We start from the raw sequence: 90,493 nt of genomic DNA on the forward strand, positions 1-90,493 counted from the left end.
TCGGAAACATAAGGCGCGCTGGCCAATACTTCCTTTTTGCCTTTTACAAATTCGCGCAAACTCTGCCAACCCGGCGCACTGCCGACATCGTAATAGCCGATTTCTGCATGAGGTGCGACGTTCAACAATTGACCGCGTATCTCTTTCTGAAATCCGTTCATCACGGATAAAACCACAATCAGAGCCGTTACGCCCAAGGCGATACCTACGATTGAAATCATGGTAATAAATGACATAAAGCCATTGCGTTTTTTCGCACGCAGATAGCGCAGGCCTATCCAAGTTTCTAAAGAAGCCATTCAAAAATGCCTCATTCGTTTGTCAAAAAAGGCTTATTGTACCGTAAAACCGACAGGTCGTCCGATTGCCCGACTGATGTAGCATTCAGGGATAAAGCGTATGTAAAACCATGTATCTTCCCGTAAATTCCGCCGAAAAACTTGCACAATCGGCCAATCGCCCTTATTCTGAAGCTGTGACACACTTTGTCACCATCAAAAAGGAAATACACTAATGAACAGCAAAAAATTCTTGGCCCTCGTATCTGTAGCTGTAGGTTTGTCATTCAGCTTCAATGCATATGCCGCCAAAGAAATCAAAATCAGTTCAAACAATACCGCTTACTCCGACGCCGATGTTCAAAAACTGGCAGCCACTGCTGTCGGCATGGGCGTAAAAGAACCTGTCAGCCTCAACAGCGGAAACGGTGTTGTTACCGTGTCCGGCAGCAGCGCAACCAAATGCGCATTTAAAGTCGGCAACGGCGATACGCCTCAAATTCAAGGCGTCAGCTGCAAATAATCTGATTTAATCAATGAAAAGGCCGTCTGAAAGACTTTCAGACGGCCTTTTTGTATTGGCATTTAAGATTGGATATTTCTTCTATCGTAAACAGCCTGAGCCAAAGTACCGGCATCCACATATTCCATCTCGCCGCCCAAAGGGATTCCCCTCGCCAATCGGCTGACTTTATAAGGAAGATTTTTAAACAATTCCGCCAATACATACGCTGTCGCATCGCCTTCGGCTGTGAAGTTGGTTGCAATGATAATTTCCTCAATATCACTCGCCTGCAAACGGGCAACCAGCTTATCTAATGCCACTGCCGAAATATCCATACCCTGCGCAGGACTGACTTGCCCCATCAAAACAAAATACAGGCCATCATGGCAATTGGCCGCCTCCATACTGGAAACATCTGCCGGCATATGAACAATCATCAAACGGCTTTTCTCGCGTTTTTCGTCCGCGCAAATTTCACACAAATCGCCTTCGCAAAATGTATTACACATCCGACAATGCTGCACCTGTCTCAAGGCAAACTGCAAAGCATCCACCAACTCCTGAGCTTCTTCGCGTTTGTACTGTAAAAGCTGATAAGCCATGCGTTGTGCGGATTTCGGGCCGACATTAGGCAGGATTTTTAATGCATTAATCAAGCGGACAAAGGCATCAGGATTTTTACTCATGATTTCAGACGGCCTTTTAAAAGATAGCTAAAAATAAGAAAACAGCCGGAATTCATCCGGCTGCCCTACTCAAATATTTCTGCTTATTCGGCAGCATTATTAACTTGCTGTGCGCCTTGCTTACGATCGATTTTCTTACCCAAATACTGGAGTAAATTATCGAACACATTCGCAGAAAGCTGCTGAACCAAAGCCTGTTTGGCAGCCGGAATCTGTGAATCGGCATTTTCAGGAGCAGAAACGCTCTGAACTTCCATAATCACCGGTGCAGGCATACCTTCCAATAATGCGTACGCAGGTTTACCGCCGACAGGACGCGCTTTCAACAAAGCCGCATAAGCTTCTGGAGACATGGTTCTGCGTGCATCTTGCGCGCTCAATTGCGAAACAGGCGACCATTGAACGTCGGCAGCTTTACCGGCTTTCAACGCAGCCAAAGTTTCTTGGGCTTTCTTCTCTGCCAGTTTGGCGGCTTCAGAACGCAGATATGCTGCACGGACAGTATCTTTGACTTCTGCAAATGGTGCAATTTTCTCTTCGCGCACTTCTTTCGCACGAATGACCCAAACGGTTTCATTGTTGATGGCAATGACTTCAGAATTGTGTTTTTTCTTCAGTACATCGTCGCTAAACGCTGCATTAATCAACGTTTCAGGCAAACCGGCTTCTTTCGCGCCCGCTTTGGTCACCCATTCATCCAAGTTTTCCACTTTCAAGCCTGAATTGGCGGCTGCTTTTGCCAAAGAAGATGGATCATTGAAGGTATCTTCACCCAATTTTTCTTTAGCGGCATTGAAGGCAGAAGCTGCTTTTTTCAGTTTCAAGGCTGCTTCGATACGTGCTTTGGCTTGTTCCAAAGTCGGCTCAGCTTCAACATTCAAAACTTTGATAACGTGATAACCCAAAGACGACTTAACGGTATCACTGACTTCGCCTTTGCCCAATGCAAATGCCGCTTTATCGAATTCAGGTCCAAAGCCGCTGCCGCCGCTTTTGCTCAGGTAGCCCAAATTGCCGCCTTTGTTGCTGCTGGACAAATCTTTGGAGTACTTGGCCGCCAGCTCGGCAAAAGCATCTGGGTGCGCTTTGAGCTCTGCAGCCATTTTATCTACTTCGGCTTTAATTTCCGCATTGCTTGCTTCATCTCCGTTAGGCATAACAGGAATGAAAATATGCGCAATTTCGGCTCTTGGCGACAAATCTACGCTTTTACTGTCGTAAGCTTTTTGTACTTCTTCCGCACTGACGGTTTGCTTGTCAGCCAAATCTTTGATGTTCAAAGCCACATATTCCAGCTTAACGGCTTGAGGAATCAAATAATCTTTCTTATGCGCTTCATAATACTTTTGCAAAGCCGCATCATCTACTTTTACTTGTGCCGCAAATGCTTCAGGGCTGAATGTAAATGAACGGATGGTACGGGTGGCTTGAGTCAGGTTAATCAACTGACGCGCTTGCGCATCGCTGACCAACGCACCGTTTTGCACCAAATTCAACAGATTTTGCAATTGGAACTGTTCGCGGATATCTTCAACAAACTGATCCTCGGTCATTTTGCGCTGATCCAAATACTTCTTGAGCAAATCCTGACTGAATTTGCCGGAAGCATCATGGAAATTCGGATCATCCACGATAACTTGCTTGATTTGTTCATGAGACACAGCAATGCCCATCAGCTTGGCGCCCTGCTTTAGGTAAGCTCTTTGCAATAAAGATTGGAATATAGCATCACGCGAAGGCGCAGTATTGCCGGCAGCTTGCTCATTTTGTATCGCAATCTGTAAAGCATGCTCGCTGACCTTCTCATCCCCGACTTTGACAATGTAATCAGAACCCGGCGAAGACAAATTATTGGCACCGAATCCGATAAAGGTCAGACCGATGATACCTAAAACAATCTGGGCGGGTGTTTTATATTTTTCAACAATATGGAACATATTTATCCGAAAGAAAAGTTTGGCGCGGCAGCCGGAAAATGCTGCCGCAAAAATCTTAAAATCCTGAAAACAGGCTCAAAGCGCGTATTGTAACGTATTTTTTCGAGGCTTGCTTTTTCAGACGGCCTAAAAACCTAAAAATGCCTTATCCGAAAATTTCCTGATACGCTTCTACTGAAAATCCGACATGAACCTGTCCTTCTTTGACCAATACAGGCCGCTTGATGATGCTGGGATTTTCCATCATCAAAGCAATCGCCCCTTCTTTTGTTGCGGCAGATTCTTGCGCATCTTTATCCAACTTGCGCCAAGTAGTGCCTCTTTTATTGAGCAAAATTTCCAAAGCTACCTGCTTCAACCAGCCATTAATTAATTCGGCAGTTGGGGCGTTTTTCTTAAAATCTACAAACTCAAACTCGATGCCATTTTCCACCAACCAACTGCGCGCTTTTTTAACCGTATCGCAATTGGGAATACCGTATAGTTTTATCATCTTATTTATCCTTGGTGTTATTCATAAAATCACAAATTCAGGCCGTCTGAAACTTTTCAGACGGCCTGAATTGAATGCAGCTTATTTCTTAGCAGCTTTCTTCACTTTAATCTTCACGCTTTTGCCTTGAGCATTATTTTTACCTCCGGCTTTGACGGAAGCTGTTTTCGCCTGCGCTTTTTTCTTGCTTGCAGCTTTAGGTTTGCTTGGCTTAGTGGGCTTGGAGGCAGGTTTACTTTTCACCTTGCTCTTCTTTGCCTTCATGGGAGCAGCCAACGCTTCATCAATTTCTTTAACCGAAAGTTTACGCTTACGCTTTTCGACAGACTTGTCAGCAGCTATCGGCTTGCTCACAGGTTTCGCTTTTCTACTGCCACGTTTCTTACCGACTGAACCGCCGCTGACTAAGGTCAAATCAATCTTGCTGGTATCTAAATCGGCACGCGCGACTTTCACAGTGACCGTATCGCCCATGTTGAAACGGACACCGCTGCGTTCGCCCTCAATCGCCATAATTTCAGGACGGAAGTTGAAATAATCTTCTCCCAAATCACTGATATGTACCAAACCGTCGATATGAATATCGTCCAACGTTACAAAAATACCGAAACTGGTCATGCCTGAAATCTTACCACTGAAGACTTCGCCGACTTTGTCGCGCATATAATAAGTTTTCAGCCAGTTTTCCACATCGCGGCTGGCATCATCGGCTCGGCGTTCGCAGAAAGAGGTATGCACGCCCAAAGCCTCCCAGGTTTTATTGGGCTGGTAAGTTTGTCCGTTCAACACAGCCTTAATGGCACGATGTACCGTCAAATCGGGATAACGGCGGATAGGCGAAGTAAAGTGTGCATATGCACTATAAGCCAGACCAAAGTGGCCGTCGCAATGCGGCTCATAAACCGCCTGCTGCATAGAACGCAACATCATCACTTGCAACAACTCCGCGTCAGGACGGTTTTTAAATTGCTCGGCAAGCGCAGCATAGTCTTTCGGCGTCGGATTATCGCCGCCACCCAAACTCAGCCCCAGCAAACCAAGTTGCTCGCGTAAAGTGGCCAGTTTTTCGGGAGTCGGGCCCAAGTGATTGCGGAACAAAGCCGTATGTTTGTTCTTCAGCAAAAATTCTGCCGCGCAAACATTCGCCGCCAACATACATTCTTCAATCAATTTGTGCGCATCATTGCGGACAACGGGAACGATCTTGTCGATTTTACCGTTGTCGTCGAAAATCATCTGAGTCTCAACGCTCTCAAACTCAACCGCGCCACGCTCGAAACGTTTTTTCTGCAAGATTTTAAATAAATTATACAGGGTATCGATTTGTTGCTTAAACGGATGATCCTGGCCGTCTGAAATCCAATCCCAAACTTGATTGTAAGTCAGTCGCGCATGCGAACGCATTACTGCCGGATAGAAACGGTATTCCTTGATATTACCGGCATAGGTAATCACCATATCGCACACCATACACAGGCGTTCAACATCAGGATTGAGCGAGCAGATACCGTTGGACAACTTCTCCGGCAACATCGGAATCACACGGCGTGGGAAATACACGCTGGTACTGCGTTCTTGAGCATCCACATCGATTCCGTCATCAGGACGGACATAATGGCTGACATCGGCAATCGCCACCACCAAACGGTAATTGCGGCCGACTTTTTCAGCAAAAACCGCATCGTCAAAGTCCCGTGCAGTTTCGCCATCAATGGTTACCAGAGGCAAATCGCGTAAGTCCACGCGCCCTTTCAAGTCGGTTTTACGCACATGATCGGGAATTTTCTTCGCGGCTTTGACACATGCTTCACTGAATTGATGAGGCAAATGGTGCTTGCGTACAGCGATTTCGATTTCCATACCGCTGTCGGCATAATCGCCCAACACTTCAATCAGCTTAGCTACTGCAGGACGATGCGCTTCAGGATACGTCTCAATTTCAGCCACAATCACTTGGCCGGATTGCGGTTTAAATTGCGCCACGCTTTCAGGTTCCAGCACGATACTTTGGCTCAAACGCTTGTCTTCCGCTTCCAAAATGGCCACGCCGCGATCCATATAAAAACGGCCGACCACTTTAGACTGCGCACGCTCCACCACATCCAAAACCGTACCTTCACGACGGCCTCTGCGGTCAATACCGGCAGGACGAACGGTAACAATATCCCCATGCATCACACCGCGCATCTGACGCTCATACAAAACAAAATCGCCCTCGCCCGTTGGCGTTAGCGGCACGGCAAAACCAAAGCCGTCTTTATGCGCTTCGACACGGCATTTAACCAATGCCAATTTCTCTGCCGCACACACCGCGCCACGTCGGTTGATCAACACCTGACCATCACGCGCCATCGCTTTCAGACGGCGTTCGAAGAATTCATATTCATCTTCTGTAATCGACAATTCATGTGCCAAAGCTTCGATTTTGGTCGGCACACCTTTTTGTTCCAATAATTCAATGACCCATTCACGGCTGGGCAACGGATGAGCGTAACGTTGTTTCTCCCGCTCCAAATACGGGTCTTTTTCTCGTAAATTTAAAGATTTAGTATTTTTGTTCATTTTGATAGTTGACATTCTTTTTTTAAAATATATAATAGCTGCTTCTTCGCAGTTCAGGTAGTCAACTCTACCTTAAATTGAAGAATAAAGCAAAGCCCAGGTGGCGGAATTGGTAGACGCGCTAGCTTCAGGTGCTAGTGTCCTCACGGGCGTGGAAGTTCGAGTCTTCTCCTGGGCACCAAATATTTTGGTGCTTCTTTGCTTAAGAAAATTTAAATTGCCCAGGTGGCGGAATTGGTAGACGCGCTAGCTTCAGGTGCTAGTATCCTCACGGGTGTGGAAGTTCGAGTCTTCTCCTGGGCACCACTGATAAATCAATCAGTCAAGTTTTCACATTATTCTGAATAACAAGTCAGGATAATAGTCCACAGAGAGGTGGATGAGTGGTTTAAGTCGCACGCCTGGAAAGCGTGTATACGTGAATAGCGTATCGAGGGTTCGAATCCCTTCCTCTCTGCCATAGATACTTTTAAAAGTTTTATGAACTTTTCAAAAATGGAAAAAGCCCTTTAAATATTAAGTATTTAAAGGGCTTTTTCTTATTCAAATTGAAAAAACGCTTTTAAACAGGTTTAAATCTTTTTTGTTTTTTTGTGGTATTTTATTTGGTATTAGACAAAAACGGATTGGAAAATGCCCAAAATCGTGATCCCGTTCTTATCTTATACTAAACCATAATGATTAAAGGCCGTCTGAAAGTTTTCAGACTGCCTCTTTCTTAAAACCTACCAAATCCCAAACCATTGTTTATCAGACTGCTTTTTATTGCCGTTCTGCTGCTCGTAGTTTTGACGACGAAATTGCCAAGGTGCTTGCGGATTGTCTTTTTTCCACAAGCCTTTACGTTTTTCCTTGGCTTGTTTTTGTGCGGCTGAATAGTCAGTGTAAGCGGTTTTACTTTGTTGTTTTTTGGCATAACTTTCATAATGCCATGCGGCGCCATCCCGTATCTGCATCAAATTCAAGTCAATCGTGCCGACTGATACTTGTGCAACTTCGCGCTGGTAGCGGTCGGCTTCAAACACGCGGACTTTGGCTTTTTTATTCAATGCTGCATCAATAAGATTGTCTCGTGATTGCGTACCATAAGCCTGGTTGATTTCCGGCGCATCGATATAGGCCATGCGGATTTTGTGTTTCCTGCCGTCGCTATCGATAATGTGTATGGTATCGCCATCATGGATTTTGATGATTTTTCCGTTGTATGTGTAGGATTGTCGCGATGACTTTTGTTTTTGTTCCGGTTTGGGTTTAGCTTCGGCTTTGGTGTCAGATGTGGCTTTGACGACATTTTCTCCCAGCCATTCATTGACCTTTTCCAAACCGATATTGTCGCCTTGCGCCAATGTTGCAGCAACGCTTACCCCTGTACGAATCAACTCGGTATCGCGTGAGCTGTAACCAAGCGCGCCCAAAACAGATAAAACAACGGGCAACCATTTTATAATTTTACTGATTTGCATATTTTGCCAAATTGAAGGCCGTCTGAAAGACCTGATGCACTTTCAGACGGCCTTTAAGATTGATTAATCTCCATTAATCCTGACAAGGCAGAATGACTTTTGCACCTTCTGCTGTACCCAAAATCAACACATCGGCGGCATCACGGGCAAAAATACCGTTTTCGAGTACGCCGGTGATTTTATTGATTTCGTCTTCCATTTTCAGGGCTTGGTCAATATTGAGGCCATGAACATCGACGATTTGATTGCCATAGAAAGTAGTATAACCGACACGCAACTCAGGCTGTCCGCCCATCGCAAGCAGTTTGCGCGACACCAACGAACGGGCATTTTCAACCACTTCTACCGGCAATGGAAATTTGCCCAAACGGGAAACATATTTGCTTTCATCGGCGATACAAACAAATTTATCGGATGCGCTGGCCACGATTTTTTCATTCAAATGCGCACCGCCGCCGCCTTTAATCATTTGCAGCGCGTGGTTGACTTCGTCAGCGCCATCAACATAAACCGCCAAACCCATCACTTCATTCAGTGAAACTTCTGGAATCTCGTATTTCGCCAAAAGCTCGCTGGATTTTTTAGAAGTAGACACGGCACCCTTGATTTTCTTACCGCTTTTACCCAAAGCTTCGATAAAGAAGTTGATGGTAGAGCCGGTACCGATACCGATGTATTCGTTTTCAGGAACAAATTCCACCGCTTTTTCGGCGGCAATACGTTTGAGTTCGTCTTGAGTTGCCATGTTGTCAGTCTTTCAGTTTGAATAATAAAGTAATTTTAAGCTCTTAGGCCTTAATCAGCAATACTGCCGCTTGCGCTTCAATGGCTTCCATACGTCCCAGATAGCCAAGTTTTTCGTTGGTTTTACCCTTGATGTTCACGCAGTTTTCAGGCAACCCCAAATCTGCAGCAATATTGGCGCGCATTGCCGGAATATGCGGCGTAAGTTTTGGCTTTTGCGCAATCACGGTCGTATCGACATTAACCACCTTCCAACCCAATGCCTGCACGCTTTGATAAGCCTTGCGCAACAGCACACGGCTGTCTGCATCTTTGAATTCGGCTGCGGTATCAGGAAAATGACTGCCGATATCGCCCAAACCGGCTGCCCCCAACAGGGCATCGGTAATCGCATGCAAAAGCGCATCGGCATCTGAATGACCCAGCAATCCTTTTTCAAACGGAATGTTGATACCGCCGAGTATCAAATCTCGGCCTTCGACCAACTGATGGACATCGTAGCCCTGTCCGACACGGATATTCATGTTTGTTTCCTTAAATAATGGGTTTTGATTGTTCAGACGGCCTTGAGCAACAATCTGACAATGTATTCGTCTTGCGGCAGCGTCAATTTCAAATTGCGCGTATCGCCTTGCACCAAGCGCGGTCGGATACCCAGTTTTTCAACCGCTGATGCTTCATCCGTAATCTCACTTAAATCATCAACCGATAAAGCACGGTGTAACAAAGCCGTCTGAAAAAGCTGCGGCGTTTGCGCCTGCCATAATCCTACACGCGCAACGGTTTCATCAATATGATGACTGCCGTCTGAGCGCTTGAGCGTATCGGCCACCGGTATGGCCAAAATACCGCCTTCATCATTCTCACCCGCCTCATCAAGCAAACGCGTTAGCGCTTCAGCAGGCAGGCAACAGCGCGCGGCATCATGAACCAAAATATTGTCTTTCGCCTCGGCCAAACCTTGCTCCAATAAAGTGGACACACCATTGCGTACCGTTTCGGCACGACTTGCGCCGCCTACTCGAAAGACGCGTACTTTCTCAGACAGGGCCGTCTGAAAAACCGAATCTTCCAGCGAAAGAATAACGGCAATTAAATCTATACGGGAGTGTTGCTCAAAGATTTCTATGGTATGTTGCAATACGGTTTTACCATTGATTTCAACATATTGTTTAGGTTTTCCTGCGCCAAATCGCGCTCCCACACCGGCAGCAGGAATTAAAGCGATATTGCGACGTATCATGCTGACGCTCCGGCATTGGCTTCATCAGAAGTTTCGGCCTTGCGCCATACACACGCCTCGCCCAAATCGTCCAAATATTTTTCATGTGCGGCCAGCTCGTCTGCGTTGGCTTTGATGACTTTCAACTGCGACGTACGTTTGGTTTCGGCAATAACGGTTTGTTTGACTTCGCCCTCTTCTTCCGCCTCGCCGCCCATCAGGTCGAACTGCTGACGCGTCATGGCAAGATAGACTTCACCCAAAAGCTCGCAGTCGATTAACGCGCCATGCAAGACACGTTTGCTGCGGTCAACGGAAAAGCGGTTACACAACGCATCCAAGCTTGCCTTTTGCCCCGGAAACATTTCACGCGCCATGGCCAGCGTGTCTGTAACTTTGCAACCGAGTTCCTCAATAGAAGGCAAACCCATGCGGCGGAATTCCATATTCAGGAAGCCGACATCAAACTTGGCATTATGGATAATCAGCTCTGCGCCACGGATAAAGTCGGCAATCTGTTTACCCACTTGAGCAAACGGCGGCGCATTCTTCGCTTCCAATACTTCAATCGTCAAACCATGCACCTTCGCTGCTTCCTCCGGCATATCGCGTTCGGGGTGGACATATAAATGAAGGGTGGAGTCGGTCATTTGGCGGTTTATCATTTCCAAGCCGGCAAATTCGACCAGACGGTCGCCGTTTTCAGGATAAAGACCCGTGGTCTCCGTATCGAGGATAATCTGACGTTGGCTCATGGTTGGTAGTTTCTGCAATTATCAAAACGTCCTGAATCATACTGAAGGCCGTCTGAAATGTATAGTCAGCAAAACTTTAGCTGCTTTTGAAATACCTTTTTATAGCTGGATTTTTTCAGACGGCCTTTATTCTTTTCTCATTTAATGGCCATCTATTACAACATTTTTGAGTATAAAACCCAATTTCTAAAAAATTTTTTAAATTTAATTTCCTTAATAATTAATACCTTACTTATAAATTAAATAATAGGAACAATTATCATTTGCAAATTTAAAAAATCGCCGTATAATACAACCCATCGAAACAAAACAACCGCACAACAGAATGAAAGGAGAAGAAAATGCCCGAAAGTATTTTTAAGCAAGTCTCCCTTGACATTCTGAGACTGCACCAACAAGCCATCCGCTCTTTAATCGCTACCAAGTGTTGCGACGAATGTGAAGTACATGACGCAGTATTCATTACTTTAGATGGCCGATATTATGTTTGGCTCCCTTGCATGGGTAAATCGCCCCAATCAGAAACCGGCATCCTGCTGATTGAAGATGAAGATGGCAATACACGCTTGAGCTGGGTTGCCGGTACACGCGAAGTCAAACAAAAAGACAGTCTGTACAACCGCGTTGTTTCCGCCCTGCAAAGAAAAATGCAGCGCACGAAAAACAAGTTTATCCAGTCGGCAAACGCCCGATTGCTTGAGCTGACGCCGCAGCAAGGCCGTCTGACGACAAACAGCAAAGATTTCTTGCTTTCACCACATGACTTGATGAAAGCACTTTATCCGGCAACACATCAAATAGGAGAATTTGCCCTGTAACAGTTTTTGGTAGTGGTTTGTGTTCCTTTTGCGCCCCTTAACATTTTAAAGGGGCGATTTTTTTGCCCCTACTTTTCAGACGGCCTAAACACCGATTTTCCAGTACAATAAAGGCCGTCTGAATATTTCCTACTTTTCAACCATGCAACTGCTCAAATACATCCAATCGCAAGGCCTCGGCAGCCGCAAGCAATGCCAATGGCTGATAGACAACGACTGCATTGCCATCAACGGCGAAATTCATAATCGTGCCAAAGACGATATCGACCCGTCTCAAGTGCACACCCTGTCTGTTGACGGCGAAGAAATTGCCGCCGTCCCCATGCCCCATTTCTACATTCTGCTTCATAAGCCTGCGGATTACGAGACTTCGCACAAACCTCAGCAATATCCAAGCATCTTCAGCCTGTTTCCCGACCACATGCGCAATATCGATATGCAGGCAGTCGGCCGCTTGGATGCAGACACAACCGGCATTATTCTGATTACCAACGACGGGCAATTTAACCACCGCGTTACCTCGCCCAAACACAAAGTTCCGAAGCTCTACCGCGTCACTTTGAAACATCCTGCCGACGATACCCTTTGCACCACACTCAAAAACGGCGTCCTCCTGCATGACGATAATGAAACCGTTGCCGCAGCCGAAGCAGTATTGGCCGACCCAACCACATTGATGATGACTATTACCGAGGGTAAATACCATCAGGTCAAACGCATGGTTGCGGCCGCAGGCAACCGTGTCGAGCAGCTCCACCGTGAGGAATTCGGCGACTGGAATGTCGATGATTTAGCCGCCGGAGAATGGAAATTTATCCAAATCTAAAAAAATTCCAAATTTTTTCGATAAATTTTTAAACAATATGGATTTTTTATTTATTTAAAATCAAAAATCTAAACCTTATTATTTTTATTTAACAGAATTTAACACTGTGAAGACTGAACTATTGTATAATTCGCCTGTCTGAGTAACGCTTGCTTCGAAAGAAGTGAGTAAGTGAGTAAGACGTTTTCCCCGTAATGTGTTTGGCCATCTATACTTTCCCCTTAGTATAGATGGTTTTTTTTATCTAAAATTTGGCAACCAAGCGGGCGTACTTTCAGACGGCCCATCTCATCTAAAGAAGCCATCATTGCTAAACCCCGTCTCCACTCATTAACTTGCCATTACTCCTTTTCTCTTTCTCGTCTCTTCCGCATCAATCTGTGCCGTTCCCATTTCAGACAAATCGTTTTATAGAAAGAAAAACCATCAGCGACTATCCAAGCTAAGGTTACAGGATGTTATTAGACAGCCTTAGATAAATACCATCTTTGTTGCCGACATACTTGAAAGCACACCTTGGTGCTATCCAATATCCTCACAACAACCTTTTCCCATATCCTACTTTTCAGACGGCCTTTATCGTTACGGCTCTTTCAATCATTCATATCGCTTCAGCCAAATTCTCTGTTTGCAGGTTTTAATACCAATCAAACCAGATAAATCCACTAAAAATTCTTCACTACATGGTTTTTTTAACTAATTTTCTTTTTAGACTTTAGTCAAGATTCGTTAAATCTTTGCGGTAAAATGTTGTCTTTGTTTTTATACATCTGAGTATTTATGTCTTCCAATCAACCCCGTCAAACCTGGTCCAACCGTTTGACTTACATCCTTACCGTTGCCGGCGCGACTGTCGGCTTTGGCGCAACATGGCGTTTCCCGTATTTGGTCGGTGAAAACGGCGGCGGCGCGTATGTGTTTCTGTTCTGTATTGCCATGCTGGTCATCGGTATTCCGATGATTTTGGTGGAAAACGTCATCGGCCGCCGTAAAGGCGTGAACGCGCTGGATGCGTTTGGCGGCACAATGAATGGCAAACCCGTTGCCAAAGTTTGGAAATTGGTCGGTTGGATGGGCCTGCTCGGCGCATTCGGCATCATGGCCTATTACATGGTGCTCGGCGGCTGGGTGATCAGCTACATCATCAATATCATCGGCGGTAATTTGGACATTTCCAGTCCGGTTTCCGGCGAAGTCACCAAAAGCTTCTTTACGGAACACATCGAAAACAGCCCTTGGGAAATTGCTTTCTACACCTTCCTATTTGTGGTTGTGAACCAATGGATCTTGGTCAAAGGCGTGATCGGCGGGATTGAAAAAGCGGCAAAATACCTGATGCCTTTGCTGTTTTTATTCCTGATTGCCATGGTTGTGCGCAACGTTACCCTGCCGGGCGCAATGGAAGGCATTACCTTCTATCTGAAACCTGACTTCAGCAAAATTACCGCCGAACTGTTCGTCTTCGTTTTGGGACAAGTATTCTTCGCCTTGAGCTTGGGTTTCGGCGTGATGATTACGTTATCCAGCTATCTGGATAAAAATGAAAATCTGGTTCAGACGGCCGTAATTACCGCGATTACCAATACTTTGATTGCCGTGTTGGCGGGCTTCATGATTTTCCCTTCCCTCTTCAGCTTTGGCGTTGCCCCTAACTCCGGCCCGACGCTGGTGTTCCAAAGCCTGCCGATCGTGTTCTCCAATATGTGGGCGGGCCCTGTGTTTGCAGTGATTTTCTTCTCCCTGCTTCTGATTGCCGCGCTGACCACTTCTCTGACCATTTATGAAGTGTTGATTACAACCATTCAGGAGAAAACCAAAATCCGCCGCGCAGCCGCGATTACCATCGTACTGGCAGGTATTTTTATCTTCGGCAATATCCCGTCCATCTTGAGCTACGGCCCATGGAAAGATATTTCCGTGTTTGGTAAAAACATTTTTGATGCCTTTGACTATATCAGCGGCAACATCCTGTTTATGCTGACCGCGCTTGGCTCTGCCTTGTTCGTCGGCTTCGTGATGAAAGATGAAGCGAAGGACGAATTGCTCTACAAAGGCAACCATACCACCGTCAATATCTGGTTTGCCTATGTAAAATACCTCGTGCCCTTGGTCATTCTGCTGATTTTCATCAGCAACCTGTTCTGATAAGCAAACATACAAAAAGGCCGTCTGAAAAGTTCAGACGGCCTTTGTTTTGACTATGCTTTATTCAGCCCAGTTTTTCTTCTTACTGGTTTTACCGATACCAGGGTTGAAGCTGTTGGTCGGGTCAAGTTTCTTATAGAACTGTTTCAGCTCGGGCTTGGCTTCATACAGATGACCGACATTATGCTCAGCAGGATATTGCGCGCCACGTTGATCAAGCAGATGGAGCATTTCATGTTCCAAAGCCATACAGTCGTTGCCTTTTTTAATGATGTAGTCCTGATGGAACACATGACACATAAAATGTCCGTAATACAATTTATGGATGATTTTATTGTCGATTTCGGGCGGCAGTGTTTCAAACCAATCACGATCATCACGGCGCAAGGCGATATCGAGTGCAACCAAATCCTCTACTTCATCATCATGTACAGAACGGTAACGGATCGCGGCAGAAGCCACAGCAAAGCGATGCAGCATGGCCGCCTGCGTTTCTTCGGCATTACATTCGAAGAATGCGCCGCCATGGGTTGCAAAATATTCCTTCAAGAAAGCACGCGCTTCTTCTACGCCCTCGCCACCCATTTTTAAAATCAGGTGATGTTCATATTTATCCCGATAGTTGCGCATAGACTTCGGCAAGTGATCGGGCAAAATTTTACTGATCAGTTGCATGAATTTATCAGAGAAGTGTTTTGGTAAGAAACTTATCTTTTTGCTGAATCTATCCACACGGGCTTTCAGATCAAACAGTTTCGGAAGTTGGTGGGTACCGAACGTCTTAATGATATAAAAAGTATCTTTACCATAAACGGCAGCAATATCAAAAGCATGACGATGGATATACTCACCGGAAATAGGCAGGTTTTTAAACTCACTCAAAGCAACACGACGAATATCGGTCAGCTCATTAATATCATTGGTGCCCATATAGAACACGGCAGTTTGTTTTTCTTGCGGGAAAGTATCCAGACGCACAGCAAACACCATCAGCTTGCCCGCGCAGCCCGAAGCCTCGTAATGGCGTGCAGGGTCGGCATTAAAGCGTGCAGCCGTCGGCTCATCCACTTTGCGCACATGGTCGCAATAAGCATGGTCATGGCCCTTGCCGGCATCTTGCGTAATGTCTTTTCGCTGATAATGGAAACCTTGCAAGTTGGTCAAAATCTCTTCAGGGGTTTCGCCCAAATCAATGCCCAAATGGTTGACCAGCTCCAGTTTGCCCTCTTCGTTGATTTGTGCAAACAGAGCCATTTCCGTATAAGCCGGGCCACGCTGTACCAAAGCGCCGCCGGAGTTATTACATACGCCACCCAATACAGAAGCACCGATACAGGACGAGCCGATCACGGAGTGTGGCTCACGGCCCAAAGGTTTCAGCAGCAGCTCCAATTGATTCAGGGTAGAACCGGGTAGGCAGACAACCTGTTCGTTATTGTTAATCGGCTGAATGATGTTCAGACGCATGGTATTCACAATCACGATATCGCGGTCGTAATCATTACCGTCAGGAGTCGAGCCGCCAGTCAGACCGGTATTGGCGGCCTGCGTAATCACGATAACATCAGCCTCAACACACGCCTGCAAAATTTGCCACATTTCCAAAACCGTACCCGGACGGACAACTGCCAACGCCTTGCCTTCGCCAAAACGATAGCCTTGACGGTATTGTTCGGTTTTTGCCGGGTCTGTGATGATGTATTTTTCACCGACGGTTTGCGTCAGCCGGCTGATTAATTGCGTAGCATTCATTGCATACTCCTTGAGAGATAAATATATTTATTAAATTGCAATCATTGTAGTAATCCCTTTTATCAAAGTAAAGGCGAAACCTGTTTTTTATACTCATCTTTTAAATAAACAAAAGGCCGTCTGAAATTTTCAGACGGCCTTTTGTTTCAAGCTTGAATAATCAGATTATTCGGCTGCTTTCTCTTCGCGAGCAGAGGCTTCCAGCAAAGCTTTGATAGACAGGCGTACGCGGCCACGGTCGTCTACTTCCAATGCTTTCACGTTCACAACCTGACCTACTTGCAGGTAGTCGCTGACATTGCGTACGCGCTCGTGGGCGATTTGGCTGATGTGTACCAAACCGTCTTTGCCCGGCATCACGCTGACAATCGCGCCAACGTTGTTGTCGAGGATTTTAACCACAGTACCTTCGTACACTTTGCCCACTTCCACTTCAGCAGTGATTTCTTCGATGCGTTTTTTCGCTGCATCGCCTGCTTCTTGAGTAGTCGCAGCGATAGTGATGGTACCGTCTTCAGCGATGTTGATTTCAGTACCGGTTTCAGCGGTAATCGAACGAATGGTTTCGCCACCTTTACCAATAACATCACGGATTTTGTCTTGGTTGATTTTCATAGTGAATAAGCGTGGGGCGTGTGCAGACAGCTCTTGCGGGCCTGCAACGGCAGCTTTCATCTGATCCAAGATGTGCAAACGTGCTTCTTTGGCTTGAGCCAAAGCGATTTGCATGATTTCTTTGGTAATGCCTTGGATTTTGATGTCCATTTGCAACGCGGTCACACCTTCGGTTGTACCGGCTACTTTAAAGTCCATATCGCCCAAGTGGTCTTCATCACCCAAGATGTCGGTCAGGACTGCAAATTTGTTGTTGTCCAAAATCAGACCCATGGCGATACCGGCAACGTGTGCTTTCAAAGGCACACCGGCAGACAACAGGCTCAAGCAGCCGCCGCAGACGGAAGCCATAGAAGAAGAGCCGTTAGATTCGGTAATTTCAGAAACCACGCGCATGGTGTAGCTGAAATCTTCAGGTTCTGGCAATACGGCCAACAACGCACGTTTAGCCAAGCGGCCGTGACCGATTTCACGACGTTTTGGCGCACCTACGCGGCCCACTTCGCCGGTAGAGTATGGAGGGAAGTTGTAGTGCAGCATGAAGCGGTCGGTGTATTCTCCGGAGAGCGCATCAATGATTTGCTCGTCGCGTGAAGTACCCAAAGTTGCAATCGCCAAAGCTTGGGTTTCGCCACGGGTAAACAGTGCAGAACCGTGAGTGCGCGGCAATACGCCGGTTTGAATGTTCAGCGGACGAACGGTACGGGTGTCGCGACCATCAATACGCGGCTGGCCGTCCAAAATTTGGCTGCGGACAACATCGGCTTCCAAGTGTTTGAAAATGCCTTTGATTTCGTTGGCTGCCAAAGTGTCGGTTTCTTCGGTAATCAACGCTTCTTTTACAGCATTCCAAGCTTCGTCCAATTTGGCAGAACGCGCTTGTTTTTGACGGATTTTGAACGCTTCTTTAATGGTTTCACCGGCAATTTCGCGTACTTTTGCAACCAATTCTTCATTGGTTTCAGGAGCTTTCCAATCCCAGACTTCCGGGTTGACTTCGTCGGCAAACTCATTGATGGCGTTGATGGCCACTTGCATTTGATCGTGACCGTAAACAACCGCACCCAGCATCACTTCTTCAGACAAGATGTCGGCTTCGGATTCCACCATCAACACGGCTTTAGAAGTACCGGCAACAACCAAGTCTAATTGTGATTTAGCCAATTCGGCTTTAGTCGGGTTCAAAACGTACACGCCGTTTACATAACCCACGCGTGCCGCACCAATCGGACCGGCAAACGGTACGCCGCTCAACACCAGCGCGGCAGACGCGCCCAACATTGCAGGAATGTCAGAATCGATTTCAGGGTCAACAGACACGACCATCGCTACGATTTGGATGTCGTGGTAGAAACCTTCAGGGAATAAAGGACGAATCGGACGGTCGATCAGACGGCTGGTCAGGATTTCTTTTTCGCTTTGTTTGCCTTCACGTTTGAAGAAACCGCCGGGGATTTTACCTGCTGCGTAAGTACGCTCGAGGTAATCGACAGTCAGAGGGAAGAAGTCTTGGCCTTCTTTCACTTCTTTGTTGGTAGTAACGGCAACCAAAACAACGGTGTCGCCCATGGATACTTTAACGGCAGCAGCGGCTTGGCGAGCAATTTCGCCGGTTTCCAAAGTAACGGTTTGATTACCGTATTGGAAGGTCTTAACGTGTTTATTGAACATTATTGTTCCTTTCAAAATACCGCACTGCTAAAACACTAATAATGCACACTAAAATCCGAATGTGCATAGTTAGGGTTTCAGACCGTGCGGCAGGTTATAAACAAGCTTTCAGACGGCCTTTAAGGCACTGAAAACAACTCTCGATTATAAAGGCAACCATCCTTAAAATCCAGTATTGATACAATAAAAAGGCCGTCTGAAACATATCACTTTCAGACGGCCTTCAAACTTAAAAATTAATCCTGAGTCAGTAAAGTCAATGCTTCCTGATATTTTTCGACTGTTTTTTGAATCACATCGGCAGGCACTTTAGGCGCCGGCGCTTTTTTGTTCCAGCCACTTTGCTCCAACCAGTCGCGGACAAATTGTTTGTCAAAAGACGGAGGATTGGTGCCTACTTTATATTGGTCGGCAGGCCAAAAACGGCTGGAGTCAGGTGTCAACACTTCGTCCATCAAAGTCAGCGTACCTTCTTCATCCAAACCAAATTCAAACTTGGTATCGCAAATAATAATACCGCGAGATTTCGCATATTCGGCCGCTTCTGTATAAAGCTGAATCGCTTTGGCGCGTACTTCCGCCGCCAATTCTTTTCCGATAATGCGTTCGCATTCTTCAAAGCTAATGTTTTCATCATGATCGCCAACCTCAGCTTTGGTCGATGGCGTAAAAATCACTTCAGGCAGTTGTTGCGCTTCCTGCATATCTTCAGGCAGTTGAATACCGCAGACAGAGCCTGTCTTTTGATAATCTTTCCAACCGCTGCCTGCCAGATAACCGCGCACAATAGCCTCCACTTTCACCGGAGTGAGTTTTTTAGCCACGACGGCGCGTTTTTCTAAAACTTTGGCTTCGTTTTCAGGCAAAACATCGTAAACGGTATGGCCGGTAAAGTGGTTAGGCATAATATGAGCCAGTTTTTTAAACCAAAAATTGGAAATCTGCGTCAGAATCTCCCCTTTACCCGGAATCGGGTCATCCAAAATCACATCAAATGCAGACAGTCGGTCGGAAGCAACCATCAACATACGTTTATCGTCAATTTCGTACAAATCGCGTACTTTGCCGGAGTAGATTTTTTTCAAGCTGATTTCAGACATTTCGGGTATCTCTTAGATAGACAGAAGAATGCGATATTTTAGCCCAATTTGGAATTTTTCGTCAGATTGTTTACAAAATAAAGGCCGTCTGAAACCTTATATTTTGGTTTCAGACGGCCTTAACCGTTGATTTCAGAGAAGAACCCTGAAAATCACCATCCAGAAACTTGAGTCTGTTCTTGGATGTGGTTCACAGCAGACAGAGAGTAGTAGTCGCCGTGGCCGGTTACTTGGTAAGTGCTACCGTCAGCAAATTTGAAGTTTTCAACTTTGTGATTGTTACCGGTGAACCAGTCGTCGATGGTGATGCTGTCAGAACCGACAGAAACAGTCAGGTTAGCACCTGATTTGCTCAGCAATACGTCGGAAGCTGCAATGCCTTTACCGAACAACAGGGTGTCATTACCGCTTTCCTCACGGATAGTGTCGTGACCGTAACCTTTGTCGAAGAAGTAAGTGTCGTTACCGGTACCGCCGATCAGGATGTCGTTGCCGACACCGCCGTCGAGGTAGTCGTTACCGTCTTTACCAACCAGGCAGTCATCGCCGGCCAAACCGTACAGATGGTTGTTGCCGCCGTTACCTTCGATGTTGTTGTTCAAAGAGTTACCGGTACCGTTCAGGTTTTGCATACCTTGCAAAAACAGGTTTTCAACGTTATCGGTCAAGGTGTAGTCGATAACTGTGCGAACAGTATCGATACCGCCGTTCAGATTACCGTACTCGATAACTTGGTCGTCGGCATCGTCAACGAAATAAACGTCGTTACCGTCGCCACCGCGCATGATGTCAGCACCGGAACCACCGTTCAGGTAGTCGTTACCGTCACCACCTTGCAGGTAGTCTTTACCTTCTTCACCGTACAGAGAGTCACCGTCGGCATCACCGTAAATGGTGTCATTACCTGCACCGGCGTAGATTACGTCTGCGCCGTTGCCACCGTAGATGATGTCTTCGCCAGCAGTACCATAAATGGTATCTTTAGCATCAGTACCGCGGATAACGTTGGGTCGGATGATATTACCTGGGTTTTTGTCTTCGTGACCGTATGAGTTGTCTTGGTTATGGTCGTCAGCACAGCCTTTGCAGTCTGGCTTAGGCTCAGGTTTTGGTTGTGGCTTAGGCTCAGGTTTTGGTTGTGGCTTAGGCTGAGGTTTTGGTTGTGGTTGCGGTTGCGGTTGCGGTTGTGGGTGTGGCTCAGGTTTTGGTTGAGGTGGTCTACGATGAGGTTTTTGTGGTTGCGGTTGCGGTTGTGGGTGTGGCTCAGGGTTTAGTGGACGTGGTATACGCCGAAGTTTTGGTTGTGGTTTGGTGTGCCAAGGGTGGTAAGGTGAACCAGGTACCACATTAACTATTGGCGGCACGCCAATTCTAGCGGTGCTGCCGGTAGAACCAGAAGATTTTGATGAACCGCAGAAGTGAGCTGGGTCGGAACGCCCTGGAATAGAAGAGCAGTAAGGCTTACTAGCCTGGGGTCCACGAGACCCGCTGTAAGATCTTGCCATAATAATTACTCCCAAAATGGTTAATAAAGATATCGAGCTAGAGGAACGAGCAAATCCGCCCTTGCTCAATTATTATTTTAGTTATATTTTTCAAGATATTTACTGAAAAATATCAAACGGTAGAATTTTCCGACAAAAGGACGGAGTTTTGCCTGTTTTTAAATTCCATTATCCTAGCAACAATAAAAACATCAACATTGATTCACACTCTCTCAAACAGCATAGATCCTTTATCTATCTTGTTGAAAGCTGAACTTTAACTATAGTTATAGTAAGCAAACATAATACCAATAAGTGGTTATTATTGTGGATAGATGATATCGATAATTTGCCCAAATACAGCCGCATCCGCATTTTGTTCTACGTCAATAATGTGAATTTGTCGTATTTACACTATAATGACACGAATACCTATTTAACAGCTATCAGAGGAGATACTCAACCATGCGTACTTTATTGACCGGAGCCAAAGGCCAGCTTGCCCGCTGTCTGCGCGACCGCCTGCCCGAAGATTGGGAACTGATTGCTACCGATTCTACTTCGCTGGACATTACCGATACCGAAGCCGTGCATCACATGATCAAAAACTTCCAACCAGATGCCATCGTTAATGCCGCGGCTTACACTGCCGTCGATAAAGCAGAAGAAAACGCAGAGGCTGCTTTTGCCGTCAACGCAACCGCTGTTCACAACCTGGCCGCAGCCGCCCGCGCCGCACACGCGCGCTTTATTCATATTTCCACTGATTATGTATTCGACGGCGAAGGCAAACGCCCTTACCGCGAAACCGACTACACCAATCCGCGCAGCACTTACGGTCAATCCAAAGTTGCAGGCGAGCTTTTGGCTTTAGCCGCGCATCCGGAAAGTACAATCGTCCGTACTTCATGGCTGTTTAGCGAATACGGCAGCAATTTCGTCAAAACCATGTTGCGCCTTGCTAAAGAACGTGACTCCCTCTCCATCGTTCATGACCAAACCGGTTGCCCGACTTATGCAGGCGACTTGGCTCATGCCATCATCAGTTTATTGCAACAGCCTACTTCCCCACGCGGTATCTTCCATTACTGTGGCAATAAATCGGCAACATGGTACGAATTTACCAAAGCCATCTTTCAGACGGCCCACCAATTAGACGACAGCTTCCGCATTCCGGAACTGCACGCAATCACCACCGATCAATACCCCCTGCCCGCTCCGCGTCCGGCATACAGCATTATGGATTGCTCACGCCTAGAGACCGAGTTCGGTATCAAACCGTCCGACTGGCAAAAAGCCCTGCGCGAAATTCTCCGCAAAATCGACTGATAAGCTGATCCATCTATATCAAGGCCGTCTGAAAACATATTTTCAGACGGCCTCTTTGTTTCTTTTATATCAAATGCTTTATCTATCCAGTCTGTCATTTGAAAAGTGCTACAATAGCCGTTTATTTTATTTTTCAGACGGCCTGACACCATGTGCAACCATCATCCCAAACATTCACACGACAACGACACCATCCGCATCCGCGGCGCGCGCACGCATAATTTGAAAAACGTCGATTTGGACATTCCGCGCCACAAGCTGGTGGTGGTTACAGGGCTGTCGGGCAGCGGCAAGTCGTCGCTGGCGTTTGACACGCTGTATGCCGAAGGGCAGCGGCGTTATGTCGAGAGCCTGTCCGCCTATGCGCGGCAGTTTTTGCAGATGATGGACAAACCCGACGTTGATTTGATTGAAGGCCTGTCGCCTGCGATTTCCATCGAGCAGAAATCCACCAGCCACAATCCGCGTTCCACCGTCGGCACGGTTACGGAAATCCATGATTACCTGCGCCTTTTGTACGCCCGCGTCGGCACGCCGTATTGCCCCGAACACAATCTGCCGCTGTCGAGCCAAACCGTATCGCAGATGGTCGATGCCGTCTTGAAGCTGCCGGAAGACACGCGCGTGATGATTCTGGCGCCGGCGGTGCGCGAGCGTAAGGGCGAGTTTGTCGATTTCTTTGCCGACTTGCAGGCGCAGGGTTTTGCGCGGGTGCGCGTGGACGGCGAAGTTTATCAGTTGGACGAAGTGCCGAAGCTGGAAAAAAACATCAAGCACAATATCGACGTGGTCATCGACCGCGTGAAAGTGAAGGCGGACATCAAGCAGCGGCTGGCGGAAAGTTTTGAAACCGCGCTGCGCCACGGCAACGAGCGCGCGCTGGCGATGGAGATGGACAGCGGCGAAGAGCATTGGTTTTCCGCGCGGTTTGCCTGCCCTGTGTGTTCGTACAGCCTGCCCGAACTGGAGCCGCGCCTCTTTTCGTTCAACAACCCGATGGGTTCCTGTCCGACTTGCGACGGCTTGGGCAACACCAATTTCTTCGACCCCGAAAAAGTGGTCGCTCATCCCGAATTGTCGCTGGCTTCGGGCGCAATTGACGGCTGGGACAAGCGCAACCAATTCTATTTCCAAATGATTCAGTCGTTGGCGCGGCATTACGGTTTCGACGTGCAGGCTGCTTGGGAAACGCTACCTGAAAAAGTGAAAAAAGTCGTGTTGCACGGCTCAGGCAAAGAAGTCATTGATTTCACTTACCTATCCGAACGCGGTACCACCTTCAACCGCAGCCACGCCTTTGAAGGCATCATTCCCAATCTCGAACGCCGCTACCGCGAAACCGACAGCGAAACCGTGCGCGAAAAACTGCGCGAATACCAAAACCACCGCGCCTGCCCGAGCTGCGGCGGCGCACGTTTGCGCAAAGAAGCCCGCTACGTTTACGTCAGCGGCGAACCGCTGCACGAAGTCTCCGCCTGGCCGCTGACCAAAACCCACCAATTCTTTGAAACGCTGGATTTGGACGGCAACAAAAAACAAATCGCCGAAAAAATCCTCAAAGAAATCACCGAGCGGCTCGGCTTCCTGATTAACGTCGGGCTGGATTACCTGAATCTCTCCCGCTCCGCCGAAACCCTTTCCGGCGGCGAAGCCCAGCGCATCCGCCTCGCCAGCCAAATCGGCAGCGGCCTGACCGGCGTAATGTATGTATTGGACGAACCCTCCATCGGCCTGCACCAGCGCGACAACGACCGCCTGCTCGCCACCCTCAAACGCCTGCGCGATTTAGGCAACAGCGTGATTGTGGTCGAACACGACGAAGACGCCATCCGCGAAGCCGATTTCGTCGTCGATATGGGCCCCGGCGCGGGCGAACACGGCGGCAACGTACTGATTGCCGACACCCCCGAAAACGTCGCCAAATGCGAAAACTCCGTTACCGGACAATACCTCAGCGGCAAAAAATCCATTGCCGTGCCGTCTGAACGCACGCCCGTCAATCCCGACCGAATGCTCGTCCTCAAAGGCGCGCGCGGCAACAACCTCAAAAACCTCACTTTCAGGCTGCCTTTGGGCTTGATTACCTGCATCACCGGCGTATCCGGCAGCGGCAAATCCACCTTGATTAACGACACCCTCGCCAAAATCACCGCCCGCGAACTCAACCGCGCCCAAGAAGAACCCGCCCCATACGACGACATCCGCGGACTCGAACACCTCGACAAAGTCATCAACGTCGACCAATCCCCCATCGGCCGCACCCCGCGCTCCAACCCCGCCACCTACACCGGCCTGTTCACTCCCATCCGCGAACTCTTCGCCGGCGTACCCCTCTCGCGCGAACGCGGCTACAACGTCGGCAGATTCTCCTTCAACGTCAAAGGCGGCCGCTGCGAAGCCTGCCAAGGCGATGGGGTGATTAAAGTCGAAATGCACTTCCTGCCCGACGTATACGTCCCCTGCGAAGTCTGCCACGGCAAACGCTACAACCGCGAAACGCTCGAAATCCAATACAAAGGCAAAAACATCAGCCAAGTCCTCGACATGACCGTCGAAGAAGCCCGCGAATTTTTCGACGCCGTCCCCACCGTATCGCGCAAACTGCAAACCCTGATGGACGTAGGCCTGGGCTACATCCGCCTCGGCCAATCCGCCACCACCCTCTCCGGCGGCGAAGCCCAACGCGTCAAACTCGCCTTGGAACTCTCCAAACGCGACACCGGCAGAACGCTCTACATCCTCGACGAACCCACCACCGGCCTGCACTTCGCCGACATCGCCTTGTTACTGGAAGTCATAGGTCGTCTGAAAGGCAAAGGCAACTCGATTGTGATTATCGAGCATAATCTGGACGTGATTAAAACCGCCGATTGGATTGTGGACTTAGGACCGGAAGGCGGCGATGGCGGGGGCAGGATTATTGCTCAAGGTAGTCCGGAGCAGGTGGCGAAGGTTAAGGGGAGTTATACTGGGAAGTATTTAGCTAATGTATTAAATTTTTTATAGGAATAGGAGCATTTTATGTATAACAATGTAGGAAATAAATTTTATCAACACTCATACCGCCACTTCCAAAATGTTACTGATGCAATAATAAATGATAGATTTGATAATGATTATAGAGTAGAGAATGTAATTGTTAGTTTTGCAATTGGTATTGAGAGATTATTAAAAGGACTATTATTTGATATTAATCCTATTTTCATTTGTCCAATCAATGATGAAAAAATAACTTTTGCAAAAATAACTAATCTATGGATATATGAGAATAAAGCAATAAACAAAAAAATAGAAAACGTTAATCAAGATACAATAGCATTAAAAGAAGCTATATATCGAGCAAGTATCTTTTCCAATACAGTTAATAAATACAAGGAAATGTTATCTGAACTAAAAAACGCAAGAGACATTATTATGCACCATAATTATGACATGATGGATAAGCCTAAAATAATTAATTTGATTAAAAGGGATTTTTATCCATTTTTAAAAAACTTTATTGATGAACATGGCCTAAAAAATGGACTAAATAATTTTTTCAAAAACAAACAACCTAATTTAATTTCCATAAGCCAAACACTACAAGATGATATAAAGAATAAAATTTCATTAGAAATTGAAAGAGCCCGAAATATCTGGAAAGCTCGTAAAAATAATAATTCATTCAACACAAAAAAAATTAATCAACAAACAGAGGCAACCGGAAGACTAAATGATAATATCTTTATAGTTAAATGCCCATGCTGCAATAACCAATCCTTACTATACACAATTCCTACAAAATTTATGAGGCTAAACACTGATAACACATACTCGGAAGAAATTGTAGATAGAACTAAGCAAAGATTAGAATGTGAATTCTGTGATTTGAAATTAGATAACGAGATGTTGCAGCAATTGAACCATCCGATTGAAATCTAAAAGCCAGCAGCAAGCCGTAGCCTGCATACCCACCCAACCGCGTGCGTGGCTGCGCCACACACCCTACCTGTGAATTGCACGGAACTTCAAAGCCAACGTGTAGGGTGTGTGCGGTACGCACGCACGCGGTTGCTTGATTGACGGCTTGCCGTTTTAACTTTTAACTTCGTTGAAGCAAGCCGTAGCCTGCATATCCAACCGACCGCGTGCGTGGCTGCGCCACACACGCTACCTGTGAATCACTCGGAACTTAAAAACCAACGCGTAGGGTGTGTGCGGTACGCACGCACGCGGTTGCTTGATTGACGGTTTTGTTGTTTCAACATTTCAGACGGCCTCCAATGTCGTCTGAAAGCGTCAGCTTCAACAAAGCCAAAACCTTAAACAACAGATCATTCTCCTTCTCCAACCCCCAAACCACAAACAAAAATCCTATGGCGCGTTATCGCAGAAACTTCATTGCCGGCGGCACATTCTTTTTCACCGTCAAACTCGCCGATCCAAAATCGCGCCTGCTTGTCGAACATATCGACTTATTGCGTGCGACTTATATGGATGTGCAAAAACAATATCCCTTTGAAACCGTCGCCGTATGCGTGCTGCCGAATCATATACACGCCATTTGGACGCTGCCGCCCGATGATGCGGATTATTCCCTGCGCTGGCGGCTGATTAAAACCAAATTCTCCGCACATCTCCCTCATGCCGAAAACCTGTCTGCCAGCAAACAGCGGCGGCACGAACGCGGTATTTGGCAACGGCGTTTTTACGAACACACCGTGCGCGACGAAACGGATTTGCAACATTGCGCGGACTACATCCATTTCAATCCCGTCAAACATGGATTGTGTGGCAATGTCCGCGATTGGGCATTTTCGTCGTTCCACCGTTATGTTCGAGATGGATGGTTGCCGTTGGATTGGGGCGGGACGAAAGAAACGGCGGTAATGAGTTTTGGGGAGTAAATGCTATAAAAAACTACCGACCGCGTGCGTGGCTGCGCCACACACCCTACCCATGAATCATGAGGAACTTCAAAACCATCGCGTAGGGTGTGTGCGGTACGCACGCACTCGATTGCTTGATTGACGGCTTGCTGTTGTAAATTTCAACTTAGTTAAAACTAACGCTTTCAGATGGCATGAGAAATGGCCGTCTGAAAACTGAAAAAGCTTTATCTAAAATAACTACCCTAACTCACACAACAAAAAACGGATTCCAAATTATTGGAATCCGTTTTTCAATAAAGCTATTTATATTATTTAGCTTCTTCTTTAGCATCTTCAGCAGCTTCTTTGGCATCTTCCGCTGCGTCTTTTGCATCTTCTTTAGCCTCTTCAGCAGCATCTTTGGCTTCTTCGGCTTTGTCTTCAGGAGTTTCGGCAGCAGGAACGCCTTTCAAAGCGTCCAAAGAAGTTTTACAAGTTGCATCGCGTTGGTCTGCAGGCAGGTTTTTCAGGGCTTCTTTGGTTTGTTCGAAAGATTTTTGCATCATGTCTTTGGTTGCGGCATCTACGTCTTTAGTTGCTTCGGCAAATGCTTTTTCGTACTCGTCACAAACGGCAGAAGAAGATGAGCCTGAACCGCCGCCGCATGCTGACAGGGACAGGGCTGCCAATAAAGCTGCTAATAAAGCTGATGTTTTCATATGTCTCTCGCTTTTTTTCGAGTTTGAGTTAAAGGAGATTATATGTTAATTCATTATATTAAAGTGTCAAGTATTGTTGTTTAATTTAATTAAAATCATATCATTGAAAGAATCAGTCTATCCAAACATCCTAAAGGCCGTCTGAAATTTCAGACGGCCTTCGCTTTTGTAAGTAATCCTTTTTTAACGATTACGCCGCTTTACGGTGATAATGTCTGAGCGCGTGTTCTTTGCGCCGTCCGCTACTGAATGCAGATACGCGTTTCAGATAGCCGATGACGCGGGTGCCGTAGTCGATGTCGTGCGAACCGCAGGCGGAACAAGCGTGCAAGGTGCGTTTGTCGATATGGCCGCATTCGTTGCAGATGGTGATGCGTACGTTCACGCAGAAGTAGTTGCAGCCTGTTTGTGCGGCGATGTCCAAGAGCGAGCGGTAGCCGGATTCAGGCAGGGCTTCGTCGAGGTTCAGGTGCAGTGCGGAGCCGCCGTCGAGCCAGTCCACCAGTTCTTTACCATGCAGCAGGAATTTGTCGAGCGCGTTAATTTCTTCGTCTTCAACGACGTAGAAATAGGAGTTGTAGCATTCGCGGCTGACTTGGTAGCCGTCGGCTTTGTCCCATTTGGCGTTTTTCACGCCGAGGTTTTCGGCGGGGACAAACTCTGTATTGAACTTCACGCCGTAATGTTTGCTGGCGGCTTGGTTGGCTTCGAATATGGTTTTCAGACGGCCTTGGACGAAGTTGATATAGTCGTCGTTGTAACCGACTTTAATGCCTTGCGATTCAGCGGCTTCCGCCATGCCGTTGATGCCGATGGTGAGGAACTGTTTGTCCAGCGTGATGAAGCCTGCATCGTAAACGGGCAGCATTCCGGCGGCTTGGTATTCTTCCATCAGTTTGCGGTAGGCGTATTGGTATTTGTGGATTTTGGCCACTTCGGCGGCAAGGTCGCGCCCGTCTTGCTCCAACCGGTTCATGTTGATGGTGATGACGTTGATGGAACCGGTCGCCACGCCGCCCGCGCCGAGGGTGTAACTGAAGGTACGGTCTTCAATGGCGTTGCGCAGGCGGCAGCAGGAAGCCAACGAATCGGGGTTGTCGGAAAGATAGACGAAGAAGGAATTCCCTTCCGCCAACTCTTTCGCCATTGCGTCGGCAAACACGGTGTCTTTGCATTTGCCGCCATCAGTCAGCATCGCAGCGGTCACGACGGGGAAGGTCAAAACGGCTTTGGTGCGTTCCTGATTGAACCATTTGAGGAAGAAGTTTTGCAGCTTGGCCACGCTCGCCCACACCGGTGTGCTGAAATCGGGGAAGACGAAATCGCCGAACATCGCGTCGAAATAGTATTGATCGTAAACGGAAATATTCCAAAACACGCTCTGATAACCGCGCGCGGCGGCAGGCTGGTTGATGCTGTACACCACCTGCTGCATATGGTTGGCGATTTCTTTGCCGTGGGTTTCCAAATAATCGTCGCCGTAGTCTTTGCGGGCAAAGTAGTCGAAATAGGTTAGAAACTCCACCGTCGCCACCGCGCCAGCGAACTGCGCGCTGATGGCAAACACCAAGTTGATAAACGAACCGCAAAACGAAGCCAGATGCTGCGGCGCTTTGGATTCGCCACCGAGTTTGCTTAAGCCGTCAAGCAGGAAGGGATAAAGCGTAACCGACACACAATAAGGCTTGAGACTGGTTTCGTCGTGCACATAAATCTCGTGCGCCTCAATCTGGCGGATGTATTCGTCGGCAACGGATTGGTCGAAAATTTCGGCGATTTTGCGCGACACTTGGGCGCGGTTAATCTGCACGAAAAAGTCTTTCATGATTTCCGCTTCCATCGTAGCGATGTTTTTCTGGGTAACGTTGGCGTTGGCGTCCATTTTCGAACCGTCCGCCGCGTTTTGCGCACTGATGTAATCGTGCATGAATTGCAGTTTGCCGTTTAACTGCTCGGGATGCAGCCGAATCATGTTAATTCTCCTGTAAGGTTTGGATGATTTATCAAGCAATGACGGTCAGGCCGTCTGAAACATCGCTGTCAGCGAATACAATAAATTCAATTTAAATCAGTGCAATACAGCACCAGGCTAAATTGAAGCCACTGGAAAAACTTTAGGTGCAGGTTTGTCTTTGATAAACAATCGGTTCAACACTTCGCCCGTGCGCAAATCGACAAACTTCTGATTGGTGGTCGGGCTGTCCAAGCCGCCCAGCTCCATCTGCCAGCGGCCGGTTTTCAGATACGTCAGATAAGGCAGGATGCCGTCTGAAACCGACTCCAGCTCCTCACGCTCCAGACCGGTGTACAAGCAGGCTTTCAAACCTTCTTGGGCAACAATAGCCAGCATTTTCTGCAAGGCTTTCGGTTGCCACTCCCCGCCCATAAACAACACACAGCTGATTAATCCGCGATAGCGTTTCAGACGGCCTTTTAAATAATCCTCGGTCAATTCTGTGCCGATGCCCTCTTTCCATGTATCGGCACTGTGGCAACCTTTGCAACGCAGCGGACAGCCTGAAAACAGAAATGCCAGCGACACTTCGCCCGGCACTTCCTGCCAAACAATTTGCTCAACTGTAAATTTCAAGCTGCTCATTGCAATACCATAAACACAAGATATGGTGCGAATTAAAACACAATACTACTAGATATGGTATTTTTATTTAACAATGAATTTTATCCATATAATAGATTTTTGTTATTTAACCAATTGTAAATTACTATATTAAGTTCAACTTTATACCAATAAAAAGGCCGTCTAAACACGATTCAGACGGCCTGAAATTAAAATAAGAGAAACAAACTCCGTTATAGCAAAGTCTATCTAAATAAAACAAAAAAGGCCGTCTGAAATCATCTTTCAGACGGCCTCAATTTCAGGTTTTAGCCCCGATTCGAGCCTTTAACCATATCCATCAAAAACAATCGGCAATCCAAGTTGCCATTGAACAGCGGAATTTTACGCTTCGGAGAAAGGCGCATAAATTTCGGCATATCGCGATCGCCGGTCAACATTCCGGCAAGCCAGCCTGCATAATGCTGTTTCAACCATGTGCCCAGTTGAGGATAAAGCGCCTGTAAAGCCTGAATTTCGGCAAGGCGCACGCCATAAGGCGGATTGGAAATCATAATGCCGTGTTCGCCGTTTGGTCGCGCAGCCTGCGCATCTTGCACGTCAAAGCGGATGAAATTATCCACTTCGGCGGCTTGGGCATTGGCCAATGCGGCACGGATCATATAACGGTCGTTGTCGCTGCCGGAAATTGGCGCGGCGGCCGGTTTGATTTGTTTTTCAGCCTCACGGCGCAGGGCTTGCCATTTTTCTTTGTCGAAGTTTTGCAGTTTTTCAAAACCGAAACGGCGCATCAAGCCCGGCGCACGGTGTGTCGCAATCCATGCAGCCTCAATGGCAATCGTGCCACTGCCGCAAAACGGGTCTTGGAAAGGCTGCGTACCGTCATAGCCTGCCAAAAGCAGCAAACCTGCCGCCAAATTTTCCCTCAATGGCGCTTCGCCTGTATCCTGACGATAGCCGCGTTTGAAGAGTGCTTCGCCGGAAGTATCGATAAAGATTTCCACATTGCGCTCATCGATAAAGGCATGAATGCGGATATCGGGGTTGATTTTGCCCACGCTCGGACGCGCATCATAAATATCCCGGAAGGCATCACAGACGGCATCTTTGATCTTTAAACCGACAAAATCCAGGCTTTTCACATTGGCGCGCTTGCCTTCAACTTTGACTTTAAAGGTCTGCTCCAGCTTAAACCAACCTGTCCAATGCAGATTTCGTGCCAGTTTGTAGATATCGTGTTCGTTGCGATAACCGCCTTTGGTCAAGCGCAGCAAAACACGGCTGGCAACGCGCGAATGCAGGTTGATGCGATACACCTGCTCCATCGTGCCTTTACATGCCACACCGCCGTCAACAGCGCGGATATCCTGACATGCCATGTTTTCAAGTTCCTGCGTCAAAGGTGCTTCCAAACCGCGAGGACAAGTGATAAAAAGTGAATAAACCGTCATATAAAACCTTTCCGGGTAGAGCTATCCGAACCACTCGGATAACAAATAAAAACAATATTATAGCCGAAAAACCAAAGGCCGTCTGAAACTTCAGATGGCCTTTGAACAAAGCTTGCTTAGTGATCCAAACTGTCGGTTTCAACCTTAACCGCTTTATCGGTTTTGTCTTCCGGCAACACCAAGTTCAACAATACCGCCATAATACCGCCGGCAGAAATTGAATTTTGGAACAATACCGGCAGGTTTTTGAACACTTCCGGTTCAAACGCCACGCCCAAACCCAAACCGACAGAAGTAGCCGCGATGACCGCTTCACGACGGCGAATACCGTGGCTGACCAAAATCCGCACGCCGGCAATCGCAATCAGTCCAAACATCAACACCATCGCACCACCCAAAACCGGACTCGGAATCGTGGTAAACGCGCGGCCGATAACAGGGAACAAGCCCAACAATACCAAAATCGCCGCAATATATTTGCCCACATGGCGCGAAGCCACGCCGGTCATTTGAATCACGCCGTTGTTTTGCGCAAAAGTAGTCAAAGGCAAAGAGCCCAACGCAGTCGCAATCACAGACACCAAACCATCTGCCAATACGCCGCCGCGCAGACGTTTGGTGTATTCCTCACCCTCAATCGGCTGCTCGGAGACCATCGCAGTCGCCGTCAAATCGCCAACTGCCTCAAATACGCTCAACAAGAAAATCGCACCGGCAACGATAAACGCGTGCCAATCAAATGCAAAACCATATTTAAACGGAACAGGCAGGGTAATCAGCGGCAGGTTTTGCAGGGCGGAAAAATCTACTTTGCCCAAAAACAGCGCAACAATATAACCGACAATCAACCCCACTGCGATACCGCTCATACGCAGCAATGGATTTTTCAAGCAGTTGAAAACCAATACAATCAGCAACACCAGCGATGCCAAACCCAAGTTTTCCATCGAGCCGAACGTACCGTCTGCTTTCGCACCGAAGCCGCCGCCGAAATCGGTAATGCCGACATGTACCAAGCTCAAACCAATCAACATGACGACCACACCGCTTACAGTCGGCGTAATCACTTTTTTCAAATAAGGCAAAAGCCAAGCAGAGAAGCACACCAAAAACGCGCCGACAAAGGACACGCCCAAAAGCGTTGAAATCATCGCATCTTCAGTCAAACCGCCCTCTTTCATACCAGTACCGAGTGCAATCATCACAGTAACAAAAGAGAAGTTGACCGACTGAATCGACAACATACCCGAACCGACCGGTCCGAAACGGTTGACCTGCAAATAAGTGCCGACACCGGAAGCCACCATCGCCATCGACACCAAATAAGCCGTCATTTCAACCGGCAGCTCCAACGCCCCGCCGACAATCAGTGCCGGAGTAATCATTGGGACAAAAATCGCCAGAAGGTGCGTAACCGCACTCAACAACGCATTCCCAAACGGCGGCTTATCTTCCAAACCATAAACCAAATCAAGCGATTCCGCCTGTTTTTCTGTCATTCCGGCCATGTTGAACCTTCTCTCAAGAATCGTTAAAAAATATTAAGAAGCGTATTTTAACTAATTTGAAATGTGTCAGCAAATTCAAAACCATCAGGCCGTCTGAAAGTTCCGCCCAACCGTTTTCAGACGGCCTCAGACTGCCTTAACACATTTTAATTCTTGACATCATTTTTCCATCTCAAAACAAACAAACCAATGATTTAAAAATGTATTATTCATTAAGATAATGACAAGTCACCATTAAACGGCAAAGCCGCTTAGCGGATATGTTTCACACAAACAACAAAGTAAGCTACAATCCACTGCATAATCCACCCACACCATAAAATTAAAGGTTTCCGTATGTTAAAAGGCAGTCTGGTTGCCCTGATTACTCCGATGAATCAAGACGGCAGCATCAACTACGAACAACTTCACGACTTAATCGACTGGCACATTGAAAACGGCACCGACAGCATCGTCGCAGTCGGTACCACCGGCGAGTCAGCCACCCTGCCTGTCGAAGAACATTTGGCCGTTATTGAAGCCACTGTCAAACACGTCAACAAGCGCGTTCCCGTTATCGCCGGCACAGGCGCCAACAACACTGTCGAAGCCATCGCCCTTTCCAAAGCCGCCGAGCAAGCCGGTGCGGACTATACCTTATCTGTTGTTCCCTACTACAACAAACCTTCGCAAGAAGGCATTTACCAACATTTCAAAGCCATCGCCGAAGCCACTTCAATTCCGATGGTTATCTATAATGTTCCCGGCCGTACCGTCGTCAGCATGAGCAACGACACTATTTTGCGTTTGGCCGAAATTCCGAATATCGTTGGTGTGAAAGAAGCCAGCGGCAATATCGGCAAGAACATCGAATTGATCAACAGCGTTCCTGAAGGTTTTGTCGTTTTATCCGGCGATGACCCTACCGGCCTGCCTTTCATGCTGTGTGGCGGTCATGGCGTGGTAACCGTCGCAGCCAACGTCGCACCGAAACTCTTTGCTGACATGTGCCGAGCCGCCCTTGAGGGCGATATTGCGACCGCCCGTCGTCTAAACGAGCAACTTATCCCAATTTATAACACCATGTTCTGCGAGCCCAGCCCAGCCGCGCCCAAATGGGGCCTGAGCTTATTGGGCAAATGCGAACCCCATGTTCGTCTGCCTTTGGTAGCACTGACTGAAGCCGGTCAAGCCAAAGTCCGAGCCGCTCTGGAAAAATCAGGACAAATCTGATCCGGAAATAAGGCCGTCTGAATCCCAAACACCCTTTTCAGACGGCCTCCCTGTTAAGAACTTCATCCACAGGAAAACAAGATGACCTATATCAAACCCATCGTAGTAGCCCTCGCCCTGATTAGCATGACTGCCTGTTCTGGCAGCAAAAAAGAACAACCCAAACTCGACTATCAAAGTCAATCACACCGCTTGGTCAAACTGGAAGTACCACCTGATTTAAACAACCCAGACCAAGGCAACCTCTATCAATTACCGGCAGGCAGCGGCGCCGTCCGCGCCAGCGACTTCAACAAACGCCGCACTCAGGCCGTACAACAACCTGCCAATGCAGAAGTTTTGAAATCCGTTAAAGGCGTACGCCTTGAGCGTGATGGCAACCAACGCTGGTTGGTTGTCGATGGTAAATCGCCTCGCGAAATTTGGCCGTTGCTGAAAGTCTTCTGGCAAGAAAACGGTTTCGACATCAAATCTGAAGAACCTGACATCGGCCAAATGGAAACCGAGTGGGCTGAAAACCGAGCCAAAATCCCGCAAGATAGTCTCCGCCGCCTGTTGGACAAAGTCGGCTTGGGTGGTATCTACTCTACCAGCGAACGCGACAAGTTTATCATCCGCATCGAACAAGGTAAAAACGGTTCAACCGACATCTTCTTCGCCCATAAAGGCATGAAAGAAGTTTATGCCGACCGTAAAAAAGACACTACGATGTGGCAGCCGGGTGAAAACGACCCTAACCTCGAAGCCGCATTCCTCGCCCGCTTTATGCAATACTTGGGCGTTGACGGTCAGCAAGCCGAACAGGCTCTGACCCAAAGCGTTGCCGCCCGCAGCAATGCTTCTGAGTTGGCACGTGTGGACAACGGCACCCTGTTGCTGGCTGGCGATTACGGCCGCAACTGGCGCCGTACCGCCCTTGCGCTTGACCGCATCGGTCTGACAGTTATCGGTCAAAATGCCGAACGCCGCGCTTTCTTGGTTCAACAAGCACCAACCGAAGGCGAAGCAGTTGCCAATAAAAAACCGGGTCTGTTCAAACGCGTATTTGGCAAAGGCAAAGCAGAAGCGCCAAAAACTTATCCTGAAATCATCGTGTATGTTGAGCCTATCAATAATGGCGCACGCCTCCATCTGTTGAACAAAGACGGCAGCCCATACAAAGGCAGCGATGCCTCTACATTGTTGAGCCGCCTGCACACAGAATTGCGTTAATCCGTTATTCGACTTAAGGCCGTCTGAAATATTCAGACGGCCTTTTTAACGAATACGGCATGGTTTCAAATTCCCAATCTGACGTTATAATCAGAACATTTTTCCCACTTATCCAAGCTGCCATGACCCGACAAAAAGCCTATCTGCTCCTGACTGCCCTGTTTACCCTGATGTTTATCGTACTGATTCTGTTGGGCGCTTATCTTCTGAGCATTCACAGCAAACAATTCGCCGTTGCCGCCTTTCTGTTTGCCTTTGCCGCCGTTTTTGCCCAAATCGGCAGCCTTGCCCTTTACATCCGCCACAAAGCACGCGCACAAATGGCTCGTATGCAGCAAACCGAAAACCATTAAGGAAAAACCATGTTTGAAAAAATCGTCCTAGCCAGTGGCAACGCAGGCAAATTCAAAGAATTTTCCCGCCTCTTTGCCGACTTAAACATCGAAGTCCTGCCGCAATCGCAGTTCAATACGCCCGAATGCCCCGAACCGTACCATACCTTTGTTGAAAATGCTCTGGCTAAAGCACGTCATGCCGCCAAATACAGCGGCTTACCGGCACTTGCCGACGACTCTGGCATCTGCACCAACGCCTTAAACGGCGCACCCGGCATTTTCTCCGCACGTTATGCAGGCGAAAACCCTAAATCCGATGCTGCAAACAACGCCAAACTGTCTGCCGATCTTGCCGATAAGGACGATAAAAGCTGCTACTACGTCTGCGTCCTCGTCCTCGTCCGCCACGAAAACGACCCACAACCCATCATCGCAGAAGGCATCTGGCGTGGACAATGGCAGGCAGAAGCAGCCGGTACAAACGGCTTCGGCTACGATCCACATTTCTATCTGGCCAAACATGGTTGCACCGCTGCCGAGCTTGACCCTGAAATCAAAAATGCCGAAAGCCACCGCGCCCAAGCATTGCGTGAACTATTAAGAAAAATCGAATCCTTATAAATCAATAATAGGCCGTCTGAAAACCTGAAACGTTTTTTTAGATGTTCTAAATCCAACAAATAATGGAAGAAATCCATGTCCCCTAAGCAAATCCTGATTGTCGCCATCCGCTTGGTCGCTTTAATCGGTATCGTACAAACACTTGGTAGCATTGCTACCATTTTCGTACAGACAGAAAGCATGTATGACAGTAAACAAATCTCATCCGTACTGATGCTCTACGGCGTGTATTTAATTGCATGGCTGCTGCTATGGTGTTTCCCTGCCGCCATTGCCAACCGCCTATTGCCCGAACATCTGCAAACCGTGCAGGAAGCCCCAAAACACCCTGCACCATGGCTGACGACCGGTATTGTATTAATAGGCATATATACTGTTTTCCAAGTCATCCCTGACCTAATTTACCAGTTCTCTCTCTATCATTTTGTACAGTCTATTGCTATCGACACACACACATCTGTTTGGGCGAATCTCGGCGCACAAAACCAAGCCGGAATACTTGCCAACATCGTGCAGCTTTTTATCGGCATTTTCCTGCTATTCGGCGCACCCAAACTCTCGTCTTGGATACGCAAAAGACTTTAACCACATAAAAATAACAGGCCGTCTGAAGCCTTCAGACGGCCTACCTCACATTCATTCCCATGCCCAAGCCCACACCTGAAGAATTGGCAGCCTTTGCAAAACACGTCGCTGCCTTCATCCCAACCACACCTGACGAACTTCTGCAACTCATTGACAGTCAAGAAACTGCTATCGTCTTTCTAGGCAAACCAAGTTGTTCATACTGCCGCCGTTTTGTTGCAAAACTGTCTACCGTTTCCATAAACAGGCAGCTTACCATCCGCTTTACAGACAGCAGCAACAAAGCAGCTTTAAAAACTTTTCGTGAACAACACGGCATCAAAACTGTTCCCGCTCTACTCAAAATCTCACAAGGCAAAATAAAATCCGTCTGCAATTCCAAATTATCAGAAGAAGAAATTGAAGCTTTTTTGAGCGCTTAGACTTTGCAAATTTCCTACTGATTACTTTCCCAACCAACATTTCAGTTAAAATAACGGCCTAAAAATTTCAGACGGCCTTGAGCCTCAACATATACCATGACCCAAATCACCTTCCAACGCCCCGGCCAGCTAACCGCCCTGCCTCCTTTATCACTCTATATCCACATTCCTTGGTGCATCAAAAAATGCCCGTATTGCGACTTTAATTCCCACAGCCTGAAAAACGGCCTGCCGGAAGAAGCCTATATCGATGCCCTATTAACCGACCTGCAGCTTGAATTGCCCAATATTTGGGGCAGACCGGTAGAAACCATATTTTTCGGCGGCGGTACACCCAGCCTGTTTCAGGCGGAATCGATTGACCGCTTGTTAAGCGGCGTGCGTTCGCTGTTGCGCTTGCAACCCGAAGCGGAAATTACTTTGGAAGCCAATCCGGGCACATTTGAAATTGAGAAGTTTCAAGGATTTAAAGACGCAGGCATTACGCGCCTGTCTATCGGCGTACAAAGTTTTAACGACGATATGCTGACTAGATTGGGACGCGTTCACAATGGTAAAGAAGCTCTGACAGCCATTGATACTGCATTGAAATTATTTGACAAAGTCAATATCGATTTGATGTATGCCCTGCCAAACCAAACCGTTCAGACGGCCTTAAACGATGTCCAAACCGCTATCGCAACAGGCGTATCTCATATCAGCGCATATCATCTGACAATGGAACCGAACACGCCTTTCGGTCATACGCCGCCCAAAGGATTGCCGCAAGATGAAGCAGCTTTGGATATTGAAGATGCCGTACACGGCGAATTGGAAGGCGCAGGCTTTATTCACTACGAAACATCGGCTTTTGCAAAACCTGGTATGCAGTGCCGCCATAATTTGAACTATTGGCAGTTCGGCGATTACTTGGGCATAGGCGCGGGCGCACACGGCAAAATTTCCTATCCCGACCGTATCGAACGAACTGTCCGCCGTCGCCACCCCAACGACTATCTTGCCGCTATGCAAAGCAATCCGCATGAAGCCGTTGAACGCAAAACCGTTGCTGCTGAAGACCTTCCATTCGAATTCATGATGAACGCCCTGCGCCTGACCGACGGCGTACCCGCCTCAATGCTGCAAGAACGTACCGGCGTACCCACCGCAAAAATCATGGCACAAATCGAAACCGCCAGACAAAAAGGCCTGCTTGAATCAGACCTGACCGTGTTCCGCCCGACCGAACAAGGCCGTTTATTCTTAAACGACTTGTTACAGTGTTTTTTATAAGTGCTGTTTTACAACAGTTAAAACATTTTTAGATTTGCTTAATTTACGACAAGAAAATACAAAACGTTGCCTTGGATGCAGGCTATCGCTATAACCACTGGAGCAAGATCAATAACGTTAAGCTCCATTCCCACGAAGTATATGCCGGTGTACGCGTAACGTTCTAATATTTGAATGCTTGTCATGAAGCAATCATTGCTTCAAATATCAAGTAACAAAAGGCCGTCTGAAACCTGTTTCTCAGGATTTCAGACGGCCTTTAATTTTTTTAAATATGTCTAACTTTTTGCTGCTTTTACTTTTTCTGCAAACCACAGCGCCGCCGCAGCACCTGCCATATCGGCAATACCGTCCGCGATCGAACCTTGGCGCGTAGCAGTCAGAAATGCCTGGGCCAACTCACTTCCTACTGCAAACAATAAAGCGGCAAGCAGAATGCCTTTATAGGGAATATTCCTATTGTCTTGAATAAATATTTTTGCGCACAGCCATGCCTGACCGAAAAACAGTCCGAAATGGCCGACTTTATCAAAATGGGGAAATGGTGGAGCGCTATTGCCACCCTCTTTGAAAAGTAAGGCATAAATGGCGGCGGCAAACCAGATCAAGGCAGCGGCAGTAAATTTGTTTAATGGTAAGGCTTTCATTTGTCGGCCTCTTCATCCAGCCATGTTTGGCAGATATCTGCCAAGCGGACAAATTTCCCACCCCGCACCTTCAAAATATCACGCCATTGTGCCACTTCTTCTGCATCCGGGGCATCTTCAATACTGCATTCGTAAAGGCAGAAGTCTAATGTTTCGCCAACAATGCCTGGGGCTTCGGTCTGCATAAGGCTAGTCAGTTCGCTCATATTTACTGTTTCTTTGATTGATTTATCACTAGTCAGACTGCGCCGTCTGTTTTCAGGCCGTCTGAACATGATGCGCAAGGTTGCCCGTTTGATTCGGGTACGCTTACTTACTGTGTAAAAAACGTGTTGCCTCTTCCCATTCGCCATTTAACACGGCCGGCAATCCTTGCAGGGATTTGGCAATGGAATCATCAATTTGCTGTCTGTGTTCCGCTGACGGTTTATTCAACACATAACCGACAACCAGATTACGGTCGCCAGGATGATCAATACCTAAGCGCAGGCGGTAGAAATTAGGCGTACCCAAACGAGCCTGAATGTCTTTGAGGCCGTTGTGTCCGCCGTTGCCGCCGCCAAGTTTGAATTTGATACGGCCGCATGGAATATCCAGCTCGTCATGAACCACCAAAATCTCCTCCGGCTTGATTTTGTAAAATTGAGCCAAAGCGGCTACTGCCTGACCGGAGCGGTTCATAAAGGTCATGGGTTTGAGCAGCCAAACATCGCCATCCGGCGTAGTGGCGCGCGCTACTTCGCCGTAAAATTTCTTTTCGTCTTTAAAATTGACTTTCCATTTCCACGCCAGTTCGTCCAACAGCCAAAAGCCGACATTGTGGCGCGTTTGTTCGTATTCTTGGCCTGGATTGCCCAAACCGACGATTAATTTAATTTTCAAGCTCATTACTGTTCTTTCAGTTTGACAGGCCGTCTGAAAAAGTTTCAGACGGCCTTTGATTTATTCTTGCCCTGCGCGTTTACGTCGCGCTTCTTTCGGATCAATCAACAATGGACGATAGACCTCAATCCGATCACCATCGTGCAACACAGTCTCGCCTTTCACAGCCTTGCCGAAAATACCCAAAGGCGCTTGCTGTAAATCCAACTCTGGGAACTCCACCTCCAATCCGCTTTGCAGGGCAGCTTCGCGTACGGTTGTACCTTCGACAACGGTCATGCTCTTCAACACTTGCCTGTCGGCCAGTCCGTAAACAATTTCAATCTCAAGCATAGCGGCGGTCGGCCTCTTTAATAAAAGCATCCACCAGCGTGCCGGCGAGATGGCCGAACACTGGGGAAATCATGGCAGAGAGTACTGCATTGGAAAAATCGTATTCTAATCTGAATTCGACTTTACACATATCATCGCCCAAATCGATAAATTTCCAAGTGCCGCGCAAGGTTTTAAACGGCCCTTCGAGCAAATCCATGCGGATTTCCTGCCCCGGGATATTGTGGTTGTGCGTCGCAAATGACTGTTTGACGCGCATATAGTCCATAAACAGGCGCGCTTTTAGCTCATTTCCTTTGCGTTCGATGACTTCGGTCTTGCTGTACCACGGCAAAAATTTTGGATAGTCCTCAACTTTGTCCACCAGCTCAAACATTTCCTTAGCGCTATGCAGCACCAATACGTTTTTCTCGACTTTTTTCATGTGGTTGTAGACCTTGTTTTTGAATATTTGGGGTTCAGACGGCATGATTTAGAAAAATATCTGCCCTACTTTGGGACAAAATTCCCAATTTAAACCGCTTCGCCATTTTGTTTCGCTTCCAGCCATTCCCAGCGTTCTAGCTTTTCCAAAAGCGACATCTCGATTTCTTCAGCCCTGCTTTGCAATGCACCTGCTTTTTCGTAATCTTTGAAAATTTCAGGATCGGAAAGCTGGGCATTGATTTCTGCCTGTTCGGTTTCCAAAGCGGCGATTTCATCAGGCAGGGCATCGAGTTCACGCTGTTCTTTATAGGAAAGTTTGACCGTACGGTTGGCTTTAGGTTTGACTTTCTCAGGCTCGGCAACCGCTTTAGGTGCCGAGGCCGTCTGAATTTTATCTTCCCGCGATTTTGCGTCGATATAGTCCTGATAGCCGCCGATGTATTCTTTCAGACGGCCTTGTCCTTCGAAAACAATGCTTTGGGTAATCACATTATCCAAGAACATACGGTCATGCGAGACAAGGAATACCGTGCCTTGATAATCACGCAGCAAGTCTTCAAGCAACTCTTGGGTGTCGATGTCCAAGTCGTTGGTCGGTTCGTCCAAAACCAAAATATTAGCAGGACGGGTAAAGAGTTTTGCCAACAGAAGGCGGTTGCGTTCACCGCCGGAGAGCGATGAAACGGGACTTTGTGCGCGGGCTGGATGGAACAGGAAATCTTCCAAATAGCTCATCACATGCTTTTTCTTACCACCGACTTCAACGTAATCGTTGCCCTGTCCGAGCGTGTAAAACACGGTGTCGTTTTCGTTCAACGCGCTGCGGAACTGGTCGAAATAGGCAACTTCCTGCTTACTGCCGATACGGATTCTGCCGTAGGTCGGCTGCAATTCGCCCAAAATCAGCTTAAGGAAGGTGGTTTTGCCGATGCCGTTTGGACCGATTAAGCCGATTTTGTCGCCGCGCTGCAAAATGGTGGAGAATTTGTCCATGATAACTTTGTTGCCATATGCAAACGAAGCATGTTCCAATTCGGCGATGATTTTGCCGCTTTTTTCGCCGCTGTCGAGCTTAAAGTTGACCTGCCCTTGTACATTGCGGCGTTCGGCGCGCTGGCGGCGCAGCTCTTCCAAACGGCGCACGCGGCCTTCATTACGGGTACGGCGCGCTTCAATGCCTTTGCGTATCCACGCTTCTTCCTGCGCGTGGAATTTGTCAAACAGGCGGTTATGTTCCGCTTCAACCGCTAATTCCTGCGCTTTTTTCTCGCTATATTTAGAGAACGATCCGGGATAGGAGCGCAGAATGCCGCGGTCTAGTTCGACGATGCGCGTAGCGATATTATCCAAAAAACGGCGGTCGTGGGTAATCACAACCAAGCTGCCTTCAAACGCTTTAAGCAGATTTTCCAGCCAAATAATCGCGTCAATGTCCAAATGGTTGGTCGGCTCGTCCAGCAGCAATACGTCGGGCTTTTGCACCCAAGCCTGCGCCAAGGCGACGCGCTTTTTCTGACCGCCGGAAAGATTGCCGATTTTTTCGTTTTCCGGCAAACCGAGTTCCCCCAAAGTCTGCTTGACTGCCGCATCCAGCTTCCAACCATCCTTCGCTTCGATTTCAAGCTGTAATTCGTTGAGTTCTTTCAATAAGGTTTCACTTGAACCATTTTCCAACTCATGGCTGACGCGGTGGTAACGGCGCAGCAGGTCGCGGATTTCGCCCAAGCCTTCGGCGACGGTGTCGAATACGGTGGCTTCTTTGTCGAAAAACGATTCCTGCGGCACATAAACGATTTTGAGGTTGTTTTGAATGATAATCTGCCCGTCGTCGAGCTTCTGCACGCCGGCGAGGATTTTTAGAAACGAAGATTTACCCGCGCCGTTGCGGCCGATTAAGCCGATTTTTTCGCCTCTGTCGAGTTGGAAGGAAGTTTTGTCGAGCAGGGCGACATGGCCGACGGCAAAGGAAGCGTTTTCTACGGATAAGATATTCATGGGGAAACTTCAAAAAAGAAAAGGGGGACATTTTAACCGATTATCGGCAGATATTTGCCGACAATCATATGAAATTGAAAGTATCAGGCCGTCTGAAAGCAGTTTTCAGACGGCCTTCATTATTATTCTTGAACCTTCAAGCCGAAATGCAGATAGGCTCGTTCGGTTGCTACGCGTCCGCGCGGTGTACGTTGCAAAAAGCCCTGCTGAATCAGATAAGGCTCAATCACATCTTCGATGGTATCAGTCGATTCGCCAATCGCAGCAGCCACATTTTCCAAACCGACAGGACCACCGCTGAATTTGTGCAGAATCGCCTCAAGGAATTTCCTGTCCATCACATCCAAACCTTGCCCGTCCACATCCAGCATACTCAAGGCTGCATTGGCAATTTCCGCATCAATGACGCCGTTGTTTTTCACATCGGCATAATCGCGCACACGTCGCAAAAGGCGGTTGGCAATACGTGGCGTACCGCGGCTGCGCTTGGCCACTTCCATTGCGCCCTCGTCGCCCATATCCAACTGCAACAACTGTGCAGAACGGGCAACAATAGTTGCCAAATCTTTATTCTGATAAAACTCTAATCGGGATACGATACCGAAACGGTCGCGCAAAGGATTGGTCAGCATACCGGCACGGGTCGTCGCGCCTACCAATGTAAACGGCGGCAAATCGATTTTGACCGAACGCGCGGCCGGTCCTTCGCCTATCATGATGTCCAACTGATAATCTTCAAGCGCAGGATAAAGGATTTCTTCAACCACAGGACTTAAACGGTGGATTTCATCGATAAACAGCACATCATGCGGCTCAAGATTAGTCAACAAGGCTGCAAGGTCGCCGGCACGTTCCAAAACCGGGCCGCTGGTTTGACGCAAATTAACGCCTAACTCTTTAGCGATAATGTGTGCCAAAGTAGTTTTGCCCAAACCCGGAGGGCCAAACAGCAAAGTGTGGTCAAGCGCTTCACCACGTTTTTTCGCTGCCTGAATAAAAATGGCCAACTGCTCTTTTGCTTTATCCTGCCCGATATAGTCGTCTAAAGTTTTCGGACGTAAAGCGCGTTCAAGCAATTCTTCCTGAGCGGAAATATTTTGAGCAGTGATAATGCGCTGAGGTTGTGCAGAAGTAAGATTATCAGTTTGTAACATAATGTTTCTAAATTCTAAGACCGTTCCCGACCCGTTATTTCAGACGGCCCGAACAATCAGACAAAGCGGTTAAATTATGATTTTGGCCATTATACCCGATAAGGCCGAACCACTTTTCCCTCAAATCTAAATCACACAAAAATTTTCGCTTTCAGACGGCCAAAGCAACGTATAATAAACGGTTAATTCAAATACCTATCGCATTCAGGAGAACACATGAGCCTCAAGCAAAAAGTCATTGCCATCGACGGCCCCAGCGCATCCGGTAAAGGGACGGTTGCCTCACGCGTAGCCGAAGCCTTGGGTTTTCTTTACCTCGACTCCGGTGCGCTTTACCGCCTGACCGCACTTTACGCACAAAAACACAATGTTGCCTGGACAGATGAAGATGCCGTCAGCACACTGGCAGAAACCTTGCCCGCACAATTTGAAGGCAGCGCCGTATTATTAAACGGCGAAGATGTATCCGAGCAAATCCGTACCGAAGCGATCGGCATGGGCGCATCTGCCGTCGCACAGTTGCCTAAAGTGCGTGCCGCCCTTTTGCAACGCCAACGCGACTTCCTAACTGATAAAGGCTTGGTCGCCGACGGCCGCGATATTGGCTCGGTTATTTTCCCTGATGCCGCATTAAAAATTTTCCTGACCGCAAGTGCCAATGTCCGCGCCCAACGTCGTGCCAAACAACTCGGTATCCCATGCGAAGGCGTTGCATTCGAGCGTATTTTGTCGGACATTGAAGCACGCGATGAAGCAGACCGCCGCCGCCCTATTGCTCCGTTGAAACAGCTGCCCGACGCCCTGCTTTTAGATACTGATAACCTTTCTATCGAAGAAGCTGTAAAAAAAGTGCTTGATTGGTATCATAAAGTTTAAAATTTGGAGTATAATCGCGAAGTTTTCATTTCAGACGGCCTGTTAACCCTATAACAAGGCCGTCTGAAAACATTTCCCAACCTGCCGCGCCAAGGACGGCAGGTCATTTCAAACCTAACCCGCACCCCTTGGCGGTGTACCGAAAAGAGTAAATATGACTATGGAAAATTTTGCCCAGCTGCTGGAAGAAAGCTTTACCCTGCAAGAGATGAACCCAGGTGAAGTGATTACTGCCGAAGTAGTCGGCATCGATCAAAACTTCGTTACCGTTAACGCAGGTCTGAAATCAGAATCTCTGATTGATGTTGCTGAATTCAAAAACGCTCAGGGCGAGATTGAAGTTAAAGTTGGCGATTTCGTTACCGTTACCATCGAATCTGTTGAAAACGGCTTCGGCGAAACCAAACTGTCCCGCGAAAAAGCCAAACGTGCTGCCGACTGGATCGCTTTGGAAGAAGCGATGGAAAACGGCGACATCCTGTCCGGCGTTATCAATGGCAAAGTCAAAGGCGGTCTGACCGTTATGATCAACAGCATCCGCGCATTCCTGCCGGGTTCTTTGGTTGACGTACGTCCCGTTAAAGACACTTCTCACTTCGAAGGCAAAGAAATTGAATTCAAAGTGATCAAACTGGACAAAAAACGCAACAACGTTGTTGTGTCCCGCCGCGCTGTTCTGGAAGCTACTTTGGGCGAAGAACGCAAAGCCTTGCTGGAAAACCTGCAAGAAGGTTCAGTTATCAAAGGTATCGTTAAAAACATCACCGATTACGGTGCATTCGTTGACTTGGGCGGCATCGACGGTCTGTTGCACATCACCGACTTGGCATGGCGCCGTGTGAAACACCCGAGCGAAGTTCTGGAAGTCGGTCAAGAAGTTGAAGCCAAAGTCCTGAAATTCGACCAAGACAAACAACGCGTTTCTCTGGGTATGAAACAATTGGGCGAAGATCCTTGGAGCGGTCTGACCCGTCGTTACCCACAAGGTACCCGCCTGTTCGGTAAAGTGTCCAACCTGACTGATTACGGTGCGTTCGTTGAAATCGAACAAGGCATCGAAGGTTTGGTACACGTTTCCGAAATGGATTGGACTAACAAAAACGTACACCCAAGCAAAGTTGTTCAACTGGGTGACGAAGTCGAAGTCATGATTCTGGAAATCGACGAAGACCGCCGCCGTATCTCTTTGGGTATGAAACAATGCCAAGCCAATCCTTGGGAAGAATTTGCCGCCAACCACAACAAAGGCGACAAAATCTCCGGCGCAGTTAAATCTATCACTGACTTCGGCGTATTCGTAGGCCTGCCCGGCGGTATCGACGGTCTGGTTCACTTGTCCGACCTGTCTTGGACTGAAGCCGGCGAAGAAGCTGTACGCAAATACAAAAAAGGCGAAGAAGTTGAAGCCGTTGTATTGGCCATCGACGTTGAAAAAGAACGCATCTCTTTGGGTATCAAACAACTGGAAGGTGATCCGTTCGGCAACTTCATCAGCGTAAACGACAAAGGTTCTTTGGTTAAAGGTTCTGTGAAATCTGTTGACGCCAAAGGTGCCGTAGTAGCTCTGTCTGAAGAAGTTGAAGGCTACCTGCCTGCTTCTGAATTCGCTGCTGACCGCGTTGAAGACCTGACTACTAAACTGAAAGAAGGCGACGAAGTTGAAGCCGTTATCGTTACCGTTGACCGCAAAAACCGCAGCATCCGTCTGTCTGTTAAAGCGAAAGACGCTAAAGAAAACCGCGAAGCGCTGAATTCAGTTAACGCCGCTGCAACTGCCAATGCCGGTACTACCAGCTTGGGCGACTTGCTGAAAGCCAAACTGTCCGGCGACCAAGAATAAGGTTGCAGACATGACGAAGTCTGAATTGATGGTTCGCCTTGCAGAAGTGTTTGCCGAAAAAAATGGCAACCAACTGCTGGCTAAAGATGTCGAATACAGTGTAAAAGTCTTGGTTGATACCATGACCCGCTCACTGGCTCGTGGACAACGTATCGAAATCCGCGGCTTCGGCAGCTTCGACTTGAACCACCGCCCTGCCCGTATCGGGCGCAACCCAAAAACCGGCGAACGCGTGGAAGTGCCAGAAAAGCATGTTCCTCACTTCAAACCGGGTAAAGAGTTGCGTGAGCGTGTAGACTTGGCATTGCAAGAAAGTGCTCATTAATACTTAGTAGCAAAACGCCGCAGAAATGCGGCGTTTTTTTGTTTTCGCAAGAAATACCAAAGCCGGCTCTTTTCACGCATACCTTAATTGCACACTATTTCAACTATATTTACTACAATGCTTTTGCAAAAAACGCAGGCCGTCTGAAATCATTTATAATAGACCGACTATTCTGTAATGAAAACATCATTCCAACTGCTGTCCAAACTATTGCGGATGATGTTTCAACTATCGCCAGCAAAGCATAATAAAGGTTACACATGAGCAATAGAGACCAACTATTCACACCACCCCCATTTGAAAACCACAGCCCATTGACTTGGTATCAAGCTGCAGCCGAACAGCCCAACTTCATCCGAGACGAAGCCCAAGCGCGAGCCATTGAATATTTAGATCGTTTGTGGACCGAGCTGATGATGTTCAAACGCAAACGCAACCGTTTTCTTGGCCGTAGCTTGCGTTCCCCCCAAGTACCTAAAGGACTCTATTTTTATGGTGGCGTAGGGCGCGGTAAAAGTTTTTTGATGGATGCTTTTTTCGGCTGCCTCCCTTATCGTCGCAAGCGTCGCGTGCATTTCCATGCCTTCATGGCCGAAATCCATCAACGCCTTAAAGTTTTGAAAAGCGAAGCCAACCCCTTAAAAGCCGTTGCAACAGAAATTGCCAAAGAAACACGCGTATTATGCTTTGACGAGTTCCACGTCAGTGATATTGCCGATGCCATGATTTTGGGCCGTTTGCTGGAAAACCTGTTGAGTGAAGGTGTCGTCTTGGTAGCTACTTCCAACTATGCTCCATCCAAACTCTATCCTCAAGGCCAAAACCGCAGCAGCTTTCTGCCAACCATCGCCCTTATCGAGTCCAACCTGACCGTTTTAAATGTAGATGGTGGCGAAGATTACCGCTTGCGTACGTTGCGTCCTGCTGAAATTTTCTTTGTTCCCAATAATGAAGAAAACGAGCAAAAACTCGCTGCTTTATTTAAGGAAATGAGCGGAATCTCTGAATTAAACCCAGGTATCAGCATTATTCATGGACGGGAAATTCCTCATAAAGCCCAGTCAGAACGCGCCATCTGGTTTGATTTCCGCGCATTATGTTTTGGCCCGCGCTCTCAAGCTGACTATTTGTATTTAGCCGAACATTACGAGATGGTTTTCCTTTCAGGGTTAGAACGCCTAACCCCGCAAGAAAAAGCAGAAGCACGCCGTCTGACATGGTTAATTGACGTTTTATACGATTTCCGTGTGAAGCTGTGCGCTACCAGCGCAGTTGGCGTAAACGATATTTACGTCGAAGGCGATTTTGCAGAAGAATTTACCCGTACGGCCAGCCGTATGATCGAAATGCAATCTGAAGTCTACTTGGAACAACTGCACCTGATTTTAAGCAAATAATGCCTTTCCCAAAAAGGGGCGAAATTTGGTAGAATACACTTCCCTCGCCTCTTGGCTACGACAACTTACCTTTCAATAAAAACAAGGACATAACATGGCCATAGAACGTACGATTTCCATCATCAAACCCGATGCAGTAGAAAAAAACGTCATCGGCAAGATTTACAGCCGCTTTGAAGAAAACGGCTTGCGCATTATTGCGGCAAAAATGAAACATCTCTCTGAGCGTGAAGCAAAAGAATTTTATGCCGTACACAAAGACCGCCCTTTTTATGAAGACTTGGTTAAATTCATGACTCGCAATCCTGTCATGATTCAAGTATTAGAAGGTGAAAATGCCGTTGCCAAAAATCGTGAACTGATGGGCGCAACCAATCCAGCCGATGCAGCTCCTGGCACAATCCGTGCCGACTTTGCAGAATCTGTCAGTGTTAATGCTGTACATGGTTCTGACAGCGTTGAAAATGCTGCAATTGAAATTGCTTACTTCTTCAGCCAAAGCGAAATCTGCCTACGCTAAGAATAAAAGCCTGTAGCCGCTTTATGGCCGTCCGATTCATATCGGACGGCAAAACTGCTTTGTATGTCCTACAAATTAAAGGCCGTCTGAAAACCCAAAGGCTATTAAAGCAAAGCTGCCCAATAAGCCCCTTTGCTTTAAAAGCTTTACTGAGAAACATAAAAATACATGAAAACCAATCTACTGAATTATGATTTAAACGGACTGACGCAACACTTTGCCGAAATGGGCGAAAAGCCTTTTCGTGCCAAGCAGGTAATGCGTTGGATGCATCAAGCCGGTGCACAAAACTTTGAAGAAATGACTGACTTGGCCAAATCATTGCGTGCCAAGTTAAATGAACAAGCCACAATCGAAGTGCCTAAATTAATGATGGCACAAGAATCTACGGATGGCACGCGCAAATGGTTGCTGGATGTCGGCACGGGCAATGGTGTAGAAACCGTTTTCATTCCCGAGGCTGAACGCGGTACTTTGTGCATCTCTTCCCAAGTCGGTTGCGCATTGGAATGTACCTTCTGCTCTACCGGTCGACAAGGTTTCAACCGCAACCTGACTGCCGCTGAAATTATCGGTCAACTTTGGTGGGCCAATAAAGCCATGGGCGTTACCCCTAAAAACGAACGCGTTATCTCCAACGTGGTGATGATGGGTATGGGCGAACCCATGGCAAACTTTGACAATGTTGTTACCGCTTTGAGCATTATGCTGGATGATCACGGCTACGGCTTGAGCCGCCGTCGTGTGACCGTTTCCACTTCGGGTATGGTTCCACAAATGGACAGACTGCGTGACGCAATGCCTGTTGCTTTGGCTGTGTCTTTACACGCATCCAACGATGAAGTGCGCGATCAGATTGTTCCCCTCAACAAAAAATACCCGCTTAAAGAATTGATGGCGGCCTGTCAACGTTATTTGGTCAAAGCACCCCGTGACTTTATTACCTTTGAATACGTTATGCTCGACGGTATCAACGATAAAGCGCAACATGCGCGCGAATTGATTGAGTTGGTTAAAGACGTACCATGCAAATTCAATCTGATTCCGTTCAATCCTTTCCCAAATTCCGGCTACGAACGTTCTACCAATGAAAATATCCGTGTCTTCCGCGATATTCTGCAACAAGCCGGCTTTGTCGTTACTGTCCGCAAAACCCGCGGCGACGATATCGATGCAGCTTGCGGACAATTGGCCGGACAAGTACAAGATAAAACACGCCGACAACAAAAATGGCAACAGATTTTGGTCGAACAATAAGGTTAATTATGAAAATTAAGTTCGGATTCGCTTTACTTACCGCACTGACTCTTTCTGCCTGCGCTTCCTCTTCCGGCCCAAGCCCTAAAGAACGTGCCATTCAAGTTTCTAATATCAAAACCCAACTGGCCGTGGAATATATGCGCGGCCAAAACTACCGCCAAGCTACTGAAAGTATCGAAGAGGCGCTTAAGTCCAATTCAAAAAATGACCTTGCTTGGTTGGTACGTGCCGAGATTTATCAGTATTTGAAGGTCAAAGATAAAGCTCAGGAAAGCTTTCTTAAAGCATTGTCTTTAAAACCTGATAGCGCGGAAGTCAACAACAACTACGGTTGGTTCTTGTGCAATCAAATGAATGCACCGGCCGAATCTTTGGCTTACTTTGACAAAGCACTGGCCGACCCAACCTACCCAAGCCCCTTTATTGCCAATATGAATAAAGGCATTTGCAGTGCAAGGTTAGGCCAATACTCCTTAGCCCAAGCCTATTTGGAAAGGTCTTTAGCAGCGAATCCACAATTCTTCCCTGCTTTCAAAGAACTTGCCCGAACCAAAATGATGGCAGGCAATCTGAACGATGCCGACTATTATTTCCGCCAATACCAAAGCAAAGTTGATGTCCTTCAGGCTGACGATTTGCTTTTAGGCTGGCGTTTGGCTACTGCCTTGGGCAATAAACACGCCGCATACGAATACGAAGCCCAACTTAGGGCAAACTTCCCCTATTCAGACGAACTACAAACCGTCACAACAGGCCACTAAATGGAAAATAACGATAAAATCAACTACGACACACAAGCCGCCAAAATATTGGGGGATGAATTACGCAAACACAGAACTGATGCCAAAATCGATATTCAAGATGTTGCTTCACGTTTGAAACTGTCTGCCGAACAAATTGATGCTTTGGAAAAAGGGGAATATTCAGGCTTTCCCGGTTTAGTCTTTGTTTCAGGCTATCTGCGTTCATATGCACGATTTCTGAAAATCGACGAACAAATCATCGCCAAACATTTGCTCTCCATTACTCCGCAACTTGAAGACCATGTATACGCGGTAACACGCAGCGCCAACGCCGGCTTAAGCTACACAGACACTGAAAAACAAGGTTTCCCAAAATGGATATTGGGGATAGCCGCACTGGCTTTGGCTGTAGGCGGGGTTTACTTTTGGCAAAGTAAATCCAGTTTTGAAAACGAACAGGCAAATATTCAAAACAGCAAAGATGTTGCTGATACGATGAAAACGCCTGCCTTAAAAACGGATAATGTTGCCGTTAGCGAAATGACGGAAGACGGCAAAAAAGAAATAACCAATAAGCCTGAAGTGACTAATGATCAAGCTGCCTCAGCAGCTTCCGCCGTCGTACAAGAAGAGAAGCCTGCCGTCAAAGTCGAGAAAGACGAACTTTGGATTAAAGTCCAATACCGAAGCAATCTGATTATTACAGACAAAGATGGAAAAGTAGTATTCAGCCGTATCGTTCCGGCCGGAAGCGAACAACGTCTGAGAGGCGGTGCGCCTTACAATGTTTGGCTCGGTATTGCAGCCGGCTCGGAAGCCAATTACGGCGGCACACCTATCGAACCTTTGAAATACCGTGTTGCCGGTGAAAAATCCGCCTCTTTTGTTGCAGGAAAAAACTAAAATGACCACACCTAAACGCCGTCAGACACATCAAGTCAAAATTGACCACCTCATCATCGGCTCCGAGGCGCCCGTTCTTGTCCAATCCATGACCAATACGGATACGGCAGATGCCGCAGCAACTGCCCGACAAGTCAAAGAATTGAGCGATGCCGGCTCGGAAATGGTTCGTATCACAGTCAATACTCCTGAAGCGGCTTCCAAAGTAGCCGAAATCCGCAGCCGCTTAGACGATATGGGCTACACCACCCCCCTGATTGGTGATTTCCATTTTAATGGCGAACGCTTATTGGCTGAATTTCCTGAGTGCGGCAAGGCCTTGGCCAAATATCGGATTAACCCGGGCAATGTCGGCAAAGGTGCAAAAGGCGATGAAAAATTTGCCTTTATGATCCGTACTGCCGCAGAAAACAATAAAGCCGTACGCATCGGTGTGAACTGGGGTTCGCTTGATCAAGGCCTTGCCAAGCGCATGATGGATGCCAACTTAGCTTCTGCCACACCAAAGCCGCCTGAAGAAATCATGAAAGAGGCTTTGATTGTTTCTGCGCTGGAATCGGCAGAAAAAGCCGTGGCTTTAGGTTTACCCGAAGACAAAATCATTTTGTCGTGCAAGGTCAGCGCCGTACAAGACTTGATTCAGGTTTACCGCGAATTAGGCAGCCGTTGCCGTTACCCGCTCCATCTCGGTCTGACTGAGGCAGGCATGGGCAGCAAGGGCATTGTTGCTTCCACAGCAGCTTTGTCCGTATTGTTGCAAGAAGGTATCGGCGACACTATTCGAATTTCCCTTACGCCCGAACCCGGCTCCTCACGCACACAAGAAGTCATTGTCGGTCAGGAAATCCTGCAAACCATGGGCTTGCGCTCCTTTACGCCAATGGTTACAGCCTGCCCGGGTTGCGGCCGTACCACCAGTACCGTATTCCAAGAGTTGGCTCAAGACGTACAAAACTATTTACGCCAGAAAATGGCTGTTTGGCGCACTGAATATCCAGGTGTTGAATCATTGAACGTCGCCGTAATGGGATGCGTGGTAAATGGTCCGGGCGAAAGCAAGCTTGCCGATATCGGTATCAGCCTGCCCGGTACAGGCGAAACACCGGTTGCGCCGGTTTATGTAGACGGCGAGCGGAAAGTCACCCTCAAAGGCGACAATATCGCTGCAGAGTTTTTACAAATCGTTGAAGATTATGTCAAAACCAACTACTGTGAGGGCGGCGCAAAACGTAAGCAAAACCGCGTCATTCCGATTCAATCTGCCTAAAACATTTTCAAGATAAAGAGGCCGTCTGAAAATATGTTGGGCAAACTGGATACTTGGCTGACTGAGCACCCCAAACGCAAGGATTTGCATGGTTGGCGACGCTTTATCGTTGAATTTTGGTTTTTCGGTTTGAAAGAAGCACGAGCCTGCTTATTTGCAGGCTTGTTTTTCATTGCCATGTTCCTCGTTCCGAAAACAGGCTGGTTGGGAATTTCGCGCTACGACCTGCTGCTGATTTTTGCCGTCTCCGTACAAGCAGCCATGCTGTATTTCAAGTTGGAAACTTGGGATGAAGTGAAATCGATTACGCTGTTTCACTTGGTGGGCTTTACTTTAGAGTGGTTCAAAACATCAGGCGATATCCAATCTTGGAGCTATCCGGACGAAGCTTACACCAAAATCGGCGGCGTACCGCTGTTTGCTGGCTTTATGTATGCCGCAGTCGGCAGCTATATTATTCAAGCATGGCGGCTGTTTGACTTAAAAATCAGAAGCCATCCGCCGTATTGGTTGGGCACTTTGTGCGCACTGGCGATTTATATCAATTTCTTCACCCATCACTATATCGGCGACTATCGCTGGTATCTTGCAGCTTTTGCTCTCGGCCTATACGCCCGGACAACGGTCTTATACACACCCTATGACACCACTCGCAAAATGTCCCTCCTGCTCGCTTTCGTCCTGATCGGATTTTTTATTTGGCTGGCGGAAAATTTGGGAACCCTATTCGGCGTTTGGCGCTATCCCAACCAAATCGGCGCGTGGGCATCAGTACACATCAGCAAATGGAGCTCATGGGCGTTGCTGGTGATGATGACTTTTACCATTGTTGCGAATTTAAAACACATCAAACATACCATCAGCGTATCAAAAGATTAGTTGCTTAATATTTTAAAAGGCCGTCTGAAACTTTCAGACGGCCTTTAATTTTCAACAATCAATTAAACAAACTTAAGGCTTTAACAAACACCATAATAACGCCATAGCCCAAAGGAACGCAGACCAAAGCCCAGCGCCACCATACGCCGATACCGCCGGCTGATACTTTCTTACTGATCAGATAGGCATCGGATACAGCGGTTTCATCATCGGGGTTGCCGCTATGTGCCGCGACCTTAATATCTTTTTCGTGATGCTTTTCATGAACCGAACGGACACTCAAATTACACAACAAACCGACAATCAACAAACCTGCCATGATGTACATGGTGATGCTATAAGCCTCGGCAGCCGGAACGCCACTTTCAATTTGGCTTTGGCGGATATAGTTGACCAACACCGGGCCGATAACGGCCGCAGTTGACCATGCCAGCAAAATCCTGCCGTGGATTGCACCGACTTGATAAGTGCCGAACAAATCCTTCAGATACGCAGGAATCGCTGCGAAACCGCCGCCATACATGGAAATGATGACGCAAAACCCAATAACAAACAAAGCCTTATTACCGCTCTCTCCAATCGACGGAATGGCGAAATACAACAGCGAGCCGAGCACAAAGAAAATAGTATAAGTATTTTTACGCCCGATTTTATCGGACACGCTGGACCACAAAAAGCGGCCGCCCATATTAAACAGGCTCAACAGACTCACAAAACCTGCCGCCGCACCCGCGCCAATGGCAGCCTGTTTACCGACAGAAGTTTCAGAAAACAGCTCCTGAATCATGACAGAAGCCTGACCCAAAACGCCGATACCCGCCGTCACGTTCAGACATAACACCCAAAACAAGAGCCAAAATTGCGGAGTCTTCATGGCTTCGGAAACATTGACGTGATTACTGCTGACCAATTTGTTTTTGATTTTCGGCGCAACATAACCTTTAGGTCTCCAACCATCGGCAGGGATACGGATGGTAAATGCACCAAACATCATCAATACCAAATAAAAAACGCCCAAAACAACAAACGTCTGTACTACGCCAACCGAAGTTTCACTGGAGAAAAAACTCATCAGCGACACGGATAAAGGCGAGGCCAACATCGCGCCGCCGCCAAAACCCATAATCGCCAAACCTGTCGCCATACCCGGTTTATCGGGAAACCATTTCATCAGTGTCGATACAGGCCCGATATAGCCCAAGCCCAAACCGACCCCGCCAATCACACCGTTGCCCAAATAAAGCAAAAACAGATTGTGCGTATGGACGCCAATCGCCGAGACAAAAAAGCCCAAGCTAAAGCAGCAGGCAGCAACAAACATCGCCTTACGCGGCCCAACGCGTTCCATCCAAGTACCGAACATAGCCGCAGACGCGCCCAACATCGCCAAAGCAATACTGAAAATCCAACCTACCGTGGTCAGCTTCCAATCTCCTATAGCCGACTCAGTAATACCGATAAGCTTGGTCAGCGGCGCATTGAACACGGAATAAGCGTATATCTGCCCGATGGCAAGATGCACGGCCAAAGCGGCAGGCGGTACCAGCCAACGATTAAAGCCGGGTTTGGCAATGGTCGCCTCACGGTCTAGAAATTTCATAAAATCCTCTTGTCTATGTGTGTCAAACGCTGATTCCATATCATGCGGAATCAAAAAAATTGTTGACAATATTTTAGCATAATCTCCCCTTTATCCTTTTTTTTGCTCCATGATAATTTTGCGCATCAGACGGAAAAAACATTCATCTAAACCATCTCTTCACGCCAATATTGACAAAAAGGCCGTCTGAAAATTTTTCAGACGGCCTTTTCATCCATATCGTTTTATGCGGCGAAACGTTTGGCAACTTCATCCCAGTTAACGATTTCCCAGAAACCTTTCAGGTAGTTAGGACGGCTGTTGCGGTAGTCGATGTAGTAGGCGTGTTCCCATACGTCGCAAGTCAACAGCGGAGTGTTTTCAGTAGTCAGCGGAGTACCTGCATTGGAAGTAGAAACCAGATCCAATTCACAGGCAGGCGTTTTCAGCAACCATGCCCAACCTGAGCCGAAAGTACCGGCCGCGCAGGCATTGAACGCTTCTTGGAATTTCTCGAAGCTGCCCCATTTGGCGTCGATGGCTGCAGCCAATTCGCCGGCAGGTTTGCCTTGGCCTTTAGGGGTAAAGCCCAGCCAGTAGAAAGTGTGGTTCCAAGTTTGGGCAGCGTTGTTGAACATACCGCCGGAAGATTTTTTCACGATTTCTTCCAAAGGCATTTCTTCAAACTCAGTGCCTTTAATTTGATTGTTCAAATTGGTGATGTAGGTTTGATGGTGTTTGCCGTAGTGGAACTCCAAAGTTTCTTTGGTCAGATGAGGGGACAACGCATCCAGTTCATAAGGCAATTGTGGCAGCTTGTGTTCCATTTTTATGCTCCTAATTCTTGATATTTATATTTTGGTAGTGTGTGTTGTCAAATCGACAACATTACTATTTTACCTGCTTTAGCCTAAACAAACCAATTGAACTTACACTGCGCTATAATAGTGGATTGCAATTTCCCAGCCAGAGATGCCCGTCATGAGCAATTATTCCGATATGCCGTCTGAAGACCGTGAAATCAGCGCATTGTCACTGCCGCCACATTCCACAGAAGCGGAGCAATCCGTATTGGGCGGCCTGATGCTGGAAAATTCTGCTTGGGACCGTATTGCCGATGTCGTTTCCGGCGAGGATTTCTACCGCCACGAACACCGCCTGATTTTTCGTACGATTGCCAATCTGATTAATGAAAGCCGTCCTGCCGACGTCATTACCGTCCAAGAAAGTTTGGAACGCAATGAAGAATTGGAAGCGGCAGGCGGATTCAACTATCTGATTACGCTGGCGCAAAATACGCCGTCTGCTGCCAATATCCGCCGCTACGCCGAAATCGTGCGCGAACGTTCCATCATGCGCCAGCTTGCCGAAGTCGGCACGGAAATTGCACGCAGCGCATACAATCCGCAAGGGCGCGATGCAGGCCAGCTTTTGGACGAGGCAGAAAACAAAGTATTCCAAATCGCCGAAAGCACCGCCAAATCCAAACAAGGCTTCCTTGAGATGCCCGACCTTCTGAAAGAAGTGGTCGAGCGCATCGATATGCTTTATTCGCGCGACAATCCTGATGAAGTAACCGGCATATCGACAGGTTTTATCGACCTCGACAAAAAAACATCAGGCCTCCAACCGGGCGATTTGATCATCGTCGCAGGTCGTCCGTCCATGGGTAAAACCGCCTTTTCGATCAATATTGCGGAACACGTTGCCGTAGAAAACAAATTGCCTGTCGCCGTATTCTCTATGGAGATGGGCGGTGCGCAGTTGGTCATGCGTATGCTGGGTTCAGTCGGACGTTTGGATCAAAGCGTTTTAAAAACCGGCAGATTACAAGACGAACACTGGGGCCGTCTGAACGAAGCGGTCGTTAAACTCTCCGATGCACCCATGTATATCGATGAAACGCCGGGTTTGACTGCGCTCGAACTCCGCGCCCGCGCCCGTCGTCTTGCACGCCAGTTCAACGGCAAATTGGGGTTGATCGTTATCGACTACCTGCAATTGATGTCAGGTTCTGGTCGCTCTGACAACCGTGCTTCCGAGCTTGGCGAAATTTCGCGCTCCCTCAAAGCATTGGCTAAAGAATTGCAAGTTCCCGTCATTGCCCTGTCGCAGTTGAGCCGTACAGTTGAGCAGCGTACCGACAAACGCCCGATGATGTCCGACTTGCGTGAGTCCGGCGCAATCGAACAAGATGCCGACTTGATTATGTTCATGTATCGCGACGAATACTACAACTCAGATTCACCCGCAAAAGGCTTGGCGGAATGTATTATCGGCAAACACCGTAACGGTCCCGTTGGGAAAGTATTCCTCACTTGGATGGGTCAATTTACCAAATTTGATAATGCTGCCTATATTCCAGAATCCATGTTGATGGAAGATTGAGACAGATTGTCCGAAAAACTAACCGAATTTCATATTTCATTAGTCACGCATTACAAAATCGTTTAGAATAAATCTAATAAAAGCAAAAGCATTGCCACAGGCAAGTGCAAAAGAGAAAACGTCAGTTACCCAACACATTACTACTAAAAAATCACTCATGTATCAGACACAAAAAGGCTTCACCCTAATTGAGTTGCTGATCGTCATTACTATTGCAGCAGTAATGGCCGTCATCGCACTTCCCAATATGAATCAATGGATTGCCTCCAGACGTGCGGCATCGCAAGCAGAGCAAATTGCAAATCTGCTGCGCTTCGCGCGTAATGAGGCCGTCCGTCTCAATCTTCCCGTTTACATCTGCCCGGTCAAAATCAAATCCGATGGCTCACCCAATAATGGTTGCGATTCCAAATATGCCGGTAATGGTATGTTGGCCTACGCCGATAAAAACGAAGACTTACGCTATCAAAACGACACAGTTGATTTATCCATCCGCTCCATTATCCTTAATGGAGATACCGACAAAGTGGAATACAGCTTCAACTATATCCCTATCGGCAATGACCGTTCTGCCCTCTCGGCCTCAGCTTCAAAAGAAGTCTGGTGGAGATTTCTTCCCAATGGTACATTTGGTCATTCAACTGATGGCAAAAATTATCAATTTTCAGACGGCCACATCAAAATCAGCCTAACGGATAAATCTGCTGCCGATGCTGAAACCAAGAAAGCCCGTGCTACCGTACTTTTAATCAATGGCAATGGGCATGTCGAAATCTGTGCTAAAAACGATGAGCGCAAAATGTGCGAATACACTTCCAAATAATAACAACGGTATCTTATGAACATTACTAATCCTACTCATCTCAGATCATTTAAAGGCCGTCTGAAAACAAGCTCAACAAGCTTTACTCCAAAACTTCAATCAGGTATGACCCTGATTGAAGTTTTGATTGCCATGTTTGTCCTTGCCATCGGTGTGCTTGCCCTTCTGGCTGTTCAATTGCGTACCGTATCCAGCGTGCGCGAGTCTGAAAATCAAACCGCAGTCGCCCAAATTACGCAAAATCTGATTGAAGGCATGCTCATTAATCCGACGCTCTCTGAAGAAACCGATACTGCAGGGGAAAAAACCACCCGTTATAAAAAATCCTATGATGCCTACCTAAAATCAGACTCTAAACAAACTGCAAAATTTGAAGCCAAAATGACCAAAGCCCAACTTGCACAGGCTCAAATTGCACAGTTTAAAGCCGATTTAGCCAAAGCCCTTCCCGAAGCCCAAGTCTTCTCGACCATCTGCAAAGATTCTTCCGGTGCAGAGCCGACTTACGAAAATGGGTTTAACGCAAAATGCGATGGCAAAGGCGATACAACCATCGTGAAAGTTTTATGGTCGCAAGATGTTGAAGAAGAAAATAGCGCAAAAAATCTCAACACATCGGGGCATCACGTTATCTATACCTACCAATCACGCGTAAGAGACTAACAATGAACAATAAACGCTTACTCAACCATATTCCCAATAAAATCGCCATTCGTGGCTTCAGCATCCTTGAATTTCTGGTTGCCAGCCTGCTCAGCATGATCGTCTTAATGGCTGTCAGCTCCACCTACTTTACTGCGCGCGGATTAAACAAGTCTGCCAACGCCCGTATCGGTATCCAACAAGATTTGCGCAACGCCGCCAATATGATCGTCCGCGATGCGCGTATGGCAGGTAATTTCGGCTGCTTCAATATGGCGAATTTTCCTGCCTCTGCAGTGATAGAAGACAAAAGCTCGGATGAATATACATTGAAAACAGCCGGTGTGAATAAGCTGTTACCGGTTAAAGAAATCAATAAATTAAGCTATACAGGCTTTGTTCAAACTGGCAAAGCCCTGCTGTTCCAATACGGTATCGACAAAGCGGACTCTGCTGCAAAAACTGCCATTGCCAGCAGCTGCTCCGGTATTGCCAAACCTCACATAGAAATTAAAGATTTGGCTGCGGCAAAATCAGCTTTAAAAATTACCAACTCTGATCAAGACGGCAGTATCGCCATTATGAAACATGAAATGATTGCCTACGCTGTCGGTAAGCTTGGTGAAGAGAGCGGTTTGTTCCGTTTCCAATTATCAAATGATGGCTCATGGAGTAATCCGCAGCTGTTGATTAAAGGCATTACAACCATGGATATCCACTATATCTATGCAGAATGTCCTGATTCTGAAAATGCATCTGCCAGCGGAGTGAATACAGAATCATTTGATTACAAAAACGCATTGGATATCTCAGCTAAGGCCAAGTCTCCGGCTTCTATCCAAATCGTACTGAATAACGGCAGTATTGACCCATCAAAAGAACAAGACAATAAAGTCGATATCTATAAAATTAATGCCACCATCCGCGGAGGAAATGTATGCGCCGACAGATCACTCTAATCAAACCTGAGCGGCAGCAGGGCTATGCTTTGTTTATCGTCTTAATGATGATGGTCGTCATCGCCCTGCTCGTGGTTACAGCTACCCAATCCTACAATACCGAACAACGCATCAGTACCAACGATGCCGACCGCAAACTGGCAACCACCCTAGCCGAAGCAGCACTGCGTGAAGGTGAAAATCAAATTTTTGATATTGAAGGTAAAAAGACTACTTTTACCGCAAAATGTGAAAAAGGTTTATGCTCCACACCAAACGTAAAATCCAATGGCGATTTTACTGAAGAAGGCAACCCAACCGTAGATGCTTGGAAGCGCAAATGCGACAAAAGCCTGTGTATTGACGCCAATGGTACGGAATATCCTTTAGATAAAAAAAGCGGCATCGTAAATAATCCACGCTACATCATCGAATATTTAGGCAAAACGACAGAGGGTCGAATTACCTACCGCGTTACTGCCAAGGCATGGGGTAAGAATGCCAATACCCAAGTCGTCCTTCAATCTTACGTTGCCAGCGAATAATATAATGAATACCACCTCTACCAAACAACTAGGCTTTACGCTGGTTGAGATGATGATTGCTGTCGCCATCTTAGCCATCCTGAGCGTCATTGCCATTCCCTCTTACAACCGCTACATTGAACGCGGCTACCAATCACAAGCGCATGCCGAGTTAGTCGCCATCAATTCTGCTTTTAAAAACCAGATGGTTAAAAATCCAAAGTGGAAAACTGATGAGATTAAAACTCAGTTGGATGACTTTATTTCCTCATACAAAGGCCATAAAGATTTGGCAGACAAATATAAATACTCTGCCGAAATGATTGATACCAGTACAAGCCGAGCCTATCGTTTGAAAGCCATTCCCATCAAAACAGGCTATACCCTTTCCGTTTGGATGGATAGTTTAGGCAATGCTTACAAATGCACTGATATTGACTCTGCCAAAGATTCCAAAACTACAATGACCAATAGAAAAGGTTGCGAATCGGTTTCCAAAAAGAAATCTTCTTAGGCTGGCAAACATAAAAAAGCAGTGTCATCTTACTGACACTGCTTTTTTTATTTTACTGCTTCCAATCATCGTCTCGGCGTTGGCGTTTCAACAAGATCCTGACTGCGCCATCATTGCCTTGTCGGGGCTCGACATAAGCCAACACATCAGGATGCTGCATCAACCAGCGGCGCGTCATATTTTTCAAAACTGGTTTATAGCCTGCAGAACCCAAGCCGCTGCCGTGGACAATCTCGCCGCAAACACCGCGTTTTTTCGTAAACTCAATAAATTCGTTCAATACCTGCTGCGCTTCCTCCTGCGTATAGCCGTGCAAATCTACATCCGCTACCACAGGATAATGACCGTTTCGTAAACGCATCAAATCATTTTTACCCTGCCCGTTTTTACTGAACGAAGCCGGCGGTTCTTCCCAGCCGCCGCTGCCCACATAAAAATAATCTTCCTGCTCCAAAGTTGCCATTTCTTTAGGTCGCGGCTTGATAGGTGATTTATCACGGGGCTGTTCATAATAGTTACCGGCATTTTTCAACGGCGTAACCTTGCCAACCGCCTTGCTGAAATCCACATCCTCCACCTGCTTTTTAGCCTTCGCTTCGGCTTCCCGCTCCGCGGCTTCCTTTTTCGCCTGTTTGCCCAAAGCCTTCAGCGTTTCTTGAAAGTTTGCCGTCATGGTTTGTCCTTTCTAAAAAATTGATTGTACTCATTATAGCAAACCTGACTACAAGGCCGTCTGAAAGACTCTTATCATCGCTTCTTGTTTAGGGTATAGTATTAACGCATTGCCAGTCTTACAAAAGAGAGAAATCATGTTTAAACGCCCGGAAGAAATCATCGTCTTGATACTTGCCCTATTATGGGTCGGACTCAGCTACTACTTTGCCGCCATCCTGATTTCAGATGCCTACACCATTCTCCTGATTACCGTATTGACTTTCGTTTGGGCGGCCATCTGTTTCCTTTTATGGCAACGCAACTTAAGCCGTCATATTTGGCCGCTGTTCCTCGGTAGCCTGGTTGCCTGCTGGTGGCCGTACTTCACTTGGCTTGCAAGCGATGTTCCCGAAGGCACATGGTATTCAGGCTGGACATTTAAATCCATTATCGCCCTGATTCCCGTTGTTGCCGCTTATATCTTCAAGTGGAAACAAAGCCGGAAAAACAAAATCTCCAACACCATTGCCTGATACCTCGCGCCGTCTTTTTCAGACGGCGTTTTCCATATCTGACATAACGCTCAGACTGTCAACAATCCCAATAAAATGCTATACTCTTCACACGATTTAACACCCTAAAACAGGCCGTCTGAAAGACTTATCAAGATGATCAGCAAACAAGAATACCAAGCCCAAGCCGCACAAGGTTACAACCGCATTCCACTCGTTCAAGAGCTGCTTGCCGACTTGGACACACCGCTTTCAATCTACCTCAAACTTGCTAACAAGCCTTTCACCTACCTGCTAGAATCCGTTGTCGGCGGCGAACGTTTCGGCCGCTATTCCTTTATCGGCCTGCCTTGCAGCCACTATCTCAAAGCCAGTGGCAAACATGTCGATGTTTATCAAAACGGCGAAATCGTCGAGCAACACGACGGCAATCCGCTGCCCTTTATCGAAGCCTTCCACAACCGCTTCAAAACGCCCGAAATCCCAAGCCTGCCGCGCTTTACCGGCGGCCTAGTCGGCTATTTCGGTTATGAAACCATCTACAATTTCGAACATTTTGCCCACCGCCTGAAACATACGGCCAAAGCCGATCCACTCGGCACGCCCGACATCCTCCTGATGCTCTCGCAAGAGCTTGCCGTAGTGGATAACCTAAGCGGCAAAATCTACCTGATTGTTTATGCCGATCCGTCTCAAACCAACGGCTATGAACGTGCGCGCGAACGTCTTGAAGACATCCGTACCCAGTTACGCCAAAGTTGCGCCATCCCTCTTTCCCTCGGCAGCAAGCAGACGCAAGCAGTCAGCGAATTTGGAGAAGAACCTTTCAAAGCCTGCGTCAACAAAATCAAAGACTACATCTTTGCAGGCGACTGCATGCAGGTTGTTCCCAGCCAACGCATGAGCATGGAATTTACCGACAATCCGCTTGCCCTCTACCGCGCCCTGCGTACGCTGAACCCATCGCCGTATATGTTCTACTACGATTTCGGCGATTTCCACATTGTCGGCTCCTCCCCCGAAATCCTCGTCCGCCGCGAACGCGACGATGTCATCGTCCGCCCTATCGCCGGCACGCGCCTGCGCGGCAAAACACCAGCCGAAGACCTCGCCAACGAACAAGACCTGCTGAGCGATGCCAAAGAAATTGCCGAACACGTCATGTTGATTGACCTGGGGCGCAACGACGTCGGACGCATCAGCAAAACGGGCGAAGTCAAAGTCACCGATAAAATGGTGATTGAAAAATATTCCCATGTGATGCACATCGTCTCCAACGTCGAAGGCCGTCTGAAAGACGGTATGACCAACATGGACATCCTTGCCGCCACCTTCCCGGCAGGCACACTTTCCGGCGCTCCAAAAGTCCGCGCCATGGAAATCATCGAAGAAGTCGAACCAAGCAAACGCGGCATCTACGGCGGCGCAGTCGGCGTATGGAGTTTCAACAACGACATGGACTTGGCCATTGCCATCCGCACTGCCGTGATTAAAAACAATACCCTCTTCGTCCAAAGCGGCGCAGGCGTAGTTGCCGACTCCGACCCAACCTCCGAATGGCAGGAAACCCAAAACAAAGCCCGCGCAGTAATACGCGCAGCGCAAATGGTGCAAGAAGGGTTGGATAAATAATTTTCAGACGGCCTGCGCTCTGAAATGACTAAACAACAAGATTATGATACTAAACGAAAAACAACTAAAATCCATCAGCAAATTCCTCAGCTTTATCTTGCGCCATCATCCTGAGCAAATCGGTATTACTTTGGATAAAGACGGCTGGGTGGATATTGATACCCTACTGACGCAGGTAAACCATCCCGAGCGTGGCTTTAAGGGCAATCCGCTGACCTACGAAGTATTGTTGGAAGTGGTCGAAAACAACGATAAAAAACGGTTTACCCTTTCTGAAGACGGCAAACGCATCCGCGCTGCGCAAGGTCATTCGACGGCACAAGTTCAGGTCGAACACAAAGTGGCAACGCCTCCTCAAATTTTGTATCACGGTACGGCTGAACGCTCTGTTCCGTCTATTTTGGAGCAAGGCCTGCATTCTGCCTCGCGCCATTTTGTCCATCTGTCTGCCGATGCCGAAACAGCCGTCAAAGTCGGCTCCCGACACGGCAAGCCGGTTGTATTGACCATCGACACTGTCGCCATGCTTGCTGCAGGACATCAATTTTATCTGGCGGACAACGGCGTATGGTTAACTGAAAACGTTCCGCCGCAATTTATCGGCAAACTTTAAAACATCAGGCCGTCTGAAGCTGTAAAACCATTTTCAGACGGCCCGCAAACACCCTACCCAATTTCTTCATAAAGCGATTATCCATGAACACATCCCCCATCCTCCCTCCTGCTATGCTCGGCATTCTTGGCGGCGGACAATTAGGCAGAATGTTTACTGTTGCTGCCAAAACCATGGGCTACAAAGTAACCGTACTCGATCCCGACCCGAATGCGCCGGCGGCGGAATTTGCAGACCGCCATTTGTGCGCGCCGTTTGATGATGAAGCTGCTTTGGAAGAATTGGCAAAATGCGCGGCGGTTACGACCGAGTTTGAAAACGTCAATGCCGACGCGATGCGCTTTCTGGCAAAGCATACCAACGTTTCTCCGAGCGGCGACTGCGTTGCCATCGCGCAAAACCGTATTCAGGAAAAAGCGTGGATACGCAAAGCGGGATTGCAAACCGCGCCGTATCAGGTGGTTTGCCGTTCAGACGACATCAGCGACGAAAGCGCGCAATTTTTGCCCGGCATCCTGAAAACGGCGACTTTGGGCTACGACGGCAAAGGTCAAATCCGCGTCAAAACGGTGGACGAACTTAAAACCGCGTTTGCCGAACACGGCGGCGTGGATTGCGTTTTGGAAAAAATGGTGGATTTGCGCGGCGAGATTTCCGTTATCGTATGCCGTCTGAACAATGAAAACGTGCAAACCTTCGATCCTGCTGAAAACATCCACGAAAACGGCATCTTGGCTTATTCCATCGTCCCTGCGCGGCTGAGTGCCGACGTGCAGCAACAGGCGCGGCAGATGGCGCAGCGCTTGGCGGACGAATTGGATTATGTCGGCGTGTTGGCGGTGGAAATGTTCGTCGTCGGCGACACGCATGAATTGGTCGTCAACGAAATCGCCCCGCGCCCGCACAATTCCGGCCACCATACGCTGGATGCCTGCGCCGCAGACCAGTTCCAACAGCAGGTACGCATTATGTGCAATCTGCCGCCCGCCGATACCAAGCTGCTTTCTTCATGCTGCATGGCGAATATTTTGGGCGACGTCTGGAAAGAAAACGGTAGCGAACCCGAATGGCTGCCGCTGCAAAGCAACCCGAATGCACATCTGCATCTTTACGGCAAAAAAGCCGCGCGCAAAGGCCGAAAAATGGGCCACTTTACTGTCTTAGCCAACGATGCGAACAACGCGTTCCAAACCGCACAAACCTTACATCAAAGCCTGTAACCTTACCCACTTTTTCAGACGGCCTTTGATTGCTAAAGGCCGTCTGAAATCAATTTTTCCGACCATCCGCCATGAGCCTTCTGACCATCCTCCGTCCGGCAACCGAAAAAGACTGCCAAGACATACACAATGCCCATCTGCATGCCGTTCAATACGCCTGCATTCGCTGTTATGATGAAACTATTATGCACACATGGGAAAGTCTGCTCGACATCAACAGCTATTTAGAAACCATCTCCGATAAAAACAAAGCCTTGTGGGTGGTCGAATACAAAGGGCTGATTCAAGGCTTCTTCCAAGTCGATTTCAAAGAAGCGCAACTGGACGCCTTATACGTCCATCCGCTCTTCCACAATCTCGGCTTGGGTACGGCCCTGCTCAGCCGCGCCGAAGAAATGGCACGAAATGCAGGCCTCAGCTTTCTCAAACTGTATGCCTCGCTCAATTCCGTGCCTTTCTATCGCCTCAACCGCTACGAATCGCTCGGTACTGCCGTGTTGCAGCTGAACAAAACCGTCCGCGTCGAATGCGAATTGATGCGCAAATACCTGTAATTTTCTCCTTCTACCGTTGCTTTTTTGAAAGAAACCGATGTCCCGAATTGCCGCTCTGCCCGACCATCTTGTCAACCAAATCGCCGCCGGCGAAGTGGTCGAACGCCCTGCCAACGCCTTAAAAGAAATCGTTGAAAACAGTATCGATGCAGGCGCGACAGCGATTGATGTCGAACTGGCAGGCGGCGGCATCCGCCTGATTCGCGTCAGCGACAACGGCAGCGGCATCCACTCAGACGACATCGAGCTTGCGCTCCACCGCCACGCCACCAGCAAAATCAAAACCTTAAACGATTTGGAACACGTTGCCAGTATGGGCTTTCGTGGCGAAGGTTTGGCCAGTATCGCCTCAGTCAGCCGCCTGACCCTGACCAGCCGTCAAGAAGACAGTTCGCACGCAACCCAAGTCAAAGCCGAAGACGGCAAACTCAGCAGCCCCACCGCCGCCGCCCACCCCGTCGGCACCACCATCGAAGCCGCCGAACTCTTCTTCAATACCCCTGCGCGGCGCAAGTTCCTCAAATCCGAAAACACCGAATACGCCCACTGCGCCACCATGCTTGAACGCCTCGCGCTGGCGCATCCGCACATTGCCTTCTCACTCAAACGCGACGGCAAACAAGTGTTCAAGCTTCCTGCACAAAGCCTGCATGAACGTATTGCCGCCATTGTCGGCGATGATTTTCAGACGGCCTCATTGGAAATTGACAGCGGCAATGGCGCATTGCGGCTCTATGGCGCGATTGCCAAGCCGACTTTTGCCAAAGGAAAAACCGACAAACAATACTGCTTCGTCAACCATCGCTTCGTGCGCGACAAAGTCATGCTTCATGCCGTCAAGCAGGCATACCGAGACGTATTGCACAACGCGCTGACGCCTGCTTTCGTCCTCTTCCTCGACCTGCCGCCCGAAGCCGTGGATGTCAACGTCCACCCGACCAAAACCGAAATCCGCTTCCGCGACAGCCAGCAGGTGCACCAACTCGTGTTCCACACGCTCAACAAAGCCCTTGCCGACACACGCGCCGACCTGACCGAAAGCGTCAGCAACGCAGGCGAAGTGTTGCATGACATTACTGGCGTTACTACTACACCAATGCCGTCTGAAAACGACGGTGAAAATCTGTTTGATAGCGCATCCAACTACCCGACGGGCAACAAACCCGATACACGCAATGCCTTTGGTTCATCAGGCAAAACCGCGCCTATGCCTTACCAAGCCGCGCGTGCGCCGCAACAACGCAGCCTGTCTCTGCGCGAAAGCCGCGCAGCCATGAATACTTATGCCGAGCTCTACAAAAAAACAGACGACATCGACCTTGAGTTGAGCCAATTCGAGCAGGCACGTTTCGGTAATATGCCGTCTGAAACGCCTACTCCCAAAACAGATAAGCAATGTTCAGACGGCCTTCCCTCCCAATCCGAACTGCCGCCGCTCGGCTTTGCCATCGCCCAACTATTAGGCATCTACATCCTCGCCCAGGCCGAAGACAGCCTGCTGCTCATCGACATGCACGCCGCCGCCGAACGCGTCAACTACGAAAAAATGAAACGCCAGCGGCAGGAAAACGGCAACCTGCAAAGCCAACGCCTGCTCATCCCCGTTACCTTCGCCGCGTCCCACGAAGAATGCGCCGCCCTCGCCGACCACGCCGAAGCACTGGCAGGCTTCGGGCTGGAATTGTCCGACATGGGCGGCAACACCCTCGCCGTCCGCGCCGTCCCAGCCATGCTCGGCAAAGCCGACGTCGTCTCGCTCGCCAAAGACGTATTGGGCGAACTCGCCCAAGTCGGTAGCAGCCAAACCATCGAAGAACACGAAAACCACATCCTCGCCACCATGTCCTGCCACGGCTCCGTCCGCGCCGGCCGCCAGCTCACCCTGCCCGAAATGAATGCGCTCCTGCGCGATATGGAAAACACGCCGCGCAGCAACCAGTGTAACCACGGCCGTCCGACATGGGTCAAACTGACTTTAAAAGAATTGGATGCGTTGTTTTTACGCGGACAGTAACGCCGATAAAAAGGCCGTCTGAAAATGCTTTCAGACGGCCTTTCAACTATTCGCCCTTAACGAATATCCATAGGTGCAAACGATTTCACGGTTTCATCAATCGCTTTAACACGGGTCAGGAAGTCTTCCAATTGGGCAAGCGGCAATGCGCTTGGTCCATCGCATTTGGCTTGGTCGGGATTGGCATGAGATTCAAGGAACAAACCGGCCAATCGGGTTGCCATACCGGCAAGTGCCAAGTCCAATACTTGGGCGCGACGTCCGCCAGATGCTGCGGCACCGGATTCGCGCGTTTGCAGGGAATGGGTGACGTCAAAAATAATGGGCAGGTTGTTACACGTTTTTTTCATCACGCCAAAGCCGAGCATATCGACCACCAAGTTGTCGTAGCCGAAATTTGAGCCACGTTCACACAAAATGATTTGCTCATTACCTGCTTCTTGGAATTTCTCGACGATGTTTTTCATTTGAGACGGGCTGAGGAATTGCGGTTTTTTGATGTTGATGACATTGCCGGTTTTCGCCATTGCCACCACCAAATCGGTTTGGCGCGCCAAGAAGGCAGGCAGCTGGATGACATCGCAGACTTCTGCAACCGGCTGGCATTGGTAAGGCTCGTGAACATCGGTAATCACGGGAACGTTAAACTCGCGTTTTACCGCTTGAAAAATCTTCATGCCTTCGTCCAGACCCACACCGCGGAAAGAGTGAATGGAAGAGCGGTTTGCCTTGTCGAAAGAGGCTTTAAACACGTAAGGGATGCCGAGTTTATCGGTTACTTTAACGTATTGCTCACAGGCTTTCAGCGTAGAGTCGAGGTCTTCAAGGACATTGATGCCTCCGAAAAGGGTAAAGGGCGCATCGTTGCTGACGGTGATGTTGTTGATTTGGATATTCACGGCAAAGCCTTTCAGATAAGTTGAATTTGGGAAACAGGCCGTCTGAAACGTTTCAGACGGCCTTTGTTTGAATATTACAACACAGTGTGCGGCGGCTCATAAGAAATCACGTCGCGGATTTTATTGTTCTCATCGACGAGGACGACTTTCGGCTCATGCGCTGCAATTTCGGGCTCGGACAACATAACGTAAGACATGATAATCACGATGTCGCCTTTTTGAACCAAACGCGCGGCCGCGCCATTGAGGCAAACGACGCCGCTGCCGCGTTCGCCGGGGATAGTGTAGGTTTCAAGACGTTCGCCGTTGTTATTGTTGACGATGGCGACTTTTTCGTTAACGCAAATACCTGCCGCATCCAGCAGGTCTTGGTCAACGGTAATGCTGCCGACGTAGTTGAGGTCGGCTTCGGTAACGGTGGCACGGTGGATTTTGCCGCCGAGCATGGTACGGAACATGGGTTTCCTTTTTGATTGTGGGTTGATTTGCGGTTTTAACTTCTGAGAAGTTAAAACCGCTGTTTGTGTGATTGAGGATTAGTTATTGGGAAAGTCTGCTTCGTCAAACTCGGGTTCCGGATCGCTTTGAAGGACTTTTCCGTTTAATTTCAACTCGCTGTTTTGCAGAGTCAGATGGGTTTTGACATTATCGTCTTCTAAGGTCAGATATTTCTCGCTTGCCATGCTTTTGATGGTACTGTCCACCATCAGGCGCAAGGTTTCGTTAATATCATCGATGCTGGCGCGGCCTGCGGCTTCATCTTCGGCATTGACGCTAAACAGGCTGCTTGCTTGGTTGACGGCGAGCTGCTCCAACAATTTTTGCGGTACGCTCATATTGAAGTCGGCTTCGGTTTTCTTCAGCATATCGCCCAAATTGTTGAGGTCTTTGGCTGCCAAACCTTTAAACGCAAGTTTGCCGCTGACATCGACATCGCCATGAGGCATGGTGAATTTGAAGGTTTTAACGTTCAAAACCGGATTGTTGGTAAACAGGCCTGAAGCCTCGTTTTTAGCCGTCTGAATCAAGGAAGCCTGAATTTCTTCTTCGCTCATTTTCTTCACGGACACTTCGGCAATTTTGTTTTTTAATGCCAGAAGTGATGCGGCATCCAAATGCTCGGCAGCAACATTGATGTCCAGAGGGCCGTATTTGTCTTCGCCATAGGTCAGGCTTTCAAATTGGAAGCGGCCTTCGCTGTTGATGAATTTATCGACTTCGCCGGTTTGGGTATCGAAACGCAGTTTGCTGACTTCAATTTTAGATGGAGCAATCGTGCCGGTCGGATTGATGAATGCACCGATTTGCAGGTTGGTCACAAGGTTGACCAGTTCGTTCAACTTAACGTTGTAATCGATGTTTTCTTTCCATTGCAGCAGGAATTTATCCAGCGTAATGCTGCTCTTGCCCAAAGCAAGCTTGGTCAGGCCGTCTTCCGTTTCGGATTGGAAGCGCAGGTTTTCCAAAGACACATCGCCTTTGTCGGCCAATTTGACTTGTAGAGACGGTGCAAGGTAATCGTGGCGATAACTTTTGAAGCCTTGGCTGTAATCGGTATTGCCGCTAAAGCCTTTCCAGTTGAGCTTGATACCGGAGAGCTCTTCATAGTCGAATGCGGGGATATTGAGGCTGAGTTTGCCGTCGCCGGAAAGGTAAACCGTATTGGTCATGGTCAACGGCGTTTGCTGGCCGAAGAAGCGGTCCAAAACTTTTTTGGTTTCCGGATGGTATTGGAACTCGGTTTCCACATGGGCGCGAGTGCCGAAACCGCCGGCAAACGGGCCGTGTGTCACGTGGTTGATGACCGTAATCGGCTCTTGCAGGACGGTTTTCAAATTGTCCGGCAGGTATTTTTGCGTATTTTGAAGCAGGGTCGGCTTGAGGCGGATGACGGTGGTCTCGGTTGAACTGAACCAGCCGCGATCGTATTGGTGGGACTCAACGGTCAAGAAACCGGATTCCTGCAACAGCTTTTGTTGCTCGGTCAGGCTTTCTTCCGCTTTGACACCAAGATAATAAGGCGTACCGAGCACAGCGGCGACAACGACGGCGGCAGTCGGGATAAGATACTTTTTCATCACTTCAAACAGATTAGGTTCAAAGCGTAAAGCATAGCATTTTTTAGCTGTTTTGTCTTATCCGCCTTTTCAGACGGCCTTTAGGTAAAGATTGTGATATTATGCAAACATAAACGATTTTTACACTTTTGGCAGGCCTTACCCTGACTGCCAAAATGTCATTAAAGGTTTGCAAATGCTTTTATTCATTGATAATTACGACAGCTTCACCTACAACATCGTCCAATACTTTGCCGAGTTGAGGCAGGAAGTTTTGGTTCGCTGCAACGATGAAATCACCATCGAAGAAATCGAAGCCCTAAAACCGCAATATTTGGTCATCGGTCCCGGCCCTTGTTCCCCTAAAGAAGCAGGCATTTCTGTTGCAGCCATGCAGCACTTTGCCGGCAGGCTCCCCGTCATGGGCGTGTGCCTCGGGCATCAAACCATGGGCGAAGCGTTCGGCGGCAATGTCGTGCGTGCGCAAACAATGATGCACGGTAAAGTCTCCCCCGTTTTCCATCACGGCACAGGCATGTTTAAAGACCTGCCCAATCCGGTCAACTGCACGCGCTACCACAGCCTGGCCATCGACCGCGCCACCCTGCCCGACTGCCTCGAAATTACCGCATGGACGGAAGACGGCGAAATCATGGGCGTACGCCACAAAGAATATGCCGTCGAAGGCGTACAGTTCCACCCCGAAGCCCTGCTGACCGAACACGGCCACGATATGCTGAAAAACTTCTTGGAAGAATTCAAAGACTATCGTCCGCAAAAATCTTAATGAAAGGCCGTCTGAAATGTGTTTGACAGTGTTCAAACCGCATTTTCAGACGGCCTGAATCACATCGGACACGAACAAAGGAAAAATCATGATTACCCCTCAACAAGCGATTGAACGCCTCATCAGCAACAACGAACTTTTCTACGATGAAATGACCGACCTCATGCGCCAAATCATGAGCGGCCAAGTTCCGCCCGAGCAAATCGCCGCCATCCTGACCGGCCTGCGGATTAAAGTTGAAACCGTTTCCGAGATTACCGCCGCAGCCAGCGTGATGCGTGAATTTGCCACCAAAGTGCCGCTGGAAAACGCCGATAACTTGGTCGATATTGTCGGCACGGGCGGCGACGGTGCCAAAACTTTCAATATTTCCACGACTTCCATGTTTGTCGCGGCTGCGGCAGGCGCGAAAGTCGCCAAACACGGCGGCCGCTCCGTTTCTTCATCCAGCGGCGCTGCCGATGTCATGGAACAAATGGGCACCAACCTCAACCTCAACCCCGAACAGGTCGCCCAAAGCATTCAGCAAACCGGCATCGGCTTTATGTTCGCACCCAACCATCACAGCGCCATGCGCTATGTTGCCCCCGTCCGCCGTTCGCTCGGCTTCCGCAGCATCTTCAATATCTTGGGCCCGCTGACCAATCCTGCCGGCGCGGCAAACCAACTCTTGGGCGTGTTCCACATCGACTTGTGCGGCATTCTTTCCCGCGTATTGCAACAGCTTGGCTCTAAACATGTTTTGGTTGTGTGCGGCGAAGGCGGTTTGGATGAAATCACGCTGACCGGCAAAACCCGCGTTGCTGAACTGAAAGACGGCAAAATCACCGAATACGACATCAGCCCAGCCGATTTCGGCATGGAAGTCCGCCGCAATTTAGACGAAATCAAAGTCGAAAACGCGCAAGAATCCCTGCAAAAAATGAACGAAGTGTTGGACGGCAAAGCCGGTGCCGCACGCGATATCGTCGTCCTAAATGCCGCCGCCGCGCTCTACGCAGGAAATGTGGTCGCTTCGCTGGCAGATGGTGTCAAAGCCGCTCAAGAAGCCATCGACTCCGGCAAAGCCAAAGCCAAAAAAGACGAATTTATCGAATTTGGCAAACAGTTTGCCTAAGCTTTAAAACCATAAACAAAGGCCGTCTGAAAATCTTTCAGACGGCCTTTTATTCTTTAAATATTAAAATTTGCTTTTAATATCATTAATCAAGCTTTCAGCTTTTTCTTTGGCTTCATCAACCAAATGCTCGGCTTCTTCTTTGCCTTTTTGCAAAACATCGCCGACTTTTTCTTCAATGTCGCCGACCACTTCTTTTACTTTGCCAATTCCTTGTTGAACCAAGCCCTCAGCTTCAAGTTTAGCATTGCCGGATACATCTCCAGCCACTTCTTTTACTTTACCGCTGATTTTATCTAATTCGCCGCTCATGGTCATACTCCTGGATTAAATGTTGATAAGAATTAGTGCTGCATTACCTTATATTGGGAACTTTGCTTTAGCTTTAAAGGCCGTCTGAAAGCCAAAACATGACAAAACGAGTTAAGTAGGGTTAGTCCATCTGTTTCAATATCGCTTCGGCTACTGCCTTGCCTATCATCTTACTGCCGAACTCATTGAAATGAAGCCCATCGCACAGCATCACATCAGTCAAGTCCTGCCCGAACATCAAACTGTATAAATCATTAACGGCAAAACCATATTGCCTTGCTAAATCCTCCGCCACACGGTTATAGGCCTTCAAGTCGGCCAGATAACGGCGCGAGGGTTTGACGATATTGTGTACGCTTTCCAAAAACGGCGTACTGCTCGCCCAAATAATTTTTGCCCCAGTCTGTTTCAGATAATCGAAAATTCGGGTCAGGTTGTTGCGGTAGGTTTCTATATCGGCCACCGGCTCATTACAGCCTTGATTGTGACGGATGTCGTGCAAACCGCAGTTGATGTGGATAATGTCTCCCACAGTCGCGCCCTCTGTCCATTGCCCGATATGCTCTAGCACATCATGCGACGAACGGCAGTTTTCCGATGGAGAAACAATATCCGCCTCAGGCAAAGCGGCGCGTGTGTAAGGCTCCGATGCAAGCCGAACGGAATCGCCGATTAAGTAAACGGTCATTTTTGTTCTCCTCCCTTTATTTGAACCAACAGCAAGGCCGTCTGAAATATTACTTATATTATTATAAGAGTGCTATTTCAGACGGCCTTAACTTCAGTCAAATTCTATCGTTAAATCATAAATTAATGCTGACTGTTTTTATAAAAATCAATTAATTACTTGGCCTGCAACATGGGTAGGCCAAAATGGTCGCTCACGACTTTCAAATCCTTCCAGTCCTGACCGGTCAGATTTTGCCCAACCCATTTGAGGTTTTCCGGATTGCTTTTGATTTTCTCAAAATACGCCTGCTTGCGTTTCCAGTTGCGCGACCACACCAGCAACATGGTAAAAATACATAAAACAATCAATACAATATTGGTCAACAACATCATGTCCATACGACATACTCCCGCTTGGGTCTCAAAATCAGAAAATATGGATTGAAGGCCGTCTGAAAAAACAGTCTTCAGACGGCCTTTATATTATCACTCAATATTCACCCGTTTCAGGCGCAAGGCATTGCTCAACACGGAAACCGAGCTTGCCGCCATTGCCGCGCCTGCGATGACGGGATTTAAAAAGCCGAGTGCGGCGAGTGGAATGCCCAAGATATTGTAGAAGAAGGCGAAAAACAGGTTTTGCTTGATGTTTTTCAAAGTCGCCTGCGACACCAGCAGGGCATCGGCGAGCTGGTTGACCGAATGCTGCATCAGCGTGGCGGATGCGGTGTGTTCGGCAACGTCTGCGCCGCCCTTCATGGCGAAGCTGACGTTGGCAGCGGCGAGTGCGGGCGCGTCGTTGATGCCGTCGCCGACCATCGCCACGGTTTTGCCGGCGGCTTTGAGTTTTTGCACTTCGGCGGCTTTGTCGCGCGGACTCATGTTGCCGAAGGCGTGTGCGATGCCCAGTTGTTTGGCGACATATTCGACCGTGCCTTGATTGTCGCCGCTCATGATGTAAACGTCGATGCCGTGTTTTTTCAGACGGCCTATGGCTTCGGCGGTATCGGCTTCCAATGCGTCGGCAAGTGCGAATGCGCCAATGGGTTTGCCGTTGGCGGAAACGGCAACGATGCTTGCGATGCGCCAGACGTCGTCTGAAAGGTTTTCAGGTAGCCTTAATTCGGCAAAATCAAGTTTGCCCGCTTTCACCAAGCCCACGCCTTCGACTTCGGCAGTAATGCCTGCGCCGACGACGGTTTGCGCGTTTTGTGCGGCAGGAATCTCCAAACCGCGCGCTTGGGCGGCGGAGACGATGGCGCGGGCGAGCGGGTGGGCGGCGTTTTGTTCGACGGCGGCGGCGAGGAGGTACAAAGTGTCTTCGTCAAAGCCGCTGTCGGGGACGCAATAAACGGCGGCAACCTGCGGCCTGCCTTCGGTCAGCGTGCCGGTTTTGTCCAACACGACGGCATCGACGTGGGCGGCTTCTTCCATCGCCGCCGCGTCTTTAAACCAAATACCGTGTTTCACCGCCTTGCCCATGCCGACCATAATCGCGGCGGGCGTCGCCAGACCGAGTGCACACGGGCAAGCAATCACCAAAACGGCAACGGCGTGCATCAGTGCCACCGTCCAATCGCCTTTCATCAGCCAAGTGGCGATAAAAGTCAACAGCGCGATGCTCACGACGGCAGGCACGAACACCGCCGCCGCCTTATCCGCCACACGCGCAATCGGCGCCTTGCCGCCTTGCGCTTCGGACAGCGCGTTCATCATGTCGCCGAGCAGGGTTTGGCTGCCGAGCTGCGTGGCGCGGTACACCACGCTGCCTTCGGTCATCAGCGCGCCCGCCAACACTTTGCCGCCCGCATTTTTCTCTTCGGGGTTGGATTCGCCGGTAAGATGACTCTCGTCCGCCCAACCGCTGCCGCTTTCGATAATGCCGTCGGCGGCAATACGTTCGCCGTGGTTGGCGCGGATAAGGTCGCCAATTTGCACTTGGTCGATGGGAAGCTGTTGCCATTCGCCATTGCGTTGCACGTTAACTTGAGTAGGCGTGAGTTTGAGCAGCAAGCCCAAGCTGTTCAGGCTGGATTTTTTGGTGCGGTGTTCCAAAAATTTGCCCAGCGACACAAAACCAATCACCATCACGCCTGCTTCAAAATACACATGATAATACGCATGCTCCATACCGTGCGCCGCGTGCGGGCTGAAAAAAAACGTATAAATGGGATAAAACAGCATATAAACGGAATACAGGTAAATCGAGACCGTGCCGATGGTAACGAGCACGTCCATATTCGCCAGTCCGCCTTTAATACTCGCCCACGCGCTTTTGTAAAACGGCACCGCCAGCCAAAGTTGCACCACACTTGCCAGCGCAAACTGCCACAACGGCGGAATCATCCAATCGTGCCGCCCGATCATCATGCCTGTCATGCCGACAAGGAACGGGATATTGATTGCCAGCAAAAGCCACAGCCGCCAGCCGATATGATTTTCCGCCTCAGGTTGCGGCAATGTATCTTCCGTTTTTTCCTTCGCGCCGTAACCGGTTTTCTCAATGATTTTGGCAATGTCGGCAGCGGAGGTTTGGCTGTCGTCAAACACCACCTGCGCCTCCTCGCTGGCGAAGTTCACCCCAGCCGATTCGACAAAGTCTTTTTTGTTCAACACTTTTTCAATGCGCGAAGCGCAGGCCTGACAGGTCATGCCTTCGATTTGGAAACGGACTTTTTGTTGCATGGCAAAGCCTCCTATTGATTGTTTGGTGCGTGTTTTTGTATTTATGTATTATCAAACGAAAACGACATAATGGCAAAAAGTAAGTGATCAAGAGACAAAGGCCGTCTGAAACGTTTCAGACGGCCTTATATTCAAAAATACGCTTATCGGTTACAAAGCCACGTCGTAGCCGCCGTCTTCTACGGCATCAATCAGCGCGTCGGCATCTGTCTTGCTCTCATCGAAAGTAATCACTGCATTTTTGTTTTCCAAGCTGACTTCTGCTTTTTCCACGCCTTCTACGCCTTCCAAAAGACAGGTTACGCTTTTCACGCAGCCGCCGCAGGTCATACCGTCGATGTTGAGGGTAACAGTTTGCATTTGTATTTCCTTTCATTCAAACAAATATGGTTGCCAAACACTTTACTCCTTACACAAACAGCTTGCAAATTCTTCATTAAAGGCCGTCTGAAAAATGCAGATAGGCGTACAATAACGCCCTTTGCTTCATCAAACGGACATAATAATGACTTCAACATTCAAACAATGGGTTAGCGTATGTGCGCTGGCGGTGGGAGCGTTTATTTTCAATACCACCGAATACATTCCGATTGCGCTTTTGAGCGACATCGGTCAGAGCTTTGGCAAACCGGCAACGGAAATGGGCATGATGGTTACGGTGTACGCGTGGATTGTTGCGCTCCTATCGCTGCCGCTGATGCTGATGACGAAAAACATCGAACGGCGCAAATTATTGCTGATGCTGTTTGCACTGTTTGCGCTGTTTCACGCGCTGTCGTTCTTTTCTTGGAACTTCAACATCCTCTTGGTCAGCCGTATCGGGATTGCGCTGACACACGCGGTATTTTGGTCGATTACGGCTTCTTTGGCGGTACGGCTTGCGCCCACCGGCAAAACCAATCAGGCTCTGGGCTTGCTCAGTACGGGTACGGTTTTGGCGATGGTTTTGGGCATTCCGCTGGGGCGAGTGATCGGGCAATACTTCGGCTGGCAGCTCAGCTTCCTGCTGATCGGCGTCTGCGCTGCCGGCGTAATGCTGGTGTTGGCCAAAAATCTGCCTGCTTTACCCAGCCAAAATACCGGCTCTTTAAGCAGCCTGCCGAGTTTGTTCAAGCGCCGCAATCTGATGCTGCTTTATGCCATAACGGTGTTGATTATTACGGCACACTTCACGGCATACAGCTATATCGAGCCTTTTGTGTTGCAAGTTGGCGGATTTAAGGCTGAACAAGTTACCATCGTTTTAAGCCTGTATGGTTTGGCAGGCTTCGCCGCTTCTTATCTGTTTGGTAAATGGTTTGCCAAATCGCAACGCCTGTTTATGCTTGGCGCAGTGGCGGTCATCCTGCTCTCTGCCCTGCTGCTTCTGCCGTTTGCCTCTTTCCCTTATGCGGTGTACGCGCTGGTGTTTATTTGGGGCGTGGCTATTGTCATCGTCAGCTTGGGCATGGTGTCGAAAGTCTTGGCATTTGCCTCGGATGCAACAGATGTGGCCAACTCGATTTATTCAGGTTTGTACAATGTCGGCATTGGCGGCGGTGCGCTTTTGGGACACTATGTAACCGTCTGGTTCAGCCTTTCCAATATCGGCATTGCCGGCGCCTTGCTGGCAGCGGCAGGTCTGGCCGTTTGCGGTTTGTTGTTTAGGGAACAAGACAATCTGACGCAAAACGTTTAAATCCATATAAATCAGGATAGTATGACTGACTCGGCCGTAATTTTAGCAGTTTTACCGATTTGTCCTGATTCTTACTAACTCACGATGGGTCTTTATTCCTCCGGATAAGCAGCTTTCTTGCTGCTTATCCGGTTTTCATTTCATTTTTAAAAAATAATTTACAATTTGTTTACACTACATTAAATTACAAATATACTGTTACCTATTAGGCCGTCTGAACGTACGGCTGAAAAGAAAAACCAATCATGTTTCAGAGGAATACATCATGGACTTAAACGCCAAGGATAAGACTCAGCATCCTGAGAACGTCGAGCTTCTCAGTGCGCAAAAGCCGATTACCGACTTTAAAGGACTGCTGACGACCATTATCTCTGCTGTTGTCTGCTTCGGCATTTATTACATCCTTCCCTACAGCATCGATGCCAACAAAGGTATCGCGCTGTTGCTTTTTGTTGCGGCACTTTGGTTTACCGAAGCCGTACACATTACCATTACCGCACTGATGATCCCTATCCTTGCCGTTGTACTCGGTTTCCCGGATATGGACATCAAAAAATCAATGGCCGGTTTCTCCGACCCGACGATTTACATCTTCTTCGGCGGCTTCGCGCTTGCCACCGCCCTGCACATGCAGCGTCTCGACCGTAAAATCGCCGTCAGCCTGTTGCGCCTGTCCCGCGGCAATATGAAAGTTGCCGTATTGATGCTGTTTGCCGTTACCGCCTTCCTGTCTATGTGGATCAGTAACACTGCGACTGCCGCGATGATGCTGCCTTTGGCAATGGGTATGATGAGCCACCTCGACCAAGAAAAAGAACGCAAAACCTACGTTTTCGTCCTGCTCGGTATTGCCTACTGCGCCAGTATCGGCGGCTTGGGTACCGTGGTCGGTTCTCCGCCGAACATGATTGCCGCCAAAGCGCTGAACTTGGACTTCGTCGGTTGGATGAAGCTCGGTCTGCCGATGATGCTGTTGATTCTGCCGCTGATGCTGTTCTCCATGTACGTCATCCTCAAGCCTAATTTGAACGAGCGCGTGGAAGTTAAAACCGAATCTATCCCTTGGACTTTGCACCGCGTTATCGCGCTGTTGATTTTCTTGGCCGCAGCCATCGCTTGGGTATTCAGCTCCAAAATCAAAGCTGCATTCGGTATTTCCAACCCTGATACCGTTATCGCCCTGATTGCCGCCGTTGCCGTCGTCGTATTCGGCGTGGCTCAATGGAAAGAAGTTGCCCGTAATACCGACTGGGGTGTATTGATGCTCTTCGGTGGCGGTATCAGCTTGAGCGCGTTGCTGCAGTCTTCCGGCGCATCTGAAGCATTGGGTCAGCAAGTTGCTTCCACGTTCTCCCATTCTCCTGCATTGCTGGTGATTTTCGTGGTTGCCACCTTCATCATCTTCCTGACCGAGTTCACCAGTAACACGGCTTCCGCCGCCCTGCTTGTGCCTATTTTCGCCAGCATCGCCTCGCAAATGGGCCTGCCCGAACAAGTCTTGGTATTCGTCATCGGTGTCGGCGCATCTTGTGCCTTCATGTTGCCGGTTGCCACGCCGCCTAACGCGATTGTGTTCGGTACAGGCTTAATCAAACAACGCGAAATGATGAATGTTGGCTTATTGCTGAACATCCTCTGCGTAGTACTGGTTGCTCTGTGGGCTTATGCTGTACTGATGTAAACCATCGACCTAAACAACAAGGCCGTCTGAAAGAATATTTTTCAGACGGCCTTGAAGTTTGTCGTTCAGACACAATTTAACGAATGATTCAAAACCGGATTCTAACGAAAGGAAACCCATGATTATCCTGCACACCAACAAAGGCGACATCACAATCGAACTCGATTTCGACAAAGCCCCCGTTACTGCTAAAAACTTCGAGCAATACGTTAAAGACGGCTTCTACGACGGCGTAATCTTCCACCGCGTCATCAAAGGCTTCATGATTCAAGGCGGCGGCATGGACGAGAACATGAACGAAAAAGAAACCCGCGATCCGATTCAAAACGAAGCATCCAACGGCCTGCCCAACGAAAAATACACCATCGCCATGGCGCGTACTTCCGACCCGCATTCCGCCAGCGCGCAATTCTTCATCAACACCGCCGACAACGCCTTCCTGAACTTCCGTTCTAAAGAGCTGTACGGCAAAACCGTCGTCCAAGACTGGGGCTATGCCGTATTCGGTAAAGTCGTTGACGGTTTTGACGTTGTCGATGCCATCGAAGGCGTTTCTACCAAACGTCACGGTTACCACGACGACGTACCGAGCGAACCTGTCATCATCACTAAAGCCGAAGTGATTTAATTGATTTGATTTCCCATAAAAACAGCCTGTCCGAATTAAAAACGGACAGGCTGTTTTTCAATAATGACGCATACCGTCACACATCATAAGTACCGACCACGCATGCAGAATCCAACACATGGCCCTGCATGGCAAAATGCAACTCATTAAAGCGGAAACCGCGCGGCAAATCCAAAACGGTGTCCAGCGCGTACACAATCAGTTCATAACGATGGCGGTTGTTCGGTGGCGCCATACCGCCGTAAAACGAGGCCTCTTCGATTTCAAATTTACCCAACGCGCTCGCCCAAGTATTCGCGCCCTGTGTGAAATCTGTTGCAGAAATACTCTCATTTTCTGCCACGGAAGTGCGTTTCAAATCCGAAATCAACCAATGCGTCCATACAAAACCCGATGCTGAAATAGCATCTTTGTCTTCCAATACCACGGCAAACGATTTTGTTCCTTCTGGCGCATCTTCAATCTCAAAAGGAATCGAATAAGAAGGCATACCGCTCGGGCTGAACTGGCTGCCGCGCTTGCCGTATTTGTCTTCAAATTCACCGTTGACAATAGCTTTACTGCTGACTTTCATCTTATATCTCCCAATAGTAGGTTTGTTCATTCTAACAAACACCAAGGCCGTCTGAAAGATACTGCCGTTTTCACTTTCCCGATGCTGCATTTTCAGACGGCCTCAAGCAATATTCGCAACTCGATCAAACACATTTGACATTCCATAGTATAATCCGCCGCATGAAAACCACACAGGATACACATTATGGATTGGAAAGGTCGTGAACAAAGCCAAAACGTCGAAGATCGCCGCGGAAGCCGTGGCGGCGGCGGTGGCGGCAAAACGCCGGGCATACTCGGCATTATCGTGGTTTTAGTCGGTGCATATTACGGCGTAGATTTAAGCGGTTTGGTTGGTGGCTCATCTTCGATGGGCATTCCTACCCAGCAAGCTACCCGACTCGACAGCCAACAAGAAGCCGAATTGAACGAACTGTCCCGTGTCGTCCTTGCCGATACGGAAAAAGCATGGGGCAAATATTTCCAACAACACGGCCAACGCTACACGCCGGCAACCATGGTATTGTATGAAGGCGGTACATCCACCGCCTGCGGTACGGGCCAATCTGCCATGGGTCCATTTTACTGCCCGGGCGACCAAAAAGTTTATTTGGATTTGAGTTTCTACGAAGACATGCGCACCAAGCTCGAATCCGCCAGCGATGCCGCGTTTGCATACGTTATTGCCCATGAAGTCGGCCATCACGTTCAAAACCTGCTCGGCATTCTGCCTAAAGTCCACAAAATGCAACAACAAGTCGGCAAGAAAGAGGCCAATGCCCTTTCCGTCAAACTCGAATTGCAGGCCGACTGTTTCGCCGGTATTTGGGGACACTACGCCGTCAACAACAATATCTTCAAAGCCGAAGACATTCAAAAAGCGATGCTTGCCGCCGAATCCGTCGGCGACGACCGCTTGCAGAAACAGGCTCAGGGCTATGTCGTTCCCGACAGCTTTACCCATGGCTCGTCCGAAGAACGCATGACTTGGCTCAAGCGCGGTTTGGAAAGCGGCGACATCAACCAATGCAACACTTTCGGTAACTGATTGAAACCGCAGTGAATGGTTATTTGATGTAACCCCCAAAGGTCGTCTGAAAGCCTTCAGACGACCTTTGCCTATGTTAGAATAAGCCCGTTTTCCATTCACAATCACAAAGGAAACCATCATGGCAAATATTGCCCGCGACATCTTCAAAGCCTACGACATCCGAGGCATTGTCGGCAAAACCCTGACCAACGAAGCCGCCTACCTTATCGGCAAAGCCATCGCCACCCGAGCCACCGAAAAAGGCATCACCCGCATCGCACTCGGACGCGACGGACGCTTGAGCGGTCCCGAACTGATGGAACACATCCAACGCGGCTTTACCGACAGCGGCATCGACGTCCTCAATGTCGGCATGGTCGCCACCCCCATGCTTTATTTCGCCGCCATCAACGAATGCGGCGGCAGCGGCGTAATGATTACCGGCAGCCACAATCCGCCCGATTACAACGGTTTCAAAATGATGCTCGGCGGAGACACGCTCGCAGGCGAAGCCATTCAAGAACTTTTAGCTATTGTTGAGAAAGACGGTTTTGTTACCGCCGACAAACAAGGCAGCGTAACCGAAAAAGACATCTCCGGCGAATACCACAACAACATCGTCGGCCACATCAAGCTCAAACGCCCGATGAAAATCGTGATTGACGCGGGCAACGGTGTCGGCGGCGCATTTGCAGGCAAACTCTACAAAGGTTTGGGCAATGAAGTGACCGAACTTTTCTGCGAAGTGGACGGCAATTTCCCTAATCACCACCCTGATCCGTCCAAACCGAAAAATCTGCAAGACCTCATCGTCGAGCTTAAAAACAGCGATGCCGAAATCGGCTTGGCATTTGACGGCGATGCCGACCGCTTGGGCGTGGTCACCAAAGACGGCAACATCATCTATCCAGACCGCCAACTGATGCTTTTTGCGCAAGACGTGTTGAGCCGCAATCCTAAAGCCAAAGTGATTTTCGACGTCAAATCCACCCGTCTGCTTGCCCCTTGGATTAAAGAACACGGCGGCGAACCTGTGATGGAAAAAACCGGCCACAGCTTCATCAAATCCACCATGAAAAAAACCGGCGCACTGGTTGCCGGCGAAATGAGCGGCCACGTTTTCTTTAAAGAACGCTGGTTCGGCTTCGACGACGGTATGTATGCCGGCGCACGCCTCTTGGAAATCCTGTCTGCCTTCGACAATCCGTCCGAAGTGTTGAACAAGCTGCCGCAAAGCATTTCCACTCCGGAACTCAACATCGACCTGCCGGAAGGCAGCAACGGCCACAAAGTGATTGAAGAGCTGGCTGCCAATGCCAAGTTTGAAGGTGCGACCGAAATCATCACCATCGATGGCTTGCGCGTTGAATTCCCTGACGGCTTCGGCCTGATGCGTGCTTCCAATACCACACCGATTTTGGTATTGCGTTTTGAAGCGGATACGCAAGAAGCAATTGAGCGCATTCAAAACCAATTCAAAGCAGTCATTGAAAGCAATCCTGCATTGAAATGGCCGCTGTAAGGGTTTAGGCTAAAAAAGGCCGTCTGAAAATCATTTCAGACGGCCTTTAATATTAAACATTGATGATTCAAAAGTTTGGAAACCAAGAATATCCCGGCTTAATTATCCGACTTGCGCCAACTGTTGATGCATTTCATCGATAACGGCTTTGTAATCCGGTTTGCCAAAAATCGCCGAACCGGCCACAAACGTATCCGCACCTGCCGCTGCAATTTCAGCAATATTGTCTGTCTTCACGCCGCCATCGACTTCCAATGCGATATGGCGGCCGTTTTGCCGTTCATACTCGTCCAACATCTCGCGCACTTTGCGGATTTTCACCAGCGTATTCGGGATAAAGCTTTGTCCGCCGAAGCCCGGGTTGACCGACATTAGCAACACCATATCCAGTTTGTCCAAAACGTTTTCCAGAATATTGACCGGCGTAGCAGGATTCAATACCAAACCTGCTTGACAGCCGTATTCTTTAATCAAACCCAAGCTGCGGTCGACATGGCGGCTGGCTTCCGGATGAAAAGTAATAATATTGGCACCGGCTTTGGCAAACGCATGAATCAAATCGTCAACCGGCTCAACCATCAAATGCACATCGACCGGCACGGTTGCATACGGTTTCAAAGCCGCGCAAACCATAGGGCCGAAGGTCAGATTCGGCACATAATGATTGTCCATCACATCAAAATGAATCAAATCCGCACCGGCGCGGATAACTTCGGCAACCTCTTCTCCCAAGCGGGCAAAATCGGCAGACAAAATACTGGGAGCGATACGGTAGTCGGTCATGTTTATTCTCCTAAAGTGTGTTCCTTTGTCATTATCGCATTTTTAACCCTATGTTGTATGCTGCCGACAACATCTCTGCCGTCATTTTTATGAATTTACATTTCATATACATTAATGAAACTTATAATCACATAGTAAGGCTTTGAAAATAAATTATTAGATTACACACATGTACAAAAAAATCTAACATCATTAACAAAAGTTAACTGCATTGATACTGCCTTTCACACGCTTATCGGTTATATTTCCAAACCTGATGAAACATTAGGAAAACACCGTGTCTGTTGCACTTTCCCGCTATCCGACTTTTATTTTCTTAGCACTCGCCCTACTTTGTTCCAGTCTGCCTGCACATGCCGGTCCGTTTCTGGCCACCTTGGACGATTTCCACCCGAATTGCGACATTCGACAGCTCAATTTATCCGCCGACCAACACGCCGCCTTGCGCCGTCTGCGTACCGACTTCAAACAAATCAACGATAAAGCCTACCGTAAAACCGTACGCTCCGACCGCAACCGCCGTCAAACCATCATCAAAATCCTCTCCGGCGACTCATTCGACTCAAACGCCGCTCGCGATTATGTTGAAAACCGCTACCTCTCCAGCATGGACTATGCGGTGGATGAAATGGAAATCCAATACCGCTTCTATCATCTGCTCAATCCACGCCAACGCCAGCAATGGTTGTCTTCATGCTTGCGCTAATAAATCAATAAAAATACAGAAAGGCCGTCTGAAACCATATTCAGACGGCCTTTGCTCTTTCAGCCTTAATCCAACACTCTTTCTTCCGGCAACCGTCCTGCCCAGTCGCAGGCAAACTGCCATGCCGAGCGGCCTGAACGGCTGCCGCGCATTTGCGCCCATTGCAACGCGGCTTGGCGCGCCGTATCGTCAAAAGGCACATTGAAATCGTCCAACCAGTTGGCTACTGCGGTCAAATAATCGTTTTGATCGAAAGGATAAAAACTCAGCCATAAGCCGAAGCGGTCGGAAAGGGAGATTTTCTCCTCGACGGCCTCTTTCTGATGGATTTCTCCTCGAGTGCCCGTAGTACCGCCGTTTTCATCCATGTATTCGGGAATCAGATGACGGCGGTTGGAAGTGGCATAAACCAAAACATTGGTGCAACGTTGCGACAGTCCGCCGTCTAAAGCCGTTTTTAAGGCTTTATAGGTTTCATCGCCGGTTTCAAACGACAAATCATCGCAGAAAACGATAAATTTCTCGGGACGTTCGGACAACAGCGTCAACAAAGCCGGCAAGCTGATCAAATCGCTTTTGTCCACCTCAATCAGTCGCAGGCCGCGTTCGGCGTATTCGTGCAACAACGCTTTAACCAAGGAGGATTTACCCGTACCGCGCGCGCCGGTCATCAAGACATTATTTGCAGGACGGCCTGCCAAAAATTGCTCGGTATTGCGTTTCAGCCTGTCGGTTTGCGAACCGACTGCCGCCAATCTGCTCAAAGGAAACGTATGCGGGCGCGGCAGGCTTTCCAAAATGCCTTTTTTGCCCACGCTGTGCCAACGGTAGGCCAAAGCGCGCCAGTCGGTTTTACCGGCTTCGTCAGGCAGGATTAAATCCAGACGGTTTAAAACGGAATTGGCTTTTTTCAAAAAATTGGATAATTTCATTTCGGCTTTCTTTTTTTCAGACGGCCTTTTGTGCCAATACACGCATCACGGTATCTACAACGGCTTGGGTTTGCGGATCGATTTCAATATTGATGAGGTCGCCTTCTTTGCGGCTACCAAACAGGGTACGCTCCAAAGTCTCCGGAATCAGGTGTACGCAAAATTCGCTGTCGCTGACTTCGCCTATGGTCAGACTGCAACCGTCCAAACCGACAAAGCCTTTAGTGAGAATATAGGGCTTGAGGTTTTCCGGCAGCTCAAACCAAACGGTACGGTTGAACTCACTGGATTCGATACGGGAAATTCGGGTAACCGCCATCACATGGCCGCTCATCACATGGCCGCCGATTTCGTCGCCAAACCGTGCCGCGCGTTCCAAATTGACACTGTCGCCGACTTTCAAGCTGCCGAGATTGGTTTTGCGTAAGGTTTCGTCCATCAAATCAAAGCTGACTTTGTTGCCGTCGATTCGGGTAATGGTCAGGCAGCAGCCATTGTTGGCGACAGAGGCGCCGGTTTGCAGATTGTCGGCGATTTCGGGGGGCAGCTCGACAGTGTGGGTACGAAAGTCGGGCGAAGGTTGGGCGATGTCTGTAATTTTGCCCATGCCTTGTACGATGCCTGTAAACATGATGTCTTCTTTCCGATGGTACGATAAGGCGGATATTGTAGCATTTTCCAGGCACAAAGGCCGTCTGAAAGCGGTGATGGCGATGGTTTGGGGTATAATCGGATTTTTATTTCCGCAGCCCGATCATGCTCAGCTACCGCCACGCCTTCCATGCCGGCAACCATGCCGATATGCTCAAGCACTTCACCCTCTTCCTCGTCCTTGAATATTTCAACCGCAAAGACAAGCCCTATTGGTATATCGATACGCACAGCGGTGCCGGTTTGTATGATTTGAGCGGCGATGAAGCGCAAAAAGTCGGCGAATACAAACAAGGCATTGCGCTCTTGGAACAAGCTGACAAGCTGCCTGCCGAATTGGCCGAATTTGTAGGCCGTCTGAAACAAATACTGCCGCAAGACAACCTTTACTGCGGCTCGCCTTGGCTGGCACAGGCGCTCACGCGCGACAGCGACAAAATGCGCCTCTTTGAGCTGCACCCTACCGATTTTGTCCATTTGCAAAACAATATGCGCGAAGTCCGTCCCGCGCGTAAAGCACAGGTCAGTCAAGTGGACGGTTATCAAGGTTTGATTTCACTCTTGCCTCCTCCGCCCCGCCGCGCTGCAGTCTTGATTGATCCGCCCTACGAAGAAAAACAAGACTACCGCCGTGTCGTCCAAGTTTTGAAAGATGCTTTGAAACGCTTTGAAACCGGCTGCTACATGGTTTGGTATCCCTGCCTGAGCCGCGAAGAAAGCCGCAAACTGCCGGACGAACTCAAAAAAATCGCTCCCGACAATTATCTGCACGCCGAGCTTCATGTCCATACGCCGCGCAGTGACGGCTTCGGTATGCACGGCAGCGGTATGTTCATCATCAACCCGCCCTATATGCTTGCCGAACAGCTGCAAAACAATCTGCCCGAACTTGCCAAAATTTTAGCGCAAGATGCCGGCGCGCATTATATATTGGAAAGCAAAACGAAATAAACGCCGCCGTCTGAATGCATACCCAAACGCTTCGATTTTTCCGCCATACCCGTTCAGACGGCCTTAACCCTTTATACTTAAGCCTTTTTCCACTACAATTCACAACATAACAATTAACGACCGTCCCTCATGAATATACGCACACCCCTAGCCTGCACGCTCCTGCTTTGCGCGTGCAGCGAATCAGTAAAAAACGAATTTAAAGAAGAATTTACCCAAAGTTTCCGCACCGAATTTGTCCGCTCGGCAACCGAAGCCTGCGTAGAAAAAGCTTCCGGAAAAAGCCCGTTTGATTCCGCGACCACTGAAAAAATCTGCCGCTGCATCGGTGAAAAAACAGTCGACCAAATCAATCCTGAAGAAGCAACCTCGCTTTTGGGCGGTAGCGACTCCATGAGCGACGAGCTGAAAAAACGCATCAAAGACACCAGCATCGCCTGCACTAAAGAAGTTTTAGACATGGCCGACAGCAAAACCAAATGAACACGCCGTTTTCAGACGGCCTGAAATTGAAAAATACCCGATTCAAACTTAGGAAAAGAGTGAAACCATGAATACACTGAACCAATTCTTAGCCCAACACCTGCCCGAACACAAACTGCCGCAAGAGCTGGCCAGCGTATTGGAATCCGTGGCTACCGCCTGTTTGGACATCAACGCCAAAGTCCGCCTCGGCGCGCTTTCCGGCGTTTTGGGCATGGCAGGTACCGGCAACATCCAAGGCGAAGACCAAAAGAAACTTGACGTCATCGCCAACAACATCATGATTGATGTTTTAAAAGCCAATGCTAACATCGCAGGCCTTGCCAGCGAAGAAGAAGACACCTATGTCGCCACACACGAAAACGGCGGCTATTTGGTATTGTTTGATCCGCTGGACGGCTCTTCCAATATCGACGTCAACATCTCCGTTGGCACCATCTTCTCCATTTTGGCGAAACCTGAAGGCGCATTGACTACCGAATCTTTCCTGCAAAAAGGCCGCGACCAAGTAGCCGCAGGTTATGTTTTATACGGTCCGCAAACCCAACTGGTACTGACTGTCGGTCACGGCGTATTTGTCTTCACTTTGGACGATGCCAACCAATTCCTGCTGACCAAAGAAAATCCGCGCATTCCGGAGTCCACTAAAGAATTCGCCATCAATATGTCCAACCAAAGACATTGGTTCGCCCCTGTTCAACAATACATTGACGAATTGCTGGCAGGCGAGACCGGCGTACGCGGAAAAAACTACAATATGCGCTGGGTAGCCAGCATGGTTGCCGAAATCCACCGCATCCTGATGCGCGGCGGCGTATTCATGTATCCACAAGACAAACGCGATCCATCCAAACCGGGCAAACTGCGCCTGATGTACGAAGCCAACCCGATGAGCCTGCTTATGGAACAAGCCGGCGGCGCATCAAACAACGCCATCGAAGCCATGCTCGACATCCAACCTACCGGCCTGCACCAACGTGTTGCCGTATTCATGGGCAGCCGCGAAGAAGTGGAATACGTTTATAATCTGCATCAAAAATAATCAGATGTATTGATTTCAAACCCAAAAAGGCCGTCTGAAATATGTGAACTGGCCCCCAAATCTTGGACACTCATAAAAGCCTATTCAGGCGCTCTGTGCAAGCTGGGTTCTGTATGCGACA

The 90,493-nt window shown here is 48.5% G+C and carries 90 protein-coding genes, 3 tRNA genes and 1 pseudogene (1 of these 94 only partly in view); 53 read left to right on the forward strand and 41 right to left on the reverse strand.

Annotation, left to right across the window (positions count from 1 at the left end; translation table 11 throughout):
- Positions 1-299, reverse strand: the beginning of a protein-coding gene (locus tag ACTHSQ_RS04555; RefSeq protein WP_004519734.1) for a lipoprotein-releasing ABC transporter permease subunit. 952 nt of this gene lie to the left of the window's left edge; the window shows 299 of its 1,251 coding nt (coding positions 1-299); the start codon lies at positions 297-299; the stop codon falls past the left edge of the window.
- Between the two features lie 214 nt (positions 300-513).
- Between ACTHSQ_RS04555 and ACTHSQ_RS04560 the strand changes: the two genes are divergently transcribed.
- Positions 514-801: a hypothetical protein gene (locus tag ACTHSQ_RS04560; protein WP_003683377.1), complete on the forward strand. Its 288-nt coding sequence runs from the start codon at positions 514-516 to the stop codon at positions 799-801.
- A gap of 62 nt (positions 802-863) precedes the next feature.
- On the opposite strand, the gene recR is transcribed toward ACTHSQ_RS04560, so the two are convergent.
- The 4 genes from recR to rnr form a co-directional block, all read right to left on the reverse strand.
- On the reverse strand, positions 864-1,469 hold the full coding sequence (gene recR, locus ACTHSQ_RS04565; protein WP_003679078.1) for a recombination mediator RecR: 606 nt from the start codon (positions 1,467-1,469) through the stop codon (positions 864-866).
- Positions 1,470-1,552: 83 nt separating this feature from the next.
- On the reverse strand, positions 1,553-3,406 hold the full coding sequence (locus ACTHSQ_RS04570) for a SurA N-terminal domain-containing protein (protein WP_440371320.1): 1,854 nt from the start codon (positions 3,404-3,406) through the stop codon (positions 1,553-1,555).
- Positions 3,407-3,551: 145 nt separating this feature from the next.
- Positions 3,552-3,899 carry an ArsC family reductase gene (locus ACTHSQ_RS04575; RefSeq protein WP_440371321.1) on the reverse strand — a complete coding sequence of 116 codons (348 nt, stop codon included), beginning with the start codon at positions 3,897-3,899 and terminating at the stop codon, positions 3,552-3,554.
- A gap of 81 nt (positions 3,900-3,980) precedes the next feature.
- Positions 3,981-6,476, reverse strand: coding sequence for a ribonuclease R (gene rnr, locus ACTHSQ_RS04580; RefSeq protein WP_440371322.1), 2,496 nt, complete (start codon positions 6,474-6,476; stop codon positions 3,981-3,983).
- 79 nt (positions 6,477-6,555) lie between these two features.
- Here rnr and ACTHSQ_RS04585 point away from each other — a divergent pair.
- The 3 genes from ACTHSQ_RS04585 (at position 6,556) to ACTHSQ_RS04595 (ending at position 6,921) form a co-directional block, all read left to right on the forward strand.
- A tRNA-Leu gene (locus ACTHSQ_RS04585) sits at positions 6,556-6,642 on the forward strand.
- A 38-nt stretch (positions 6,643-6,680) separates the two neighbouring features.
- Positions 6,681-6,767, forward strand: a tRNA-Leu gene (locus tag ACTHSQ_RS04590).
- A 63-nt stretch (positions 6,768-6,830) separates the two neighbouring features.
- Positions 6,831-6,921: transfer RNA gene (locus ACTHSQ_RS04595), tRNA-Ser, on the forward strand.
- Positions 6,922-7,186: 265 nt separating this feature from the next.
- Here the strand turns inward: ACTHSQ_RS04595 and ACTHSQ_RS04600 are convergent.
- The 5 genes from ACTHSQ_RS04600 to dnaQ form a co-directional block, all read right to left on the reverse strand.
- Entirely contained in the window at positions 7,187-7,924 is a 738-nt protein-coding gene (locus tag ACTHSQ_RS04600) for a thermonuclease family protein (protein ID WP_440371323.1), read from the reverse strand.
- A gap of 73 nt (positions 7,925-7,997) precedes the next feature.
- Positions 7,998-8,669: a ribose-5-phosphate isomerase RpiA gene (rpiA, locus tag ACTHSQ_RS04605; RefSeq protein WP_440371324.1), complete on the reverse strand. Its 672-nt coding sequence runs from the start codon at positions 8,667-8,669 to the stop codon at positions 7,998-8,000.
- A gap of 43 nt (positions 8,670-8,712) precedes the next feature.
- Positions 8,713-9,192 (reverse strand): 2-C-methyl-D-erythritol 2,4-cyclodiphosphate synthase, encoded by a 480-nt coding sequence (gene ispF / locus ACTHSQ_RS04610; RefSeq protein WP_440371325.1) that lies wholly within the window; start codon positions 9,190-9,192, stop codon positions 8,713-8,715.
- Between the two features lie 32 nt (positions 9,193-9,224).
- The gene (gene ispD / locus ACTHSQ_RS04615) at positions 9,225-9,911 is read right to left on the reverse strand and encodes a 2-C-methyl-D-erythritol 4-phosphate cytidylyltransferase (RefSeq protein ID WP_440371326.1); all 687 of its coding nucleotides are present in this window, start codon (positions 9,909-9,911) and stop codon (positions 9,225-9,227) included.
- Complete coding sequence (dnaQ, locus tag ACTHSQ_RS04620; RefSeq protein WP_440371367.1) at positions 9,908-10,645, reverse strand: DNA polymerase III subunit epsilon; 738 nt, start codon at positions 10,643-10,645, stop codon at positions 9,908-9,910. The genes ispD and dnaQ overlap by 4 nt, the downstream gene beginning before the upstream one ends.
- Positions 10,646-10,986: 341 nt before the next feature.
- Between dnaQ and ACTHSQ_RS04625 the strand changes: the two genes are divergently transcribed.
- From ACTHSQ_RS04625 to ACTHSQ_RS04635, 3 genes are all read left to right on the forward strand, one after another.
- The gene (locus ACTHSQ_RS04625) at positions 10,987-11,463 is read left to right on the forward strand and encodes a pyridoxamine 5'-phosphate oxidase family protein (protein WP_137040841.1); all 477 of its coding nucleotides are present in this window, start codon (positions 10,987-10,989) and stop codon (positions 11,461-11,463) included.
- Between the two features lie 142 nt (positions 11,464-11,605).
- On the forward strand, positions 11,606-12,289 hold the full coding sequence (locus ACTHSQ_RS04630; RefSeq protein ID WP_283120981.1) for a 16S rRNA pseudouridine(516) synthase: 684 nt from the start codon (positions 11,606-11,608) through the stop codon (positions 12,287-12,289).
- Between the two features lie 780 nt (positions 12,290-13,069).
- The gene (locus ACTHSQ_RS04635) at positions 13,070-14,434 is read left to right on the forward strand and encodes a sodium-dependent transporter (protein ID WP_107811006.1); all 1,365 of its coding nucleotides are present in this window, start codon (positions 13,070-13,072) and stop codon (positions 14,432-14,434) included.
- Positions 14,435-14,494: 60 nt separating this feature from the next.
- Here ACTHSQ_RS04635 and dld read toward each other — a convergent pair whose 3' ends face one another.
- From dld to ACTHSQ_RS04655, 4 genes are all read right to left on the reverse strand, one after another.
- The gene (gene dld, locus ACTHSQ_RS04640; protein WP_440371327.1) at positions 14,495-16,186 is read right to left on the reverse strand and encodes a D-lactate dehydrogenase; all 1,692 of its coding nucleotides are present in this window, start codon (positions 16,184-16,186) and stop codon (positions 14,495-14,497) included.
- 165 nt (positions 16,187-16,351) lie between these two features.
- Positions 16,352-18,472 carry a polyribonucleotide nucleotidyltransferase gene (gene pnp, locus ACTHSQ_RS04645; protein WP_440371328.1) on the reverse strand — a complete coding sequence of 707 codons (2,121 nt, stop codon included), beginning with the start codon at positions 18,470-18,472 and terminating at the stop codon, positions 16,352-16,354.
- Positions 18,473-18,708: 236 nt separating this feature from the next.
- Positions 18,709-19,572: a phosphoribosylaminoimidazolesuccinocarboxamide synthase gene (locus ACTHSQ_RS04650; protein ID WP_440371329.1), complete on the reverse strand. Its 864-nt coding sequence runs from the start codon at positions 19,570-19,572 to the stop codon at positions 18,709-18,711.
- A 152-nt stretch (positions 19,573-19,724) separates the two neighbouring features.
- On the reverse strand, positions 19,725-20,918 hold the full coding sequence (locus ACTHSQ_RS04655; protein WP_440371330.1) for a calcium-binding protein: 1,194 nt from the start codon (positions 20,916-20,918) through the stop codon (positions 19,725-19,727).
- Between the two features lie 603 nt (positions 20,919-21,521).
- Here ACTHSQ_RS04655 and rfbD point away from each other — a divergent pair.
- The 4 genes from rfbD (at position 21,522) to ACTHSQ_RS04675 (ending at position 27,271) form a co-directional block, all read left to right on the forward strand.
- Complete coding sequence (gene rfbD / locus ACTHSQ_RS04660; protein WP_440371331.1) at positions 21,522-22,385, forward strand: dTDP-4-dehydrorhamnose reductase; 864 nt, start codon at positions 21,522-21,524, stop codon at positions 22,383-22,385.
- A gap of 150 nt (positions 22,386-22,535) precedes the next feature.
- The gene (gene uvrA / locus ACTHSQ_RS04665; protein WP_440371332.1) at positions 22,536-25,391 is read left to right on the forward strand and encodes an excinuclease ABC subunit UvrA; all 2,856 of its coding nucleotides are present in this window, start codon (positions 22,536-22,538) and stop codon (positions 25,389-25,391) included.
- Between the two features lie 15 nt (positions 25,392-25,406).
- Complete coding sequence (locus ACTHSQ_RS04670; protein WP_440371333.1) at positions 25,407-26,306, forward strand: hypothetical protein; 900 nt, start codon at positions 25,407-25,409, stop codon at positions 26,304-26,306.
- A gap of 434 nt (positions 26,307-26,740) precedes the next feature.
- Complete coding sequence (locus ACTHSQ_RS04675; protein ID WP_440371368.1) at positions 26,741-27,271, forward strand: REP-associated tyrosine transposase; 531 nt, start codon at positions 26,741-26,743, stop codon at positions 27,269-27,271.
- A 293-nt stretch (positions 27,272-27,564) separates the two neighbouring features.
- On the opposite strand, the gene ACTHSQ_RS04680 is transcribed toward ACTHSQ_RS04675, so the two are convergent.
- From ACTHSQ_RS04680 to ACTHSQ_RS04700, 5 genes are all read right to left on the reverse strand, one after another.
- Positions 27,565-27,954, reverse strand: a complete 390-nt coding sequence (locus ACTHSQ_RS04680) for a DUF5339 family protein (RefSeq protein ID WP_070630976.1) — start codon at positions 27,952-27,954, stop codon at positions 27,565-27,567.
- Between the two features lie 190 nt (positions 27,955-28,144).
- Positions 28,145-29,926, reverse strand: a complete 1,782-nt coding sequence (gene nrdD / locus ACTHSQ_RS04685; protein WP_440371334.1) for an anaerobic ribonucleoside-triphosphate reductase — start codon at positions 29,924-29,926, stop codon at positions 28,145-28,147.
- A 117-nt stretch (positions 29,927-30,043) separates the two neighbouring features.
- The gene (gene nrdG, locus ACTHSQ_RS04690) at positions 30,044-30,553 is read right to left on the reverse strand and encodes an anaerobic ribonucleoside-triphosphate reductase activating protein (RefSeq protein WP_003683321.1); all 510 of its coding nucleotides are present in this window, start codon (positions 30,551-30,553) and stop codon (positions 30,044-30,046) included.
- 287 nt (positions 30,554-30,840) lie between these two features.
- On the reverse strand, positions 30,841-31,983 hold the full coding sequence (locus ACTHSQ_RS04695) for a THUMP domain-containing class I SAM-dependent RNA methyltransferase (RefSeq protein ID WP_003683579.1): 1,143 nt from the start codon (positions 31,981-31,983) through the stop codon (positions 30,841-30,843).
- A gap of 116 nt (positions 31,984-32,099) precedes the next feature.
- A complete protein-coding gene (locus ACTHSQ_RS04700) occupies positions 32,100-33,491 on the reverse strand; it encodes a nucleobase:cation symporter-2 family protein (protein WP_003679024.1) in 1,392 nt (463 codons plus the stop codon).
- A gap of 336 nt (positions 33,492-33,827) precedes the next feature.
- Between ACTHSQ_RS04700 and dapA the strand changes: the two genes are divergently transcribed.
- From dapA to ACTHSQ_RS04740, 8 genes and pseudogenes are all read left to right on the forward strand, one after another.
- Entirely contained in the window at positions 33,828-34,703 is an 876-nt protein-coding gene (gene dapA, locus ACTHSQ_RS04705) for a 4-hydroxy-tetrahydrodipicolinate synthase (protein WP_440371335.1), read from the forward strand.
- Between the two features lie 126 nt (positions 34,704-34,829).
- Positions 34,830-35,915 (forward strand): outer membrane protein assembly factor BamC, encoded by a 1,086-nt coding sequence (bamC, locus tag ACTHSQ_RS04710; protein ID WP_440371369.1) that lies wholly within the window; start codon positions 34,830-34,832, stop codon positions 35,913-35,915.
- 122 nt (positions 35,916-36,037) lie between these two features.
- Positions 36,038-36,268 carry an NGO_0222 family membrane protein gene (locus ACTHSQ_RS04715; protein WP_003679018.1) on the forward strand — a complete coding sequence of 77 codons (231 nt, stop codon included), beginning with the start codon at positions 36,038-36,040 and terminating at the stop codon, positions 36,266-36,268.
- Positions 36,269-36,277: 9 nt separating this feature from the next.
- Complete coding sequence (gene rdgB, locus ACTHSQ_RS04720; protein ID WP_440371336.1) at positions 36,278-36,871, forward strand: RdgB/HAM1 family non-canonical purine NTP pyrophosphatase; 594 nt, start codon at positions 36,278-36,280, stop codon at positions 36,869-36,871.
- A 75-nt stretch (positions 36,872-36,946) separates the two neighbouring features.
- Entirely contained in the window at positions 36,947-37,456 is a 510-nt protein-coding gene (locus ACTHSQ_RS04725; protein WP_440371337.1) for a hypothetical protein, read from the forward strand.
- A 59-nt stretch (positions 37,457-37,515) separates the two neighbouring features.
- On the forward strand, positions 37,516-37,878 hold the full coding sequence (locus ACTHSQ_RS04730; protein WP_308111242.1) for a thioredoxin family protein: 363 nt from the start codon (positions 37,516-37,518) through the stop codon (positions 37,876-37,878).
- Positions 37,879-37,974: 96 nt separating this feature from the next.
- Entirely contained in the window at positions 37,975-39,150 is a 1,176-nt protein-coding gene (hemW, locus tag ACTHSQ_RS04735; RefSeq protein ID WP_440371338.1) for a radical SAM family heme chaperone HemW, read from the forward strand.
- Between the two features lie 59 nt (positions 39,151-39,209).
- Positions 39,210-39,317 (forward strand): annotated as a pseudogene (locus ACTHSQ_RS04740) (opacity family porin); the annotation flags it as partial.
- Between the two features lie 111 nt (positions 39,318-39,428).
- Here ACTHSQ_RS04740 and ACTHSQ_RS04745 read toward each other — a convergent pair.
- The 7 genes from ACTHSQ_RS04745 to ruvB all read right to left on the reverse strand — a co-directional run bounded on the left by ACTHSQ_RS04745 (position 39,429) and on the right by ruvB (position 44,587).
- Complete coding sequence (locus ACTHSQ_RS04745; RefSeq protein ID WP_440371339.1) at positions 39,429-39,797, reverse strand: VanZ family protein; 369 nt, start codon at positions 39,795-39,797, stop codon at positions 39,429-39,431.
- The gene (locus ACTHSQ_RS04750; RefSeq protein ID WP_107867605.1) at positions 39,794-40,003 is read right to left on the reverse strand and encodes a dioxygenase; all 210 of its coding nucleotides are present in this window, start codon (positions 40,001-40,003) and stop codon (positions 39,794-39,796) included. Before ACTHSQ_RS04750 ends, ACTHSQ_RS04745 begins: the two co-directional genes overlap by 4 nt.
- Before the next feature lie 103 nt (positions 40,004-40,106).
- Complete coding sequence (pth, locus tag ACTHSQ_RS04755) at positions 40,107-40,685, reverse strand: aminoacyl-tRNA hydrolase (RefSeq protein ID WP_003683307.1); 579 nt, start codon at positions 40,683-40,685, stop codon at positions 40,107-40,109.
- Between the two features lie 54 nt (positions 40,686-40,739).
- Positions 40,740-41,012 carry an RnfH family protein gene (locus ACTHSQ_RS04760; protein ID WP_440371340.1) on the reverse strand — a complete coding sequence of 91 codons (273 nt, stop codon included), beginning with the start codon at positions 41,010-41,012 and terminating at the stop codon, positions 40,740-40,742.
- Entirely contained in the window at positions 41,005-41,436 is a 432-nt protein-coding gene (locus tag ACTHSQ_RS04765) for a type II toxin-antitoxin system RatA family toxin (protein WP_003683270.1), read from the reverse strand. The genes ACTHSQ_RS04760 and ACTHSQ_RS04765 overlap by 8 nt, the downstream gene beginning before the upstream one ends.
- Positions 41,437-41,525: 89 nt before the next feature.
- On the reverse strand, positions 41,526-43,433 hold the full coding sequence (locus ACTHSQ_RS04770) for an ATP-binding cassette domain-containing protein (protein WP_440371341.1): 1,908 nt from the start codon (positions 43,431-43,433) through the stop codon (positions 41,526-41,528).
- A gap of 122 nt (positions 43,434-43,555) precedes the next feature.
- On the reverse strand, positions 43,556-44,587 hold the full coding sequence (gene ruvB, locus ACTHSQ_RS04775) for a Holliday junction branch migration DNA helicase RuvB (protein ID WP_003683680.1): 1,032 nt from the start codon (positions 44,585-44,587) through the stop codon (positions 43,556-43,558).
- Between the two features lie 216 nt (positions 44,588-44,803).
- Between ruvB and cmk the strand changes: the two genes are divergently transcribed.
- The 11 genes from cmk to ACTHSQ_RS04830 all read left to right on the forward strand — a co-directional run bounded on the left by cmk (position 44,804) and on the right by ACTHSQ_RS04830 (position 54,597).
- The gene (gene cmk, locus ACTHSQ_RS04780) at positions 44,804-45,463 is read left to right on the forward strand and encodes a (d)CMP kinase (protein ID WP_440371342.1); all 660 of its coding nucleotides are present in this window, start codon (positions 44,804-44,806) and stop codon (positions 45,461-45,463) included.
- A 154-nt stretch (positions 45,464-45,617) separates the two neighbouring features.
- Entirely contained in the window at positions 45,618-47,303 is a 1,686-nt protein-coding gene (gene rpsA / locus ACTHSQ_RS04785) for a 30S ribosomal protein S1 (protein ID WP_003678994.1), read from the forward strand.
- A 10-nt stretch (positions 47,304-47,313) separates the two neighbouring features.
- The gene (locus ACTHSQ_RS04790; protein ID WP_003678992.1) at positions 47,314-47,628 is read left to right on the forward strand and encodes an integration host factor subunit beta; all 315 of its coding nucleotides are present in this window, start codon (positions 47,314-47,316) and stop codon (positions 47,626-47,628) included.
- Positions 47,629-47,666: 38 nt separating this feature from the next.
- Complete coding sequence (locus tag ACTHSQ_RS04795) at positions 47,667-47,876, forward strand: hypothetical protein (protein WP_440371343.1); 210 nt, start codon at positions 47,667-47,669, stop codon at positions 47,874-47,876.
- Between the two features lie 12 nt (positions 47,877-47,888).
- Entirely contained in the window at positions 47,889-49,025 is a 1,137-nt protein-coding gene (zapE, locus tag ACTHSQ_RS04800) for a cell division protein ZapE (protein ID WP_003683332.1), read from the forward strand.
- 94 nt (positions 49,026-49,119) lie between these two features.
- Entirely contained in the window at positions 49,120-49,545 is a 426-nt protein-coding gene (gene ndk, locus ACTHSQ_RS04805) for a nucleoside-diphosphate kinase (RefSeq protein ID WP_003683554.1), read from the forward strand.
- Between the two features lie 168 nt (positions 49,546-49,713).
- Complete coding sequence (gene rlmN, locus ACTHSQ_RS04810; protein ID WP_003683577.1) at positions 49,714-50,802, forward strand: 23S rRNA (adenine(2503)-C(2))-methyltransferase RlmN; 1,089 nt, start codon at positions 49,714-49,716, stop codon at positions 50,800-50,802.
- An 8-nt stretch (positions 50,803-50,810) separates the two neighbouring features.
- Positions 50,811-51,566, forward strand: coding sequence for a type IV pilus biogenesis/stability protein PilW (gene pilW, locus ACTHSQ_RS04815; protein WP_063075505.1), 756 nt, complete (start codon positions 50,811-50,813; stop codon positions 51,564-51,566).
- Entirely contained in the window at positions 51,567-52,451 is an 885-nt protein-coding gene (locus tag ACTHSQ_RS04820) for a helix-turn-helix domain-containing protein (protein ID WP_250600703.1), read from the forward strand.
- 1 nt (position 52,452) lies between these two features.
- Positions 52,453-53,718 carry a flavodoxin-dependent (E)-4-hydroxy-3-methylbut-2-enyl-diphosphate synthase gene (gene ispG / locus ACTHSQ_RS04825; RefSeq protein WP_137040869.1) on the forward strand — a complete coding sequence of 422 codons (1,266 nt, stop codon included), beginning with the start codon at positions 52,453-52,455 and terminating at the stop codon, positions 53,716-53,718.
- 33 nt (positions 53,719-53,751) lie between these two features.
- A complete protein-coding gene (locus ACTHSQ_RS04830) occupies positions 53,752-54,597 on the forward strand; it encodes a DUF817 domain-containing protein (protein ID WP_440371344.1) in 846 nt (281 codons plus the stop codon).
- Between the two features lie 58 nt (positions 54,598-54,655).
- Here the strand turns inward: ACTHSQ_RS04830 and ACTHSQ_RS04835 are convergent, their stop codons facing one another.
- Together ACTHSQ_RS04835 and ACTHSQ_RS04840 are read right to left on the reverse strand one after the other, a co-directional pair.
- Positions 54,656-56,197, reverse strand: coding sequence for an L-lactate MFS transporter (locus ACTHSQ_RS04835; protein WP_440371345.1), 1,542 nt, complete (start codon positions 56,195-56,197; stop codon positions 54,656-54,658).
- A gap of 224 nt (positions 56,198-56,421) precedes the next feature.
- Entirely contained in the window at positions 56,422-57,003 is a 582-nt protein-coding gene (locus tag ACTHSQ_RS04840) for a superoxide dismutase (protein WP_440371346.1), read from the reverse strand.
- Between the two features lie 154 nt (positions 57,004-57,157).
- On the opposite strand from ACTHSQ_RS04840, the gene dnaB reads away from it, so the two are divergent.
- The 6 genes from dnaB (at position 57,158) to ACTHSQ_RS04870 (ending at position 62,005) form a co-directional block, all read left to right on the forward strand.
- On the forward strand, positions 57,158-58,564 hold the full coding sequence (dnaB, locus tag ACTHSQ_RS04845) for a replicative DNA helicase (RefSeq protein ID WP_440371347.1): 1,407 nt from the start codon (positions 57,158-57,160) through the stop codon (positions 58,562-58,564).
- 157 nt (positions 58,565-58,721) lie between these two features.
- Positions 58,722-59,387: a GspH/FimT family pseudopilin gene (locus ACTHSQ_RS04850; RefSeq protein WP_154954378.1), complete on the forward strand. Its 666-nt coding sequence runs from the start codon at positions 58,722-58,724 to the stop codon at positions 59,385-59,387.
- Positions 59,388-59,402: 15 nt separating this feature from the next.
- The gene (gene pilV, locus ACTHSQ_RS04855; protein WP_003683495.1) at positions 59,403-60,050 is read left to right on the forward strand and encodes a type IV pilus modification protein PilV; all 648 of its coding nucleotides are present in this window, start codon (positions 59,403-59,405) and stop codon (positions 60,048-60,050) included.
- A 2-nt stretch (positions 60,051-60,052) separates the two neighbouring features.
- The gene (locus ACTHSQ_RS04860; protein ID WP_003683284.1) at positions 60,053-60,988 is read left to right on the forward strand and encodes a PilW family protein; all 936 of its coding nucleotides are present in this window, start codon (positions 60,053-60,055) and stop codon (positions 60,986-60,988) included.
- The gene (locus ACTHSQ_RS04865; RefSeq protein ID WP_003683429.1) at positions 60,967-61,512 is read left to right on the forward strand and encodes a pilus assembly PilX family protein; all 546 of its coding nucleotides are present in this window, start codon (positions 60,967-60,969) and stop codon (positions 61,510-61,512) included. Before ACTHSQ_RS04860 ends, ACTHSQ_RS04865 begins: the two co-directional genes overlap by 22 nt.
- Positions 61,513-61,516: 4 nt before the next feature.
- On the forward strand, positions 61,517-62,005 hold the full coding sequence (locus ACTHSQ_RS04870; protein WP_440371348.1) for a PilX family type IV pilin: 489 nt from the start codon (positions 61,517-61,519) through the stop codon (positions 62,003-62,005).
- Between the two features lie 52 nt (positions 62,006-62,057).
- Here the strand turns inward: ACTHSQ_RS04870 and ACTHSQ_RS04875 are convergent, their stop codons facing one another.
- A complete protein-coding gene (locus ACTHSQ_RS04875; RefSeq protein ID WP_070632886.1) occupies positions 62,058-62,678 on the reverse strand; it encodes a Smr/MutS family protein in 621 nt (206 codons plus the stop codon).
- Positions 62,679-62,814: 136 nt separating this feature from the next.
- Here ACTHSQ_RS04875 and ACTHSQ_RS04880 point away from each other — a divergent pair, with 136 nt between their 5' ends.
- The 6 genes from ACTHSQ_RS04880 to mutL all read left to right on the forward strand — a co-directional run bounded on the left by ACTHSQ_RS04880 (position 62,815) and on the right by mutL (position 69,204).
- Complete coding sequence (locus tag ACTHSQ_RS04880; protein ID WP_440371349.1) at positions 62,815-63,192, forward strand: hypothetical protein; 378 nt, start codon at positions 62,815-62,817, stop codon at positions 63,190-63,192.
- A gap of 135 nt (positions 63,193-63,327) precedes the next feature.
- On the forward strand, positions 63,328-64,803 hold the full coding sequence (gene trpE / locus ACTHSQ_RS04885; RefSeq protein WP_440371350.1) for an anthranilate synthase component I: 1,476 nt from the start codon (positions 63,328-63,330) through the stop codon (positions 64,801-64,803).
- A 43-nt stretch (positions 64,804-64,846) separates the two neighbouring features.
- Positions 64,847-65,416: an RNA 2'-phosphotransferase gene (locus ACTHSQ_RS04890; protein WP_003683506.1), complete on the forward strand. Its 570-nt coding sequence runs from the start codon at positions 64,847-64,849 to the stop codon at positions 65,414-65,416.
- Between the two features lie 83 nt (positions 65,417-65,499).
- Positions 65,500-66,636, forward strand: a complete 1,137-nt coding sequence (locus ACTHSQ_RS04895) for a 5-(carboxyamino)imidazole ribonucleotide synthase (RefSeq protein ID WP_440371351.1) — start codon at positions 65,500-65,502, stop codon at positions 66,634-66,636.
- Between the two features lie 71 nt (positions 66,637-66,707).
- Positions 66,708-67,190 (forward strand): GNAT family N-acetyltransferase, encoded by a 483-nt coding sequence (locus tag ACTHSQ_RS04900; RefSeq protein ID WP_250589837.1) that lies wholly within the window; start codon positions 66,708-66,710, stop codon positions 67,188-67,190.
- Between the two features lie 37 nt (positions 67,191-67,227).
- Positions 67,228-69,204, forward strand: a complete 1,977-nt coding sequence (mutL, locus tag ACTHSQ_RS04905) for a DNA mismatch repair endonuclease MutL (RefSeq protein WP_440371352.1) — start codon at positions 67,228-67,230, stop codon at positions 69,202-69,204.
- Positions 69,205-69,260: 56 nt separating this feature from the next.
- Here mutL and kdsA read toward each other — a convergent pair whose 3' ends face one another.
- The 3 genes from kdsA to ACTHSQ_RS04920 form a co-directional block, all read right to left on the reverse strand.
- A complete protein-coding gene (gene kdsA / locus ACTHSQ_RS04910) occupies positions 69,261-70,103 on the reverse strand; it encodes a 3-deoxy-8-phosphooctulonate synthase (RefSeq protein ID WP_440371353.1) in 843 nt (280 codons plus the stop codon).
- 74 nt (positions 70,104-70,177) lie between these two features.
- Entirely contained in the window at positions 70,178-70,561 is a 384-nt protein-coding gene (gene panD, locus ACTHSQ_RS04915; protein ID WP_003678944.1) for an aspartate 1-decarboxylase, read from the reverse strand.
- A 78-nt stretch (positions 70,562-70,639) separates the two neighbouring features.
- Positions 70,640-72,181: a YdgA family protein gene (locus ACTHSQ_RS04920; protein WP_440371354.1), complete on the reverse strand. Its 1,542-nt coding sequence runs from the start codon at positions 72,179-72,181 to the stop codon at positions 70,640-70,642.
- Positions 72,182-72,356: 175 nt separating this feature from the next.
- On the opposite strand from ACTHSQ_RS04920, the gene ACTHSQ_RS04925 reads away from it, so the two are divergent.
- Positions 72,357-72,947 (forward strand): aminodeoxychorismate/anthranilate synthase component II, encoded by a 591-nt coding sequence (locus ACTHSQ_RS04925; RefSeq protein ID WP_440371355.1) that lies wholly within the window; start codon positions 72,357-72,359, stop codon positions 72,945-72,947.
- An 88-nt stretch (positions 72,948-73,035) separates the two neighbouring features.
- Entirely contained in the window at positions 73,036-74,064 is a 1,029-nt protein-coding gene (gene trpD, locus ACTHSQ_RS04930; protein WP_440371356.1) for an anthranilate phosphoribosyltransferase, read from the forward strand.
- Positions 74,065-74,127: 63 nt separating this feature from the next.
- On the opposite strand, the gene ACTHSQ_RS04935 is transcribed toward trpD, so the two are convergent.
- From ACTHSQ_RS04935 to ACTHSQ_RS04955, 5 genes are all read right to left on the reverse strand, one after another.
- Positions 74,128-74,376 (reverse strand): CsbD family protein, encoded by a 249-nt coding sequence (locus ACTHSQ_RS04935; protein ID WP_208648090.1) that lies wholly within the window; start codon positions 74,374-74,376, stop codon positions 74,128-74,130.
- A 121-nt stretch (positions 74,377-74,497) separates the two neighbouring features.
- Positions 74,498-75,064 carry an SGNH/GDSL hydrolase family protein gene (locus tag ACTHSQ_RS04940; protein WP_440371357.1) on the reverse strand — a complete coding sequence of 189 codons (567 nt, stop codon included), beginning with the start codon at positions 75,062-75,064 and terminating at the stop codon, positions 74,498-74,500.
- Between the two features lie 155 nt (positions 75,065-75,219).
- The gene (locus ACTHSQ_RS04945; protein WP_440371358.1) at positions 75,220-75,444 is read right to left on the reverse strand and encodes a hypothetical protein; all 225 of its coding nucleotides are present in this window, start codon (positions 75,442-75,444) and stop codon (positions 75,220-75,222) included.
- Between the two features lie 87 nt (positions 75,445-75,531).
- On the reverse strand, positions 75,532-77,730 hold the full coding sequence (locus ACTHSQ_RS04950) for a heavy metal translocating P-type ATPase (RefSeq protein WP_440371359.1): 2,199 nt from the start codon (positions 77,728-77,730) through the stop codon (positions 75,532-75,534).
- Between the two features lie 150 nt (positions 77,731-77,880).
- Positions 77,881-78,090, reverse strand: coding sequence for a heavy-metal-associated domain-containing protein (locus ACTHSQ_RS04955; protein ID WP_440371360.1), 210 nt, complete (start codon positions 78,088-78,090; stop codon positions 77,881-77,883).
- 145 nt (positions 78,091-78,235) lie between these two features.
- Between ACTHSQ_RS04955 and ACTHSQ_RS04960 the strand changes: the two genes are divergently transcribed.
- From ACTHSQ_RS04960 to ACTHSQ_RS04970, 3 genes are all read left to right on the forward strand, one after another.
- Positions 78,236-79,408: a sugar transporter gene (locus tag ACTHSQ_RS04960; protein WP_440371361.1), complete on the forward strand. Its 1,173-nt coding sequence runs from the start codon at positions 78,236-78,238 to the stop codon at positions 79,406-79,408.
- Positions 79,409-79,673: 265 nt separating this feature from the next.
- On the forward strand, positions 79,674-81,089 hold the full coding sequence (locus ACTHSQ_RS04965) for an SLC13 family permease (RefSeq protein WP_440371362.1): 1,416 nt from the start codon (positions 79,674-79,676) through the stop codon (positions 81,087-81,089).
- 118 nt (positions 81,090-81,207) lie between these two features.
- Positions 81,208-81,717: a peptidylprolyl isomerase gene (locus ACTHSQ_RS04970; RefSeq protein WP_440371363.1), complete on the forward strand. Its 510-nt coding sequence runs from the start codon at positions 81,208-81,210 to the stop codon at positions 81,715-81,717.
- 76 nt (positions 81,718-81,793) lie between these two features.
- On the opposite strand, the gene ACTHSQ_RS04975 is transcribed toward ACTHSQ_RS04970, so the two are convergent.
- Complete coding sequence (locus ACTHSQ_RS04975) at positions 81,794-82,291, reverse strand: YbhB/YbcL family Raf kinase inhibitor-like protein (RefSeq protein WP_002232090.1); 498 nt, start codon at positions 82,289-82,291, stop codon at positions 81,794-81,796.
- 186 nt (positions 82,292-82,477) lie between these two features.
- On the opposite strand from ACTHSQ_RS04975, the gene ypfJ reads away from it, so the two are divergent.
- Both ypfJ and ACTHSQ_RS04985 read left to right on the forward strand, forming a co-directional pair.
- A complete protein-coding gene (gene ypfJ / locus ACTHSQ_RS04980; protein WP_003683653.1) occupies positions 82,478-83,320 on the forward strand; it encodes a KPN_02809 family neutral zinc metallopeptidase in 843 nt (280 codons plus the stop codon).
- Between the two features lie 121 nt (positions 83,321-83,441).
- Positions 83,442-84,824, forward strand: coding sequence for a phosphomannomutase/phosphoglucomutase (locus ACTHSQ_RS04985; protein ID WP_003683373.1), 1,383 nt, complete (start codon positions 83,442-83,444; stop codon positions 84,822-84,824).
- Between the two features lie 102 nt (positions 84,825-84,926).
- Here ACTHSQ_RS04985 and rpe read toward each other — a convergent pair whose 3' ends face one another.
- Positions 84,927-85,607, reverse strand: coding sequence for a ribulose-phosphate 3-epimerase (gene rpe / locus ACTHSQ_RS04990; RefSeq protein WP_440371364.1), 681 nt, complete (start codon positions 85,605-85,607; stop codon positions 84,927-84,929).
- A 277-nt stretch (positions 85,608-85,884) separates the two neighbouring features.
- Between rpe and ACTHSQ_RS04995 the strand changes: the two genes are divergently transcribed.
- Complete coding sequence (locus tag ACTHSQ_RS04995) at positions 85,885-86,313, forward strand: Spy/CpxP family protein refolding chaperone (RefSeq protein ID WP_003683375.1); 429 nt, start codon at positions 85,885-85,887, stop codon at positions 86,311-86,313.
- A 65-nt stretch (positions 86,314-86,378) separates the two neighbouring features.
- Here ACTHSQ_RS04995 and ACTHSQ_RS05000 read toward each other — a convergent pair whose 3' ends face one another.
- Together ACTHSQ_RS05000 and ACTHSQ_RS05005 are read right to left on the reverse strand one after the other, a co-directional pair.
- Positions 86,379-87,245, reverse strand: coding sequence for an ATP-binding protein (locus ACTHSQ_RS05000; RefSeq protein ID WP_036472369.1), 867 nt, complete (start codon positions 87,243-87,245; stop codon positions 86,379-86,381).
- Between the two features lie 16 nt (positions 87,246-87,261).
- Positions 87,262-87,876 (reverse strand): riboflavin synthase, encoded by a 615-nt coding sequence (locus ACTHSQ_RS05005; RefSeq protein ID WP_003683409.1) that lies wholly within the window; start codon positions 87,874-87,876, stop codon positions 87,262-87,264.
- 125 nt (positions 87,877-88,001) lie between these two features.
- Between ACTHSQ_RS05005 and ACTHSQ_RS05010 the strand changes: the two genes are divergently transcribed.
- From ACTHSQ_RS05010 to ACTHSQ_RS05020, 3 genes are all read left to right on the forward strand, one after another.
- Entirely contained in the window at positions 88,002-88,847 is an 846-nt protein-coding gene (locus tag ACTHSQ_RS05010; RefSeq protein ID WP_003683388.1) for a 23S rRNA (adenine(2030)-N(6))-methyltransferase RlmJ, read from the forward strand.
- Between the two features lie 129 nt (positions 88,848-88,976).
- Positions 88,977-89,330 (forward strand): hypothetical protein, encoded by a 354-nt coding sequence (locus ACTHSQ_RS05015; RefSeq protein WP_049351359.1) that lies wholly within the window; start codon positions 88,977-88,979, stop codon positions 89,328-89,330.
- Between the two features lie 67 nt (positions 89,331-89,397).
- Positions 89,398-90,372, forward strand: a complete 975-nt coding sequence (locus tag ACTHSQ_RS05020) for a class 1 fructose-bisphosphatase (protein ID WP_250589820.1) — start codon at positions 89,398-89,400, stop codon at positions 90,370-90,372.
- Positions 90,373-90,493 lie beyond the last annotated feature (121 nt).

The sequence above is a fragment of the Neisseria sp. P0009.S008 genome, assembly GCF_051958615.1.
Taxonomy (GTDB): Bacteria; Pseudomonadota; Gammaproteobacteria; order Burkholderiales; family Neisseriaceae; genus Neisseria; species Neisseria subflava.

What these genes read in the sequence shown, in the direction of transcription:
- ACTHSQ_RS04560 (WP_003683377.1), top strand. Translation starts at nt 514, where the DNA reads ATGAACAGCAAAAAATTCTTGGCCCTCGTATCTGTAGCTGTAGGTTTG.
- recR (WP_003679078.1), bottom strand. Translation starts at nt 1,469, where the DNA reads ATGAGTAAAAATCCTGATGCCTTTGTCCGCTTGATTAATGCATTAAAA.
- ACTHSQ_RS04570 (WP_440371320.1), bottom strand. Translation starts at nt 3,406, where the DNA reads ATGTTCCATATTGTTGAAAAATATAAAACACCCGCCCAGATTGTTTTA.
- ACTHSQ_RS04575 (WP_440371321.1), bottom strand. Translation starts at nt 3,899, where the DNA reads ATGATAAAACTATACGGTATTCCCAATTGCGATACGGTTAAAAAAGCG.
- rnr (WP_440371322.1), bottom strand. Translation starts at nt 6,476, where the DNA reads ATGTCAACTATCAAAATGAACAAAAATACTAAATCTTTAAATTTACGA.
- ACTHSQ_RS04600 (WP_440371323.1), bottom strand. Translation starts at nt 7,924, where the DNA reads ATGCAAATCAGTAAAATTATAAAATGGTTGCCCGTTGTTTTATCTGTT.
- rpiA (WP_440371324.1), bottom strand. Translation starts at nt 8,669, where the DNA reads ATGGCAACTCAAGACGAACTCAAACGTATTGCCGCCGAAAAAGCGGTG.
- ispF (WP_440371325.1), bottom strand. Translation starts at nt 9,192, where the DNA reads ATGAATATCCGTGTCGGACAGGGCTACGATGTCCATCAGTTGGTCGAA.
- ispD (WP_440371326.1), bottom strand. Translation starts at nt 9,911, where the DNA reads ATGATACGTCGCAATATCGCTTTAATTCCTGCTGCCGGTGTGGGAGCG.
- dnaQ (WP_440371367.1), bottom strand. Translation starts at nt 10,645, where the DNA reads ATGAGCCAACGTCAGATTATCCTCGATACGGAGACCACGGGTCTTTAT.
- ACTHSQ_RS04625 (WP_137040841.1), top strand. Translation starts at nt 10,987, where the DNA reads ATGCCCGAAAGTATTTTTAAGCAAGTCTCCCTTGACATTCTGAGACTG.
- ACTHSQ_RS04630 (WP_283120981.1), top strand. Translation starts at nt 11,606, where the DNA reads ATGCAACTGCTCAAATACATCCAATCGCAAGGCCTCGGCAGCCGCAAG.
- ACTHSQ_RS04635 (WP_107811006.1), top strand. Translation starts at nt 13,070, where the DNA reads ATGTCTTCCAATCAACCCCGTCAAACCTGGTCCAACCGTTTGACTTAC.
- dld (WP_440371327.1), bottom strand. Translation starts at nt 16,186, where the DNA reads ATGAATGCTACGCAATTAATCAGCCGGCTGACGCAAACCGTCGGTGAA.
- pnp (WP_440371328.1), bottom strand. Translation starts at nt 18,472, where the DNA reads ATGTTCAATAAACACGTTAAGACCTTCCAATACGGTAATCAAACCGTT.
- ACTHSQ_RS04650 (WP_440371329.1), bottom strand. Translation starts at nt 19,572, where the DNA reads ATGTCTGAAATCAGCTTGAAAAAAATCTACTCCGGCAAAGTACGCGAT.
- rfbD (WP_440371331.1), top strand. Translation starts at nt 21,522, where the DNA reads ATGCGTACTTTATTGACCGGAGCCAAAGGCCAGCTTGCCCGCTGTCTG.
- uvrA (WP_440371332.1), top strand. Translation starts at nt 22,536, where the DNA reads ATGTGCAACCATCATCCCAAACATTCACACGACAACGACACCATCCGC.
- ACTHSQ_RS04670 (WP_440371333.1), top strand. Translation starts at nt 25,407, where the DNA reads ATGTATAACAATGTAGGAAATAAATTTTATCAACACTCATACCGCCAC.
- ACTHSQ_RS04675 (WP_440371368.1), top strand. Translation starts at nt 26,741, where the DNA reads ATGGCGCGTTATCGCAGAAACTTCATTGCCGGCGGCACATTCTTTTTC.
- ACTHSQ_RS04680 (WP_070630976.1), bottom strand. Translation starts at nt 27,954, where the DNA reads ATGAAAACATCAGCTTTATTAGCAGCTTTATTGGCAGCCCTGTCCCTG.
- nrdD (WP_440371334.1), bottom strand. Translation starts at nt 29,926, where the DNA reads ATGATTCGGCTGCATCCCGAGCAGTTAAACGGCAAACTGCAATTCATG.
- nrdG (WP_003683321.1), bottom strand. Translation starts at nt 30,553, where the DNA reads ATGAGCAGCTTGAAATTTACAGTTGAGCAAATTGTTTGGCAGGAAGTG.
- ACTHSQ_RS04695 (WP_003683579.1), bottom strand. Translation starts at nt 31,983, where the DNA reads ATGACGGTTTATTCACTTTTTATCACTTGTCCTCGCGGTTTGGAAGCA.
- ACTHSQ_RS04700 (WP_003679024.1), bottom strand. Translation starts at nt 33,491, where the DNA reads ATGGCCGGAATGACAGAAAAACAGGCGGAATCGCTTGATTTGGTTTAT.
- dapA (WP_440371335.1), top strand. Translation starts at nt 33,828, where the DNA reads ATGTTAAAAGGCAGTCTGGTTGCCCTGATTACTCCGATGAATCAAGAC.
- bamC (WP_440371369.1), top strand. Translation starts at nt 34,830, where the DNA reads ATGACTGCCTGTTCTGGCAGCAAAAAAGAACAACCCAAACTCGACTAT.
- ACTHSQ_RS04715 (WP_003679018.1), top strand. Translation starts at nt 36,038, where the DNA reads ATGACCCGACAAAAAGCCTATCTGCTCCTGACTGCCCTGTTTACCCTG.
- rdgB (WP_440371336.1), top strand. Translation starts at nt 36,278, where the DNA reads ATGTTTGAAAAAATCGTCCTAGCCAGTGGCAACGCAGGCAAATTCAAA.
- ACTHSQ_RS04725 (WP_440371337.1), top strand. Translation starts at nt 36,947, where the DNA reads ATGTCCCCTAAGCAAATCCTGATTGTCGCCATCCGCTTGGTCGCTTTA.
- ACTHSQ_RS04730 (WP_308111242.1), top strand. Translation starts at nt 37,516, where the DNA reads ATGCCCAAGCCCACACCTGAAGAATTGGCAGCCTTTGCAAAACACGTC.
- hemW (WP_440371338.1), top strand. Translation starts at nt 37,975, where the DNA reads ATGACCCAAATCACCTTCCAACGCCCCGGCCAGCTAACCGCCCTGCCT.
- ACTHSQ_RS04745 (WP_440371339.1), bottom strand. Translation starts at nt 39,797, where the DNA reads ATGAAAGCCTTACCATTAAACAAATTTACTGCCGCTGCCTTGATCTGG.
- ACTHSQ_RS04750 (WP_107867605.1), bottom strand. Translation starts at nt 40,003, where the DNA reads ATGAGCGAACTGACTAGCCTTATGCAGACCGAAGCCCCAGGCATTGTT.
- pth (WP_003683307.1), bottom strand. Translation starts at nt 40,685, where the DNA reads ATGAGCTTGAAAATTAAATTAATCGTCGGTTTGGGCAATCCAGGCCAA.
- ACTHSQ_RS04760 (WP_440371340.1), bottom strand. Translation starts at nt 41,012, where the DNA reads ATGCTTGAGATTGAAATTGTTTACGGACTGGCCGACAGGCAAGTGTTG.
- ACTHSQ_RS04765 (WP_003683270.1), bottom strand. Translation starts at nt 41,436, where the DNA reads ATGAAAAAAGTCGAGAAAAACGTATTGGTGCTGCATAGCGCTAAGGAA.
- ACTHSQ_RS04770 (WP_440371341.1), bottom strand. Translation starts at nt 43,433, where the DNA reads ATGAATATCTTATCCGTAGAAAACGCTTCCTTTGCCGTCGGCCATGTC.
- ruvB (WP_003683680.1), bottom strand. Translation starts at nt 44,587, where the DNA reads ATGTTACAAACTGATAATCTTACTTCTGCACAACCTCAGCGCATTATC.
- cmk (WP_440371342.1), top strand. Translation starts at nt 44,804, where the DNA reads ATGAGCCTCAAGCAAAAAGTCATTGCCATCGACGGCCCCAGCGCATCC.
- rpsA (WP_003678994.1), top strand. Translation starts at nt 45,618, where the DNA reads ATGACTATGGAAAATTTTGCCCAGCTGCTGGAAGAAAGCTTTACCCTG.
- ACTHSQ_RS04790 (WP_003678992.1), top strand. Translation starts at nt 47,314, where the DNA reads ATGACGAAGTCTGAATTGATGGTTCGCCTTGCAGAAGTGTTTGCCGAA.
- zapE (WP_003683332.1), top strand. Translation starts at nt 47,889, where the DNA reads ATGAGCAATAGAGACCAACTATTCACACCACCCCCATTTGAAAACCAC.
- ndk (WP_003683554.1), top strand. Translation starts at nt 49,120, where the DNA reads ATGGCCATAGAACGTACGATTTCCATCATCAAACCCGATGCAGTAGAA.
- rlmN (WP_003683577.1), top strand. Translation starts at nt 49,714, where the DNA reads ATGAAAACCAATCTACTGAATTATGATTTAAACGGACTGACGCAACAC.
- pilW (WP_063075505.1), top strand. Translation starts at nt 50,811, where the DNA reads ATGAAAATTAAGTTCGGATTCGCTTTACTTACCGCACTGACTCTTTCT.
- ACTHSQ_RS04820 (WP_250600703.1), top strand. Translation starts at nt 51,567, where the DNA reads ATGGAAAATAACGATAAAATCAACTACGACACACAAGCCGCCAAAATA.
- ispG (WP_137040869.1), top strand. Translation starts at nt 52,453, where the DNA reads ATGACCACACCTAAACGCCGTCAGACACATCAAGTCAAAATTGACCAC.
- ACTHSQ_RS04830 (WP_440371344.1), top strand. Translation starts at nt 53,752, where the DNA reads ATGTTGGGCAAACTGGATACTTGGCTGACTGAGCACCCCAAACGCAAG.
- ACTHSQ_RS04835 (WP_440371345.1), bottom strand. Translation starts at nt 56,197, where the DNA reads ATGAAATTTCTAGACCGTGAGGCGACCATTGCCAAACCCGGCTTTAAT.
- ACTHSQ_RS04840 (WP_440371346.1), bottom strand. Translation starts at nt 57,003, where the DNA reads ATGGAACACAAGCTGCCACAATTGCCTTATGAACTGGATGCGTTGTCC.
- dnaB (WP_440371347.1), top strand. Translation starts at nt 57,158, where the DNA reads ATGAGCAATTATTCCGATATGCCGTCTGAAGACCGTGAAATCAGCGCA.
- ACTHSQ_RS04850 (WP_154954378.1), top strand. Translation starts at nt 58,722, where the DNA reads ATGTATCAGACACAAAAAGGCTTCACCCTAATTGAGTTGCTGATCGTC.
- pilV (WP_003683495.1), top strand. Translation starts at nt 59,403, where the DNA reads ATGAACATTACTAATCCTACTCATCTCAGATCATTTAAAGGCCGTCTG.
- ACTHSQ_RS04860 (WP_003683284.1), top strand. Translation starts at nt 60,053, where the DNA reads ATGAACAATAAACGCTTACTCAACCATATTCCCAATAAAATCGCCATT.
- ACTHSQ_RS04865 (WP_003683429.1), top strand. Translation starts at nt 60,967, where the DNA reads ATGCGCCGACAGATCACTCTAATCAAACCTGAGCGGCAGCAGGGCTAT.
- ACTHSQ_RS04870 (WP_440371348.1), top strand. Translation starts at nt 61,517, where the DNA reads ATGAATACCACCTCTACCAAACAACTAGGCTTTACGCTGGTTGAGATG.
- ACTHSQ_RS04875 (WP_070632886.1), bottom strand. Translation starts at nt 62,678, where the DNA reads ATGACGGCAAACTTTCAAGAAACGCTGAAGGCTTTGGGCAAACAGGCG.
- ACTHSQ_RS04880 (WP_440371349.1), top strand. Translation starts at nt 62,815, where the DNA reads ATGTTTAAACGCCCGGAAGAAATCATCGTCTTGATACTTGCCCTATTA.
- trpE (WP_440371350.1), top strand. Translation starts at nt 63,328, where the DNA reads ATGATCAGCAAACAAGAATACCAAGCCCAAGCCGCACAAGGTTACAAC.
- ACTHSQ_RS04890 (WP_003683506.1), top strand. Translation starts at nt 64,847, where the DNA reads ATGATACTAAACGAAAAACAACTAAAATCCATCAGCAAATTCCTCAGC.
- ACTHSQ_RS04895 (WP_440371351.1), top strand. Translation starts at nt 65,500, where the DNA reads ATGAACACATCCCCCATCCTCCCTCCTGCTATGCTCGGCATTCTTGGC.
- ACTHSQ_RS04900 (WP_250589837.1), top strand. Translation starts at nt 66,708, where the DNA reads ATGAGCCTTCTGACCATCCTCCGTCCGGCAACCGAAAAAGACTGCCAA.
- mutL (WP_440371352.1), top strand. Translation starts at nt 67,228, where the DNA reads ATGTCCCGAATTGCCGCTCTGCCCGACCATCTTGTCAACCAAATCGCC.
- panD (WP_003678944.1), bottom strand. Translation starts at nt 70,561, where the DNA reads ATGTTCCGTACCATGCTCGGCGGCAAAATCCACCGTGCCACCGTTACC.
- ACTHSQ_RS04920 (WP_440371354.1), bottom strand. Translation starts at nt 72,181, where the DNA reads ATGAAAAAGTATCTTATCCCGACTGCCGCCGTCGTTGTCGCCGCTGTG.
- ACTHSQ_RS04925 (WP_440371355.1), top strand. Translation starts at nt 72,357, where the DNA reads ATGCTTTTATTCATTGATAATTACGACAGCTTCACCTACAACATCGTC.
- trpD (WP_440371356.1), top strand. Translation starts at nt 73,036, where the DNA reads ATGATTACCCCTCAACAAGCGATTGAACGCCTCATCAGCAACAACGAA.
- ACTHSQ_RS04935 (WP_208648090.1), bottom strand. Translation starts at nt 74,376, where the DNA reads ATGAGCGGCGAATTAGATAAAATCAGCGGTAAAGTAAAAGAAGTGGCT.
- ACTHSQ_RS04940 (WP_440371357.1), bottom strand. Translation starts at nt 75,064, where the DNA reads ATGACCGTTTACTTAATCGGCGATTCCGTTCGGCTTGCATCGGAGCCT.
- ACTHSQ_RS04945 (WP_440371358.1), bottom strand. Translation starts at nt 75,444, where the DNA reads ATGGACATGATGTTGTTGACCAATATTGTATTGATTGTTTTATGTATT.
- ACTHSQ_RS04950 (WP_440371359.1), bottom strand. Translation starts at nt 77,730, where the DNA reads ATGCAACAAAAAGTCCGTTTCCAAATCGAAGGCATGACCTGTCAGGCC.
- ACTHSQ_RS04955 (WP_440371360.1), bottom strand. Translation starts at nt 78,090, where the DNA reads ATGCAAACTGTTACCCTCAACATCGACGGTATGACCTGCGGCGGCTGC.
- ACTHSQ_RS04960 (WP_440371361.1), top strand. Translation starts at nt 78,236, where the DNA reads ATGACTTCAACATTCAAACAATGGGTTAGCGTATGTGCGCTGGCGGTG.
- ACTHSQ_RS04965 (WP_440371362.1), top strand. Translation starts at nt 79,674, where the DNA reads ATGGACTTAAACGCCAAGGATAAGACTCAGCATCCTGAGAACGTCGAG.
- ACTHSQ_RS04970 (WP_440371363.1), top strand. Translation starts at nt 81,208, where the DNA reads ATGATTATCCTGCACACCAACAAAGGCGACATCACAATCGAACTCGAT.
- ACTHSQ_RS04975 (WP_002232090.1), bottom strand. Translation starts at nt 82,291, where the DNA reads ATGAAAGTCAGCAGTAAAGCTATTGTCAACGGTGAATTTGAAGACAAA.
- ypfJ (WP_003683653.1), top strand. Translation starts at nt 82,478, where the DNA reads ATGGATTGGAAAGGTCGTGAACAAAGCCAAAACGTCGAAGATCGCCGC.
- ACTHSQ_RS04985 (WP_003683373.1), top strand. Translation starts at nt 83,442, where the DNA reads ATGGCAAATATTGCCCGCGACATCTTCAAAGCCTACGACATCCGAGGC.
- rpe (WP_440371364.1), bottom strand. Translation starts at nt 85,607, where the DNA reads ATGACCGACTACCGTATCGCTCCCAGTATTTTGTCTGCCGATTTTGCC.
- ACTHSQ_RS05000 (WP_036472369.1), bottom strand. Translation starts at nt 87,245, where the DNA reads ATGAAATTATCCAATTTTTTGAAAAAAGCCAATTCCGTTTTAAACCGT.
- ACTHSQ_RS05005 (WP_003683409.1), bottom strand. Translation starts at nt 87,876, where the DNA reads ATGTTTACAGGCATCGTACAAGGCATGGGCAAAATTACAGACATCGCC.
- ACTHSQ_RS05010 (WP_003683388.1), top strand. Translation starts at nt 88,002, where the DNA reads ATGCTCAGCTACCGCCACGCCTTCCATGCCGGCAACCATGCCGATATG.
- ACTHSQ_RS05015 (WP_049351359.1), top strand. Translation starts at nt 88,977, where the DNA reads ATGAATATACGCACACCCCTAGCCTGCACGCTCCTGCTTTGCGCGTGC.
- ACTHSQ_RS05020 (WP_250589820.1), top strand. Translation starts at nt 89,398, where the DNA reads ATGAATACACTGAACCAATTCTTAGCCCAACACCTGCCCGAACACAAA.